Below are 107,588 nucleotides of genomic sequence, written 5' to 3' on the forward strand. Positions count from 1 at the left end.
GTGCGTTACGTCTTCCAGAAGCCCCGCCCAACCTACGACATACTGACGGTCGCTCCGCCAGTAGCCCGTTACGTAGGCATGCGCTTAGTATGGGCATGATTTCGAGCCAGGGGGGTAAGTTTTTACACACCCGCATACAAAAACAAAAAAGCCCCGGCACATGGCCGGGGCTTTTCGTATTCCAGAGAGAACTCTGAATTACTTGAGGTCAACGCCGTAGAAGATGTGACCACCGAATGGATCGATCTTGTAGTTTTCAACCTTCACAGAGATAGGCTCAGAAACAACAGAGTGAGCGATGGTTGCCCATGGAGCTTCACGCTTGAAGACCACCTGTGCCTGCTCATAGAGCTTGGTACGCTCAGCAACGTCAGCAGTTACTTTCGCTTTCTGGATCAGGTCTTCAAATTCAGCGTTACACCACTGAGCGCGGTTGGAACCACCAACACCGTCACAGCCAAGAAGAACTGCGAGGAAGTTGTCCGGGTCACCATTGTCACCAGTCCAGCCGAGCAGAACAGCACCGTCACGGTCCAGCTCTTTAGAGCGCTTCAGGTACTCACCCCACTCGTAGGAAACGATCTCAACGTCAACACCAACCTTCGCGAAGTCGCCCTGAATAACTTCAGCCATACGACGTGCGTTCGGGTTGTATGGACGCTGAACAGGCATCGCCCAGATCTTCATCTTCAGATCTTTAACGCCTTCCGCTTCCAGAGCAGCTTTTGCAGCAACCGGATCATATTTATCATCCTGAAGGTCTGCATTGTAAGACCAGATGGTTGGCGGAATTGGGTTGGAAGCGACTTTACCAGCACCCTGGAACACCGCACCCAGAATTGCCTGCTTGTTGACAGCCATGTTCAGCGCTTTACGCACCTTTGGATTGTCGTAAGGCGCCTGCTGGGTGTTGTATGCCAGATACCCAACGTTCAGACCTTCCTGCTGCATGAGGTTGATCGATGGATCTTCCTTCATTGCTGCAATGTCAGCAGGGTTTGGATAAGTCATCACATGACATTCGCCAGCTTTCAGCTTCTGATAGCGAACGGATGCATCAGGAGTGATCGCGAATACCAGATTGTCGATTGGTGCTTTGCCAGCCCAGTAATCCGGGTTTGCTTTATAGCGAATGATCGCATCTTTCTGATAGCCAACCAACTGGAATGGGCCGGTGCCTACAGGGTTCTGATCGAATGCATCCTGATTGTTCATCATCTTCTCTGCATATTCAGCAGAGTGAATGGAAGCAAAATCCATCGCAAGGTTTGCGATCATCGGAGCTTCTGGACGGGTCAGAACGAACTTCACAGTGTAGTCGTCTACCTTCACGATCTCTTTGATGAGATCAGGCATGGACATTGCGTTGAAGTATTCGTAGTTACCGCCGGAAACGCCGAAATATGGGTTTTCTTTGTTGCCCTGACGGTCGAAGGAGAAGATCACGTCGTCCGCGTTGAAATCACGCGTTGGAGTGAAGTCTTTGGTGGTGTGGAATTTTACGCCCTTACGCAGCTTGAAGGTGTATTCCTTACCATCTTCAGATACGTCCCAGCTTTCAGCCAGTGCCGGAGCAATGCTTGTTGTACCGCGCTCAAACTCAACCAGTTTGTTGAAGATCTGGCGGGAAGACGCATCAAATGTTGTGCCTGCTGTGTAGAGCGCTGGTGTGAAGCCCTCAGGAGAACCTTCTGAGCAGTATACCAGTGTTTTGGCCATGCCTGGTGCAGCAAACGCCATTGTTGCAGCCAACACACTGCCCATAAGAATTGATTTTTTCATTTCTCGTGTCCCCAATCACCTAAAGTGAATGCAAAAGCCAAGGCCTTTGATCATTTATCGAAGCTGCTTGATGCAGTTCTTCTCATAGGATTTTGCAGCGCCACACCGCAGGCTCACCTCAAGCCTACGAACCTCTTCTCAAAGAAGAAGCCATGTTCAGAATGATTTCAGGAAGAAATAGCGCGGATAGAGCACAAAATACCTCCCTCCGCTGCATTGTGCCCTCCCCAGCACACCCCATATGCAACAGCTGCAAACGGGAGTACCATATACGTAATTCTCGGTAAAATCTCCTCTTAATTGCGCATTTTTCAAAGAAATTGTTTCAACATCGCACTGAATTGGGAAAATCGTTAATGAAATGACAAAGGGCGGCTCCCCACTGGGAACCGCCCTTTCATTTTTCAAATTACACAATCAACTTAGTGAGAAGCAGCAAGCCGCGCTTTGATGTGGGCGACATCTGCCTGAGGCGTCGCGTTGAACAGTGTCTGAGTATACTCATGCTGAGGGTTTCCAAACACTTCGTCGCGTGTGCCATATTCCACCACTTCACCAAAATACATCACCATGACCTTGTTCGCGATGTAGCGCACCACAGACAAATCGTGGGAGATGAACAAGTAGGTCAGATTGAACTCGTCCTGCAAATCCGCAAGCAAGTTGAGTATCTGGGCCTGAACGGACAAGTCCAACGCTGAAACAGGCTCATCAAGAATGAGGAGTGACGGGTTGAGAACCAGTGCACGACCAATCGCGATACGCTGACGCTGACCGCCAGAAAACATGTGCGGATAGCGGTTGAAATGCTCAGGACCAAGACCGACTTTGACCAGCATTTCCATCGCCTTGTCACGGCGTTCAGCTGGAGACAAGTTAGTGTTGATCATCAAAGGTTCAGTGAGAACGTCACCAACACGCTGGCGCGGGTTCAAAGACCCATACGGGTTCTGGAACACGATCTGCACCTTGGAGCGCATGTCCTTGGACAACTTTTCCTTTGAGATGTTGATCGGCTTGCCCTCAATGAGGAGCTCGCCTGAGGTTGCCGGATCGATCAAGGTCAGAATACGCGCCAGTGTGGACTTGCCACAGCCTGATTCTCCCACCACAGCAAGCGTTTTGCCGCGTTCCAGACTAAAGCTGATGCCCTTCAGAGCACGGTTAACATGCTCTTTTCCGAAGAGACCTTCTTTGGTCCGGTATTCGCGAACCAGATTGCGCGCTTCGAGGATGATATCGTCAGCCATTATGCAGCTCCTTCATCGCCGAGGTGAAAATCAGAGACCGTTGGCAAACGATCGCCTGTTGCGTTTTCAGGAAGCGCGGAAAGCAGAGCCTTAGTGTACGGGTTCTTTGGGCTTTCAAAGAGTGAGAGAACATCTGCCTCTTCCATCTTCTTGCCTTTGTACTGAACCACCACACGGTCAGCTGTTTCTGCAACCACCGCCATGTCATGGGTGATCATGATCAGGCCCATGCCGCTTTCATGCTGCAGATCAAGGAGCAGATCGAGGATCTGCTTTTGAATGGTCACGTCGAGCGCAGTTGTTGGCTCATCAGCGATCAGCAACTTTGGCTTACACGCAATTGCCATGGCAATCATCACACGTTGGCACTGACCACCAGACATCTGGTGTGGGTACTTTTTCAGTGCCTTCGCAGATTCAGGCATCCCAACGGAGTCGAGCAGCTCAATCGCACGGGTTTTACGTTCACCGCGGCTCATTGTGGTGTGCTCTTTGAGGGTCTCATCAATCTGAGCACCGACAGTGAAGCACGGGTTCAAGCTTGCAATTGGCTCCTGGAAGATCATGGAAATGTCTTTACCAATGATCTCGCGGCGCTTTTTTGCAGACATGGTCAGAAGGTCAATTCCTTCGAACTCCAGCTTGTCCGCCCATAGATGTCCATTATTGGCCAGCAGGCCCATAACAGCCAACATGGCTACAGATTTACCAGATCCACTTTCACCCACAACAGCGAGAACTTCACCTGGATCTACGGAATAGCTCACACCATCCAAAGCCCGGAAACGTCCATCAACCGTGTCGAATTCAACCGTTAGGTTTTCAATTTCAAGAAGGGCCATCGTCAGCTCCTCTTCAGCTTAGGATCGAGAGCGTCACGCAGACCATCACCGATCAAGTTGATCGCCAGCACTGTGGTTAAAATCGCAATACCTGGGAAGGTGACAACCCACGGCGCACGCAGGATGAACTCGCGGGATTCAGCAAGCATCGTGCCCCATTCTGGTTGAGGTGGCTGAGCACCCATACCGAGGAAGCCCAGAGCCGCTGCATCAAGGATCGCGGTGGAGAATGAGAGCGCTGCCTGCACGATGAGTGGAGCCATACAGTTTGGCAGCACAGTCACGAACATCAGACGCAGAGTACCAACACCGGAAACACGCGCGGCCATCACATACTCACGGCTCATTTCGGACATCACTGATGCTCGGGTGAGACGCACATAGTATGGCTGCTGCACAATCGCAATCGCGATCATCGCATTAAGGAGCGATGGGCCGAGAATAGCAACAAGCACCAAAGCCAACAGCAAGGACGGGAATGCCAGAATGATGTCCATGATACGCATGATGATGGTATCAACCCAACCACCAAACGTACCGGCCACCAGACCGAGACACACACCAACAACAAGCGCAACAGATACAACCACCACACCAATGAAGAGCGAGAACTGGCTGCCGTAAATCAGGCGAGACAGCAGGTCACGACCCACAGCGTCTGTGCCAAGAACGTAAGACCAGCTTCCACCTTCCTGCCACGCAGGTGGCAGAAGCAGTGCATCACGGTACTGTTCGATTGGTGAGTGAGGTGCAAAAACACTTGCCCCCAGAGCAATAACAACAAGCGTCAGGAAGAAGATCAGACCCGCAACAGCCCCTTTGTTGGTGCGGAAATGTCTCCAGAAATTGACGATAAGTTCAAACCGGGTATCCGGTCCGGAATTTTGTGTCACGTCAGCCATGATTTACTCCGTATGCCGAATTTTCGGATTAACCAGACCGTACATCAGGTCTACAATCAGGTTCACGATCATGACGATTGCAGCAATCATCAAAAGACCGCCCTGCACAACCGGGTAGTCACGACGGAAAATACTATCAACCATCCATTTGCCGATTCCCGGCCAGGAGAAGATGCTCTCAGTCAGGATTGCGCCGCCAAACAGCACGCCGATCTGCAAACCAATAATGGTGATGACCGGAATGAGCGCATTACGCAGAGCATGAATGCCGACCACACGGAAGTTGGAGAGACCTTTTGCACGTGCAGTACGCACATAATCTTCATCCAGAACTTCCAACATGGCAGAGCGCGTCTGACGCGCAATAACTGCCAGTGGAATAGTGCCCAGAACAATGGTTGGGAGAATCAGATGGCTTACAGCCGAGGTGAATGCACCAGGCTCATCTGAGAGCAATGTGTCGATCAACATGAAGCCTGTAACAGGCTCAATCCAGTACAACAGAGAGATACGACCTGAAACAGGTGTCCACCCCAAAATGCCGGAGAAGAAGATGATCAGCAGCAGGCCCCACCAGAAGATTGGCATGGAATAACCGGCCAACGCTGTTGTCATAACAGTGTGGTCCAGTGCCTTACCGCGCTTTACAGCTGCGATAATACCAGCAGGCAGCCCCACGACGATTGCAAACAGAATTGCACAGAGGCCAAGCTCTACCGTTGCCGGGAAGAGCGTCATAAACTCCTGAAGAACAGGCTGTTTTGTGACAATAGATACGCCAAGATCCCCTTGAACCAAATTGCCCAAGTAAGTGAAATACTGTTGCCAGATCGGTTCATTGTAGCCGAACTGCACCATAAGTTCTTGATAGCGCTCAGGGCTTACACCGCGTTCGCCAGCCAAAAGCAGAATTGGATCGCCTGGCAGCAGGCGAATGAAGAAGAACGAGGTCAAGGTAACCCCGATAAAGGTCGGGATGAGCAAACCCAGTTTTTTTAATATGAGACGAAGCATACTTCAGTCACACCAATCAGAGGATTGTTTATCCGCAAGCCACCACTTGCGGTATGGAAGACTTTTCCAAAAAAGTATCCCGGCGAATACATCGCCGGGATACAAATTGTCCAGCGGAAAATTATTTCTACTTCAGATCTACGCCATAGAAGTAATGGCCACCAAACGGATCAATCTTGTAGTTTTCAACACGAACACTGATCGGCTCAGAGACAAGGGAATGCGCAATAGTTGCCCAAGGCGCCTCACGTTTGAATACTACCTGAGCTTCCTCATAAAGTCTTGTGCGTTCATCTACGTCAGATACCTGTTTCGCTTGTACAACAAGATCATTAAATTCATTATTACACCACTGCGCACGGTTGGAACCACCCACTGCATCGCAAGACATCAGCACTGCAAGGAAGTTATCCGGGTCACCATTATCACCAGTCCAACCGAGCAGAACTGCGCCGTCACGATTGATGTCAGAAGAACGTTTAAGATACTCACCCCACTCGTAGCTGACTATCTCAACTTTAACACCGATTTTCGCAAAGTCAGCCTGAAGGATTTCAGCCATACGACGCGCATTCGGGTTGTATGGACGCTGTACAGGCATCGCCCAGATCTTCATTGTCAGATCTTTGACGCCTTCCGCTTCCAAAGCCGCTTTTGCTGCTGCCGGATCATATGGGTCATCAACAATTTCGTTGTTGTAGGACCACATTGTTGGCGGGATCGGGTTTTTCGCGATCTGGCCGACGCCCTGGAATACTGCGTCCAGAATTGCCTGCTTGTTGATAGCCATGTTCAGCGCTTTACGCACTTTTGGATTATCAAACGGTGCCTGCTGGGTGTTGTATGCCATGTAGCCAACATTCAAACCTTCTTGCTGCAGAAGGGTGATGTTTGGATCTTTGGACATTGCATCCAGGTCAGCCGGGTTTGGATATGCCATAACCTGACATTCACCTGCAGTGAGCTTCTGATAGCGCACAGATGCATCTGGTGTGATTGCAAAGACCAGATTGTCGAGTGGCGCTTTGCCATTCCAGTAATCAGGGTTTGCTTTATAGCGGATCAGAGCGTCTTTCTGGTAGCCAACGAGCTGGAAAGGACCGGTACCAACTGGCTTCTGATCAAAGGTGTCCTTGCTGTTCACCATTGCGTCTGCGTATTCTGCTGACTGAATGGATGCGAAGTCCATTGCCAGGTTCGCAATCATCGGAGCTTCTGGACGGGTCAGCTTGAATTTGACGGTGTAGTCATCAATCTTTTCAATGCTGTCGATCAGGTCAGGCATGTCCATGGCGTTGAAGTACTCGTAGGTACCGCCAGACACGTTATGATATGGGTTTTCTTTGTTGCCCTGACGGTCGAATGAGAAGATCACGTCATCGGCATTGAAATCACGGGTTGGTGTGAACCACTTTGTGTCGTGGAATTTTACACCCTTGCGAAGGTGGAAGGTGTATTCCTTGCCATCCTCAGAAACTTCCCAGCTTTCAGCCAGTGCCGGAGCAACTTCGGTTGTGCCAGGCTTGAACTCCACCAGCTTGTTGTAGATCTGACGCGAGCTTGCATCAAATGTGGTGCCTGCGGTGTACAGAGACGGTGTAAAGCCTTCCGGAGACCCTTCAGAACAGTACACGAGAGTTTTTGCCATTACAGGGCCAGCCACAACTGCTGCTGCGAACAGGCTACCACCAAGCAAGAGGTTTTTTTTCAAGGACATTGGTATTCTCATTCCGTTTTATTGCTTGTTCCAGTTGTTCTTCAACACTGCTTATTGCTGCAGTTTATTCAGGAATTTTGGCTTTGAGAGATTATTCGGCAACGGAAGGATGGAAGGCCGTCTTCTCCACATAAAGATGTATGACGCAGTTTCGCTGCGAGATACATTCTTCAGGTTTTTCGATTTCGGCTTACACGTAATTCCGCGACGAGATTACCCACTCATAGCACAAACCAAATCAACGACATCGCACAATCATATGCGATTAATTCTTCGATGGTCGATTTTAGAACATTAAGTTTCGTTTCTGACTTCGGAAATAATTAAAAATTTCAGAAGCACTGTCTAATCGGTATGACTACCTAGAACAGCATCCTCAGGTTGTTTTATTCCTTCTTACTTACCTGAAATTACATAGGTATTCTTACCACATATTCGCGGTGCCGTAATTATACTTTAGAATCGAACTTGATTATTTAAACAGTTTTTACACAATACTATCAGGAGCTTATACGAGTTCAGGCCTGCAGATACGCGTTTTGTGTGTCACACAAGCCTGTTATCCAGCTGGTTTTGGAGTGTTTTTATTCTTCAGAAAGCTTAGCCATACATTCGTCATGTATGGACTGGATTTCGGAGATCGTGACTTCCAGCGCTTCTTTTCTTGCGCTCAGCTCTTTCAGCACTTCCCCGGTTCGAGACCCAAGGTACTCAAGCTGCTGGCGGTGCCCTTCCCCGTGCTGACCATAAAGGTCCAGGAAGTGTTTGATCTCGGAGAGAGAGGAACCAATCGCTTTACCGCGCAGGATCAACGCCAGGCGCGCTCTGTCTTTGCGATTATAGATACGCACACCATTGACGCGCTGAGGTGAGATCAGACCTTTACTCTCATAAAACCGGATGGATCGGGTAGAGATGTCAAACTCTTCAGCCAGATCGCCAATTCCAAAAAGTTCCTGATCAGCGTGACCCGTTTCTTTTTCCGCTTCCGCGAGAGGGTTCAGCGTTTCTTCTCTTCTCTCAGACATGCATCCCCCTAACATTGAAGAACTTGATTGACGTTACCTAACGTCGCCGTAAAGCATTACCATAACGGCGACACTATATCACCAAATTGTCATTGCGTTTACGACTTCTCGTTTTCTTCCTAATCTTTACCTATAGGATAACCATCAGAAATCAACACAAATTGCAATTAGCCAGACAGGTAATATTGCGAGATATCGATAGCGCCTTATAAAAAAGAACGGGATAAACCCACAAGAGATGCCATAGAACATCCGTATCCTGCGTGTTTTTGAATTTTTATTGCGCTGCCGCATTCCCCAGACTTGACAAGTTTGAGGTTTTGGAAGACCCCTGCCCCTACGACGCCTACTGAAGCAACTTGCCTTTGGCTTAGGTCATTTCAGTTATTTGTATGCGTATCCTCTTTCGCGAACCGATTGGCTCTTCAAGGAGATACGCTCTAGGATAAGTTATGAGTAAGAGTCTTGAGGAACGGGTCGACGAACTGGAAATGCATATCGCACACCAGAACGAAACGATCGAAACACTCAATGATGTGGCCTCCAATCAGGCACAGGTTCTTGACCGACTCGTCTCAGCAATGGGACAGATGAAGGACCACCTGCTTGATATTCAGGATCTGGTTGAACAAACACCTGCGAACCAGAAACCTCCACATTACTGAGCAAACAGGCTTTTCCTATACTAAGAGGAAACTATTTTCCTGCTGAACATCAGCAAAGATAGGTATACTCAGGTAAGGGGAAACCTGATATTAAGAGATGACAGGTCTGCTGTGCTTGAACGCAGGCCCTTTTTTCGTGGATCACTCAACGTTACGAGAGTGAACAATACAATTTTCTGTTCCGCCGCCTATAAGGGCTGCCACTGCTGTCCTTTTTTTGAACAGCACCTGAGAACAAAAAAGCCTGGATGAGAAAGAAACCCAATGGCTATTGAGCAGATACTGGCGACCCATAAAAAGGAGAGCCTTGCCGATAAAGCTTATCGTCTGATTGAAGAGCTGATCGTCAACCTTGACCTTGCGCCTGGCATGGCGCTGACTGAAGGTGACCTTTGCGAACGGACCGGCATCGGCCGGACTCCAGTGCGCGAGGCCATCAAACGCCTTTCAACCGAGGGGCTGATCGTTATTCGCCCGCGCAAAGGCCTGTTTGTTTCTGAGATTGAGACTTCCGAGTACGTTCTGGTTCTGGAAACCAGAAAGCCTTTGGAGCAGCTCCTCGTCGCTTCCGCCGTGAAGCGTGCGACCGCAGAAGAGCGCGAAGCTCTGCACCAGTGTGCTGAAGAAATCCTTGCGCAGGCCCGTGCAGGCGATGTGAAGGGCTACCTGCGTGCAGATAAGGTTTTTGATGAAGTGCTCTGTGCCGTCTCTCGGAACCCGTTTACAGCTCGCGCTGTGGCTCCGCTACAGACTATGAGCCGCCGGGCCTGGAGTGCTTTCCGCGGTGCTGAGAAACTCGAAGATTCTGCTATTCGCCATCATAAGCTTGCTGAAGCTTTGGCAAACAACGATGCAGAGAAGGCAGAAGCGGCAGCTGTCGAGATGATGGACCATCTGACCAACTTTGCAGTCAAGCAAGCTGAAAAGACTGGCGACAATGCCTAGGTTCAGAGATCTCAATCAATAAGCAAAAAGCGGAGCCTGTGCTCCGCTTTTTTATTGCTCAGTTTTTGGCATTTTAAAGGTATCTATCCGGGCGTTACGCCCGCTTGCCCCGAGCAGAACCAAGTATGGTTGATCTGTTTGAATTACCGGTCGCTTTGCACCGTAAATGCCTGAGAGCCGCAAACGCACCTCACCGTGAGGTGTCATTCCTGTAACCATCCCCGCAGACATCTGAGAGAGCTTAATAGGAGCGTAAAGGATCTCGTAGGAGGGAGGGGCAGCTCCAGGGCGCATGACGACCACAGCGTTGGCTCTGATATCACGCCCCTCGTCCTGTACGTCGACCACTCCAACGGCTCGGTGCAAAATTTTATACTGGCAATTCATCTAGATAATCATCGTCGTCGATACATTATGAAGCCGCTGCCTGTTTGGCAGCATTTTCAACAATCTTGTCCTTCAAACTCGCAGGCACATGGAATGTAAAGTCCTGAATGAGGACGTCCTGCACGATATCTGTCGCGAAGCGTTCGTTAACACGGTCACGGACCTCGTCGGTCAACTCCTTCAGGTCAGATTTTTTCAGCTGGGCAAACTCTTTGTCGGCCTTGCTGTAAATGATACGAAAAGCTTCATCGACGATGAACGCATGAGGTGGAACCGCCAGCTTTGCAAGCAGTTCACTATCAACCGTGAACACAAACTGCGCCACAATATAACCGTGGATCTTGCCATCTTCGAGCACCGGAACGTTGATGGTCGGTGTGCTTTGATAATCCAGTCCTTCCAAATGCGCATTCTTTTGCAGCATCGGATCAAAGTCGGTCTTGTACAGAGCTGTAAAGTAGGCTGCACCGACGGTGACGAGACAGATCCAAACTCCGGTTACGAGAACTTTCAACATACGTTTTTACCAGCTTCCAACCAGAGTTTCATAGGTGCCATCAGAGTCATGATCCTTCATCACTTGTGACAGGAGACCAGATACTTCTTTGACAGCATTGAGCTGGGTCGACAGCAGCTTCATATTAACTGCAAGCTTTTCCTGAAGCTCCTGAAGCCGGACAACGATCTCGCTTGGCAAATTTTCAGGGCCAACTGCCTTGCCCGCCATATCAAGATCAAGCATCGCACGGCCTTTGAGATAGGCGCTCTCTTCCAGATCAATATCGCCTTTGCCGATCAGAGCTTCATTTTCAGTCGACAGCAGCTTGTCTACACGTCCGATACTTTTTGAAAGAGCAATGTAGTCTTCCGGCAAGATGTAAGCGTCGGTGTCATCAAGCTGCCCAGTATCCTGAACCACTGGTTTTTCGTCATGTAAAACCAGTTCCTTGTGCTCACTGTCGATCATCTCAGACATTTATGCCTCTTGCTTTGGGAGAGTTGGACGAATGGTATCTGGCAGGAGCATTTCTGCCAGACCAAGAGAACCTGTTTTGGCGAGTTGGTTTGCGAGCTGCTCCGCCATCAAGCCTTTCCACATGGTGCCTGCTGTCCCGCCGCCATAGACGTTTACAGTCTCCTTTGGCAGCATGGATTTCACGAAGGTCTGCAAGACAGCACTTTCCAGCTTCTCACCGAGATCAGCTGTCTCAAGTTTCTTGGAGTAGCGGTTAGCCATTGATTTTAAGCTCTCAACACCCTCCTGCCCTCTTGCCTGAGCCGTGCCGGATGCATTGTCAGCTTCCGCCATAAACCTGGAAAAGCTGCTTGAGGCCCATGATGGCTCAGAGACAGGCAAATCCTTTGAAACGACGGCGGGAGCTTTAAGAGAGCGCGTGGCAGCTCTAACCTCAAAAGGGTCTGCTTGATTTATTACGTCCAGAACAAGATCGCTGACAGGCTGAATGGCCATGAGCACTCCCACTAGTCAAAAGAAGGGCATATATAATTGGAAAGACCCTAATTTCTCAGACTTATCTGGGCCTGACCTTCTTAGGCGCCGCCTGTAGCTCGGCGATTTCCTGAAGCTGCTTTTTCTCTTCGGTCCGGTGATAAGACACCAGAGCTTTGCCATGATGTTTTTCAGTCATGGAGGTCTGCCTTTTCTGATCAAGCAACTTGCCGAGCAACTCGCCCTTGTGCTTTTCCTTCAGAGACTTGCTTCGATTGTTGGTCTCCAGACGCCTGGAGATCGCCCGGTTCATCACTTCACGCAACTCCCCTTCATGACGTCCCCAGTGGCTGACCAACTCCTCGCTCTCTTCGTCGCACCTTTGAATTTCGCTATCAAGAACCGCGATGTCGTACTTGATCATCTGCTCTTTTTGTTCCTGAACCTTCAAAATGCGCCGGAGGCGTGTGATGCGTGCTTTATCCATGGCTTTACTGCAATACCAACCAATCGCCGAGCCCAGCATAGAACAGGCGCAACAGCTCAGTTATGATCTGCCAGAGGATGAAAAGCCCTCCCATCATAACAACAGGTAGTGCCACAAAGTAGACTGGCATCTGAGGCATTAGTCTGTTTGTGAGGCCCAGAGTCAGGTTAATTACAACGCCATAGATCAAAAACGGACTTGTGATGCGTAATGCCAGCAACAGACCCTGCATCAGCTTGGTTGAGAACTGATCTAACGCCGCTGCGGGAACAAATTCTCCCCCCACCGGAATTGTCCGATAGCTCTCGGCAAGTCCAACAAAGACATCAGCATGTGCCCCAGTGATAAACAACATGGCAGTTGCGGTGAGCGTAACCAGAGATGCCAATGGTGGTAGCTGCTGAAATTCTTCGACAATAGTGACAGGCTGGTTGAAGCTGGATGCGTTTGCAGCCGCGCCAATCATCATCTGAAGCATTCCGAAGAAGGCTCGTCCGAATGCTGCGATCAACAGTCCGATCAACAGTTCAACAAAAATGATGCGCAGCAACTCATCCAAAGGCGCAGCTGAGATGATCGGCTCAACCACCTCCAATATGAGAGGAGAGATCGCCAGGGTTGCAGATATTGCTATGAATAAGCGAACACGGATCATCACACGTGGCGACGAAAAACCCGGCATGGCCATGAGGCATGCTCCGACGCGGCAAAAGACCACGAAGACACTCAAGATTGCCTCTGGAGCATTTTCCAAGGTCACGAAATTGATCCCAATGCCTCGATATCAACGCCACGTGCCACTTCCATATGAGAGAGAATGGGAAGCGCCGGGAACATACGTTCGGTGATCATGCGGACATATTGGCGCGCTTCCGGAGCAACGACGACAGCAAATCGATGACCCGCAGAGATATGCTCGCGAATAACTTCCGCACTGTCTTTTGCGAATTCTTCGACCTGAGAAGGCTCCATATCGAACTCGATGACTTCACCATTTGTGTCGCGGCGAAGCGCCTGATGGAATGCAAGATCCCAACGATTACCAAGGCGAAGGACTTTAAGACTCCCATCTCCAGCGATATCACCACAAATCTGCGTCGCCATACGAATGCGTACGTGATCTGCAATCTGCTCTGGTCGGCGTGCATGTGGCGCAATCTCAGCGATTGCTTCCATGATCAAAGATAGATTTCGGATGGAGATACGCTCTGCAAGCAGCAGCTTCAGCACAGCCTGCAAGCCCGAGTAAGAGATGTGCTGTGGACAGATATCGTCGATCAAGCGCGTGTAAGCTGGATCCAGGCGGTCTAAGAGCTTGCGCATGTCCTTATAGGAGAGAAGCTGTGAGAGGTTGTTTCTGATCACTTCAGACAGATGTGTCAGCACAACTGAAAGGTTATCGACGGTCGTATAACCTTGACGTTTGACTTCATGCTCAAAAGCCATCGGAATCCACATGGCCTGCATACCAAACGCAGGTTCCCGCGTTTCAGTTCCTGGAAGAGCTGGCAGTTCTCGGTTGCCGCCGATCACCATCAGTTCACCAACTTTGATGTTCTCTGAGGCAACAATAGTACCGTGAATACGGAACTCGTAACTCTTAGGTTCGAGGTTGAGATTGTCAGTAACCTTGATCTCTGGAACCACAAACCCGTATTGCTCAGCAAACTTCTTACGCATTTTGTTGATGCGATTTCCGATTTCTGGCTTTGCGGCCAGAAGGCGGGCAGTGAGCTGCTTGCCAAGACGCATTTCAATTTCAGAAAGTACAAGACTGTCCTTTACAGACTCTTTCTTGACTTCCTTCTGCATCTCAACCTTTTGCAACTCGGCTTTAGCGAGTTCGGCTTGGGCCTCTTGCGCCCTTTTGGGAATAATGTAAGCAGAAAACCCAAATATGCCGCTTAAGAGAACAAACGGCAGGAATGGAAGACCCGGAAGCAGCGACAGTAGCAAAAGCAGCAGTGATGCGACAGCGAGAGCGCGAGGATACCCCGCTAACTGCCCCATTACAGCTTGCTCGGCTGACCCTCTGGTCCCCCCCTTCGAGACAAGAAGACCTGCTGCGAGAGAAACGATCAGCGCCGGGATTTGCGAAACAAGACCATCACCAACAGACAGTTTGGTGAAAACATCAGCCGCTTCGGCTAAGTCCATATTGTAGCGTGTAACGCCAATGACGATACCGCCCAGGATGTTTACAACGGTGATAATCAATCCGGCGACAGCATCACCGCGCACAAACTTCGAGGCACCGTCCATGGCACCAAAGAAAGAGCTTTCCTCTTCTAGTTCTGCTCGCCTGTGTTGCGCCTCTTTATCATCAATCATACCAGCAGACAGATCGGCATCAATCGCCATCTGCTTGCCAGGAATTCCATCAAGGGTAAAACGTGCACCAACTTCTGCGATACGACTTGCACCTTTGGTGATCACCAAAAAGTTCACCGTTACAAGGATCGCAAAGACGATGAGGCCGATGACAAAATCACCGCTCATGACAAACTGAGAAAAGCCGTTGATCACATACCCAGCTGCGAGCGGGCCTTCATGACCGTTCGCCAGAATGACACGCGTTGTCGCAATGTTCAGCGCAAGCCGAAGCATGGTTGCGATCAACAGAATAGTTGGGAATGAGGAGAACTCTAAAGGCCGCTGGATCCAGAGCGAAACCATCAAGATCAAAACCGATAATGCAACTGATATTGCAAGACCGAAATCGATCATGAACGTTGGCATGGGAAGAAATAGCACAGACAGAATGAAGATAATTCCGACTGCAAATCCAATATCACGTTTGCTGTTTGGAGCAGCAATTCCCGTCACTGTCTGAGACATTCGCACCCTTCAATTCGGTATAAGCATACTGCGCTACTTAGGCCGAAACATTGGAGAAGGAAGCTTGTGTGAGGGTGGCCTAGAGGGAAATCAGCATGAGCTATCCCCTCCTTGCTTATTGCGGCAAACCTGAAAAAGCAGGTTTAAAACCCGTATTCGATGCGTCCGTAGACCATCTCGGTCAACGAGAATATCTGGGAGCCGATATACGGGCCAGTCATGGCAATCAAAATAAAGATCACAACAATCTTCGGAATGAACGTAAGTGTCATTTCCTGAATTTGTGTGAGCGCTTGAAACAGAGCGATAATCAAACCAACAAACATGGCCCCACCAACGGCGGGACCAGTTGCTGTAATCACAGTCCAAATTGCGGTACGCACAATATCGAGTGCATCTGCCTCATTCATTGCTTTATGATCTCACTTCACCATTAAGATGTAGCATCAGACTCGTCAGGAGTGTCGGTATCAGCAGGGGTGTCAGTGTCAGTCGTCGCAGCAGGTGCAGGACGAGAAATTTGGATACCAGGCACCAGAGCCACTTTTGTCCCATCTTCCAGAGTGGCAATTGACCCATCTGTGAGGATCTGAACAGACTTAATTTTACCAGTCATGGTTTCCGTGCCATCTGCGTTTGGCACTTCTACCGTCGCACCGATCAGATTATTAGCCTGATTGATGGAGTTCTGCTGAAGCATGGATGTCAGATGCGAGTTCGTTTTTGTGGACTGCTCCACAGCGGAGAACTGCGCCAACTGGCCCATATACTCAGCAGTATCCAACGGATCTGTCGGATCCTGACTCTTAAGAGACTCCATGAACAGCATTAGAAACGCATTATAATCTAAGTAAGCTTGCTCACTGCCCTGCGGCTTGAAGACAGGCTCATTGTTTTGAGTAGTATTTGCGGAAGATACTGGATCAACACTCATGAAAAAATCCTTTAGTTTTCGCCAACAGCACGAGCGAAGGGCGCTATAACAGCCTCAGTTTGATCCATTTCGTTGTCTTCAGACCAGATCGATAACTCGACATCAAATAGCTTTTTCAACGTCCGGAGAGCGTCAAAGTAACGGCGTTTATTAATCTTCACTTCGACAAGCTCAAGACCATCAAGAATGTCGGTATTCTCAACAGCTTTCCGAATAGACGCCAACATCAGTAGGGCACGCTGAAGACTGTCTAACTCGGTCTTTGGATCGATCAGTGCATTTTGAATGTAAAAATACAGCTGCCGCAAAGGCGTTGTCGTCTCCTCGAGTTGCATAACATAAGCTTCAAGAAGAAAACTTGCGTCATTTAGAAGCTTTACCGATGTCTTCTGCTCAAATGACAGAACAGCCCCATTGATAAAGACTTTTTCACCTGCTTTTAGGTGCAAACGCATTCTACATCCCCTTAATTAACTAAGGCCATCACGGACTAGCTCGTTGATTTCAATCAAACTTTGGAAATCGTCTGAGTTTCCTATTCTAATTAGATCAGCTTGCTTCACGCACCAAATTCCGATTGAAATAAGGTCTGCACGCAACTCAGCGGGCAACGCATTATCTGGATTTCCCAGATCGTCGATCAAAATGCTCCACAAACGATGGACTGACTTCAAAGCCTGCGCAGCCTCGCTAGAGCTATTCCCATGCTCCTTAGCGGCGTGCAGCTGAGCCACCACCAGAGAAAATAGCTCTCGCTCTTGCCCTCTTCTGTCATAAGAAGAGTCTTCAAGAGCTTCTGCATAAGACATTTGATACATTCAACACTCCTAGAGAAATTCAACTCGTCTCTTCTAATGACCTACAAATATTTCATGATATTTAGATCTTTGATCTTGGCAGTAATTGAATAAGTTGCCTCTAACTGAGTTTGAGCTTGACTCAACTCGACAGCAGCACGGTTCTCATCGACGTTTTCAAGATCAATGATCTGGACATTCAAAACATCTCGTTTGGCTTCAATGTCAGTGTTCGTGCGTGTTACATTAGCCTTAATCGCACCATTGGTAGCCGAAACATCGATTGTCTTACCAACACCTACATTCAGATGATTAATTGCTCGGTCGAAAATGAGCTCCTGAGCTCCTTCTCCAATGTCAAATTTTCCGAAAACTGCTACCATCGCGTAGCCTTTAGCCAATTCACTAAATGCTTTTGAATTTGCCGTACCTGAACCGTCCGTGGTGACCCCAGGACTGATCGTCGTCAGCATTTTCTCTGTAGTTGCAGAAGTCCATGTCGGTGACCAACTAGCATCAAAAATACTATTGAATTCGGGGCTATCTAAAAAAGCCTCCCAAGATGCATCAGGTAGCGCCTCAATAAGCGCAGTATCAGTACCAATAGTTAACCCTGTGACAGTATCGAACGCTTGCTCAATCGCCTGTTCAGGGCCTGCGGGATCTGCAGGTGACGACGTTGGTGACACGTAATCGAAATCACGAACTGGCGGAGTCCCTGTATTAATTCCGCCAAATACATACACTCCACCTACATTCGAATTTAAGGCATTTGTCAGTTTGCCTAGTTCTGTATAAGCCAGATCCGAGGCAGTCTTTAAAGTACCAGCATCTTTCTGCAATGCTACCAAGTTCGAACGAAAGTCCGTTCCACTTTTTTCAACATTATCCAGAGCTGTATCCATTACCTCAAAACGGGTAATGACCTGCTTATTCGTGTTCAGCTGGCTTACCATCTGTGAGTATTCAGAACGGAAGGATGTTGCCATCCCGGTCTGTGCACCTAAGGTTAAGCCAAAATCAGCATGTTTCTTTGAAGCGTTTTCGATTACCGCTTTATCTAACCGCGCTCTGTGCTCGATGAGATAGTCAGTTAAACGCAAAGAACTCGACAATGTAGAAACTGAATAGACCATTTTATCTCACTGCTCCCAAGAGCTCTTTGAACATCTTATCAACCGTCGTCATCAAACGAGCAGACGCAGAATAGGCTGTTTCAATTGTAAGAAGGCGCTGCATCTCAGTATCAATGTTGACACCAGTCGTATTTGACAGCATTTGCGCATTTGAACTAAACGCAGATGCCTTCAACGTCGAATTCTCGGTCGCGACCTTGCGCTCAGCACTAAACCAACTCACCGTATTTGCAGTAAAATCCTGCAGGGTAGAATTAGCAGTTACTCCAGTGGCTCCGGTAAAAGACTGCACAGCATTAAGTTTATCTGTATAGCCGCGAAGCAGATCTGAATAACCAGCAGCATCACCCGTATTATGCTTGTAGGCTGCCGTGATGCCACCGTCGCGAAGCAGGTTAACATCTGCCGCGACCAATGGGTTTACGTGCAATCGACTAACAGCATCCGCAGTGGTAGGTCCATCAAGGATAAAGAAACCAGGCCCATCACTTGTACCCGGAGCAGGCTGCGGCTCTCTAAAGGTCTCAACCAGCGCGTCCGCGACGGCATTAAGCTGCGTTTGCATCGTAACAAGAGTTTCATCTCTCGCTTTGGCATAACCAGCAATTGCTCCACCAGTGACTGGGGCAGTCGCACCAGGACCTGCGACAGAAATACCATCTACAAGTATATTATTTCCGACATCTTCTGACCCTAAATGAAGAGAGGTGTCGAATGTAACTTCGCGCGCACTTTTCTCAAAAAGAGTGATGCCACTGTCGGTATAGATCGCAACCCCGTTATTGTTCTGCTGAAGAACTTCGATACCTATTTCTTCCGAGAGAACCTTTAGCATTTCATCGCGTTGATCCATCAGCGCGTTGACGTCCGTACCAGCAGCAGTGCCTAGAACGATTTTATCGTTAACACCCTCAAGATCAGAAAGGATATTATTGATATTGTCTACCGCACGCCCCATAGCTGCATCAGAATTCAAGCGCGCTTCTTTAAGAGTCTCAGAAGACTGCTTCAATCCATCAACCAGGCTATGACCTGCATTTAAAACCGAGAGTCCGAGCACCTTATTTGACGGATCATTGCTATAAGCAACAAGTGTCTCATTCAGCTTACCCATTGCAGCAGCAGTACTTGTACCAAAAGGCACTTGCCCAGACGGGTTAAGTTGATCAAGCATTTTGGCATAGGAACCCGCAGCAATGGCAGCACTACCTGTCTTCAGGGTTGCTTTAAATGCTGCTTGATTGACCATGCGAGACGCATGAGAAACATAAACAACTGATCCAGTATCAGTAACAATGTTCTGTACGCTCGCTTCTACGCGAGTGTAATTCGGATTATTGACATTAGCGACATTGCGGGACGCAATTGCCATCTCAGCAGAGCGAGCTGCGATGGACGATTGCGCCGTGAGCATTGCGGAAGTAAGAGACATACCGAAACTCCTAGCGCAGGTTGTTCAACTCTTGGAGTAACTCGGAGCTCGCGTTGAACACCTTTGTGTTCGCACTGTAGGTACGTTGGGCCTGAACCATCTCAGTTAGTTCAGCTGCAAGGTCAACGTTCGACCCCTCAACTGCACCAGAATAAAGCGAACCAAAACCACTATCGCCCGGAAAACCTATTGCTGCATCACCAGAAGCATCTGTTGCAGCATAAACATTGCCGCTTTTAGCCTGAAGACCATCAGGGTTTGAAAAGTTCACTATCTGGATCTGATCTAGAAGTTTTTCCGCACTACTATCGTAAACGCCGAATATACGCCCATCAGATTCAATACGCACACTCTGAATTGCTGACGGCTTATATCCATCAACATCGACTTTAATAATGCTGGACTTTTCACTTGCAGTTACTGACTTACTCAGATCAAGCGTAACAACTTCGCCGTTGGGCACTTTAAATTGAAAATCAGTGTCAGAACCGCCAACAATCTTACCATCCCCTGTAAAATGCAGTTGAAAAGCGCCAGCAGGAGCAGGAGGAACAGCAGGAGGGAATATTGATATATCGTCACCTAAATCCGTAGCTGCAGTCGCCTCTACGATCCAAGTAGACCCGGTCACATCGCTCGTTAAATCAGTCGGATCAATGTGTGCCTGACTAGCTTTCGTATAAACTATATTAATTTTTACTTCATTTCCACTCTGATCGAACGTACTAACAGAAGTCCTATAATCACCGTCAGGCAGACCACTCGTCGGAACCGAGGCAGGCGCAGGTTTATTGGAATCCAATTTGGCAGCAAGCTCACCTTTAGCACTCGCCTGCCAAACCGGAGTATTCAGATCAACAGTAACAGGCGCTCCACCTGCAGAAAGCAGATTATAGCCGCCAGAATTTACCATCTGCCCATTCTTATCAAGCACGAAATCTCCAGCACGTGTGTAATACGTGCCGCCTTGCGAATCCTGTACGGGGAAGAAGCCATTACCGTTGATCGCGAGATCAGTACCACGGGAGGTGAAGTTGAAGGCGCCTTGTTGGCGGACGGACTGAACAACGGTTGTGTTCACGATGCCGGATTCGTGACCTGAGCCGCCGCCAGAACCGACCAAAGACGAGAATGCGGTTTTGTAGCGTTTGTAGCCTACGGTGTTCGCGTTCGAGATATTGTCTGCGACAGTTGAGAGTTTGTTCGACTGCGCGTTCATACCTGACACGCTGGTATTCATAATTCCGTAGAGGCCCATGGTGTGCTCCTGGCTACATCAATTGCAAAATTAACTCATGGCAGTAAAGCTTGTTAATCTTGTCTGAGCCTGACCCGAAACCTGTTGAATTATTTACAAAATTTTAATGAGTTCGGCGTCCATCGTCCGTAACCGGACGCGACGATATTTTTGATCACGCGGCAAACATAACGCTTTTGTGCAGGGTTGTTGTTTGGCCCGGCATGGTACCTGGCGACTGCCATGGTCCAGCTCTTCTCACGCTGCTTCAACTCAGAGAGGAATCTTGCTGCATAAGCAACATTTTGCGAGGGATCGAGCATTGCCCGGAGATCAGAGAACTTATTGAGATGATAGTAGATGTTGATCTGCATACAACCAACATCAATCAGCTTTACACCCCGATTTCGCGATCTCTTAATTGCGGCCAGGGCTTCTGTTGCGCTGTCAGCGAAGTAAGCTTTGCCTGCAATATTGAGAGCGTAGGGGTGTAGAGAGTTTTTGCGGCCCGTCTCTGTCAGACCAACCGCATAAAGGATGCCGAGCGGCACGTTGTATTGTTGTGCCGCTTCCTGCATCTGACGCTCACACAGGCGGATGGCTTTTTTCTTTCCAGCCGCCTGCGCAGAGAATGCTATCAAACTACAAATAGATGCCGCTGCGAATATCTTGAGCATCCGCTTCATTCTGCCCTACCCCGGCATGATCCGCATATGGTTGGTCTTCCCAGTTTTGCTGAGTTCCGCTTTCGCCGCCCTCTCCCTCAGAGTTCTCTCCCCGACCGAACCGTTCCTGATTTTGCCCAGGTTGGCGCATTTGGTCAGATACTTCCTCTTTGAAATTGACGGTAATGTTTTGTGTTTCCGTGCGATAACCAGCATCTTGCAGAACACGTGCTAATGCCTGTCGATCACCCTTCAGCATATCCGCTGCTTCCCGAGTGTTCGTGACAAGAGAAATTTCCAACTCACCACCGCGCATTTGAATATTTGCGCGAACAGCACCAAGATTGTCCGGGCGCAGCTGGATCTCGAGCGATTTAACGGGCTTTGCCGCTTTTGCGTCAGCAGCTTGAGCTGCCAACTCCTGAGCGGTATTTGCTGCAGATGCCGCTTGAGAGAGTTGCTTGGACAAAGCACTGGCAACCTGTTGCGCAGGACGTCCCAACTCAGCAGGTGGAAGGTGCGTCTCAAGACTCACCACTTTAACTTCACCACCCACTGCAGGCTTACCGGCAGTTTGGCTTGCAGAGGCATCTGGTTGCGATTTGCCTTGCTTTAGCAGGAAATCAGCCGATAGCTGCTTAGCTCCGGTTGCGTTTCCTTCTGTCTGAGGCAAATTGATTGCACCACTGCCTTCGAGCTTTGGACCAGCATTAGCAGACTTAAGGCTGCCTACTTCTGAGGCACCCTGCCCCTGAGCAGTTCCGCTCGTTTTCGCGGTACCCGATTTTGCATCGGCTTCGCCATTCAAGGCCTTCAACTCTTTTGAGCTTAACGCGTTCAAGACCTGAGCCATCGTCCCATCTCGACTGGTGACGGTAGAACCGGTCATATTAGCGAGGCTGGTCATTGAACTCATCTGCAATCCAGCTTTTTGCTCAGCTGTCATTGCTGCATTGACGACAAGCTGCTTGGCCAACAACTCATCTGTAAGCAATTCGGCAGCGCCTGAAGCCTTTTGAGCGGTGGCTACCTCATTTTTCGCAACAGTATCGTCTGCTCCGGCGGCATCAGATGAACCTGCACCAGCCTTTTTCAAAAGGTCTTTGATCGTTTCTGATGCTTCAGAATCGCCTTTATCAGACTGGGTCTCGGTTGACGCTGATTTTGCTTCTTTTTTCTCGTTAGACGCATCTTTGCGATCCGGGATTTTTTTATCATCCCGAACTTTATCGATGACTTTATCAAACCCGTTCGCACGATCATCTTTTTCGGAACGAGCGGACTCTTTACGAGTATCTACAGTGTCTTTAACAGGAGCACTACGATCTACATTCGGAAGAGTTGCATTCATCAAAACTCGGCCTCTTTCAGTGCTTCATCTGCATCGTTTAGTGTGCTTTTAAATGGGACTAACACTTCTGTGTCGTATAGCTTCTCTTCCAGTCCAACATGTGGGACGTAAGGAACAAACTCGGAGGCTGCAGGTGTTTCTGGCTGTGGCCATTCTCGAATAGTATTTGCCATCGCGATTGCAGCAGTCTGGATCAATTGATTGCCAGCACTTAAGTCTGCTGCCTTTACCTCAACCAAACCAGAGATTGCCTGTTCCCACTCTTCACCGGAAGCTTTGGCGGCTGAAAGGTAAAGCTTGGCTTCACTCACACGCTCTGCATCATCTGAGTTCAGATCAAGAAATGCAGCGCCTCCCTTGACTGCAAAAGCCGTATTACCACTGATCAAAGCAGCTTTGGCGAGGCGAAGGAGGAGGATACTTTGAGATTCCTCGTCAAACTCCGATACCAGCTGGAACACACGGTCCCACTCATCTTCTTGCTTCAGATAATCAGAGCCGCTGATCACATCAGCGACCGTGTCCCGAAATTCAGAGGCAAATACTGAGGAGCTATATTGGAACAAATATCGACGAGACAGTCTCTCGAACTTCTCCGTATCGCCCAGCTCCGCAACCATTGGCGCTTGCCTGCGCAATGCGCTCTCTTCCACAAGCGTCCCTGGCATCATCAAGCGCGCAAGATCAAAATAGCGCTGTGCGCCTGCCGGATCTTCATTAGAGATCAAAATCGCCTGCGCCAGAGCCACCTGCCCTGCAACTGCTACCGGAAGCGTTATTGGATCGACCTTTAACAACAAGTTCAACGCCATTTGGCGATTGCCTTGCGAGTAGGCCATGGCGCCAGCAAACAGGTTCGGATCACCAGTAAACTTTACGCCTTGAACAGCAAGCTCCTGGAAGACAGATCCAGATCCGCCGCTGAGCATAAATGATACAGCAGCACGCGAGTTTTTCTCCAGCTTCCAAATCTCAGGATCCAGCCGAAGGAACCGACGGCCAATCACAATGAGAGAAGGTTGCAGCAAATTGTAAGCTTCCAGATTCCCCTTTATGATCTCATCTTGAAGAATCTGCAGCTCCAGAACCATAAGATCAGGATCCGCTGTAGACACCATCTGGGCCGATGCTGGCTGAAGGTTCATCGCAACAGGACTTGCAGCCAAAATCAGCGCTGTGGTCAACAGTCCAGATCTCAGGAGAGAAGTTCCAGCTTTTCTTGCAGCGCTAACCAGCATCAAGCCTTCCCTTTCATCAGCATAATTTCAATGCGGCGGTTTTGAGGAGCGTATGGCTCTTCAACGTCTTTTAGACGGCGGTCTGCATAGCCTTCAATGCCTACGATACGGTTTTCATCCAAGCCACCACGAGTAAGCATGAAATAAGCCATGTGGGCACGAGCTGTAGATAGACGCCAGTTGTCGTTGCGCTTGGATTTGAATGGCCGTGCATCAGTATGGCCGCGAATTACGATCTCACCGTTCTCTTCTTCAAGAACCTTCGCAATTTGCTCCATCGCCTTCACAACATCCGGATGAGGCTCAGAGGACCCAACAGCGAACATTCCAAAGTCGTCATTGTCCATGATGCGAATCAGAACACCATCTTGAGAGTGAGTGAACTCGATGCTTGCTCCGGTTTTCATACCTTCAAGCGCTTCACCAACGGAGTTCGCCAGAGAGACCAGCTGCTTATTGCCTTCATCATCCTCATTATCACCAGTTTCGGACTTCTGAGATGATTCTGTAGGCTTTGCGGCAGGAACTACTACAACAGCTTCAAGCTTCGCATCAGCCAGCTCTACTGGCTCTGTAACGAGATCAGGCTGTTTTATATCAACCTTCATGCCTGCGTTTTTCTGAATTTCTTCAGCGTCCTCGATCAATGTCGGAACTTCCTGTTCAGCATCGTCAGTGGCTGCTGTTCCTGCTTTCACTTCAGCGAAAATAAGGCGCGTCATCACAGCATCTTCGCCATCTGCTTCTGCCTGGCTCTGAGCAAGCTGTTTCAGAATTTCTCCCTCGGCAAAACTCTCACCTTCACCATCTGGAGCGTCACCGATTACAATCACGGAATTTTCTGCAGACGCCTCGCCCGAAACTGCCGGGAGGTTCTTACCTCCACGCGCCAGCTCAGAAGCTTCTTCCAAGACTTTGATTTGCTCAGCGGTCAACTCATTCGCCGGAATACCTTCTTCTTTTTCATGAAGGATCGGAATTTGAGCGAGCAAAGGAGCATTGCCTGGCAGCTCATCTTCTTGCCAACCAGAAGGATCGAACGGATCGCGGAAACTGGTTCCGTCAGCCAAACCTTGCCCATCCGGATCACGGTTCGGAAGTGCAAATAGAACCGGGGTCTTCGCCATCTTGAGCGAGCCTAAACCACCTGTGCCAGGTGAGCCGTCTGTCTCGACAGTAGATTCTGCTTCTGCAGCGAGCGCAGCAAGGATTGCATAAGGGTTGTCAAAAAGCTGAGCTTCGCTGTAGCGGGCATCACGCTCATAATCACGACTAACGGCATTGATTGGCTTAACACCGCCATCTTCCGCATTTGCACCAGCTAGCTTAGAGTTTTCACCTGTCTCGCGATCGGAAACAGGTTCTGGCCTGTCCGCACCACCGCCCGATGTAGGGCCTTTCTTTTCGATACCACCAGCGCCAACGGGTTTGCCGTCGTCTACACCCTCTTCACTCTCAAGAGGAGACGGTGTTTCTTCAGGGTCCCGAATACCTTTAGGGCTTGCGGTAGAGTCCACTAATTTGATCGGATTGAAGTAGCTTGCAATACCGCGCTGAGAAGCCTCATCAGATGCATTGACCAACCACATGAGAAGGAAGAATGCCATCATCGCCGTTGCAAAATCGGCATAAGCAATCTTCCATACACCAGATTTAGGGACGGTGATCATGTCGCTGTTACGCCTGCGAACGATAATCAGTTCTTGTGGTTCCAACGCCATGGCTACTACTCTCCCAGCGTACTGCGAAGCTCCTCGCACCATTCCGTTAGGCCGGTGGAAAGTGCCATGTCAGACACCTTCACCACGAGATCAGTGCTGGAGTTTTCAGAAAATTTTATTGTGTTTGAAAGTTCGCCAACTCTTTTGCCGAACAAATCAAATAAATGTTCGGGCCCAGCTACCTCAAGCACGACTTCAGGCGTTTCAGAGAGTTGTCGACGTACGACCTGCACCAATGAGGTTACAGCACGATCCCGTGCGCTCTCTTCGATAAACGGAACCAGAATTTCGGATACTGCCTTAGACAGTCTGTCTTCAATTTCGACGAGAGACTGCTGAAAAGCTTCCTTTAACTTCTCGCCCTCCCCCTCTTTGAATGCTTTTTCTCGCTCGATCAGCTCAACGTCTAATTCTTCACGCATCTTCTTGACGCGCTCATCTGCACCCGACTTGGCAGCTTCTTCCCCCTCTGAGAACCCATTTTCATAAGCCTCGAAGACACGGTTAACCCAGTCCCCACCTTCGCCATACCCCTTCGGAAGCATGGAGATCACTTCCTGCATGTCCTGAAGGTCTTTGGTGGTAACGCCTGTATCTGTCGTAAAGTCTGCTAGATAGTCGTTGATGCCGCGTGTCATCCAGCACGCTCCTGATCATACATCCACTGCTTCAGGATGATTGCCGCCTGCATGTCATCCATTTCAACGGCACGCTCAAGCTTACGCAGATTATCACGATTCACAACGGTCGCATCAACGCCTTCACCAGACATCCCGTCCCCGCTTGTGTAATCTGGCAACTGGCCATCTTCGCCTTCAATCTCACCATCACGAACAGCGTTGGAGTTGGCACCAACTGGCAAACCTTCTTCAACCTCTTCAGATTTCGGAATAAGGAAGGCGACAGCTGGGCGCAGACCGAACCAGATAATCATCAGCGTCACAATCAGGATTGCACCAGCGTTGACCACTGACCCCATATTGCGCATCAACACATCCTGCCAGGTCCGCTCAGGGATAGCAGCGAGCTGCTCACCAGCCAGCATAAAGTTCACGGCAGAAACAGACACCTTATCGCCGCGCGCGATATCAACACCGGCTGCTGTCGCGATAATTTCTTCGATCTCTTCGACCTTTTCAGTCAAATCCGCTTCTGCACCATCAACAACAGCATCGCCTTTTTGACCTTCGACACGACGTGCTAATTCTTCAACAAGACGATCACGATTAACCAGCACAGCTATACTCATGCGATCAATACGATAGTCATCAAAAATAGTTTCGACGGTACGCGAGGAGATCTCGTAGTTCGTCAGCTCTTCACGGCGTTCATTTTCCTCTGAAGAGCGCTCACCGGATTGTGATGATACAGCTTCTTCAGGCAGGTTTTGCTCAACAGTAGTTGGATTCTCCAAACTTGCATTTTGAGCGCTCGCATTTTCTCGCACAACGCGGAAAGATCGCTCAACACGTGTCTCAGGATCATATGAGGTTTCAGAGACACGTTGATTGTCTGTATTCACAGAGGCAGAAACGCTGACTTCAAAGTTATTTACACCGAGATAAGGTGCCAACGCCTGGCGGATCGCATTTTCCTTGCGTGAAGCCAAATCAGCTTCCAACATTGCCTTACGACCTGTGGACGCGCTCTGCGCATCTTCACCAGCAGCTAGAAGCTGCCCCTCAGTATCAAGAACTGTCACCGCTTCAGCAGTAAGTCCTGGAACGGCAGCCGCAACAAGATAACGAATAGATTGCGCAACCGAATTTGTCTGAACACCTTCGGCGCGAATAAGAACGGACGCTGTCGGCTTTTGATTCTCACGTCTGAATGTTGCTTTTTCCGGAAGAACCAAATGCACGCGAGCGGCTTTGACGCCCTGCATACTTTGGATTGAGCGAGCAACTTCCCCTTCAAGCGCACGCACCTTAGTCACGCTCTGCATAAAGGATGTCAGGCCCAGAGAACCCATCTCATCAAAGAGCTCATAACCTGCACCCGACCCACGCGGCAGACCCTTTTCCGCCAGCAGCATACGAGCGCGAGCAGTTGCGCCGACACCGACTGAAATCGATGTACCGTCTGCATTTACGTCAAACGGAACGCCGCTAGCCTGCAATGCCATACCGATTTGAGTGACATCGTCCCTCTCCAGATTAGCGTAGAGAATTTCCTGCTCCGGACGAGACAAGAGATATGCTGCTGCGCCAATCGCAACAAACGTAAATAACCCAATAAAAGCGAGCACCATCAGGCGCTTTGCACCTAACTCGGCCAGATTACCATAGATTTTTTCGGCGTTTTCACGAGCTGCCATTGCGACCTCTGCAGGTGTATCAATGGCGCTACCTTCGCTTTTCAACCTTGCGCGAACGTGATCAGGATTTACATTGGGCGAAAATCCACGTTTTCTCGCAGCCAATACAAGCTATTTTTAGAGAAAACCAAGAGTATCAGGTATATACATCCGCGTGCGTAATACGCTGGATGCTCGGCAGGCCATGCACAGACAGACCACAGCCCTGCCCCTTTAAGCGCTTACTCACACGATCTGCCGTTGCATTGATTGCCACAATCGTATTTGCACCGCACTCAATCTGACGAAGCTGACCTTCCTGTTCAAAAAGCACATCTCGCGCAAGCGCAACAACAGAACTCCAAAACCGCTCATTGCCCCGCAATGCAAACGTTAGGCTCTCAAGCTTTTGCTCAGATGCGAGCGCAGAGAGGTCAACTTGACCAACTTCCTGATCCCATTGCCTGGAGATATTTAACTGACTACTTAACATCAAGCACCGCTCAACTAAAAAAACAACCCAACACGAGATAAAGCTTAAGAAATCTTTTCTCAAATACTGGTATATTTTATCGAACTTGCCTTAACCTGACTTATGATAATTTTATCTAAATTTTTAGCATAATTACAAATAAAAGCCCCGGCGATTAACCGGGGCCTTAAAGCTTCTAAGGTTCTCAGAGCTTTCCGACTTAACGGAACAGGCTGAGAATGTTCTGGGAACCGGTGTTTGCAATAGACAGAGCCTGAATACCAAGCTGCTGCTGGGTCTGAAGAGCCTGCAGACGAGTGGATTCAGCATTCATGTCCGCATCAACCAACTGACCAATACCACGATCAACAGCATCTGTAAGTGTGTTTACGAACTCAAGCTGCATATCGATACGCATCTTAGCAGAACCAAGCGTGGTTGCCGCATCAGTCATTTCTTTGGACTTGCCATCGATAAAATCGATCAGACCTTCAAGCAATGCATTATCGTTATCGGTATCTTCGAGCTTAGAGATATCGAAGTTCAGAACTGTCAAGGTTGTCTTTGCGTCAGCACCTGTACCAAGCAAATTATCGGTGTTGATTGCACCAAAGTTTCCCTTAGCCCAAAAATCTGCTTCAGCAGCACCGATAAGACCATCACCCTCAACACCTACTGTGGCAGGAACTGCAGCCACATCATCGGCGTTACCCAAGATGCCATCAGGACCAGCAGTAGCAGGAGTACCAGCTGTAGGAGCGGTACCAGCAGCACCCAGACCATCAGATGTCAGAATACCTGAGTTAGTGGCAGCGTCCGCATCAGTATCAACCAAAACAACCGCTGAAAGATCAACGCCGATTTTCTCTAGTGTCGCATTACCAGCTGAATCACGGGTGAATGAACCAGTAATTTCAGGATTCAGGTTATCAACCTGCTTATCCATCGCCAGCCAGTTATCACCGTTAAACGTCGCTGAGTTTGCGTTTGTACGCAGCTGATCCTGAAGCGCATTCAAGTCCTGCTGAATTTTCGCACGACCATCCTGACTCTGAGAAGTTGCACTTGTCAACTTCGCAACCATCTGCTTCATGATTTCCTGGGAGGAATCAGCAGCGGTAAACGCAATATCTACGGTTGCTTTACCAAGACCAATCGCATCTTTAACAGCGCCCAAGGCGGCATTATCTGAACGCATGGTAGTGGCGATGGACCAGTACGCAGCGTTATCGGAAGCGTCATTCACGCGCATACCGGTAGAAATGCGGCTCTGTGTCGTCGCCATATCATTGTTGATGCTGCGAAGGTTAGACAGAGCCACCATTGCGGAAGTATTAGTAAGAAGAGAAGACATATTATTTGCCCCTTAATAACAAGAATTGGGACATTCCGGATCAAATCCCCGGAGTTACAGAGTTGCATCATGCACTTTGAAGTTCAAAGCCTGTAACAGAAGGCAAAGATGACTCACAAAACTTACGCGAAACTGACTCGCTGGCTTGTGCAAGAAAAAAGCCCCGAAACGGGGCTTTTCGTGGTTAAGTTTAGGTAAACGATCTTATCAGGCCGCCCGTTAACAGATACCATCCATCAATCAACACGAAGAATAACACCTTGAAGGGGAGAGAGATGACTGTTGGGGGGAGCATCATCATGCCCATGGACATTGTGATTGTAGCAACAATCATATCGATGACCACAAAGGGCAAAGCGATGAGGAAGCCGATTTCAAAGCCGCGTCGTAACTCTGAGATCATGAAGGCTGGAATGAGGACGCGGAGGTCGAGTTCCTCGATGGGTGCATCTTTTTCATAGTTGAACGCGCTCACTGCAAGATCATCGAAGAGGACCAGGTCTTTTTCGCGCACATTATCCAACATGAATCGTCGGAACGGCTTCGTCATTTCTTCGTAGGCGACTTCTTCAGTGATCTGCTCTTTGATTAGCGGCTGAAGACCATTTTTCCACGCGGTATCGAACGTTGGTGCCATGACGTAGAAGGTCATGAACAATGCGAGGGAAATGAGGATAATGTTTGCTGGTGTCGTCTGCAGACCGATACCGGACCGCAAGAATGACAAAGCAACAACGAAGCGCGTGAAGCTTGTTACCATGATCAGGATCCCCGGCGCCAATGAGAGCACCGTCAGGATCATGACGTACTGGATAATCCGACCACTCGCAGATGCCTGTCCTGCCGGAAGCAAATCACTCAGGTTGATATCCTGAGCGGAGGCTGGTGCGACCCAAAACAACGCAAATAAACTCAAAAAACCCGTAAGAAACGCAAAATAACGCATTACTGAATCACCACAGATTCAAGGACGAGTTCCTTGACAAATTTGCCACCGCGCATCTTTGCGCGCTCGTTAAGATCATCACGCAGGCGCAGCAAACCACGAGTGCCTTCGAGCTGGCGTGGCCCCAATGTACGGGCGTAAAGCAGCAGATCCTGCTCTACTTGCTTAACCAGCAAGGAGTGATCCTGTTCTTCGATTCCGCGCTGCATCAAAACGACTGATGCTTCGATGCGAATCCAGTTCTTAGATGATGACAACAGATTGGTCACGATTGGCTTCAACGAGACAATCTGACTGCTTTCTGTGTATTCCGGATTGATCAAAGCGCCGCTGTTGGCCTTTTGCTCTTCCAGATACTTGCCGTGTACCTGATCAACCAGCGTAGAGCCGATTCCCATTCCACCTGCACTTGCAACGGCAGTCACCACAATAGCAGCGACTGCAACGCCCATCCAAGAATTCTCGGAGGCTGGCAACTGTGGCTTTGGCAACTGTGGTTTAAGAGCCATAGAAGCCTCCTTTAGAGCGGGCTAATGATATCAATGATTTGCTGACCAACGCTTGGTTGCTGCATTTCCGTCACGCGGCCACGGCCACCGTAAGAAACACGCGCTTCAGCGATCTTGTCATACTCAATGGTATTTCGACCTGTGATGTCTTCGGGACGCACGATGCCGGCAACTGACAGAACGCGAACCTCATAGTTCACACGAACTTCCTGTTGCCCTGAAATGATCAGATTGCCGTTGGCAAGCACTTTGGTCACTACTGCTGCAATGGAAAGTTTGATCTCTTCACTGCGATCAATCGCGCCCTCACCTTTACTGCTTGTCTCACCAGTACCGGAAATGCTTGCGTCTGCTTCTCCTGAATCAACACCAGCCCAAGAGAACGCACCTCTCAATCCAGTAGATCGTGAGGAATCACGCGATCTCTCACTGGAGTTGTCTAACTTAGCCTTATCGTTGATTTTGATCGCAACGGTAAGAACATCGCCAATTTGCTTTGCTCGGGGATCGCGGAAGAAATCCTGCTCACCATCAGCCCAAAGCCCGTGATAAGCGCGATTTGAACGGCCGCCACTTTTCGCTGGAGTTGCCGGCAAGTTTGCAACATTTGGCTGAAGTCCCTGCCCCAACGGGGTCAGATGCGGCTCCTTGCCAACGTTTTTCATTGCATTACAGCCAGTGAGCGTAATTGCGGCGAGAATGCATACCAAAGTGCGCTTCACTGTGAAACTCCCATACTTTGCTTGGCGGCCTTTCGAGCTGTAAGTTCTGCCATCAGATCAGTAAGATACGCTGCGCGCTCTGAGGCCAACTCAGCAAGCACCGAGCTGGCTTTCCGCGCCTTCATCTGGAGAAGAATTGAAACGGCTGTTTCATCATCCAGAGACGTCAACTGCAGCGCCGCTGCATCCGGGCGCATGTTGGCATAGATATTAACAACATGCCCTTCCGCTCTCTGCAGGATTTCATCACGACGTTTCACCCACATGCGCAACTCAGCAATCTTGGCGTCGAGCTCTGTAATCTTAGCTTTCATCTGATGCTCAACATCAAACAGAGCACGCATTTGCCAAGCAATCCGAGCATCTTTTGCCTGATCGGCAATCGCTTCGCAGTAGTTCTTGGCCTGCTCAATTGCTATAGTCAGCTCTTCCGTCTCGGTTTCGTTTGTCTGTGCACTTGCGCTTACAAGCGTCATGCACAAACCGAGAGATACCCCGGCACACTTAAGGGGAAAGAACTTCTTCTTAGAGAGCTTTAGGAGAGGCATTACAACTCAGTTCCAATAGGTTTAGCGGTACATTGAAGCCACAAGCTTGCCCGTGGCTTATCCAATTGCCGTGCGGTCTTATTTGACCACCAGAGTTGCCTGGAGAGCCCCTGCCTGCTTAATCGCCTGAAGGATTGCGATGATGCCGCTCGGCTTCAAACCAATACGGTTCAGCCCCCTAACCAGAGTTTGCAAGTCAGTCCCACCAATCAACTGCAACTGACCATCTTCCTGCACCACATCAATATCTGTGCGAGGCACAACTACCGTTTCACCCTGCTGTGCAAACGGTGACGGCTGAGAGACTTCAGGCCGTTCAGAGACGCGAACCGTCAGATTGCCGTGCGTCACAGCAACTGTTGAAATCCGCACATTCTGACCGATAACGACGGTTCCAGTACGCTCATCCACGACCACTCTTGCTGGCGTATCCGGCTGAACCATCAGGCCTTCAATCTGAGAAATGAAACGAACTGAACTGATACCTGCAGGGCGTTGTACCTGAACTGATCTATAATCAAGCTCACTCGCAAGCTTCAGACCATAACGATTCAGCGAAAACGCATTGATTGCATCCGTCACACGCACAGCAGTTTTAAAGTCTGGATTTTTTAGTTCCAGCACCAGCTGCGGCAGAGAAGAAAAATAATCAGGCAGCGTTTTCTCAATTAGCGCGCCATTTGAAACACTTCCGGCAGTTGGAACGCCCTGCGTTAAACTGGCAGCATCACCTGCAGCTGCAAAACCAGAAACGGAAACAGAGCCCTGAGCAACCGCGTAAACATTACCATCAGCCCCCATCAATGGCGTCACAAGAAGCGTTCCGCCCTGTAACGATGCCGCATCGCCGAGCGATCCGACAGAAACATCAATACGGGCACCATTTCCAATAAAGGGAGGCAACTCGGCAGTCACAACAACTGCCGCTACATTCCTTGATCTTAAGTTAGACTCTCGAACGTTCACCCCCATGCGCTCAAGCATGGATTGCAAAGACTGTTCAGTGAACGGAGAATTCCTCATGGTATCGCCAGATCCATTCAGACCAATCACAATACCATAGCCGACAAGCTGATTAGAACGCATTCCGCGCAGATCAGCTATATCCTTGATACGGACGAGTGCAGACGCACTGTCAAACGATAAAAACAAAGCAAGAAAAGCAAGATAAATTGCCCCCAGAGAACGGCTTACAGAACGCACGGTGTTATTCCCCTTCAGCCAGCAAAGATCCGTTTTCTTGCACTTTGCCTAAAACACTTAAACCTGTATCAGGGTTCTTAGCCCTGATATTTGCACCAATCGCCCCAGATTCCTGCGCCTCAACAATGGCGCGGATTTCCAAGCCTTCTTCTTTAAAAACCAACAGAACAGAGGAACCGCGTCGCACTACAACAGGATCTTGAACCGCGTTTTTGGGAATTGGCTTTCCTGGAAAAAGGGTACGGCGCGCTTCCAGCCCAACCACATCTTGCATTCGACCTACAATCGAAAGCTGCGCAACCGATTTCTTGAAGAACCCGTGCTCGCGAAGCATACCTTCTTCGATCTTATCACCCGGATAAATCATCATGGCCGGCACTGGAAGTTTTACAACTTCGCGCCGGCCTGCTGCTGATGCCACTGTCAAAAACAACGGCATGCAGCACGCTAGCAATGCCAGGCTATATAGGCGCTTGGAAGCACTCATCACCGCGCCCTTAGCGAATGCCCTTGGACACAGTTCCAGCCATATCATCTGCTGCCTGAATCACTTTGGAATTCATCTCGTACCCACGCTGCGCGCTGATCAAGCTTGTGATCTCTTTAACAGGATCGACGTTAGCGCCTTCAAGATACCCTTGACGAATAACACCAAGCGCACCTTCACCGGCAATACCTGTATTAGGTGCACCAGAAGCTATTGTTTCGCGGAACAGGTTGCCACCAATCGCCTTTAGGCCAGCATCGTTCACAAAGTTAGTCAGGTTCAGCTGACCAATGCTCGTAGCCGGATTTCCGTCAGCATAAGTAGCAAACACTTCACCACTTTCATTGACAGTAACTTTAACAGCCTCAAGCGGAACAGTGATGCCAGGTTGAACCTCATAACCATCAAGAGTTACAAGAGCCCCCTCACCATTCACATTGAATGCACCGGACCGCGTAAAGAGCGCCTCACCTTCAGGGCCGATAATTTCAAACCAACCCTGACCATCGATCGCCAGATCAAATGCGTTATTGGTTTGCTGTAGCGCACCTTGAGAATGCAACTTACGAACCGCTGCAGTTTTCACTCCAAGGCCTTGCTGAATTCCTTCAGGAACAGGCGCAGCACCACCACGATTGGACACACCAGCTGCACGATCAGTTTGATAAAGCAGATCGGAGAATTCAGCACGAGACGCCTTAAAGGCAGTCGTATTCATGTTCGCGATGTTATTTGAAATAACTTCGAGATTTTTCTGCTGAGCGGACATACCCGTCGCAGCAATAGCAAGAGCCTTCATAGGAAAAACCTTTTCTCAAACAATTAAATACTCATACGAGAGAATTCTTGATAGGCCTCAACAACCTTGTCACGCACAGCTACTGCGCTCCTCAAGGAAAGCTCTGCCTTCATCACAGCCTCGACCACTTTTTGAGCCGAAACCTCGCCACGCACCGCCGCAACAGATGTCGCTTCAGCCGTTTTCAAATCGCCTGCAGTTTCACGAACCACATCAGCCATAGTGTCAGCAAAGCTGCCCTGAACCTCTTGGGCCGCCTGCGTATTCTGCGCCCCGCCTACCAAGTACTGACGAGTACGAGCAGTAGACGAAACATCGTTTACCCCACTGGTAAACGTTGAAACACGCGACACTGAACTCAACGCCGAAAGATCCGCCATCACCTACTCCTCAACAAATCGATTGTACGGGTAATCATTTCTCTGGATTTGACCATCATCTGCAGACCAGCTTCATAAGAACGCGAGGCTTCTCGCATGTCCGCCAACTCAATCAGAGTGTTTACGTTTGGATATTTTACGTTGCCATTCTCATCTGCCGCTGGATGCGACGGATCAAATTCAATACGGTAATCACCTTTATCCGTACCGATATTCTTAACCTCAACGAGATTGGCACCAAGCGCGCGATCAACCTCACTCTTGAAGGTAATCGTCTTGCGCTGATAAGGATTCGCTCCGGGGGTATCGCCAGTCGACTGAACGTTGGCCAGGTTTTCCGAAACAACGCGCATACGCTGTGACTGAACTCTCAAACCCGAGGAGGAAATTTTTAATGAAGCGACAAGTGGATCAATCATAATATTTATCTTCCTAAGCTGCTCTTCATCAAACCATAGAAGGACCCAACAAGCTGAGTATTAAGCGAGTGCTGACGAGTAACCTCACCTGACTTGATCAACTCTTGCTCTAGGGAAACGGAGTTATCTGAGACGGTAACTTGCCACGCCTCGCCACCCTTCACCCGCACACGACGGGCATTGGTTCCATCTTCACTGATATGACCCGACTGAGTAGCAGCCATCTGAATGCTGGTTTTATCCAGAATGTCCTTAAAAGGCTCGACATCCTTACTTGCAAAACCAGGAGTATCAACGTTCGCGATATTTTCGGAAATTGTCGACTGTCGCACTGACAACCAAGAATTTTGCCGCGAAACCAAACTAAAAAGATATACGGGCTCCAAAAAATCCACTCCGCTACAAAAACTGCTAAAAGTGGATAGCAGTGCAATCTTGTCCGTAGCTGGCGGAATCAATATTTCCGGAAAAAGCAAAAAAGATATACTTGGTTAGTCAAGTATATCTTTTTATCTTAAAATTTTAGGTAAATATACAATTAATATATTTCTTAAGAAATAACAGATGCGTCCGCAAGCGCTGTTTCCAGCCTTTTTGTATTTTCCTGCGGATCTTCAGAAGGCTGCTCAAATGCAATGAACTTGACATCAACGGCCGAGTTTAATGCAAGCAAAAACAAATGAAACATGACACTCACGCCGTCATTTACAAACTTCATATGCAAGCAAACTATTACATCGCCGTTCCAGTTCAAATCGATTGACGACGTCCCAGCATAGGTGAGTGTGTCAGGCTTAAAATAAAGCTCCGACGAAGATTCCAGCAAATCTGTGAGATTAGCAGCTTCATTTGAGAGAATATGGCGAGCTAAAGAAGACAGATCACATAACCGTAACTCGGCTGCGATGGGCTTCATAGCGTTTGCAATCAATGCCTCGCGCAAAACATCTTCAGATTTTGCAGGCAAGTCGGCTTTCTTCAATACGGTCTTTGTAGACAAAATACCCTCTTAAGGCAGAAACGCGCTTCGACAAAGTCTTTAGCGCTTTAAATAAACATATGAAATAATTTCGGCTACCGCTCGATAATATTCCTCTGGAATACTCTGATCTATCTCTACGGCGGCATAAAGTGAACGCGCGAGTTGTCGATCTTCTACAACTGGAACATCATGAATATAGGCCAGTTCTTTGATTTTCAGTGCAATCAGGTCCTGCCCTTTTGCAACAACACGCGGCGCTTGTTCGCCCTCACGCTCATAATACAGCGCAACAGCAAAGTGTGTGGGGTTCGCAACAACAACAGTCGCATCCTGAACAGATGACATCATGCGCTTGCGAGCCCTATCACGAGCAAGAGAGCGTAAACGCGCCTTGATAAGCGGATCGCCCTCTGCCTGCTTAAATTCGTCCTTTAGTTCCTGGTGAGACATGCGCAAATTCTTGCGCCACTGGAAACGCGCCAAGACCAAATCGAAACCAACAAGGAAGATGGTTGCAACGCAGATACCGGAAAGCAAAGTCATTGCAACAGACAAAATAAGCTGAGGCACTTGACTTGGGTCGCTGTACATCGCTGTCAACGCAACCGCTTGCTGCGATTTCAATACAAGCGCAGCGACGACGATCACAGTCACTAGCTTGAAGAGAGACTTCACAAATTCCATAGCGCCATTGACACTAAAAAGTCTACCCAGCCCCTTTTTCAAGGAAATCTTGCTGAGCTTCGGCTCAATTCGGTCCAACACCAAACGTGGCGTATTCTGCATAAAAGAGGAAGCCAAGCCAAAGAAAACCAAGATAGAAACGATCGGACCAAGGAACCAGACAAGCTGGAAAGCCACAGCAGACATTAACTGCAAAGGCTCCGCAGCACTGACAAACTGGATTTCACCCGGATTATCCAAAAACCACTTAAGGAAATACACCAGACCCTGCGCCTTATCGACAGCGATAAAGGAAAGCACAAGAAGAAGCGCAAGCATTGAGGCGAGCACAGACGCTTCCTTGGAGACTGGGATATTCCCTTTCTCCAAGGCATCACGAACCTTCTTCTCCGTGGGTTCCTGGGTTTTACTGTCGGGATCCTGGTCTTCAGACATGAAACCTGCCGCTTCTCAAGATGTTTTGACAGACTAATAAAGTCATGTCTCAGCTCTAGACGTAGACTTCTTCCCCGCCACGTCCGATCTCAAGGTCGATCTCACCCGAATTTGCCTTTTCAAGGGCAAGGTCAGTGATCGCCCGACGCGCATCCATCACTTCACGCTGTGTCATCGGCTCTCCAGAAGCCAGATCATTCTCAACGATCCTACGGGCACGCGACGCCATACTTGCAAGGATTGCCTGACGGAACTCCGGATTCGTTCCTTTAAGAGCTGCAGTGATAACTTCACTGGTAACATCATCAAAGATTGCCGTTCTGGTGCGCAGATCTAGGTTCTGGATATCATCGAAGGTGAAGAGCAAGGCATCGAGCTGTTCTGCAGATTTTGGCAGAGCTTCGCGCAGATTCCCCAGCGTATCTTCAAGATCATCACGTTCCATTTTGTTGAGAATATCTGCCATACGAACGTGGGAATCTGTACCCACTGTTCTTGCAAAGTTCACCATGAAGTCTTCGTGCAGTGTCTTCTGCACTTCCTCCATAACGTCCTCGACGATAGGCTTGAGCGTCAACATACGACGGACGATCTGATTACGTTTTCTACGCGGTATCTGGGAAATCACACGCGCAGCACCACTTGCGGAGATCTTTGACAAGATCACTGCTGCAGTTTGCGGATGTTCTTTCTGTAAATATGTAGAAAGAACATGCTCCGAGATTTGTGAAACCTTGTCCCAGATCGAACGCTTGGAATAGCCCATCACGTCCGACATAATTTCGGCGACCTGATCTTCCGGAAGAATACCTTTCAGAAGACTCTCAGCCCCTTCGGCTGTACCGAACAGGTTTACACCACCTGAGAAAAGCTCGATGAACTCTTCAATCAGCTCATCGAGTTCACTTGCAGGAACTGTGCCCAGATCTGCAGCTGCCCGGATGATCATCCGCATTTCATCATTGTCGAAATGCTTCAGAACACGGGTTGCCTTGTCACTCCCCATAGCCAACAGCAAAGCTGCTGCTTTCTGATGGCCATTTTTTCTGGAAATGACGCTTCCCATTTCAGCTGGAACAACACTGTTCATTCTCTACGCGCCTCGGATACACATATAAAATCAAGCACAGCTCTTGTGCGGCTAGTTGTAGCTGCCTTTTGCGCCTACAATTTCAGTCAGAGACACACCAAACCGCGAGTTATCATCTTCAACAACCACGATTTCGCCACGCGCTACAGTGCGGCCATTTACGACGATGTCGACAGGCTCACCAACGCGGTGATCCAGAGGTATAACCGCGCCACGACCAAGCTTAAGCAAACTGGCCACAGGCATGGTCGCAGATCCAAGAACAACCTGCATATCAACCGGAATACCTAGAACTGCATCCAGATTACGGTCGACGTTCTCGTCGCTCATACCCTTTTCAGGCGCGGAAGCAGCTGGCTGGGCTGCTGCAGAAGGCGCACCCATATCCATATCCATCTCGGCTTCAGAAGCAGCAGCTTCCCATTGCAACGCGAGGGCTTCATCACTCATTTCATTTGAGCTGCTCATTGCGGATCATTCTCCTTCTCAGGACTTTCGTCGTCCTTTACATTTACAGATCTGAATGTGGCGCTCTGGCCGAAAGAAACTTTTCTGACTCTGACATTCTGGTTATCTATTGCAGATACTGCGGTATTTTCTTGGTTGCTTGCCGGCGCAGGCTTGCCCATTCCACCGGCCAGCAACAACGCGGCAGTATTGGACGCTGCACTCGTAACGGGCTTTTGCTTTGCCTTTGTTGCAGCAGGCTTTGCAGTGCGAATGGAACGTCGTCCGCGATCTCCACCTGGCCTTGGCGGTGCATCATTCATACTGATGCCAACTTCATCACTTTTCTTGCTTAACCACTCGATATGCTCCTGAAGCGCTTTCATTTCTGTTTGCGCCTGCAGGATCACACCAGAGATATCAACGGTAGCCTCGCGAGCCTCATCAATCCGCTGACCAAGATTACTTAGGATCTCCTCACCGCGAACCCGGATTTCCTGCAAAGACAAACCAATGTTGTCCATCGCTTCCGAGGTCTGGTCAAAAATCCTTTGATACTCTTCATGATAGCCGGAGAGCCGCTTTAGCTGCCGGTACATGATCACAACGCGCCATGTCGTAACCAAAAGAGCAAAGAGTAAAAATCCGTCAATTAGATAAGATATCATCGAGAAGTTCCCCTTCCTGCTCGATCAACTCTTCAACGCGTACTGTGTAAGACCCTGCAACCTGACCCAGGCGACAGTTAAACAATGGCTGGCTGTTACATTCGAGCTGAACGGCAGTTTTTGGAGTAGCATTCAATTCAAGAACAAGACCAACCTCGAATTGCGCAATCTCTTCTAGGGTCATGCGCTGCTCTTCAAGAATTGCAGTAAGCTTTACTTCAGTACGCTGAACTTCCTGTTGGAACTGTTTAGTCCAACGCGTATCGCGACCAGCAACCTCACCAGACAACACCTGCGTCAAGTTTTCACGCAGCGGGTTCAGAACCGACTGAGGAATAATGATGAAGATCTCACCTTCACGGCCGATGATTTCAGCAGTCATTTTAGCAAGCACACACGGATTACTCTTCCGGCCCGTTTGCGCAAATTCCATACGGTTTTCGAGACGCTCTACTTTCAACGAAGTATCAGCAATCGCCTCGAACGCCGTTTCGAGTGCCGTAGCCGCTTCCTGGAACATTCTATAGGCAAGCCGCTGCTCGACATTGGTCAAAGCACGATCTTCAAGAAACGCCTCTTCTTCACCATCCCCGCCGAGCAGAACTTCAACCATAGAGAAGATGAAGGTTCGATCAAACCCGAGCAAAATGCGTGCATCCCACTCTTGCGCATGAAGGACAGCAACAACTGCACGATCCTCATATTGCTCAAGAGCATCACCGATACGCTCATTAGAAACCGATTGAACCGCCAAATAAGGTGCAGTTGCCGCCATCTGCCGAAGTGTATCGATGTACTGGCGCGCCATGCGATCAAAGACCACATGAAGCATCGGAAGACGATCAACACCCAGACCAGCCGCATCCAACAAACGAGAAGGCAAATCCACCTTCGCGTTCTGAGCGCTGATCACCTCATCATTCATTTCCAGCTCTTGAGGCTCCATCAGGCTTCACCTCCAGCTACAGACACCACCGGACCAGCATTCATAGTTTCCGCCTCAACCTCATCAATTGTAGGACGATCATCTGCACCGATGGTTTTACGGCCGTGCTCCAATGCGATCTGAGGCGCTGCACCATTCATGAACGCGAGCAATGTCTGCTTCACCTCAATATAGAGGCGATAACGCTGTTCACGGATGGACTTAATCTTGACCGCAATCGGACCGACAATACCGTAGGATAAAAAGATACCGAGGAATGTACCGACGAGCGCAGCACCAATCAGACTACCAAGAATCTCCGGCTCCTGATCAATGGCCCCCATCGCTTTCACGATACCAAGCACAGCAGCCACAATACCGAGAGCAGGCAAAGTCTCCGCTACAATACTAAGCGCCTGATACGGCTTCATCTCTTCACGACCGAGAGTATGCAATTCCTCATCCATCAAGGCTTCAATTTCGTGAGGACGAACATTACCAATGATAATGAGACGAAAATAATCGCAGATAAAGCTCGTAAGAGATATGTTCGCGAGAACCCGCGGAAAACGCTGAAACAACTCAGAATCATCAGGATTATCAATGATCTGCTCAACATCATTACGCCCCTTTGCACGAAGGGTTCTCATAAGACCGTAGAGCACACTTAGCGTATCCAGATGGTCACGCTTTTTTGGCTTTGCATTCAACAAAGCTTCATGAATACCGCGCCCGGTATCCTTAATCGTCTTAAACGTATTCGCTACCACGAAGGTACCGAAGGCAGCTCCCCCAACAATCAGCAGCTCAAAAGGTTGCCATAGCACCTTCATATAGCCACCCATTGCAACATAACCACCAATTATGGATCCAATAACGATCACGAGGCCAACTAGAATATTCAATTTGCGCTCCACACACTTACCGGACAAGCACTTTTCTTATTTTGTGGTAGCGAGACTTACTTGTCCGAAGCTGGTGTTAAAGACGCTAAAATCCTAACAAACACCCGTACAGCTTCAGACAAGCCCTAAAGAGCATTCTCTTGAAGCATTTGAGTTTAGGTAGGGTTATTATGATCGACACAGTATTGCGGTATACCATGTTGACACGGAGCATGGATCAAACATTAGAACGCACAGCCAATGATCCGATGACCAAGCGTGAAACTGAGTATTACGAAGAGAACATCCGTAACATCAAGTCAATAGAAGACTTTCTGGAGGATGACCGGATCTATAATTACGCCATGAAGGCGATGGGCCTTGAGGACATGACTTATGCTAAAGGCATGATGAGAAAAGCACTCAAGGAAGGCGTCTCCGACCCAAGCTCTTTTTCAAATCAATTAGTTGATACCAGGTTCAAAGAATTTGCAGAAACTTTTGATTTTGCGGCTTTTGGAGAAGCTGCAACCGCGTTTGATAAAGCACAGACCGAAATTACAGAGAAATATGTGCAGCAAACGTTAGAAGCAACCGAAGGCATTGAGAACAATGGCGTTCGCTTAGCTCTCTATTTTGAACGTAAAGCCCCAGAGATTAATAGTGCGTACGACTTACTGGCAGATCGCGCTTTATATGAAGTTGTAAAAACGGTTGCAGGCATTCCAGATTCAATGGTTGGAACCGATGTCGACAGGCAAGCTGCTTATATAAACAAAAAACTAAAAGTCGAAGACTTCAAAGAACCAGAAAAACTTGCAAAATTTATGGAGAAGTTCATTCACCTCTACGATGCAATTAATGGATTGAATACATCTCCTACTATCCAGTTATTTGCCCCATCAAGTTTCGGAATAAATCCAGATACGCTTGAGCAAGTTAACTCAATTAAATTTGGAGGCTAATAATAATGGTTGTCCCTTCTCTTTATGTCTCCCTCTCCGGGCAGATGGCCCTTGAGCGCCGACTTGAGACAGTTGCGCGAAATGTAGCCAACATGGAAACTGCCGGCTATCGGTCCACAGAAGTCAAATTCGATAGTCTCGTTAAGAGCCCTGGCAAAGACCCTGTCTCCTTCGCGTCTATTGGAGAGAACTATATCTCAACGCAAGCTGGTGCGATCAAGCAAACTGGAAACTCTCTTGATGTTGCGATTGATGGCAACGGATGGCTAGGTATTCAAACCGGCAATGGTGTTGCTTATACTCGAGATGGCCGCTTTCAGATTGGTGTTGACGGCATCCTCAGGAGCATCGAAGGCAATCCAATTCTTGATAGCGGAAATGCACCAATTATCTTGGACCCACTCGGCGGAGCTCCAGAGATTGCTAAGGATGGCTCTATCTATCAGGAAGGCCGTCAGGTTGGCGTACTCGGTCTTTTCTCCATCCCTCAGGATGCCAAGTTGAGCCGCGCAGGAAATTCTGCTGTCATACCTGACGCGCTAGCAGAACCAATTCAGGATTTTACAGAGAATGGATTCGCCCAGGGCTTCGTCGAAGGCTCGAACATTAATCCAATCTCTGAGATCACCAAGCTCATCACCATCACTCGTGCTTTTGAAAGTACAAACTCGATGATGCAGAGTGTGGAAAGTATTCGGCAGCAGACAATACGAAAACTTGGAGAGAGCTGATGGCTGTTAATCCGGTTCAAGCAATTTCTGGCACTTCGGAAGATACTCGTGCCGGAAACACTTCCAGCAATGCTAAGACCTCATCACCCAAGCCATTTAGTTTGGGTGAGTTGCTTGATATCATCAATCCATTGCAGCACATACCCGGTGTAAATACTCTTTATCGAGAGATTACTGGTGATGAAGCTTCTGTTCGCTCTCGCGTTGCAGGCAGCTCGCTGTATGGGATGATTGCTGGCCCTCTGGGAATGGCGGGCCTCGTCGCTGGAAACCTTGTAGAAATGAAGATTTCTGGTGTGCTAGACGCGGAGAACGCGGCCACAGACAAGGCAACGCCTCTCAGCACCATTGAGAAAAAAATAAAGACAAGTCCACGTGTACCTGCACCCGCTTCAGATATGGTATCCTCATTGCAAAGAGGAACGCCAATCCTGCCTGTCCAGTCCAAAGAAATCCCACCACTTTTTGGCAATATCGCTTCTGCCGAAGCCATTTCTATGGGAAATGAGAACAAGCTAATTCAAGCTTTGGCTGGTAGCTCGGAGAACGAGGAAAAAACTTCTTCTGATTTGGATGCATCAACACTTCCAACAGTTGATAAACTATCGCAGGATGCACGGAACTTGCTGCCGGAGGATTTGCTCAAGCAGCTACAAGAGCGGCATCGCAATACCATTGCACAAAGCTAACACTTCAAAAGGCTGTTTATGACCGCCCTTGCGCGCATTCAGGAACTTACCGCTCAAATTCCATCAAGCTCATGGAATATTGAGATAAGTGGGACCCTCTGTGAGGTCACCCCTAACCATCTTAGAGTTAAGGGACTTTCAGGTGGCGTTAACCTAGGGGACCAAGTCTCCTATATGAGTAACAACGGTGAAGAATTTGGAGAAGTCATCCGAATTGAGCCTGATAGTGTACTTGTGAAGCCCTATGCATCCAGATCTGACCTTGGTCTTGGGATCAAAGTGAAGCGTTGCGGCGAACTTAGCTTTTATCCGGACAACAACTGGCGTGGGCGCATTATCAATGCGTTTGGACAGCCGATCGATGGCCTTGGTCCGATGACTGAAGGACCATCTCTTGCTTCGTTTAATACCCTCCCGCCTCCGCCAGTTCACCGTGCGCGAGTTAAAGATGCTGCCATAACTGGGGTACGGGTGCTCGACCTCTTTACACCGATTTGCCATGGTCAGCGCCTGGGTATTTTTGCCGGTTCTGGCGTAGGTAAATCAACGCTGCTCTCCATGATCGCACGAAGTAACTCTTTCGACACTGTCGTTATCGGACTTATCGGCGAACGTGGCCGTGAAGTTCGTGAGTTCGTCGAAGAAACACTTGGTGATCAACTCTCCAAATCAGTGGTCGTGGTCGCTACAGGTGATGAAAGCCCCATGATGCGGCGGCTGGCTCCTAAAACAGCGATGACAGTTGCCGAACACTTCAGAGATCAAGGACAATCTGTATTATTGATCGTTGATAGCGTCACTCGCTACGCACATGCTCTACGTGACGTTGCATTGGCAGCTGGAGAGCCCGCTCTCTCTCGCGGCTATCCACCAAGCGTATTCTCGGAACTCCCTCTCCTGCTAGAACGTGCAGGCCCTGGCATTGAAGGAAGCGGCATGATGACCGCGATCTTTTCCGTGCTGGTTGATGGTGATGACCATAATGACCCTGTCGCAGACAACATCAGAGGCCTACTGGATGGGCATGTCGTTCTGGATAGGCATATTGCTGAGGAAGGCCGATATCCTGCCGTCAACGTCCTCGGCTCCATCTCGCGACTTGCACAGAGCTGCTGGTCCCCTCAGGAACGTGAGCTCATCCTGAAATTGAAGGCAATGATTGCGAAGTTTGAAGATACCAAAGATCTACGCATGATGGGCGGATATAAAGAGGGAGTGGATCCCTTACTCGACCAAGCCATTGAGGTTGCCCCAAAGGTCTACAATGCGCTTGTACAGGGCTTGGATGCACCCTCAAGCCAGGACGCATTTACTGAGCTGGCTCAGCTTCTGTAAAACACGAAAGATACGAGACCTAAACAACAAAAAAGGCTGCTCGAGCAGCCTTTTTTGTTGTTATAGAGAATTAATTATATAGCCAAGATAACGCTTTGAATCGATGGGATCATACCCCATCTGTGTACGTAGTTTCTTTCTTAGCTTACTGATGTGACTTTCGATTACATTTTCGTCTACTTCACTTTCAAAGATGCCATAGACAAAGTTATAAATCTGAGTTTTCGTCAAGCGACGCCCGTTGTTCTGAGCAAGATACTCAAGGATACGACGTTCTCGGCGTGGTAATGCCAGTGTGTTCCCTTTGATTTCAGGATCCCGTCCATCAAAGTATACCGTAAGGTCACCCAGCTCGACATTGATGCTTTGGTTCGTTGTCCGGCGTTTGATTGCGTTAACACGCGCAAGTATCTCTTGCGGATGCACCGGCTTGCGGACAACGTCATCTACACCAGCAGCAAACAACTTCAGTGTCTGCTCTAAAACCGGACTGCTATTCAGAACCAATACCGGTTTTTGAGAACATCTACGGCGGATAATTTGCGGGAACTTTTCATGCTCCCCTATCTCGCCAATCAAAATAGCTTCGACGGCCTCGAACTCAGTATCAGGTGCAGTATTTAACCAATCCCGAAAGTCGTCCGGACTAAAGCCACTTGTCGAAATACCTTCTCGCTCAAATCCAGATGCATACCCATCGGTTACAAGCTGTTGTTCATCAACAATTAAATACATAACCCCAACCCATTCATTCCCAAATGAATATATCGCTGGTAAATCAGTGAAACACGTTCTGTCAATTTCTCTTGAAGAATTTTTACCTTCGACACCAAGTAAAACCTCACCAGAAACTATAGTAATTATAATAGAAAATAAGAATAAATTTTACTTACAATTTTAATCTAATAAAAAGCATAGGTGCTAGTTTCTGCCATTTTTCGAAATCTTTCGAATTTCAATCTTTATTTTTCATACCCTTATTTTTTGTAGTTCAAAAATTCAAAGGCATATTTTTGCCACATCCTCTCCATATTTGAGTTCGCGTCATACGGGAAAAATCCTTGGGATAAACTATTAGCAATTTTAAGTTAGCTACTATTGGCGCAAGGAGTAGAATCAAAAAGAAGCATTACAGCCGGAGAAAAACGGGCGTACTTCTACTTATTCTTACAATTGTATATCTCATGTAATTTTATCTAAATCAGCACATTAACCATCCAATTCTTAGTAGGCAGCATTTTCCTACTTAGAAAAGAAATGTATTCTCCTAGAACTTTAGATAAATAACAGAGCTATACTCTCTAATACTCGTCACAATTCGACTACAATTTTACCACAATACGTGTCTTTCTTCAGGCAAGGATACCACGTTATCAGGGGGATATACCTAACTGTGGGATGTGTTTCATCTCAGGTTATGTACTATTGCGTTTCAACTTAAACAAACCTATTTGCACATCCAGAAATGATCGGCTCGTGCAGGAGACACAATGTTAATTACAGTAATAGGTAGCGGCTACGTCGGGTTGGTTTCAGGCACGTGTTTTGCTGATTTTGGTCATGAAGTCATCTGCGTTGATAAAGCGGAAGACAAGATTGAAAAGCTGAAGAACGGACAGATCCCAATTTACGAGCCGGGCCTGGAAGAGTTGGTTGCCAGCAATGTGAAAGCTGGCCGTTTGAGCTTTACAACTGAGCTACCTGACGCGGTTCGTAAAGCCGACGTCATCTTCATCGCAGTCGGCACCCCTTCTCGCCGCGGAGACGGGCACGCCGACCTTAGCTATGTGTATGCAGCGGCTGAAGAGATCGCAACATCCCTTAATGGCTTTACAGTCGTTGTCACAAAATCGACTGTTCCGGTTGGTACGGGAGATGAAGTCGAGCGCATTATTCGCGAAGCAAATCCAAATGCGGATTTTGAAGTTGTTTCGAACCCAGAGTTCCTGCGCGAAGGTGCCGCGATTAATGACTTCAAACGTCCTGACCGTATTGTTGTCGGCCTTTCTCATGAGCGCGCGAAGTCGGTCATGACTGAAGTCTACCGTCCTTTGTATCTCAACCATTCTCCAATCCTGTTCACGAGCCGTCGCACCTCTGAGCTGATCAAGTATGCCGGCAATGCCTTCCTTGCCATGAAGATCACGTTCATCAACGAACTTGCTGATCTAAGTGAAGCAGTTGGAGCAGACGTTCAGGATGTTGCCCGAGGCATCGGTCTTGATAACCGCATTGGTGGCAAGTTCCTGAATGCTGGTCCCGGTTATGGCGGTTCCTGCTTCCCGAAAGATACACTTGCGCTTGTTAAGACTGCGCAGGACCACTCCAGCCCTGTTCGCCTAATTGAGACCACATGTTCAATCAACGATCAGCGCAAACGTTCTATGTCCAAGAAAGTAGCAGCGGCTATTGGTGGGGATGTTCGCGGCAAGAAAATCGCAGTGCTTGGCCTGACCTTTAAGCCAAACACAGACGATATGCGCGACAGCCCTGCCCTTTCCATTATTCAGGCGCTTCAAGACAAAGGTGCTGACATTCACGCCTATGATCCTGAAGGTATGGATTCAGCTGTAGAGCTTTTAGAGGATGTTACATTCGGAAGTAATGCCTACGAGATTGCAAAGGGTGCACATGCTCTGGTTATTGTGACCGAGTGGGATGCGTTCCGCGTTCTCGACTTCAGCCGCCTTAAAAATGAGATGGCGACTCCAGTGCTCGTGGATCTCAGAAACATCTACGGCAAAGACGAAGTTGCAAAACACGGCTTCTCTTACACCTGTATTGGACGTCCTGACGAAGAAATCTAAACAATAAGGTCCCGGCGAATTATGCGTTTTGCCGGGACTTTTCTCGCCTCCCACAATCCATGCCCAATTTTTAAGTGCTGTTACCAAAGAGGTGACAATTGCGGTTTGCTTTCAACACACCAATCATGCGAATTTTAATTATCGCGTGAGCAGATTCTCTCAGGGCTAATCCCAAGAGCTTTATGAGCTGAGAACAATCTGCATTTTGGAAGATTGTTGGAGCCTATCCTAGTTGCTTTACAAGCATAAAAACAGACGAGAGCGTATAGCCTCTGGTTGGCCATGGAACGTCAAAATTCCTCGCGCTGTTGCTTTGCTTGTTTGCTTGTGCCTTTCATTCAGCACCTTTTCGCAAGCCTATGCCTTTGAACTTTTCGGATACCATCTCTGGGGTGAAAAAGCCGAGAGTGATGAAGATAGCTTAGCTGGTGTGCCAGACCCGACACCTTACACCGTTGAGTTCCGTGTTATTGGGGAACATGAAGACCAGCCGAGTGAACTTGAGGAAGAGCTGCAGTCCGTCAGTCTTCTGGTTCAGGACGTCAAGAAGCTCCCGTCTGGCGCCAGTGGCGTTCTCGCCCGCGCAACTCAGGACTTTGAACGCCTGATCGGTAAGCTTTATGAAGATGGATACTATGGTGCTCTGGTTCAAATCACCGTAGCAGGATCACCACTTAATCAAGCCATCCTTCATCCTGAGAAAATTACAGAGCGCCCTATTCCTATTCTCGTGGAGATTAACAGAGGTATTCAGTTTCACTTTGGCAACGCAGATGTAAATTATAAAGGCTCGGCAACAGAGAATGGACTTGACCTGCCCAACGCGCAGTCACTCGGCCTTGTAGAAGGAATGCCAGCACTTTCAGCTAAGGTGCTGGAAGCAGAGAAGCAGGCCGTTAAGTTCCTTAAGGATGAAGGATATCCATTTGCGAAAGTGGGGAACCGGCAGTTACTGGCCAATCACGCCAGTCAGACGCTCAAAGTTAAACTGGATGTTGTCAGTGGACCATATGCGCGGTTTGGTCCGGTTTCTGTATCCGGCACAGTCAAAATGGATCCTGAGTTTGTTCGCAGTTACGCAAACCTTCCTCGCGGTGCGCAGTGGGATGCCAAAGTTATCTCTCACGCACAAAGCAGACTGAGGGATCTGGAAGTCTTTTCCAGCATTCGCTTTGAACCTGATGACCAGCTTGATGCGAACGGTGAACTGCCTCTGACGATTGTTGTGGCAGAACGCCCACGGAAAGTTTTTGGAATTGGTGCCAATTACTCCAGTAATGAAGGCGTTGGTTTTGATGGATACTGGCGACACCGCAATCTGTTTGGAAAAGCGGAGCGACTTTCAGTAACCGGCGCAGTCGGCCAGCTTCTTGCCGTAAATAACGAGCAGATTGAGTATGCCGCCCGCGTCACCTTTGAAAAACCCGGTGCGATTGGACCGTTGACCGCTTTTTCAACCAGCGTTGCTGCCGTTCAGGAAAACCCAGATAACTATCGCAGCACGTCATTTACATACGATGCTTATCTATCCCGTGATTTTACAGAGGCTTTGAGCGGCCGAATTGGTGCAGAAGTCTATTTTGCCAATGAACGGGACGTTTTCGGCCAGAATGATTACTTTCTACTGGGAATTCCTGCAGACCTGACTTACGACACACGCAATGACGCTTTGAACCCGACCAATGGTATTGAAGCCAAATTATTCTTTGAACCAGCCTATGACGTGCTTGGTGATACCGAAAACCTGTATTCTCAAGGCTCAATTGCCAGTTACCTGCCGATTTTAGGTACGGACCGTGTTGTTTTAGCTGGCCGCGTATCAGCTGGTGCAATTATCGCCCCGTCGGTTCAGGATGTCCCCGCTGCACGGAGGTTCTTCCTTGGAGGTGGTGGATCAATCCGAGGGTATGCTTATAAAAACGTGGGGCCGCGCCTGGATGACGAAGTTACGGGTGGGCGCAGTTTCATGTTGTTTAATGGTGAAGTCAGAACAAGAATTACCGAAAACATTGGTCTCGTCGGATTTGTAGATGCAGGCGCTGCATATTTGACCCAGTTTCCAAACTTCGATGAGCCCTTCAGCGTAGGTGTCGGCGGAGGGGTGCGCTATTTCACACCTGTTGGCCCTTTGCGGCTTGATGTTGGTGTCCCACTTGAACCTCAGCGCAATGATCCGCCGTTTGCAGTCTATATTGGTTTAAGTCAGTCCTTCTAATCAGCTCCGCCTACAGAAGGCATGCGACAAAAAGAGAAAGATCAAAGAGCGAATGCAACTGGTCCGACGTATCACAATGACCCTTGGCAAAATACTAGCCCTTCTTCTCGTGCTGGTACTTGTGGTTTATGCGGGACTTGTGGTGACAACTAGTTTTCAGGCAGGTCGCCAGTTCCTCGGATCAACTTTGAGCTCTTTTTTGCCAGATGTGAGGATTGATCAACCTCGCCTGACCGCTTCCGGCAATCTGTTTGCCGATGGGGTCTATCTTTCCGATGCGAAGGGCACATGGCTTGAAGTTCACAGAGCTTCAGTTCGTTGGTCACCGCTTTCGCTTCTTTTCGGCGCACTTGATATTCACGAGGGCGCAGCACAACGGATTGCATTAGCACGATTGCCAGAAGCTACAGAAAGTCCGGGTTCTGAACCTGCCCCTGCTGAAGAAACAGGCATTACCCTGCCTTTCAACACCTTTGATCTCCAAAGCCTCAACATCAAAGAACTTGCCCTCCCCGCTTCTATTGCCGGTATGCCTGCACAGTTCGAGATCACGGGCACTGCGACTTATGCGAGTTCTCCTGACAAATTTGCCGGCAAGCTCAACATTTCACGCACTGGCGACGTTCAGGGCACAGCAAGCATTGACGTCGATTTTGATCCGGCAGATGGCGTAGTCAATTTCCGTGGCATGGTCTCTGAAGCAGCCAATGGGCTGACTGCCAATCTTCTTGACCTTCCGGATGCACCGAGTTTTGCGCTACGTATGGAAGGTGGCGGCCCGCTGACAAACTGGTCGTCTTCATTACAAGTAGATCTGAATAGGGTTCGAGCCATTGATGGTGAGATTACTCTTGCGCAAAATGGAACGCAGAAGTCACTAACTACACATTTATCAGGGGAACTTGAGCAGTTTCTTCCCTCTTCTATCTCCAGCCTATTTGCAGGGCAGACCACGTGGTTTGCAAACGCGACACTCAATGAAGATTATCTGCCACTTTCAGTAACCGGAAAGCTTTCAACCGGTGCGATCTTAGCGCATTTGGAGAACACATACGCAACTGACAAGAACTCTTTGATAGCGAAGGTCCAAATCCAGACACTTGAGAGCAACACTAAACCACTTCTCATCAAGACTGGCGAGCAGGCCGTTCAACTGGATACTTTGTCTGTGACTGCATCGGCTTCGGGACCGCTTGAGAGCCTGAATTGGGACTTCTCTGTTCAAGCAGATAAGATTAAAACACAAGAAGCGGATCTGGGGGCGCTAAGCCTTTCTGCAAAGGGTGATGGTGCAAACATTTCCGCGCAGATAATGTCCATCCCGCTTGAAGCGCGTCTCCAAGTTAGTGGTGTCCATCTTGCTCCAGCTTCACAAGACCAAAACATCAAGAATATAAGTGTTTCACTCAAAGGCATCGCGTTTCCAAATCAGGAAAAACTAAAGTTAAGCGAGTTACACTTGGAGAGTGATGCAGCGGCTGCACGGTTTAATCTGGTAGAACTCTCGCCGAGCAACGGACAGGCACAGGGCAATCTTTCTGTATCTGACCTTAGCCTTCTGTCAGGATTTGTGCAGCAAAACGTAAGCGGCTCTGTTGAGGCTCAATTGTCCTTGCTAGCGGATTTCCAAAAACAATCTGGAGAGATCAATCTCAAGGGAACCAGCAGCCGTGTGAGTCTGCAAAATGAGCGCATTGACCGAATTCTCACTTCCCCGGGTAGGTTTTCTGCCAAGCTTGCAGCAACCCTTGATAGCACCGACCTGCTCGCTTCATATGGCCGACTGGAAGTTCTTTCCTTTGAGAACATGTTTGGACAATTTGAAGCTCATGGCAGTTTGCAAGATCGTCAGCTGGATGGTGCATTTTCTGCTCAAGTGCATCAACTCGATCTGCTGGAGCCCCGTGTAAGTGGGGCCCTCACTGCCAGCGGGAAGGTTTCAGGTAATACTTCTGCACCTGAAGTGACACTTGAAATACACTCTGACCGGATTGAGATGGATGGCACTCCCTTAGAGAAGCTGAAGCTTGTAGCCGATGGGACGCTTTCTGAAACGGCTCCCAATTCGGACATCAATCTTACAGGCAGGTTTAAAGGGGAAGAGCTTGTTGGCAAGTTCAAGCTGCTGAGTGAGGCTGGCAAACTGTCTGTTCCGATACTGGATTTTGATTTCGGCGGGAACAAACTCAGTGGCAATGCACATGCTACTGATCTTGCGCTTCTACCACAAGGTTTGGTTGGGCAGTTCACCATTGAAGCCAATGATCTGAGCACTTTGTCATCACTGGCCTTGACCGAGATGGAAGGTCAGGCTCATGGACAAATCGATATTGAGCAAGACAACGGAGATGCCAAGATCTCATTTGATCTTAGCAGCCAAAACCTTCGGTTTGCGCAAAGTTCCATCATGTCCTTTGTCGCAAAAGGCTGGATAGACAAACCTTTCACACGCCCAGCTGCAAATGCGAACATTGCGCTCGATGGTGTTGAAGTGGAAGGGGTAAACCTGAGATCGTTGACATTGAATGCGACACCTGTTGAAGGCAAGACAAGTGCAGAGGTTGCAACTGGCTTTTCCATTAATGCCGAATTTGCTGAAAACAACGACCAACTTCAAAGCGCAGGGCTGGTGCAAGCTGTTCCCGAAGGGATCATTCTTACGCTGAATTCTCTTAATGGCCGCTACAAGGGCATTCAGACAAACCTCAAGCAACCAGCAGTGATTTCGCTACTTGAAGACAAACGGACTGTGTCCTCCTTTGAGCTGGCTCTTGGCAGTGGCTCTTTAAATGTTTACGGGAGCAACAGCAATCAGCTCAACATCAACGCCGAACTGAAGCAACTGCCACTTTCCATAGCGAATGCCTTTGTTCCAAGCCTTGCCTTGGATGGTGCTCTCAACGGGACCGTTCGCGCCTTTGGCGAGAACGACGCACCTCAAGTCAGCTGGCGGCTTGCGTTGAGCCAGTTTTCAGCAAAGCCGCTTCAGGATAACCGCATCCTCCCACTTCAGATTGAGAGCACCGGCTCGTTTGCTGACAACAAAATTGACCAAAAAACCATCGTCACCAACAGTTCAGGCCTGAACGTTGAGGCTTCAGGGGCAATCGGGCTTGCAGATGGTCAAGAAGTGTCTTTGACCACATCAGGCAACATCCCCCTTGATGTGGTGGGAGCTAAATTGATCGAGCAGAATTTGGGTGGCAGTGGTGGCTTCCGTCTCAGCGGGTCAGTTTCCGGCTCCCTCAAGGATCCTCAGATCGCCATTGATATCCAACCTGTGAACCTTGAGACCACACAGCTCTCAACTGGCATGACGCTGACAGACTACTCAGGTGACATTAAGGTCACACGGCAAGAGATTGCGATCAATAAATTTGCTGCCAAGTTTAGTAATGGTGGCACGTTGGTACTGGATGGCAAACTTGGACTGGGTTCAGGCCTGCCTGCTCAAATGGAACTCACGATTGATGGTGGCCGTTATGTTGACGGGACATTTGTTAGTGCATTGATTGACGCCAATCTTGCACTACAGGGCTCTCTTGCCGATGCAGGCGCCCCTCCTGCAATTTCGGGCAAAGTCACCATTAACCAGGCAGATATTGAAATTCCGAGCTCCTTTAACTCCAGTATCAATCCTGTGATCGTCCGGCATTTGAATGCGCCCAAGCCTATCCTCAACCAAGCGAAGATCCTTGCGCAAGATGAAGGGCGGGAAAACGCCAAGAAAAACGAGCAACCCAGCCCGATCTCGAAAGCCAGTTTGAATGTTGGCGTGGAAGCACCAGGCAAAATCTTCATCCGTGGGCGCGGCGTCAACGCTGAAGCCGGTGGATCACTTAACATTGGCGGCAAGCTCGATGATGTGAAGACCGTGGGCGCTTTCTCTCTGGTGCGTGGCCGTATCGATATTTTGTCAAAACGCCTGACACTCAGCCGCGGTAATGTGACGTTTAGTGGTTCTCTTGTACCAACACTCGATTTTGCGGCAACGACAACATCTGGCTCAACGGAAGTGACTGTCCTGGTGAGTGGACCTGCTGATATGCCGGTGATTGATTTCACTTCAGTCCCAAGCCTGCCAAAGGATGAGGTCCTTGCGCAACTGTTGTTTGGCGAGTCTGTCAACGATCTTTCGCCAATTCAGCTGGCAAGCCTTGCAAGCGCGATCGCAACGCTAACCGGAGGCACTGGCGTGGAAGGGCCATTGGGCACACTCCGCAATCTACTCGGTGTCAGCGATATCGATATCAAGTTTGATGCAGCGGGAAATCCAGAACTGGCCGTTGGTGGCTATATAAGTGAGCGGATTTATTTGGGCGTGACACAGGAGCCGACAACAGGTGACAATGCAGCAACTGTTGATATTGATGTCACGAAGTTCCTGAAGCTTCGTGGTGAAGCCGGCTCCGACGGAGATGCAAAAGCCGGTTTCTACTATGAGCGTGAATACGACTAAGTCGACGGCCCGGCGAGGCGGACTGCCTCTTCGTAGATAGGCTTTGGTAGGTTGACACCGTATTGCTCTGCTTTTTCGCGGGCTGCAAGACGAGATGTTCCCGGTAAACGTGCGCCCTCCTCAGCCTCAATCGCAGCAACAAGCGTTTGCATTCGTTCAGCAAACAAACCGCCAGAGACAAGATCTGCGTTGATTGCCAGAATAACCTGACCAAGATCAGGGGCGTCGCCCTCTCCTGAGAACAAACTGGACGCCTCAAAACCAAATGCAGCTCCGCATAGGCCTGCAGCCATGATCTCAATCATCATGGCTAAAGCCGCTCCTTTGGCCTCTCCGATAGGGATCATAGTTCCTGCAAGCGCCGCCTCCGGATCGGTGGTTGGCTGCCCGTCTTTGTCCAGTGACCAACCTTCCGGGATAGATTTTCCCGTTCGTTGCGCTGCCATGATCTTTCCGCGAGCGACACGTGAGAGCGCAAGATCAATGACAAGTGGCTCTCCATCTCCATTAGGAGCTGCAAATGCAATTGGATTGGTTCCGAACATAGGGTTCTTGCCGCCGTAGGCAGCAATTGCCTTAGGCCCATTGCCAAAAATGAACGCAACCATTCCATCGCGTGCCAAGCGCTCACAGTGGGCCCCCGCTTGCCCAAAGTGATGAGAATGACGGATCGCACTCAAAGCCAGCCCATTTTGCGAGGAAGCGTCTTTCAGAAATGGCAGCGCAACTTCAATTGCTGGGTAAGCAAATCCGTATTTAGCATCAATCCGCTGCACAACCGGAGTGATCAGCTCTGCTTCCGGTTTGGCAAAGCCGTCTACCTTGCCAGTTCTGGTTTGGGCGGTGTAGGACGGAATTCTGGAAAGGCCGTGGCCTGCCTGACCATCTGCCTCCGCGTTCACTAAAGCATTTGCAACGATCTTCGCAATTGCAGGATCTGTTTTGTTGGCAGACAAAGCATCCTCAGTGAGTTTGCGTGCTTCTTCTAATGAGAGTTTGACCGTGTCTGACATGGAGCGACCTTAGCTATTCGAGTTTCAAAGCAAGTCGCTCCTGACACATTTTGCGGATAAGCACAATTGCGCGTGTTTCTTGCGAAGACATAAATGCAGATTGACCTTGTTCATTTGAGTGGGAGAATGACGTTTCAACAGGTCAGGTGCTCTCGTAGTTCTTCCGGAATGACATCATACCAGATTTTTCCGTTCAACCCATCTCAACCTCTTTCTCGTAACGGCTTATGAAAGCATGAGTTTTGGATCTACTCGTGTTGCATTGAGAAAGAGACAATCATTACACACCGTGATTTGCATTGCAGAATGGATCAATCTTTGTAAATCCTATGGGGACTAGGTGTTTTTCCTAGAACTACCACTTATATGTGTAGGTCAGATAAAACCGTCGTTAGGTCTTGTTCTTCTATCTCTTCTTAATTGCCTGGCGGGATATGACTTCATCAGGAGATACTCATGAGTACAACACTCTCAGCAACCAAAGAAATTCCGCTCCTACGTGAAGCTTGTCTCATAGGAGGAAAATGGGTCAGCGGAGATGAAAGCAACTCCATCTCTGTAAACAATCCAGCCACTGGCGAAATCATCGGGCGTGTTCCACGTTTTGGCCGTCCTGAGACTGCAGATGCAATCGATGCAGCCCATGCAGCTTTTGCTCTCTGGTCTAAGATGACAGCAGTTGAGCGCTGCAATCTGATGCTGCGGTGGGCAGACGTGATCACTGAAAACCAGAAGGACCTTGCTGAGCTACTCACTGTTGAAATGGGTAAGCCACTGGCTGAATCTACTGGTGAAGTTGCTATCACAGCCAACTACATTCGTTTCTTCGCTGAAGAAGGCAAACGGGTTTATGGCGATGTGATCCCGTCCCCTTGGAAGGACCGCCGTATTATGGTGACCAAAGAGCCTATCGGTGTTGTTGGTGCCATCACACCCTGGAATTTCCCAAGCTCTATGCTGGGGCGCAAACTGGCGGCAGCTCTTGGTTCTGGTTGTACTGTTGTGGCCAAACCGGCAAGCCAAACGCCTTATTCTGCGTTGATCCTGGGTGAACTTGCGGAACAGGCAGGAATTCCAACTGGTGTGATTAACATCATCACCGGCTCAGCAGCCCAGATTGCTGACGAACTTTGTGAGAACGACAAGGTCCGCAAGATCACCTTTACCGGATCTACTCCAGTGGGTAAGCAGCTTGCCTCCAAAGCATTGGCCAACATGAAAAAGGTCTCTATGGAGCTTGGTGGCAATGCGCCGTTTATCGTGTTTGATTCAGCTGATCTCGATAAGGCTGTCGAAGGTGCCATTGCATCCAAGTTCAGAAATTCCGGTCAGACTTGTGTCTGCGCAAACCGCATTTACGCTCAGGCTGGAATTTACGACGAGTTCTCAGCAAAGCTGAAGGCTGCCATTGAAGATCAGCTGCGCGTTGGCGATGGTCTGAAGTCGGGTACCAACCAAGGCCCTCTTATTGATGAGCATGCTGTTGCGAAAGTCGAAGAACTGATCGCTGATGCTGTTTCTAAAGGCGGTACAGTGGTAACAGGCGGCAAGCCAGATGCTCAGGGAGGCACGTTCTTCGAACCGACACTTCTGCTTAATGCGACCCCAGAGATGAAGGTTGCCAAGGAAGAGACGTTTGGTCCATTTGCTCCTGTCTTCAAGTTTGAGAGCGAAGATGATGTGGTCAGAATGGCGAATGACACAGAGTATGGCCTCGCTTGTTACTTTTACACTCAAGATTTGGGCCAGACCTTCCGTGTTATGGAAGCATTGGAATATGGTCTTGTTGGCGTGAATGAAGGTGTGATCACGACCGAATATGCTCCGTTTGGCGGATATAAAGAAAGCGGAATGGGGAATGAGGGTTCCAAGTACGGCGTGGATGACTACATCAATATCAAGTACTCTTGCATTGGCGGGCTTGGCCTTTAACGCTCAATTTTAATTTTGTGGGAGCCGGAGTGTTCATCGCTTCGGCTTTTTCTTTTTGAGGACTGCTTTCGTGATTATCGAAGAAGAACGCTGTACGGCTGCTCCAACACTTAACGGCGAGCGCATTATCATGCGGGCTCACCAAACTTCAGATTTTGAGGCATGCTGCGCCTTGTGGGCGGATCCTGATGTGGTGCGCTATATTTCGGGGAAGCCTTCCAGCCCAACGGATACGTGGGGGCGTATCCTCAAGTATGCCGGGCACTGGAGCCTCTCCGGTTTTGGGTATTGGGCTGTGATTGAGAAAAACAGCGGAGAGCTTATTGGCGACGTTGGTTTTTCTGACTTTAAGCGAGACATCACTCCAAGCCTTGATGGGTTTCCAGAAGCTGGTTGGGTGATCTCGCCTAAGTTTCATGGCAAAGGTTATGCCCGGGAGGCTGTTGAGCTGAGCCTATCCTGGCTGCGCAGTTCCAGACTGTTTCCTGAGGTTCATTGCATTATTGCCCCAGAGAACACAGCCAGTGTCAGCCTTGCCGAGCGTGTTGGCTTTGAGAAGTACACGGACGGGTCTTACCTCGGACAACCGACCCTTTTCATGAAGCAAAGCTTTACTTAAACCAAAAAGCCCAACCTGTATCCGCCGGGTTGGGCTTGTTCATTTTCTACGTTCCTGTATATCCTTTAGCTAATGATCCATTCAGGCTGAGTTATGCAGAAATACGATAAGATTTACGCCAAGGACGAAAGTTACTTCGGCCATACCTCCAAGCAGTTTACAACACTGTTCTCAAACCTCGACTTTGACAGTGGCACAATTCTCGATCTGGGTGCAGGCCAAGGACGCGACGCGATCTTTCTTGCTAAGCGCGGTTACAATGTAATTGCTGTCGACAGTTCCAAAGTAGGTCTGGACCAATTGCAGGAACGAGTAGACACGGAGAATCTGCCGATTGAGGTTGTTCACGTGGATGCACTTGGTTACACGCCCCCGCAAGATCTTGATGCAATTGTTGCTGACCGTTTCTTCCATGAGTTGCCGAACAATGCGCGCGTCAAACTTCTGCAGCGTATGCTCAGTCACCTTCGTGTTGGTGGCTATATGCTTATCGCTGATGAAAAGAGCGTTCTGCCGAACCTGCGCGACACTCTGAAGAAGGAAAAGTTTGAGTTCCTACGCGATAAAAACGGCATTCTCTTCACTTACAAACCATAGGCACCTGATCGGAGGCGCATACGTGTGCCTCCCTTCCCCATTTTTATTACTAGAGTTTCTAACTGACAGATCACACACGAAAGTGTGATGTAAAACCCTTATATTTTTGCAGTTGTATCATTTGGTTTTACAATCTCCATTATATTGCCACAGTGACAACTCATTTCCGCAACAATGTTTGCAAAAATTGGCGATATTGCTGACTTCCTCGTGATTGTGCACCTGGGATGAACAATGCGTTTAATTGCAATTCCCAGAACATCTGCCAATTGTATGCCCAAGATTGAAATTCACAGTTCAACATAATTGGAGATTACAATGAAATCAGTTCGCTTTGGAATGCTCGCAGTCGCAGCTTCTTTCCTCGCTACAGCAGCAGTTGCTGAACCAGTTGCTTACGACGTTGATATGTCCCACGCAAATCTCGCTTTTGACTACAACCATCTGGGTTATTCCACCACAGACGGTCGTTTTGGCACCTGGACACCTACTCTGATTATCGACGAAGCAAACCCAGCAAATTCTAAAGTAGACGTCGAAATTGATGTCAACTCTCTCAACACATTCTGGGAAGCTCGTGACACACACCTGAAGAGTGCTGACTTGTTTGATGTTGCTAAGTTCCCATCAGCAACATTCAAGTCCACCAAGGTTGAACAGGTTGGCGAGAAGAAGCTGGAAGTGACCGGTGATCTGACCATTCGTGGCATCACCAAACCAACTGTCCTTGAAGTTGTTGTAAATCAGCTTGGTGAGCATCCAATGGCGAAGAAACAAGCTGTTGGTCTGGATGCGACTACCACGATCAAACGTTCTGACTTTGGCATGGCGATGGCTGTTCCTTACGTGTCAGATGAAGTGAACATCAACATCAGCTTCGAAGCGACTGTTAAGTAATGTTTCCGGCCTGTCGGATGCTGAGAATGCTCTGACGGGTCTGGTCGAACTTTGAGAAGGGGCAGCAATGCCCCTTCCCTCGATCAAAGGGTCTTTTCCATGATCAGGAACACTCGATCAGCCTATGGCATCGTGGCAATTGCACTACACTGGACCATAGCAACGCTTATCATTGGTATGTTGGGATTTGGCCTCTATATGGTCACGCTACCGATTTTCGAGCCTGCAACTTACTCTCTTTATCAGCTTCATAAGTCCATTGGTTTTGTCGTTTTAGCACTGGTCTCATTGCGCATCCTTTGGAAAATCACTGGTATCACACCTGATTTACCTGCCGAAATGCCGGTTTGGGAAAAGCTTGCTGCGCATTTGGGTCACATCAGCTTATATGCCCTGATGTTGCTGATGCCGCTGACAGGATGGTTGCTGGTTTCGTCCAGCCCGCTTGGACTGCCGACAGTTTTCTTTAACCTCTTTCAGATTCCGCATCTACCAACACCTGAGTTTTTGGGGCAAAAAGCAGATGTATCTGCGTTCTTCACCGCAGTGCATGGCTGGGCTGCGTATGCGTTTATCGCATTGATCCTTGCTCATGTTGGAGCTGCCCTTAAGCACTACTTCATATCCAAGGATAAAGTCTTACAGCGTATGTTGTCCTCAAAAGCTTAATTTGAGGATCTGGAGAAAACCATGAAACGATTGACCGATATGTTCTTTAAAGCCGGCGTATTTCTGACCTTCATCTTGGTAGGAGCAGCTTCATCTGCCTTTGCAAATGAATGGTCAGTGGATCGCAATAAGAGTACGCTTGGCTTTGAGGTCATCAATAACGGAAACACCGTTACGGGCACTTTTGCTACCTGGAATGCTAAGATCATCTTCGACAAAGAAGAGCTCGACAAAGCCCAGATTCAGGCAACAATCATCACTGGAAGCGTAAAAACAGAAGATGCACAGGCAGCAGGTGCAATCACAACCCCACAGTGGTTGGATATCTCCAGCTTCCCTGATGCAGTATTTCGCGTAGATAACGTTGTTCCTGCTGGCGGTGATCTCTATGAGGCTGCAGGTACGCTGGAGCTCAAAGGCGCAAAGATCGCTATTTTCTTGCCCTTCACTTTGACCATTGAAGGTAAAACCGCTCACGCGGTTGGTGAAGCAACGTTATCTCGCAGTGACTTCAAGATTGGTGATGGTGTTCCAGACAGCACTGTCAGCAATAAGGTGACTGTGAAGTTGGACCTATACGCCACTCGCTGATGGATTGTGCCAAAGAGAGCCTTGCATTTTCCACCAAGTCTCTCGTCAATTCGGCGTAATCTAGCAAATTTGACAAGTTTTGAAGGCTGAGGGGCTTTGCCCCTCAGCTTTTTCTCTATAAAACGGCGCTCAGCAAATTCAACAGTGTACAGCGGTACACCAAAATAGCCAGAGAGTGCCAAGATGTCCGAAACACTTGCTCCCGAGTACGTTCACACCTCTCTTTTTCCATTGGGTAAAGACAAAACTCCTTATCGCAAACTAACCTCCGAGTACGTGAGCGAAGTTGAGTTTGACGGTGAGAAAATCTTGAAAGTGGAGCAAGAGGGTCTTCGCTTGCTTGCCGAAGAAGCGTTTAAAGACATCAACCATTTCCTGCGCCCTTCCCATCTGGAGCAGCTCCGTAAAATTCTCGACGACCCTGAAGCAACTGCAAACGATAAATTCGTTGCTTTTGACCTGATGAAAAACGCGAATATTTCAGCTGCTGGCATATTGCCAATGTGTCAGGACACTGGCACTGCAATTGTGATGGGTAAGAAAGGCCGTAAAATCTGGACTAACGGGCATGACGAAGCAGCGCTCGGTGAAGGCGCACGTGACGCTTACTTCAAAAAAAACCTGCGCTATTCCCAGCTGGCGCCGATTTCTATGTTCGAGGAAAAGAACACCAAGAATAACATGCCGGCTCAGATCGAGCTTTATGCTGAAGGCGATGATGCTTACAAGTTCTTGTTCATGGCGAAAGGCGGAGGGTCTGCTAACAAGACCTTCCTGTTCCAAGGCACTCCGAGCCTGCTGACCAAAGATCGCATGATTGAGTTCCTGAAGGAGAAAATTCTCACTCTTGGTACTGCAGCATGCCCGCCATATCACCTCGCAATCGTCATTGGCGGTACATCTGCAGAGTTGAATCTTAAATCTGTAAAAATGGCTTCTGCTCGTTATCTGGATGAGCTGCCAACGGAAGGCTCCGAAGGGGGCCATGCATTCCGTGATCTGGAAATGGAAGCTGAAATTCATAAGCTGACACAGTCCAGCGGTGTCGGCGCACAGTTTGGTGGCAAATACTTCTGCCACGACGTGCGCGTGATCCGGCTGCCGCGCCATGGTGCATCCCTGCCAATCGGCATTGGCGTCTCTTGTTCAGCAGACCGTCAGGCGACTGGCAAGATCACCAAGGAAGGCATCTTCCTGGAGGATCTGGAGCGGAATCCTGAAGTCTACATGCCGGAAGTTACCGACACCGATCTTTCTGATGATGTTGTAAAAATCGACCTCACGCGCTCAATGAGCGAGATCCTTGGTGAACTGACTAAGCATCCAACTAAAACACGGCTTTCGTTGAGCGGTCCGTTGATCGTGGCCCGCGATCTGGCGCATTCTAAGCTCCGTGATCGTCTCGAGGCCGGTGAGCCACTCCCTGACTACATCAAGAACCATCCGGTTTACTATGCAGGTCCAGCCAAGACGCCAGAAGGTATGCCTTCTGGTTCATTTGGCCCAACCACTGCTGGCCGTATGGATGCTTATGTGGACCAGTTTCAGGCCGCTGGAGGCTCCATGGTGATGCTTGCCAAGGGCAACCGCTCAGCGGGTGTTCGCCGTGCATGCCAGGCTCACGGTGGCTTCTACCTCGGCTCTATCGGAGGCCCAGCTGCCCGCCTTGCTCAAGACTGCATCAAGAGTGTTGAAGTGGTTGAATATGAAGAGCTGGGTATGGAAGCCGTTTGGAAAATCGAAGTTGAAGACTTCCCTGCCTTTATCGTGGTGGACGACAAAGGCAATGACTTCTTTAAAGAGCTGAACCTGAGCTAACTGTTCTGGTGAGATAATACCGAGATTGGAGGGCGTTCTTAGGAGCGCCCTTTTTTCGTTGCCTGCATTCATGACAATTTCATTCAATCACAATTCAAATTAGCTAAATTCAAGCTTCTTTCATTATATTAAGTTGCGTTTTAGATAGATGCAAATCAAGCTCGATATGAATGTAAATCATCTTCGAATGACTCTCTAGTAATTTCCTTTTCCATAAGAAGTATATAGCAGCAGTTGTAGTCTGAATTACTTCAACAATTAATATATTTGACATTCTAAGCTGCGAGCGTCTCCCTACTCGCTGCATAAATTCCCTCATGCAAACGAGATAAAACAAACAACAATATCCTAGGGGGTATCAATGCGCATACTTATCGCGAGTGTTGCTCTTTGCTTCGCAGCACTATTTACCGGAACTCAGGCAGATGCCGCAGCATCTGGCAAGTTCTTTGATCATGCATCCAAAAAATGGGTTTCCTATGGTTCTGCTCACCACGGAAAATCTCCAATCAAACGTAAGCAGGTCAGGTACAACGGCTCATACGGTCCGAACACCATTGTGATCAGCACAAAAGATCGACGCCTCTACCATATTCGCGGTAATGGTACCGCGATGGTGTACGGCGTTGGCGTCGGTCGTCAGGGTTTCCAGTGGTCAGGAACTCACCGAATTACCCGCAAAGCTGAGTGGCCAAGCTGGACACCGCCAAAAGTCATGATTGATCGTGAACGCCGTAAAGGACGTAACCTGCCTAGCTTCATGAAGGGTGGCCCAAACAACCCACTTGGTGCTCGCGCTATGTATATTGGCAGCACCATCTATCGCATTCACGGCTCCAATGAGCCATGGACGATTGGTTCAGCGGTCTCATCTGGCTGTATCAGGATGGCAAATGAAGACGTCATTCACCTCTATGACAATGTCAATGTCGGCACGAAGGTGATCGTGCTTCGCTAGACCACATAGGGCTGACTTTGTGTCAGCCCTACTTGCTGAGCTCTCTGCTCAAACCACGTTCCTGCAGTTCACTCAGATATCGATTCCATAAAAAGTCTTTTTGATCGTTCATTTCCTGAAAATAGGTCCACGTGAAAATTCCGGTATCGTGCAGGTCATCAAATGTCAGTTTAACTGCATAGTTTCCAACTGGATCTACACCGATAATCGTTGTATCCCGCTTCCCCGCAATCACTTTTCGTTGATCTGGAGTATGCCCTTGCACTTCTGCTGATGGGGACATTACTCGCAGAAACTCCGAGGTAAACGAGACTTCAAGGCCATCATCAAAAGTAATTTCAAGATTTTTGCCTTGGTTTTTTAGGTGGATTTGCGTAGGCCAGCGTGTATCCGACATATTTTTTTATCCTTGCCCAAGTTCATGGAACTCAGTATTGATGATTTAGGAATTATACCTGTGGTTCTAAGATATATTTCTAGTTAAATCCACTGGAACTCCTTACTGATGGATTGACGCTAACTCATTGCGTACTACATTAGAATTGTTAAATTCGTCGCCAAAAGAGATACGTGAGTGGAGGTTTCCATGGGGCAATATGCCGAGGACAAACAGCAGGGTGCCCACCCAGCATTGATTGACCCGTTCGGCCGCGCCGTGACGTATCTTCGCGTCTCTGTGACTGATCGTTGTGATTTGCGCTGCGTCTATTGCATGTCCGAGCACATGACTTTCCTTCCCAAGAAAGACGTTCTTTCACTGGAAGAGCTGGATCGCCTCTGCGCCGTTTTCATTGAAAAAGGCGTCCGCAAAATCCGCCTCACCGGTGGGGAGCCGTTGGTTCGTAAGAATATCATGAGCTTCATCCGCGGCCTGAAGCGGCATCTGGATAGCGGCGCACTTGATGAACTCACCATTACTACGAACGGTACGCAGCTCGAACGCTACGCTCAAGAACTGTATGAAGCAGGTGTGCGGCGCATCAACGTCTCTCTCGACACCTTAAATGCAGACAAGTTCAAGGATGTTACTCGGTGGGGTGATATTCAAAAGGTATTCGATGGCATCAAGGCCGCTCAGGAAGCCGGTCTTCAGATCAAGTTGAACGCGGTTGCACTTAAGAATTTCAACGAGGATGAGCTCATCCCGATGCTGGAATGGGCGCATGAACGCGGGCACGACCTGACATTCATCGAGACAATGCCACTTGGTGAGATTGATGGAGACCGGAATGAGCAGTATCTGCCGCTGAGCGACGTGCGTAAGGCACTCTCCGCCAAGTACACACTGACAGACATTCCGTACAAGACCGGCGGCCCTGCCCGTTATATGCAGATTGAAGAGACTGGAGGCCGTCTTGGTTTCATCACCCCGATGACACACAACTTTTGTGAAAGCTGTAACCGTGTGCGTGTGACCTGCACCGGACAGTTGTTCATGTGCCTTGGCCAAGAAGATCAAAAGGACTTACGTGCAGCCTTGCGAGCATCTGAAGGAAATGAAGTGCTTTCGGAAGCGATTGAATCAGCGATTGCACGAAAGCCAAAGGGGCATGACTTTATTATCGACCGGGATAACAAGTCTGCAACTGGAACACGGCATATGAGCGTGACGGGCGGGTGATTTTAGTATCAAAGTAGTCTTTGATTAGTTTTAATCAACAAGAAAAACCCAGATGCAGATGTATCTGGGTTTTTCTTGTTTATGCTGTTTAAGTAGTTGGAACTACCAGCTTATCTGAAACCGCTTTAAATATATTAGTAAGGTTTGTGCCTAGCGTTGATACAGTTGCAATAATTGCAACTGTTATCAAAGCTGCCAGAATACCGTATTCGATTGCAGTTGCGCCAGACTCGTCCTTAAGAAACTTAGCAAACATGTTTTAAACTCCGTATTGAACCCTAGAAGCCCCACTCCTCATCGGGACTAGTTGCAACCTAAGCCTTCATTTCTTGCCAATTTATGAATCAAATTTGCAGAGCAATTTAAGTTTGTTGGGCATAAGCACTATTATCAGTAGTGCATGGTGATCTCTACAAATTCAGCACACACATAATGTCACTAACTTATTGATTTAAATAATTTTTTCATTAGGTAAAATTTGCAGTAATTCGCTAACCATTTGTTTACTTTGCCTATTAGTTGTCAGTTTTCGCAGTGCATAGTTTTATTTCTTTAGCTCAATTCGTTTCTCTCTGTTTCTCTGCGGCTTCGCGTCTTTCCAAAAACCTCTCCACAAGACATGAAATGCGTGGGATCGCGCGTAGCGGCCTTGCATTAAAAGTCTTTGCATTGGCAACTCCGTTATTTCGGTTTGATTTTGGAAGATCTCTTTCGCCAGAAAGTTCATTATCGTATTCTCCTTGCCACATTTTCGTTGGACAATAGTCTTGTGGCGAAGACCCTGACAAACGAGTAATTTCAAGTATTCGGATCAGTTTTTTTGAGGCGAAATGCGTTACTCCCTTCCTCCACTCAATTCGTTCAGGGCCTTTGAATGCGTTGCACGGCACATGAGCTTTGCGAAGGCAGCCAATGAGCTTGGGCTTACGCCGTCGGCATTGAGTTATCAGGTCAAGATGCTCGAAGATCAGCTACAGACTCAGTTGTTTACACGTTTGAATCGAGTGATTGAGCTAACTTCAGCTGGGCACCGATTGTTGCCGGGCGTTAAAGCTGGGTTAGAAAACTTCAGCGAGGCTATTGCACGCATTAAAGGAGTAGATGAGGATAAAGTCCTCGTTATATCCACGGGACCGGGAACAGCTTCCAAGGTTATTGCACCTCGGATTTATCGCTTCATGGAGGCTTATCCTGAAATTGAACTTCGCATTTCCGCCAATTTGAAGCTCGTAGATTTCTACAGGGACGATGTTGATCTCGGGCTCCGCTTTGGGCGTGGGCCATATCCGGGATTACATATTGATTTTCTAGCGGAAGATTTTCTTACACCCATGTGTGCGCCTCAACTGGCGAATGAAATGAATGAGCCAGCCGACCTAAAGAACTTTACTTTGCTTCACGAAGACAGCATGGCGACATTCTTGAACGCACCGGGATGGAAGGCATGGTTAAAGACTGTTGGAATCTCTAGGGCCTCCTGGTCGGAGAAAGGGATGCACTTTTCTCAGATTGACCATGCTCAGGATGCAGCTATTGAGGGGGCTGGTGTTATTCTTGGCCGCAAAGTTTTGTGCGCGCATGACGCACGACTTGGTCTGCTGGCGAAACCATTCGAATTCGAAATTTCTGCAACTGCTCACTATATGCTGGTTGGGTTGGAAAATTCATTTCAGAAACATAAGTGCAAGGCATTCATAGACTGGATAAAGTCGGAACTTAATGAACTATGCCTTTCATAATTGCATTTCGTACAACTGGCACTGCAAACAGAAACGGCAGATGTCAATGAGATGACTACCTGCCGTCTAAGTGAAGCCTTATCAATCAAGTCAATTTATTACCGATCAACCAATAACGATTTTAGGTGCTGACCTTGCAGCATCGCCAGTGGGTTGAAGGACGCCCTGCCACAGGCCAGCAGCAATGATGCCGTAGGCCTTTGAGACTGGACTGTCTGGGTTACTCACTGTGATTGGGGTGCCTGTATCAGATTGCTCTCTGATTTCCATCGTCAGGGGCACTTCACCCAAGAATGGGACTTTCATCTTCTCAGCTTCTGCTTTTGCACCACCATGACCAAAGATCTCATGCGTGCCACCGCAGTCTGGGCAGACAAAGTGACTCATGTTTTCTACGACACCCAATACAGGGATCGCGACCTTCTCAAACATGGCAATACCGCGGCGTGCATCCAGAAGCGCAAGGTCCTGTGGTGTTGAAACGACCAAAGCGCCTGTCAGAGGTACTTTTTGAGCCATAGTCAACTGAACATCACCCGTTCCTGGCGGCAGGTCAACGATAAGCGCATCCAGCTCACCCCAGTCAACTTCGCGCAGCATCTGATTGAGGGCAGACACCACCATTGGGCCACGCCAGATCATGGCTGTTTCTTCTTCTACCAGAAAACCAATAGACATCAGCTTGATGCCATGAGCTTCCAGAGGCTTCATAATACGGTTTTCAAGAACTTCCGGCTGCCCAGATGCTCCCATAAGCTTTGGAATGGATGGGCCGTAGATATCAGCATCCAGCAAACCAACCTTCAAGCCCATTACAGAAAGAGCAAGTGCGAGATTGGCTGATGTTGTTGATTTACCAACCCCACCTTTACCTGATGCAACAGCAATAATGTGTTTCACGCCAGGTACTTCCTGCTTTGCTGGCATTGAGGCGCCTTTCGGCGGAGCTTTACGTGCAGCAGGTGGTGGCGCAGATGGAGAGCCAGGTTGTTTTTCTGCTGTGAGTGCGACAAGGACCGTTTCAGCATCAGGAAGCACCGACACAACCTTCTCAGCGGCCAAGCGAAGCCCTTCAAGTTCAGAAGCTCGCTCTGCGGGTACTCTGATTGAAAAGACGACACGGCCATCTGATACAAACAGGTCTGCAACCAGATCCTGATCAACAATGTTGCTCTTGCCATCAGGCGATTTAACCTGTTTGAGCACGTCGAGAACGCGCTCCTGCGTCAACCCAGCCATAGTCTCTTCAGTATCCTTATGGTTCTTGCCTGATGTGAACCCGCCTTTGAGGCGCCCCCACAATCCTTTAGGTCTGTCGTTGTCCATAGTGCACACCCTGTAAAGCTCTGTATTGCAGAGAGGGATAATATGATCTTGAAAACAAATATGCCTGCAATCTGAATGTGCAAGCTTTTGCCGATGGTTCTTTTATATCTTGGTATACTTCGCACGAAGAATAGAGCAATACAGAATTCACCAAAGACGTTCTTTGTCCTTTGCACATTCGCAACCTGTTTTGCCAACCCGGCATGCAATCAGTTGAGCAGAGTTCACGCAAAGTTGAGGTCACCATCACAAATTCACAGATATTTGCGCTTCACGCAAAATCTTTCATTGCAGATAAAACCCAGTGTCTTCTGAGGATTAGCGCACCGCCTAGGGGATCTGCCTTACGCATTGGAGAACCTGTTTCATGTTCCTGATACATTAGGCCCACAAACTGAGGGGAATGCATGGTATTTAGGGGCCTAAGAACCCTCTTGCTGCTGCGACCAGAAGCTGGAGGATCGGGCAAAATTCATGCTGACAATTATGTTCTGCATTTTCCACGGGCTAGGAGGCAATCGTGTCTAATCCTATTTTAATGAATCGTCGTAGCGTGCTGGGGGGCATGGCCGCTACCGGTGCCATTGCAATGGTGCATCCATATTCTGTTCTTGCAAAAGAGAACACAGCGCACTTGCGTTTGATGGAAACAACCGACCTCCACGTCCACGTCACTCCATATGACTATTATGCTGACCGCCCAATGGACACGGCTGGCCTTGCTCGCACAGCAACTATCATCAAAAAGCTGCGCTCTGAAGCAACCAACTCCATGCTCGTTGATAATGGTGATTTCCTGCAGGGCAACCCGATGGGCGACTACATCGCCTACGAGCGCGGCATGCGTGAAGGTGATATCCACCCGGTCATCAAAGGCATGAACGTACTGGGTTACGACGCTGGCACATTAGGAAACCATGAGTTCAACTACGGTCTGGACTTCATGATGAAGGTTCTTTCTGGCGCAAACTTCCCTGTTGTTTCTTCCAATGTTTCCAAAGGTACCACCCTTGCTTCCAATGGCCGTAAGGATGATCTGTTCCTGAAGCCGTACACTATTGTTGAGAAGAAGATCAAAGACGGTGCTGGCATCGAGCACACGATTAAAGTGGGTTTTGTTGGCTTCGTTCCTCCAATGATCATGAATTGGGACTCCCGTCACCTGGTTGGTAAGGCGAACACTCGTGACATGGTTGATGCTGCGCGTGCATGGGTTCCTGAAATGAAGGAACAAGGCTGCGACCTCATCATTGCGTTGTGTCACGGTGGTATCGCTGGTGGCGAACATGAAGACGGAGCTGCAAACACTGCGCTACACATCGCTGGTGTTGAAGGCATTGATGCTCTGTTTACGGGTCACCAGCACGATGTCTTCCCGGGGCCTAGCTATGATGGCATTCCTGGCGTTGATGCTGTCAAAGGCACCCTGCAAGGCAAACCAGCTGCTATGGGCGGTTTCTGGGGTTCTCATCTCGGTGTCATCGATCTGATGATTGAGCGCGACGGTAACAACGGCTGGCGCATTGCAAACTTCACCACAGACGTACCGTCTATCTATAAGAAAGAAGGTCGTAAGCGGATTCCTCTTGTTTCCAGTGATGAAGAAGTGCTGGCAGCGGTTGAGGATGATCACCAAAAGACGCTTTCTTATGTGCGCCGCGCTGTGGGAAAATCCTCTGCTCCGCTGCATTCCTACTTTGCTCTGGTGGCTGATGATCCGTCTGTTCAGATCGTTTCTAAAGCGCAGACCTGGTACACTAAGGAAATGCTTAAGGACACTGAGTGGGCTGGACTACCAGTGCTTTCCGCTGCTGCTCCGTTCAAGGCAGGTGGTCGCGGTGGTGCGGACTACTATACTGACGTTGCTGCTGGTGATATCGCAATTAAGAACGTTGCTGACCTTTACCTTTACCCAAACACAACACGTGCAGTGCTGATCACTGGTAAAGACGTGAAGGAATGGCTTGAGCGTTCTTCTGGTATGTTCAACCAGATTGAAGCTGGTAAGAAAGACCAAGTCCTTCTGGATGCTGATTTCCGTTCTTACAACTTCGATGTGATTGACGGTGTTACCTACGAGATCGACCTGACACAGCCTTCCAAGTATGACGGTAAAGGCAATGTTGCGCATCCAGAGTCTAACCGCATCGTGAACCTTCAGTTTGAAGGTAAGCCAATCGATATGGATCAGAAGTTTGTTGTTGCAACCAACAACTATCGCGCTGGCGGTGGTGGTAACTTCCCTGGCATCAATGATGATGTGATCATCTTTGTTGGTCCGGACACAAACCGTGATGTGATTGTTCGGTACATTGTGGACCAAGGTACGATTAATCCATCCGCCGATGCGAACTGGAACTTCAAACCTGTTGCTGACACAACTGTTCTGTTTGAGACCGGACCTGCTGCTGAAAAGCACATGAAAGGCGTGAAGGGCGTTCAGATTGAAGCGGCTGGCGAAGGCAAAGACGGTTTTGCCATGTACCGCATCACTCTCTGATTTTCCTTAGAGCGTCCTCCGTTCCCAAAAACCGGGAGCACTTTGCGAGGATATGCTCTAAGTCTGAGTGACTTACATGACTTTGAGAAAGCGGGGCCATAGGCTCCGCTTTTTCTTTTTTTCGCAAAAAGCGAGAAGTATCAATGTTTTAAACACTGTATTTTACATTTTTAGAAGAATTTACTGTCAGGCTTTCATGAACCGGAGGATCTGACAATGAGTGTTACGCAATTATGTTATCGCAGCCGCATTCATTGGCCTGCGCTTCGTTATAGCCTCGACAAGGAAGTCGAGCGATCGTTGACCCGTATTCGGCGCATCAACTCAATGGCAGGCGTTACCGGCGCCCTGATCTTGACAGACAATCATATTTTTCAGCTTTTGGAAGGCCCATGGCCCTTAGTGAAGCGGACGTTTGAATGTGTGCTTGAAGATAAGCGGCATTCTGATCTGACTGTCCTTTCAAATGAAGAACAGGATTTCAGGCTCTTTCATAATTGCTGGATGCACTTCTGCGACCTTCGTGAGGAAGCCGATAGCCATTACCCCAAGTTCTTTGGCAATCTTCTGGCCCACCCTGATCGCACCTGTAGCGAAGAGGTGATGGAATTGCTGCTTCTACTCTCGATGAACATGAGTGAAAGCCAGCTGACCAGTCGCCTTGCTCTCATGTAGTCCCACGCTTGTTCCCCAAGGTGGCATGACCACCGCTCCCCGACGCTCTTAAAGGCACTTCTCCTCCCACTGCCTTTAGGAGTATTTTCTTGTGGTTTGCGACTGGATGCCACTTTGCACCCTGCCCTATTCTGCCTCACAAGTAGCGCTGATGATTTGTGTGTTAGAACACGTCACGTTCATTAACATTCACGCGGCGTGCTCTAACATCTTTGGTGGAGCGAATTCTTCTCGTTTAATTGAATCCAATCAAACGGAACGCGCTCTAGGCCTAAGTGGGAAATCAGGTATGTCTGTTGAAACAGAGAAGCGAAACAAAGTGATCGGCTGTATCCTCTGCGGTGGGAAGTCCCGACGCATGGGCGGCTCTGATAAAGCATTACTAGACCTGAATGGCACGGCTTTGCTGGAACATGTTGCTTCCCGCTTGCATGGGCAAGTCGCACAGAGTGTTTTGAGCGTGAATGAGCCAAGTGACCTTCACGAAAGCCTGGGATTGCCGATGCTCTCAGATCAGCTTGAAGGCCATCTAGGGCCATTGGCTGGTGTTCACAGTTCATTGAGCTGGGTAAGACAAAACGCTCCTGGCGCATCCGACGTTGTGACTGTGGCAATTGATACGCCGTTTTTTCCAACGAACCTGGTGGAGACGCTTGCTGCCAGCAGAAAAACGAATGCAGGCGCCCCAATCATTTGCTCCAGCGGTGGGCGCGACCACTTTGTATTTGGCTTGTGGCCTGTGGCCTTAGTAGACCCTTTGAAAGGGTACCTTTTGAAGGGTGGTCGCAGCATCAAAGGCTTTTTTAAAGATTATCCGCCCGTCATCGTGGAATTCGAACTTCAGAACGCGGTTGATCCCTTCCTTAACATCAACACGCCGGAAGATGTTGCCATCGCACTTGAGCATCTTGCTCAATTACAGGTGCAATAGTCGTCAAAACGATCAGATGCCTGTGAGATCTTTGATTTTTGCCAAATCCTAAGGCGTGACTCTGGTAAATAAAGAAACACGCCCACTCAAGTTTCCGGAATAGACATGAACACGAAAACGCCCAGTCTGAGCTTTGACGAAGCCCTTTCTCATTTGCGAGGTTTAGGTCACTGCAAAGTCACTGCAGAAGAAACATCGCTTTACGAGGCGTATGGCCGTGTTCTTGCCGAAAACATCATTGCAACCTGCGACCTTCCTCCACTTGATAATTCTGCAATGGATGGCTACGCGATTGCTACTCAGCGAGATGGCTCTGCACAAACTTCCTTTCCTGTGGTCATGGAAGTCTTTGCTGGCTCCATGCCGGAAGTCGCGCTGAAGCCGGGAGAAGCTGCGCGCATTTTTACGGGGGCACCAGTTCCCGAAGGAGTCGATTTTGTTGTTCCTCAAGAAGATTGCTCTGAGAGTGAAAGCGATGGAGCACGTTTGGTTCAGCTGTCTCGGAGCTATTCGGCTGGCTGTAATATCCGTCGCAAAGGTGAAGACCAGACCAAAGGCGCACCTATAGTGAAGGCAGGTACTGTGCTGCGCCCGCAGGAGATTGCCGCGACTGCCTCCATCGGTATTGACCAACTGCAAACATACCGCCGGCTGAAGGTTGGTGTTTTTTCAACGGGCAATGAACTGATCCGTCCGGGAACAACGCGGCAGGACGGGCAAATCTTTGATGCGAACCACTTCCTGCTGCGCGGTATGCTTGCCAATTTGCCGGTAGAGCTGGTGGATCTCGGCATTCTGGCGGATCAACGTGATATTGTGGAAACTGCGTTAGAAGCTGCCTCCAAAGAATGTGATGTGATCCTGACCTCTGGCGGTGCTGGTGGTGGTGATAAAGATTTCGTCTCTGCGACGCTCTCCAAGCTTGGCAAGACCACCTTTTGGCACCTTGCAGTTAAGCCCGGGCGTCCCTTTATGGTGGGCGAACTGCCTGATTGCGTTTTTATCGGCCTTCCGGGCAATCCTGTGGCAGCCACTGTCGCCTTCGCATTTCTTACGCGCCCGTTGATTGAAGCGCTTGCCGGGGCTGACTTCATTGAAGCGCCGCGCCAATACATTGCTGCGGATTTTGAGGTTTCTGGCCGCAAAGCCGGACGCCGTGAGTTTTTGTGCGGGCGCCGTGTGACTGAAAATGGCATTATTAAACTGACCAAGTATCACAGTGACGGATCAGCCTTGTTATCTTCTTTAACTTTCGCCGATGGCTTCATTGAGTTGACAGAAGATATGATTTCTGTTTGCAAAGGTGATCTTGTTCCGTTCATCAGCTTTGATGAAATTGGCCTTAGGTAACTCTGCTGGCTCGCATTTTCAGAATCGCGTGCGAGCCATTTTTCCACGCCTAGATCACTGGTTGCAATTTTAACAAGTTTGCCCTCAAAGCTGCGAAATATTGCAAGATATTACCGCGAAGCATCGTCATTTTGCTATTAATTAGCCTAATATGCCTAGTATATAGGTTGATCTACGGATACTTTTAGTGAAACATAAGCTCCGGTTATGCAGGGGCCTACCTAAAGAAACCCTGCCAAGATAATTAATTCGGGGACATAATATGCGTATTATGCGTTTGGCAGCAGTAGCAGCAATTGCGTTGGCAGCAGTTTCTGGCGCGGAAGCAAAAGAATGGACAAAGGTTCGCATGGGTACCGAGGGCGCCTATCCTCCATTCAACTATACCACCGCTGACGGAACACTGACTGGCTTTGATGTTGAAATCGGCAATGCTCTTTGTGACGAGCTGAAGCTTGAGTGTACATGGGTCACTCAGGACTGGGACGGCATCATCCCTGGTCTGATTGCAGGCAAATACGACACTATCCTTGCATCCATGTCCATTACTCCAGAGCGTATGGAAAAGATCTCCTTCTCTGAGAAGTACTACAACACTCCTCCAGGCATCGCAGTACGCAAAGATTCCGAGTTGAGCGAAGCCTCTCCAGAAGGCCTCAAAGGCGTTCGTCTTGGCGCACAGGGCAGCACCACGCACTCTCAGTTTGCTGAAGAGATCCTGAACGGTTCTGACATTGCTCTTTATCCAACCTCTGAAGAGTATAAGTTGGATCTGGAGAATGGCCGTGTTGATGCAGCGGTTGATGATGTGATGGTCCTGACAGAGTGGGTCAATTCCGATCAGGGCTCTTGCTGTAAGATCCTCGGCACTATGCAGTCCATTGAAGAGATCCATGGCAAAGGCGCAGGCATCGGCGTTCGTAAAGGCGACGAAGACCTTGCAGCTCTGTTCACCAAGGGTATTGCTGCTCTGCGTGCAAACGGCAAATACAAAGAAATCAATGACAAGTACTTCTCCTTCGACGTTTACGGCGAATAAGAACAACTTGGCACTCAGCTGTTTTATCAGCTGACGGTTTTGAGACCCTCGGGTATTTTGCGCCCGAGGGTTTTATTTTGCCAATTTGACCAACCAAAGTCACCAGTTTGGCAGAATGGCTCATTTAGTCTCTCAAAATGGCAAATTGTAATTGATTCCGGGAAAGCCTAAATCCGCTCTTCTGAGTGTGAAGGCACATAGTTTTCTCACTTAACCCAGAAAGCGGGAGAAATATTCTCTCCATATAACCCGTTGAATTAACGGATATCACTTCACAATAACGGCATATGGCGCATTTTTCTTCCGATATCTCCGTTATTTCAGTTGAAGTCCTGAGTATTTTTTATAGTGTCCTTGGCAACAAATGCAGAGCACAACCAAATGGCCACTCTGCCAAAAAGAACGAGGATACGCTAATGTCTTTTGCCCGTATGGCGCTTGCCACACTTATGAGCTTCACCGCTGTTTCAGCCCTTCAGGCAGATGAGATCACCAAACTGCGTGTTGCGACAGAAGGTGCCTACCCTCCATTCAACTTCACAGGATCAGATGGTGTTCTGACTGGCTTTGATGTTGAGATTGGCGATGCACTTTGCGCTGAGATGAAGGTTGAGTGTGAGTGGGGCACGCAGGAGTGGGATGGCATGATCCCAGGTCTGGTTGCTGGCAAGTACGATGCGATCATCGCCAGCATGTCCATCACGGAAGAGCGTCTTGAGCGCATTTCGTTCTCTCGCAGCTATTACAACACGCCATCAACCATTGCAGTGCCTAAGGATTCTCCCGTTTCCGATATCTCTCCTGAAGCTCTGGAAGGCCTGCTAATTGGCGCACAGGGCGGCACCACCCACTCTGTTGTGGCGGAAGAGATTTACTCCGACGCTGATGTGTCGCTGTACCCGACCTCGGAAGAATACAAGCTGGACATCGAAAACGGTCGTTTGGATGCCGTGATTGATGATCTGGGTGTTTTGCAGAGTTGGGTGGATTCTGAAGCGGGTTCTTGCTGTAAAATCATTGGCTCTCTGCCAATCCAGCCTGAGCTACACGGTCAGGGCATCGGTGTCGGTGTTCGCAAAGGTCAGGAAGAGCTAGCGGATCGCTTCTCTCAGGCTATTCTCGCAATTCGTGAAAACGGCACCTATAAGACGATCAATGACAAGTATTTCTCTCAGGATGCATTTGGCGAGTAGCAGCTAGCAAGAAAGATTCGAAGCTGGGGAAAATTTCTGTGATGCATCACCGTTTTGTGGGACAACCATGCCTAAAACTTGTCAAAATGGAAACTTACTCCTCTCAAGATGGAATTAATTGGCTATTTTCTGCTGACACCCATACTCAAATAGGTTGAAATCTTATTTCTTCCATTTAAATATGCGCTCCGGCTGTGCAGGGAGCCATCTTGATGACCCCTGCCAAGAATTTACAAAGGGGAATACAAATGGGCTTCATGCGCTTTGCCACTGTTGCAACACTCGCACTTCTTGCTTCAACTCAGGTTCAGGCAAAGGAATGGACCAAAGTCCGAATTGGTACTGAAGCCTCGTACCCTCCATTTGCCTACACCACTGCCGATGGCAAGCTGGTTGGCTTTGAGATTGAACTGGGCAACGCACTTTGTGCTGAGCTGAAGGTTGAATGTGAATGGATGCCGGTTGACTGGGACGGATTGATCCCTGGCCTCGTTGCAGGCAAGTACGACACGATCATGGCATCTATGTCCATCACACCAGAACGGATGCAGCGCATTCAGTTCTCTGAAAAGTACTACCAGACCCCTCCGGGAGTGGCAGTACCAAACGATAGCAAGATCACTGAGGCCTCCATTGAAGGAATGTCTGGTGCTCTTGTAGGCGCGCAGGTTGGCGCGACACACGCAGTGTTTGCTGAAGACATTTTGACTAAATCAGAAGTGTCTCTGTACCCTACTGCTGATGAATATAAACTCGATTTGGAAAGTGGTAGACTTGACGCTGCAGTTGATGACGTAGTTGTTCTTTCAGACTGGTTGAAGTCAGAGGACGGCAATTGCTGTAAACTGCTCGGTACCATGTCACCTATTCCAGAGATACATGGTGAAGGCGTTGGTGTAGGTGTTCGTAAGAACGACCAAGACTTGGCAGACCTATTCTCCAAAGCGGTTATTGCTTTACGTGAGAATGGAAAGTACAAAGAGATCAACGATAAATATTTCGACTTTGACGCCTACGGAGAGTGATGGCGTCAAGCTGCAATACACTCTGACGGCGGGACCAGTTTCCCGCCGTTCTAAAAAGAATAGGGGCAATCCCCGTAATGAATGAAATTTTCACACTCTTGTCCTTTGGGGACATGGGCTGGGGCGATGAGATAGCACTTGGCGTTGTTATGACCGTCTCCCTTGCGTTAGCAAGCCTTCCCTTTGGCTTGCTTTTGGGTTTTCTGCTGGCGCTTGCGAAGAAGTCCGAAGAGCCTTCGCTCCGCGCTGCAGCCAACATTTACACGACAATTTTTCGGGGACTTCCCGAGCTTCTAACCCTTTTCCTTGTCTATTACGGTGGTCAGATCCTCATTCAACAAGTGCTTGCATTGTTTGGGGAATTCTATTTTGAAGTGAACGCATTTCTGGCAGGTATGATTGCCCTGTCACTTGTGTTTTCTTCCTACGCTTCCGAAGCATTCCTTTCTGCCTTCCGCGCGATCAACAAAGGCCAGTATGAAGGCGCGAATGCGCTCGGTCTGGGATACGTGCAGACCATGCGTCTGGTTATCCTGCCGCAACTCGTCCGCCTGTCCTTGCCTGCGCTGAGCAATCTGTGGCTCATCTTGCTGAAAGAGACATCTCTGGTCTCCATTATCGGTCTGGCGGACATTATTCGCTATTCCAATATGGCAGCCCGTACCACCAAAGAACCGTTCCTGTTCTTTTCGGTTGCTTGCATGATTTATCTCGTTCTGGCTGTGATCTCTTCCGGTGGCATTTCCCGCCTGGATGCATGGGCTAAACGCGGGGAGATCTCCAGATGAGTGATGCATCTATCGGCGCTCCGGGAAGCTACGTTCAATCTCAGGCTATTCAGGCGAAAGCCCCTCCTCCGTCTCCAACATCCCGTCCGTGGACGCCAACGCGTATTGTTGGCACCACCTGGCTGACACTTTGGATTGTCAGCGGACTGGGCATTGTATGGTTCCTGCTGAATTCCAACAGCGTTGCATTGGTGTTTGGCGGCGAAGGTCTGCTGCCTGTTTCCCTCACCCACAATGCGAAGTTCCTGACCAAGTATGGTGAGAAATTTGTTTCAGGCTTCATCATCACACTGACGCTTGTTGGCGTTTCCATGCTGCTGGGCGTTCTGCTTTCCATACCGATGACATTCATGCGGATGAGCAAGAACCGTATTCTGGATGGCATTGCATATGGTTACGTCTATTTCTTCCGTGGCACACCGCTGCTGGCTCAGGTGTTTCTGATCTATTATGGCGCCGGCACCTTCCGTGTTCCGCTGCAGTCCGTTGATCTGTGGTGGTTTTTCCGGGATGCATGGAACTGCGCTGTGCTGGCATTCACGCTGAACACCGCTGCCTATCAGGTCGAAATCCTGCGAGGTTCCATTGAGAACATTGCGCGAGGACAGTGGGAGGCTGCGTCTGCGCTTGGTCTTCCGAAGTGGGTGACTTTCTGGAAAATTATTCTACCGCAGGCGCTGATCGTCTCTCTGCGCCCTTATGGCAACGAGATCATTTTGATGATCAAAGGCTCCGCGATTGTAGCGATCATCACCATCTACGATCTGATGGGTGAAACGCGTCGCGCGTTCTCACGGACCTACGACTTCCAGGCGTATGTTTGGGCTGCGATTGCCTATCTGGTGATGGTGGAGACATTGCGCCGGGCATGGGATCGCATTGAGGCTCGCTTGACGCGCCATCTGAAAAGATAAGCCAATAGGCTGAGACCAACACTTGAAAGCGCAGGCCTAAAAGCCCGCGCTTTTTTCATTGGTACACCTAGGGCGCGCTGCGTTCAGTAACGCTCACGCATCGCGCTCCCGCATCTTTGGTGGAGCGAATTCTTGTCGTTTGGTTGAATACAATAAAACGGAACGCACGCTCGTGAATTTACGTGGTATCTGCTGGTGAAGCTGGTAGTGTTGCTGCGCTCTGATTCAAGATTATAAGGATAGTCCGATGGCAAAGGTCGCGTTTATTGGTTTGGGTGTTATGGGATACCCAATGGCGGGTTTTCTGGCCTCACGTGGTGGGCATGACGTTACCGTTTACAACCGGACAACAGCCAAAGCAGAGGCATGGGCCAAAGAATACGATGGCTCCTTCGCTCTGACCCCTCAGGAGGCCGTTGAGGGCTGTGACGTTGTTTTTGCTTGTGTTGGCAACGACAACGATCTGCGCTCTGTCACGACTGGCGAGAACGGTGCATTTCACGGCATGAAGGCTGGCGCAATCTTCGTGGACCATACGACAGCTTCTGCTCAGGTGGCTCGCGAGCTGGATGAGGCAGCGCGTGCGGGGGGATTTTCCTTCCTTGACGCGCCCGTCTCAGGTGGGCAGGCAGGTGCTGAGAATGGCGTTCTGACCGTTATGATTGGCGGTGAGGAAGACGTCTTCAATCGCGCAAAACCGTTAATCGATTGCTTTGCAAAGTTTGCCGGTTTGATGGGTCCTGTTGGCGCTGGTCAGCAGACCAAGATGGTCAATCAGATTTGCATTGCTGGTCTGGTGCAGGGTCTGTCTGAGGCAATTCATTTTGCGCAGAAGTCCGGCCTTGATGTTGAAAAAGCTATTTCAGCAGTGCACGGCGGGGCTGCACAGTCCTGGCAGATGGAGAACCGCTGGGAGACCATGCGTGACGGTGAGTTCGAGCATGGCTTTGCGGTGGACTGGATGCGCAAGGACCTGAAGATCTGTCTTGAGGCAGCTGACGAGGTTGGCGCACGCCTGCCGGTGACAGCACTGGTCGATCAGTTCTACTCAGAGGTTCAAGGCATGGGCGGTAATCGCTGGGATACCTCCAGCCTGATTGCCCGGCTGAACAACGCCGACAAGAAGTAAGAAAACACAAAGCCCCGATCAGATGACCGGGGCTTTTTTAGTTCTCAGCTTTGCCGAACAAGTCCTATGACATGTTCGCTTTTGGCTTTTCAGCGATGATGTAGGAGAGCGGCAGTTCGGTGGTGTACTTGATCTGCTCCATCGCGAAAGACGTGGACACGTCTGCGATATTTACCTTTGCAATCAGCCGCTTATAGAAATCGTCGTAGGCATCAATGTCTGGCACGGCAACGCGCAGCAGGTAGTCTACCTGTCCGGCCATGCGGTAGAACTCCACCACTTCCGGGAACTCTCGGATGACATCTGCAAATTTGCGGAGCCAGTCGTCGGTGTGTTCGTTGGTGGTGATGGCGACGAAGGCGGTGACTTTGGCGTTGACCTTCTTTGGGTCAAGCACTGCAACGCGGCGGGTGATGACCCCGTCCTCTTCCATCTTCTGGATACGACGCCAGCATGGGGTGGTTGACAGGCCGACGCGGCGACCAATCTCAGCTACGGGAATGGTGCTGTCTTCTTGTAGAATGGACAGAATGCGACGGTCGATCCTATCGATCATATTATACCCCTATCTCCCACCGGAATTATTGTTTGGCGCAAAATCATTGCAGGAAGCATAAGGTCATGTGAAATGTTATTCCAGCTTCAAACAGCAAGATTTATGCAGGAATATAGGTTTTCGTTCTACACACCATTAATTTCATGAAATTTATTTTCATCAAGATGGATTTCAGCAGGAGCCAAAGAAAACCAATCCCATATTCATAGGCACATAAAAAAAGAATCTCTCAAATCAGCTCAAAAGACGTCTTACTTCTTCTTTCAGGAGCGGAAGCAGCTCATTTTCGAACCAGGGGTATTTTTTTATGTGGGCGTTGTTGCGCCAGCAAGGATGGGGGAGCGGGAGAACGCGAGGGCCGAGGCCTTGGGCATGGCGCTCGACTGTCCTGTCCCAGATTGATCGAAAATCAGCAATTGTTTCCCAGAGGCGTTTTTTGGTCAGCTCGGGCATGTGGTAGGCCTGTGCGTAGCCACCTATTGCCAGCAGCGTTTCAATCTGTGGCATATTGCTGAATATTTCTTGATGCCAGGTCTTCTTGCATTCCGGCCTCGGCGGCTTGTCGCCCCCCTTTGAGTCCAATCCCGGAAAACACAGGCCCATGGGGATAATTGCAAGTTTGGCGGGGTCGTAGAAGACCTCTTCCCCTATGCCCATCCAGTCGCGCAGGCGATCTCCTGACGGGTCGGTAAACGGCTTGCCAGAGGCGTGGACGCGCGTTCCCGGTGCCTGACCGCATATGGCGATACGTGCCGTTGAGGACAGCACAACAACGGGCCTTGGCTCGTGAGGCAATGGCTGGCGGATGGGCTGCTCTACACAAACCCTGCACGCGGCAATGCGCTCTCTTAAGCGCTGGAGGTCTCTTTCATCACCTGAAGGGCTGCCTGCACGCCCGGGCGCTCTGTCATCTTTGCATACCATCTGCGCAGATTACCAAGTTCCTCAGGGACTTGCAGCTTAATTACGCGAGCAAAGTTGATTGCTGCGAACAATGTGATGTCAGCGATTGAATACCGGTCACCGGCAACAAACTGATTGTCTGCCAGTTGCCTATCAAAAATGGCCAGTGTCTCCAGAACTTTAGGCCTGTTCGCTTCTCCCCATTCTTTGATCTGCGGCTGCTCCAGCGGAGCCATGGCCGGATTGGTGTGGCGGAATACCTGAGAAATCTGACTTAACAGCCTCAGATCAGCGCGCCGGTTCCACATCTCAATCAGTGCTCTTTCCTTGGCCGTCTGGCCCAGCAAAGGCTTGAGTGGGTTCATTTCTTCTATGTAGCGACAGATGGCACAGCTTTCAGATATCGCTGTTCCATCCTCCAGCACGAGCACGGGCAATCGCTGAAACGGATTGATCGCTTTAAACTCATCTGCCTTCAATTCGCCATGCATGAAATCTACGTAGGCAGTGTTAACCTTAACGCCCTTCTCAGCAAGGAACAGAGTGACGCGAAAAGGGTTAGGTGCTTGCCTATGGCTATAAAGTTTCAACGGTGCCTCCCAACAACCACGAGCTGTTGCCCCTACAATCTAAAAGAGAATCTGTCCCAAAATGGGGCAAAAACCTAGCATTTTTTAGACCCTGTAAACTCAACATTAACCTTATGAATCAGAGCAATCTTAAGAGATCATGTTCATTCTGGTCAAAAGAGCAAGTATCCCGTCAATCTATTGGCACACAGAGGCCGAGAATACATGAACAACGGATCGTCGCAGAATAGTAAGGACAAAACAACTATTAATCGTGCCCGAGCAAATCGCCGGCGCGAGGTTGCACGTACCGTAACGGATGCTCGCGAACGTCTTGGCACCGTTGAGGGCGTGAGACCCAGTTTTGAAGCTGATCTTATTTTGATGTTCGTGAAGAACAGATTGTCCGTGGCCTACGCCATGCCGATGATCGCCATTGTGGCTGCGACCATCTCAAGTGTATGGCTTCCTGTGGAAGTGGCCGGAGGCTGGCTAGCCGCCATGCTGATCGCCCACTCCCTTATTCTTCTTTCTACAAAACGGATGGAAAAAAGCTTAGCTCAGGAAGGTGATCTGCGCTCAATTCGCAGAGAACTTTTTGCTGGTGACATGCTCTATGGCATTGTTTGGGCTATCTTTTTTATCGGAAACCTGCAGTTCAACACGGATTACGGGTTTGGCGTTTTCCAGTTTGCGACCATGCTGATCGTCATTGCCATGGCGACCATGTTGTCGTCCCCTCTCCCCGGCGCTTTGCTGGCTGCCACCGCCCCGATTACGGGCGCACTGATCTTCAGTTTCTGGCAGTATGACAGCATGCCTCATTACGCGATGGGGATGATGGCGATAGGGGCGCAGCTGTTCTTTTATATCCTCAGCAAACAATTGCATAACTCCGCTTTGACCTTGCTGGAATACCGCGCTGAGAAGGACCACCTGATCTCCGAGATGGAACAGGTGAATGCAATTTCTCAGGAAGCGCGGCGGCGGGCTGAGGAAGCGAACCTCGCCAAGACACGTTTTCTTGCGACAATGAGTCACGAATTACGCACACCTCTGAATGCGATTCTCGGGTTCTCTGAGGTGATGAAGGACGAAGTTCTTGGCCAGATGCATAATAAAACCTATCTGGATTACTCCAAGGATATCAATCAGTCTGGTGAACATCTGCTCAATCTGATCAATGAGATTCTGGACCTGTCTCGCATTGAGGCAGGCCGTTATGAGTTGCAGGAGGAACCAGTCTGTTTGCGTGACGTGGCAGCGGCCTGCAAGCACATGATGCATATGCGGGCGGCGGCGAAGAACATCGAGATTCATGAGATCTACGAGAGTGGTCTGAGCAAAGTCTGGGCCGATGAAAAAGCCCTGCGCCAGATGGTGCTGAACCTTTTGACCAACGCCGTGAAGTTTACGCCTCCTGAGGGGGAAATCTCAATTCATGTGGGCATCGACAATTCAGGCGGTCAGTACATCAGTGTCAGCGATACAGGGACTGGTATTCCTGAGGAAGAGATCCCTGTGGTGCTGCAGGCTTTTGGTCAGGGCACGCAGGCCATTCAGGATGCGGAGCAAGGCACCGGCCTTGGCCTTTCCATTGTGCAAGCGCTGGCGCATATGCATGAGGGCGAGTTCAAGCTGGCCTCCAAACTGCGTGAAGGAACGCAGGCGACAATCTCGCTGCCAGCCAAACGCGTGCTGAGCCATATCGACCCGATCCCCACACCAGACCCGAGTACACGCAAGGATAGAGAGCCCTTGCTTCGTGCAGGTTAAGGGTATACGTTCCTAATTTGTTCTAGGTGCGTATATTGGGGGGATGTATGCTTCGTGGTTCATGCCATTGCGGTGCAGTTAAATTTGAATTTCGTGAAAATCCAGAATGGCTGACAGAGTGCAATTGCTCTGCCTGTCGTCGTTACGGCACTGTTTGGGCGCACGGATCACCCAGGAATGTGAGCATTGAAAAAGCTCCTGATGCGACATTCACCTATATTTGGGGTGATAAGATGATCGCGTTCCATACCTGTAAAACCTGCGGAAACACCACTCACTGGTCCGATCTGGACGAGGATTATGACCGTATGGCAGTCAACACACGCCTTGTGCCAATTGAGGATGTGAAAGACATCCCCATCCGTCATTTTGACGGTGCTGATACGGGGCAGTTTCTGGATTAAGCCCATTCCCTTTTCATCTTGATCCTGCACCCTGCTTTGCTTTGGGTTTGCGGATCAACGCTCCTATTCATTTACCTATTCATTTACGGGGAGAAACACATGTTACGTGGCTCATGCCATTGCGGTGCAGTTAAGTTTGAATTTCGTGAAAAACCAGAGTGGCTGACGGAGTGTAATTGCTCTGCCTGTCGTCGCTACGGCACCATCTGGGCGCATGGTTCGCCCAAGAACGTGAGTATTGAGAAAGAGCCGGACGCGACCTTTACGTATTTGTGGGGCGACAAGGGCCTTGAGTTCCATATCTGCAAAACGTGCGGGAACACCACGCACTGGGCGCCGGTTGATCCTGACGGGGATAAAATGGCGGTGAACACACGGCTGGTGCCTGCTGAGGATGTGAAAGACATCCGTGTGCGCCACTTTGATGGTGCTAATACCTGGCGCTTTGTCGATTAACGCAGCTCATCAAACCCACGTTTGCGTTGCTATGTGCGTTGGTTTGAAAGGAAAGCGTTTTTCCTGCGTTATTTGCTGAAATTGAAAAAGGCCGCCTCAACTCGTCTGAGTGAGGCGGCCTTTTTTTCAATTTATTCCCCTCCTCGGCGGAGGGGTTATTCTCAACTTAGTCCTGAGCTGCAACGCCTGCATCAGCGAAGGTCGCCATGCCTGCATGCGTTGCTGCTGCTGCTTTGATGATGCCAGCTGCGATGGCTGCACCGGAGCCTTCACCCAGGCGCATGCCCAGATCCAGAAGAGGCTTGCCGCCCATCTGCGTCAGGGCGCGGCGGTGTGCAGGCTCAGCGGAGGCATGAGAGAACACACAGTGCTCCAATGCGGTTTTATCCATCTTGTAAAGGATGGCAGCTGCGGCGGAGGTGACGAAACCATCAACAACGACAGGAACCTGCTGCATGCGCGCTGCAAGAATAACACCGGCCATTGCTGCGATTTCGCGGCCACCAATCCGGCGCAGAACTTCCAGAGGCTCCACTTTGCCCGGTCCGCCGATCCGCTGCACAGCTTGCTCAACAACAGCAATCTTGTTTTTCAGCGCATCACCCTGAACACCAGTGCCTGGGCCAACCCACTCTTCTGCAGTGCCGCCGAACAGCGCGTAGAAGATGGCAGCGGCTACAGTGGTGTTTGCGATGCCCATTTCGCCAAGGCAGAGCAGATCCGTCCCGCCGGAGATCGCTTCCATGCCGAAGGCCATGGTTGCTGCGCACTCGGATTCTTCAAAGGCGTCTTCCTCAGAGATGTCCGGAGTTGGCATTTCGAGCGCCAGTTCAAACACTTTGAGGCCAAGGTCATAGGCAATGCAAAGCTGGTTTACGGCTGCGCCGCCCGCTGCAAAGTTGGAGACCATCTGCGCGGTCACTTCTTTCGGGAAAGCAGAAACGCCTTTGTCAGCAACGCCATGGTTTGCGGCAAACACAGCAACCAGTGGGCGGGTGACTTTTGGCATTGGCATGCCCTGCCAGGCTGCCAGCCATTCCACCAGCTCTTCCAGACGGCCCAAAGAGCCTTGAGGCTTCGTCAACTGCGCATCGCGTTTCTTCACCGCCTCAATTGCTTCAAGGCTTGGACCAGGCATTGCGCCCACCAGGTTTCTGATATCATCGAATGGCAGTGCAGACGTTGCAAGAGACATACGCTTCTCCGAACTTAAAGCAGTTCTCATTCAGGTTGGATCAGTTGAACTGCTTTAGCTTTTGTTTCCGCGCATCTTTGATCCAAAAACCGGTTTCCACTTTTCGGAGATGCACATTAGTTGACCCGCAAAATGAATTTTTGCGCCTTGTTGTTTGCGCAGATCTATAAGCCACTGGAGGCAGAATACAAATGAGACTTATCAACTATTTGTGGTTTCCACGGCTTTGCAAACTACAAATTGTTGATTTAGAGCTTGCGTATTCATGCGCCATGCTCTGAAATCTTTGTGTTTGAGCGAATTCTTGTCATTTGATTGAAACAATCAAATGGAACGCGCTTTAACTGAATTCAGAAGCTCTTGATGCCTGTTTCATTTCTGTGAGAACTCATCATGTCCGACGACAAACATTCAGAAGATTCTCTTCCCACGCCTTCCTCCATCTTTGCCGAGGTGGCGGAACTGGTGCGCTTCTTCTCCCGCATTCCCCTGCCGAAACTTGGGAGCTGGGATGATTTGAACACAGCACCGGATTTTCGTATGCGCGCACGCAGCATTCCGCTGGCGGGTATTGTCATTTCACTGCCAAGCATGCTGGTGTTGCTCATACTCTCCCAGAGTGCTCTGTCGCCTGCCGTTATTGCACTGCTTGCGGTTGCTGTGGCGGCGGCTGTGCAGGGCTGCCTGCATGAAGACGGCCTTTCTGATGTGGTTGACGGGTTCTTTGGAGGTCATACGGCTGAGCGGCGGCTTGAGATCATGAAAGACAGCCGCATTGGGGCTTTTGGCACAGTGGCACTTGTGCTTTCCCTGAGCCTGCGCTGGCTGCTTCTTTCCATGTTGCTGGAGAGGTTTGGCGGCATGGGCGCGGCGCTTGGCTATCTGGCAGCGGAAACGACTGGCCGGGTTGGCATGATCTGGATTTGGAACACCATGCCACCTGCTTATCATGGTGGGCTATCCACCCGCTTTGGCATTCCCCAGAACAGTGCGGTTTCCTGGGCTGCAGGCTTTGCCTTGCCGCTGCTGATCATAAGCTTGCTCTACCTCAGCTTCTGGCAGGTGGCGTTTGGGGCAGCATTCAGCTTTGTAGTAGTCGGCGCCCTAGCAAAACTGTCTCTGGCAAAAATCAAGGGCATCACTGGTGATGTTTTGGGGGCTACGCAACAAGTTGGTTCACTGGGCTTCCTGCTGGGCGTCCTTGCTCTTTAGAGCCTGCTTTGTGTCCTTGCCTGAAAACCGAGGCAGCGCTTTTAAGAAACCATCATTGTGCAATCTTTTGCTAGCATTTTAGCTTTATTCTACGCGCATTGACTGCCTAGAACGCGAGTGACCCACTGATTGAACCGTACGGGCCCGGAGAAACCATGACGCCTTCTTTTGCTTGCGCACTGTCTGCATTAAAACGAGTTGCCACCTTTGCGCTGGCTGCTGCCGTCCTTGCTGGTTGTGCCTCGCGGCCCGGACCGGATGCCTTGCGTGTTACATTAGAGGAAGCGCCGGGGACCAGAGAAGTCAGCATGCTCATCGCCACCACCCGCGCGCGCTCTGACGTCCCTCATGAGTTTTACTCTTCCCAGCGAGCTGAAGGTGTGGACTTCGGGTCGGCGACCATCTCCATTCCGCCAACCCATAAACCAGGCCGGATTGCATGGCCGTCTTCCCCTCCAGGCGACCCGAACACTGATTTTGTGGTGCGTCAAGTCTCTTACATTGATGGGAATGCCGCGTTTCAGAAAGAGATAAACCGCGAACTTGCAATGCGCTCCGGAAATGAGCGCGAGGCTGTGCTGTTTATTCATGGGTACAACACCCGCTTTTCTGAGGGCGTTTTCAGGCTGGCGCAAATGGCAGCTGATGCAAAAGAAAGGCGCTTGCCCATTTTATTCACCTGGGCCTCTGCGGGTTATCTCACAGACTATATTTATGACACCAACAGTGTTGCCATCGCGCGAGATGGGCTGGAGAAGGCCCTCATTGATCTGACCAACTCCAAGGCGCAGCGTATCACGATTGTGGCTCATTCTCTTGGAAACCTGCTGCTTCTGGAGACCTTGAGGCAAATGGAGCTTCAGGGCAAAGGGCTTTTGAAGAATAAAAAAGTCACCGTTGTCATGGCATCTCCTGACATCGATATTGATGTTTTCGAAACAATGATTACCTCTCTTGGGTACAGAGCAAACCCTGTTTTCGTTCTGGTCTCGCGTGATGACCGGGCACTGCGCTTCTCTCGCAGGCTTGCGGGTGGTAAAGCGCGTGTTGGTGATGTGGAAGACGACGAAAGGCTGACCAAACTTGGCATTGTTGTTATTGATCTGACAGAGGTTGAGTCACAAGATTCGATCAACCATGACAAGTATGCGCAGCTTGCTCAGTTTGGCCCTCAACTTGTGAAAGCGCTTGAACAGGGCAAGCAGAACAGAAGCAAACAAGGTATTGGCGGGCGCCTTGGCAATGCCGGACGCAGCTTTACCGAGTTCCTTGGCCACACAGCCAAGATTGTGGTGAGCACACCCGGATCAGTTTCAACGCGCCCCTAAAATGCGCGTTGGAGCCCCAGCGATTTTGTAGGACTTTATTTTGTCAGTCACCTTAGAACCACCCGCCAGCCCTTGTTTAAAACTGTGTAAGCTGGATGAAGACCGGACAATGTGCGTGAGCTGTTGGCGTCTTTTGAGTGAGATCGCCGGATGGAATTCCCTCTCCGCGCAAGCTCAACATGATGTGCTGGCCAAGCTCCCTGCCCGGAAAGCCCGATTTCTCACGGCAACACAGGAGGGTGTGCAATGCGCTGGACGATAGGCCTTGTCATCCTTATTGGCGCAATGGTGATTGGCGTTGCGACTGGATACCTTGGAACACCTGAGTTTTTGGGCGACAAATTTCAGGAGGACGGGCCGCGCCTTGTTGCCCTGCTCGCCATGGGTATTGTGATTGGGATGGGCATGCTCATCCGCCGCCCGAAGTTTCGCGAAGTTTTTGGCGCAGTCGTCTTCTGGGGTGGCCTGGCTCTGCTGCTGATCATAGGCTACTCGTACCGCTATGAGTTGATGACCGTTTGTGACCGCGTGATGTCCGAGCTGTTCCCCGGCTCTATCTCCCAGACAGCAAGCGGCGAGTTGGTGATCTCACGCGGCATCAACCATCAGTTTTTCATTGATGCACAGGTGGATGGCACCTCTGTCGATATGCTGGTGGATACAGGCGCGTCCCATATCACCCTGTCTTATGGCGATGCCCGCCGGGTTGGCATCGATACGCAGAACCTGTCCTTCACAACACCGGTTTCGACTGCCAACGGCATGGGCTTTGTGGCCCGTGTGCGCTTGCAAGATATGCAGATCGGAAACTGGGACCTAAACGACGTGCCTGCCTTTGTGGCGCAGGAGGAGATGCTCTCAACCAGCTTGTTGGGCATGAGCGCCCTGAACACGTTTGCCAGCTGGCGCGTGGAAGGCAATCAACTGATCCTGAAGGCTCGATAAATCATTCATCTGATATCAGATAAAAGAAAGCCGCTGACATCACTGTCAGCGGCTTGTCTTGTTTCTACGAGGGGCTGGCTTACAGCAGGCTGAAGGTAAACCGGGCGCAAGCGATGAGCAGGAAGACACCGAACGCGACTTCCAGCTTTCGCTTTGGCAGTTTGTGCGCAAAGTGCGCGCCCAATGGTGCCACATAGATTGTGATCGGAATGATCAGCGCCACGGCCAGCAGGTTGATGTAGCCAACAGAGAACGGTGGCAGATTGGGTGCGCCCCACCCAGCCGCGACCATGCCAAAAACAGCTGGAATGGAAATCAACACTCCAACACCAGAGGATGTTGCAACCGCCTGATGGATCGGACGGCCAAACAAGGTCATGAAAGTGTTGTTCATGACGCCGCCGCCAATGCCCATGAGCGTTGAGAAGAAGCCGATCAGCACGCCAATGAGCGCACGCACCGGATTGCCTGGAATATCGTCGCCCAGCTTCCAGCTTTCACGGTTGAACAGCATGCGCATGGCGACCACAAACGCGATCACAGCAAAGATGCCCTTGAGCGTATCCCCTGAAACGAGCGCGGCGACGTAAGATGCCAGCAGCACGCCAATAGGCACCGGAATAATCCAGCTTTTCAGCAAGGACAGATCCACAGCGCCCTTCTTTTTATGTGCGAAGAACGACCGTAAAGACGTTGGGACGATCACTCCCAGAGAGGATGCCACCGAGATGTGGACCACGACGTCAGGATCAACGCCCACTTCCGTTAAAATGGTCACGAGAACCGGCACAAGGATTGCGCCGCCTCCGATACCAAACAATCCTGCCAGAAAACCTGCTAGTGCGCCGGAGGCAACCAATGCCGCTCCGAAACCCAGCATAGACGCTGAAATCATGTCCATGCTGCCCCTCCTCAATTCCAAACGAATTTTGCTACGCGTATTCTTTTCCGAAAACCGATATCCATTTTTTCGGGAGCCCGCATCCCTCATGCGTACTCTTGTCCGAAAACCGGTGTCGATTTGCCGGGAATACGCTCTAAATCAATGCGGCCTCTTTTTGCTCACGTGCTTCACGCATTGCGCTTTGATGGTGTGATACGGCGGCCAGTGCATCTTCCAGCACCTCAATGCCAGCGCCAGCCTTGTTGGCTTCTACCGTCATGATACGGCGGAAGTGACGGGCACCGGGAACGCCTTGGTATGTTCCTAAAATGTGGCGGGTGATGGACGCGAGCTTAGTGCCAGCCATCAACTCATCCTCGATATAGCTGCGGTAGATGTCCATCGCTTCAACCGGCGAAATTGTATCCGTGGCTTCGCCATAGACCACCCGGTCAACCTCTGCCAGCAACATCGGGTTTTGATAGGCTGCGCGGCCCATCATGACGCCGTCCAGCTTTTCCAAATGCGCTGAGGTCTCTTCCAATGTGGCAACACCGCCGTTGACGCCGATAAACACATCCGGCAAACGCTGCTTCAGACGGTAGACAAGGTCATAATCCAGCGGCGGCACATCGCGGTTTTCCTTCGGGCTCAGGCCTTTCAACCAAGCCTTGCGGGCATGCACCCACAGTGCGTCTGTGCCAGCTGCGATGACTTTATCTGCCAACGCATTCAGCGCTTCTTCCGGCTCCTGATCATCCACCCCAATACGGCATTTGGTGGTGACTGGAATGGACACCACATCCTTCATGGCGGCAATGCCTTCCGCCACCAGCTCTGGCTCCAGCATCAAACAGGCACCAAACTTGCCGGACTGCACGCGGTCAGATGGGCAACCCACGTTGAGGTTGACCTCATCATAGCCCCAGTCTTCAACCATCTTGGCGCATTCGGCCAGCGCTTTAGGATCAGAGCCACCCAACTGGCAGGCAACTGGTTGTTCATCTTTAGAAAAACGGAGATGACGGTCCCTGTCGCCATGGATCAAGGCGCCAGTGGTAACCATCTCAGTATAGAGCAGCGAGTTCTTTGAAAGGATACGATGAAATGCACGACAATGCCTGTCCGTCCAATCAAGCATCGGCGCGACCGCGAAGACAGACTGATTGATATCATAGAGTTTTTTTGTTTTTTCAATCATTTAGCATTCCTAGAACTCTATCGAATTCGTACCGTTTCTGTCCGTTATTGACTATCGCGTCCCTTCTGGTACGAATAATTCGTACTCGAAAAGGACGGTTCGTACCGATGGGCACTATAGTCTCAAAACCACGCAAAGATGGCAGTATCTCACATTGCGCGCAGATACTCATCAAGCGAAAAGGCAAAATTGTCCATCGAGAAAGCAAGGTCTTCTCCCGCAAGAGGGCAGCCCAAGCATGGCTCAACAAACGAGAGACCGAATTATCGCCTCCAGGTGGGCTAGAACAAGCCCAAAAACCCTCGAAGACTTTAGGGGAGGTAATAAAGCGATATATCGAAGATCACAACAAAAACATTGGCCGCACAAAGTCTCAGGTTCTGGAGACTATCCGAGAACAACATGCGATCGCAGACCTGGACTGCACTGAGATCCGGTCCGAGCACATCGTTGAGTTTGCAAAACAGCTTTCTCAAAACGTCCAGCCGCAAACAGTCGGCAATTATCTCTCCCATCTTTCAGCAGTGTTTTCCATTGCACGCGCTGCATGGGGCTATCCTCTCAACAAGCAAGTCATGGAAGACGCTCACATTGTGTGCAAGCGCCTTGGCATCACGTCAAAGTCCAAACAGCGGGAGCGCCGACCATCACTGGAGGAGCTGGACAAGCTGCTAAAGCACTTTTGCCTTAGCCAAACAAAATATCCCGGCAGCACTCCTATGCAGCAGATTATCCCGTTTGCTCTTTTTTCTACGCGCCGTCTTGATGAGATTTGCAGACTAACGTGGGCTGACTTCGACAAAGATCACAAACGCATCTGGGTGAGAGACATGAAGCACCCCGGTGAGAAGATCGGAAACGATGTTCTGGTTGATCTGCCAGACCGGGCAATCTCCTTCCTTGAAAATCAAGATGAAGTTGACGAGAAGATCTTCCCTTATAATCCGAGAACCATCTCAACGACCTTCACGAGAGCCTGCAAGGTGCTTGGTATTGAGGATCTGCACTTTCACGATCTGAGGCACGAGGGTATTTCGATCTTGTTTGAAAGCGGCCTAACGATCCCTCATGTCGCAGCTGTTTCTGGCCACAGGAGCTGGACCTCACTGAAGCGTTACGCTCACATTCAAAGCAGTGCAGATAAATATGAGGATTGGGATTGGTTGAATAAGCTGCTGGTGACCACGGACAATTCTACAGAAAGCTCCTCACAATACAGCACCGCCGAAAGCTAGGTTTGACACTTCATTATCTCATATCCATAATGAGAACAAATAATGAACATGAGCTAAGTGATGCAGTGGTTACCCGGCTTTTACTGGAAAGAGAAGGAAGGCAAGAGAAACACTTTTGTCGGCGCGTCCATGCAGTCCTATGAAGTGGCAATTTTGCTTTGGGAAGAGCTTGCAATGCCCCCTGCCCTTATGTGGCAATGGCAAATTTTGCATGAGGCTCTCGTGAGAGCATCCGGAGGGGAAGCAACCAAGGCACTTGGGACGATAGCCGCTCAGGTTGCCTACTCGCATTATGTTGGCGCTCTTATTGCACATGCGCCTGAGAGAGAAGAAATGAAGAAATTGAAGTACGTTTGGGGGCCAGCTGAAGGGGCAAGGATTGGTGACGGGAAAGGCATTGGCCGTGTACCAGACGACCCAGACATACTCATGCGTGTTGACAGATACACAGAAGAGGGAGGACGGGTTTATTGGTACTTCATTGTGACCAGAGGCCGAGAGTTAATTGAAGACGGGCAGCGCAATAGTAAAGAAGAAGCTGTTCTGGCAGCCGAAGAGGTCTGCACTACGAGCTAACTGTACACCTATATCGAGTTCTACAATTATATCTTCCATCACAGTTTCCACCAGATAGCTTGATGGGTTCAAAAACCAATTGCGACCCGGGAAGTGAAGACTTACTCCAACTGCTGCAGATAGTTGGATAGAAGGGAGTACTCCCCCTTCTATCCAATTTGCGGGTGTTACCCTGGTCTGCCGGAGGTATCCCAGAACATAGGATCCATAATTGGTTCTGCGGCAACAGAAGTGCCTGCGATACCTTCCATAGATCCTGGTTTAACTTCCAGCATTCTCCATGCTTCGGGGTGTTTCATGAGCTCATGGTGCGGTGAAAGGACTTTCGCTTGAACGAAGCCCCTTGATGCATAGTAGCTCGGGTGACCAAGAACAAAGATTGCATCTGCGCCAATGAGTTTCAGATGATACACGCCTTTCTCGATCAGCTCTTTGCCGATCCCTGTTCCCTGATGTTCAGGCAAGACACCTAAGGGAGCTAGAAGAAAGCACTTCTTCTCCGGGTGATCATCAAGTTGAAATGGCGAAAAGAGTATGTTTCCAGCTATCCGCAATCCTCGATAAACATTGATCGAGATCGTTTCAGGCAACAACAAAAACTCTTCCGTCATTTTTTCTATGACAGGCCCTTCCTCGTCGCCAAATGCTTGCAAGTGAAGGTCTTGTATTTCTACTTTATCGTTTTCAGTATTGATCATGCTAATTTTCCATGTTGGTTTCGTGGTTGCGCTTCACCAGATCCATCAAATTTAGCGATCGCGTACGAGTTGCGGGCCTTTGCAGAACAGATCGCCAGCAGTGGCTTGTCTGATCTGCACAGTATTAAGATGTTGGATAAGCTTCGGAATTTCCGGATAAATCGCGTAATTCACCGACGACGACACCTTGACCAAGCCCGCGCACGGCAACCTAACGATTATCAACCTGAGATCTTACAAGTGTAAGACCTCTTTTGGTGACACGGTAAGGTGCGCTTTGCTTGGACGCGATCAATTTTCGACGTTTGAGCTTGCGAAATACTTCGTCGCTCAGGCCGGAAAATCTCCACCCTTCACGGGTGAATAATTCGATTTTGGAAATATGGCGGCCGTCGTCTTTTTCGACGCGGATGTAACCGCCTTGCGCCAACATATGCAGAATTTTCTGCTCTGGTCTGGAGATGTCCATTGGAGTTGGTTACCCAAATACATGCGTAGTCGTCTGCCTTTCCAATTGAATTGGACCGGGTGCATGAATTTCAGCTTCCTGCCAGGCCGGGTATCACTCTGATACAAGCGATAGATCCAACCCTCTTGCAATACGACCTAAATGTCAGATTGCGAAAAGGCAGTCAGCAAGGTTACCGATTCTCTTGTTTAAACAAAAACTCTCCAGATTTGTGGCTGTGAAGCAGCGACTACGTACATTATGCCCATTGCACTTGGCAAGTGTTTTTTTAGGAGGATGATTGCAGTACTTCTCTTCTCGCATACCTCTGCTTGGCAACAGAGAGGAGGTAACGGCAGGTCGGAAATAACCTGCCTGACCTGATCCCTACCCCACATAACTCTCCACCAATGAGAGGGGCAGTATCACTGCCCTTCTTTGTTTGCCGTCTATGGTGATGGCGTTTTGGGATTGGTGGGCGCCCGCCAACTTTTGCAAGGCTAGTTTCCAGTTGCCGTGCCATTGGGTGAGGCGGAAGACCTCCCACAGGTAGTCGTGATTGTAGGCGATGGCGACGCCATCCGGGTAGGCGTGGGGGCGGAGTTTGATGCCCAGTTGCTCCATGCGGCGGGCGCCGACGTCATCTGCCAGGGCGAAGGCCAGAGCAATGCGGACGGAGAGGTTTTTGCCGCAGGTGAAGTTGATCAGGTGGGTCAGGCAGCCATCGGGATCATCGGCGGCGGTGCCGGCCACTTGGTTGACGCCCTCGCCTGCGATATCCGGCAGGCCGAGCCTGTCCCACAGGGTCATGGCGGCCTCGCGGCCATAGATGTAGCGTGCTTCTTTGAGCAGATTGGCGCGGGCGTTCATCTCGTTGACGAGCAGCACTTGCTTTGCATCTGGCCCTTGCTGTTTTTGCGGTGTGGGGCCCATGGAGTAGGTGCCGGACTGGCGCAGCGCGGGCAGCACTTCTGCCGTCACCCATTTTTTGAATTTTTTGGCCGCTGGCTTGCGGGATTCAAAAATGAGGGAGTAGAGGCCGCTCTCATTCACCGCAGTTGTTTGCCGCCTGCCCGCGTTCGTGTCGGTTGAAACGACACGAACGTCATCGCTGTCAAGTTTGGTGACGGCATCGCGGCTGTTCTTAATCTCCAGCACGGTGCAAACGTCTTTGGCGATGAACCAGAACAGGCCGTCTACCGACAATGTACGCAGGCTGTGATCTTCAAAGTCGAAGATGGTGAGCGCGCTCATGCCTGCCCTCCCCGGTTCAGCTTGCTGATGTTGCTTTCCATAGCATCCAGCTCTTTGATGAGATCGCTGTGGCGCTCGGAGAGTTCATCCTGCAAGGCAACAGCTGCGTTCCACAGCGGGCTTGGGCTGGAGACTTCGTTGGAGACATGCCCCAGAGCCTGAAACAGCCCTTCGATGCGCGCTGCAAGGCTCTGCAGTGCCGAATGGCTGGAGGAAAGGGCTTGCAGCGAGGTATTCCGGGAAAATTCTGTCATGACTAATTCCCTTGTGCATGGAGTTAGTCTGGTCATCACCTGCTAAAATGGTGGCCAGACACCACGGGTTAGCAGACCGGTGCACAAGGTAAACCGGCAGGCCGAAGCCTCCCATAGCGCCTGACCATAGACGCAACAAAAAACGCGCTCAAAAAGAACGGTTCTTTGGCGCGGTGACGCCTTGTGCATATGCGAGCTGCTAAACCCGGCTCACCACTTTGAAGCGAGCGTGGACAGGTTGACGGAGGATTGGAAGGTTGTCAAGGGAGGTGGGCTAGTAGCGAAGAAATGCTGATCGACATAAAAAGTAGTCACATGCAGATGATATATCTACTCTGGTTGACAAATAAAGGTAAAATTCATATATAGTTGCAATACTCACGGCGCAACGAACAGCGAGATTTCAATGCCACGTCATATTGAAGCTAGTCATTTCCTAAATGATCAATTGTCACTTACTCATCGATCTTTGATTCCAACAACATTGAGGCAGGCCTATGCAGCTGCCAACGAGTTGGCAAAGGATGCCCCAATCTTATCTGTTACCTCCGCTCAAGATCAAAGAGGGCGTTTGCGCTCCTGGGCTGTTGATCTAGCTTTCGAACGGTTGATTGAAACTGGGAAATGGCCCTTCGATTACTCTTGGGAGAGCTATGCAAAGCCAACTGGGCGTTACCTCCGCGTAAGGACTGAAGCGGCAACTCTAACATTGAGCCTCGTGGACAATCCTAATAAACCACCCCGCCATGTTCAGTTTCGTCAGAATAACGCATTTGCGAATTCTCCTTCACTTTTCCCAGAGTTAGAAGCTGAGACCCGGATTGAAGGTTTCCCCGGTTTCGTTTTGGTTCACGGTCACAAAACGCTTGATTTCGCCAATATCGGTATGGCACACCCCACGAAACGCATGTGGTTGTATAAATCTGAAAATCTCATGTTGTCGCCACACATCATTACAGCTGATCTGCCACCTGTGGAAGCTGAGGACGAAGAAGCGATCATCACTCTCAAGCAGCAAATTGAGAAGTGGGCTCGAGATAGCGGAAATGAATAGTAAAGTTGTCAGTCTCTTTTCCAATCCTCGTGCAGCGCAACAAGCTAAAAAGCTTGATCCGAGCCGCATTCAAGAAGCACGCCTTGCACAAGCGTTGACGCAAACTGATCTTGCGCGAAAAGTTGGTGTATCCAGACAAGCCGTGTCTGCCTATGAGCAGGGTTCTAAGTCGCCTGAACCGGATACCTTGGTGCGGATCGCAAATGTATTACAGCAGCCTGTTGCCTTTTTCTCTGTCAAAGATGCTAATTCGTTTGGCCCTCTCAGTGCGCGTACATACCGAGCTTTCGGACCCGCCACAAAAAAACGAAATATGCAATGCGACGTGATGGCGAAGTGGGTTGGTGAAATCGTTGCGTTCTTAGATGAGACTGTAAACTTCCCATCTCTTCAAGTTCCTCAAGTCGATGAGCCGGAGCAAGGGGAAGCATATACTGCAGAAGAGATAGAAAGAGCTGCCGAGAAAGTAAGAGCCGATTGGGGACTTGGTGATGGCCCTATAGGCAACCTCACTAAACTAATAGAGAGCAGAGGTGTGTTCGTCGCTTCTGTGCCTATAACTGAAGGCAAAGTGAACGCCTTTTCATATTGGTCAGGGAATAAGTCTTTCATAGCTATTGGAGGTGAAGCAACCACCGCAGCCCGTCGCCGTTTTGATATGGCCCATGAACTGGGTCATTTGGTACTTCACCAAGGCATTGGCTCTGAAGAACTTGAAGACAAGGAAGTACTAAAGCGCGTAGAAAGCGAAGCTAACCGTTTTGCCGGCGCATTTCTCTTACCCAGAAGCAGCTATCCGAACGAAATATTCTCTGCACGACTGAATGCGTTCGTAACACTAAAGGAACGCTGGAAGGTTGCCGTACAAGCACAGGTGTACAGATGTTCTGATCTTGGCCTTCTAGATGACGACCAAGTGTTAAGCCTGCGAAAGCAAATTAGCTACAAGAAATGGCGAACCAAAGAGCCTCTGGACAGCACATTGCCGATTGAACGCCCTCAGATGCTAAAACGAGCCTACGAAATGCTTAATGAAGCAGGGATTTTGTCTGCCTCCAAAACCATCAGTTCATTAAGCTTAGGCATTCCAATCATTTCCTCAACATTGGGAGTTCCAGCGTCAGCCTTTGAGGAAACATCAAACGTCGTCAGTGATTTATCTCTGAAATAATTTCAGATAAGATTTTCTAGAAACGCTCTCCAACGTATCAATGCTTTTCAAAGTAAGCTGAAAACTTAGCGCCTAGGATACAATGTGATCGCTATGTTAGCTAATTACTGCGTTAAAATTAGAGTTTTTAGAGAGCAGCTCCCGGCCGGGTTAGAAAATCGCCGATTTCTGCTGTCTCCTCTTGTGGTAATGGCCGCATATGCGGAGCCATTACATACCAAAGGACATCACTCCGAATTTCATGTGTGATGAGCTGTATAATGGCATCATGGTAGTACTCTTCTTCAGGTTCAATCAGGTCGTAACCATTGATATAGAGAAATTCTTCCATCGCCTGAAATGCAGTACGTTTATTTCCTTGAGAAAATGGATGCGCATTTGCGATACTCTCTAGCAAACAAATGCCGAGCATTAAAATATCTTGCTCTTCGTTATAATGCCACCGAGTCTGCACTCGGCCTAAAGCGCCGAGAAGCTTATCCTCTCCGATAATACCAAAAGGCTCGCCGGTCTTTTGAACGGCGAGCCTATTTAACTCTACGATAAACTCAAATTCGAGCCACTGCGGCTCCATGCCCTTACTCCCCTAGACGCTTCAAGGTGCCAGCAAATTTAGCTTCACTACGAGCAAAAGCTTCTTCAGGGGTTGAGCGTTTGCGTGGGCGTGCAACAAATGCAGGCCGAGCAACCGCAGCGCGCTTAGGAGCATCAGAAGCCGCATCAAGACGGTGACCGTCTTTGAATTCAGCCTTTGCTTCTACTACCGCATGCTGGTACTTCAACGCTAACATCGTCTTATCTCCAACCTTCCAAACATCTCTTCTTATAGTGCTTACTTATTATGTTTATGAATCACTGTTACCATACAAAACGTACACTACGCATTATAAAAACATATATCGTGTTGATATTGTACCAATGGTTAAAGCGCACTTTAATGCCGCAGATACATACACTACACATGACGAATTATACGGCTATAGTGTGAATATGGGTATTAATTATCTTATTTAAAGGCGTGAGATAACCCTGCCAACTCTCCCTACCATACACTAAGAAGACCTATCGGACTTAAATCCGATTGAAGTCCAAGCTAAAAACTGCAGCCAAACCACGTTGGCTACCGCCAAGAGCAAGACTACTTGAGCCTGAGAACATTGATGTGCTCAATTTCACTTTGAGGATCGTCATCACAGGCGAGCGAGACATGCCATTTTCCACCGGATGGCTTCATGGAAATGGTTCTTTGGCTGACGCCGGATGACTTATCCGCTCTCACTTCACTGCAATCAACAATAGTCAGATACTGGGTCTCTCCTGTGGTGTGCAGAACGGTATCTTCCGCCACCACTTATCGTCCGGCATAGACCCATCCAAACAGAGCTTTGAATGGGTCTACACTGTCGTTAGAGCAGGAAGTCACTCAGCTCATAGCCAAGTCCGTCACTTCCATAGACAACGTTGACATGCTCCTCACTGCTATAAAAATCAGAGAGGATGACACCGGTGTCGAACTGCCCGTCTGCGAAGTCTTCCTGTGATGAGATCAGGAGATCATTGCCGACCCTTAGAAAGCCCAGATCAGCGGCCTCTGATTTGCCAAAGTGAAGCTGATCATTGGTTCCGCCAGAATCCTTGATGACAGCGATGCCAGCTTCGCAATGAAAGACCTGATCATCGCCAGCGCCAAGCTCAATCTCGGCAGTTCCTGCGCGCGTTTGCACCACATCATTGCCTGCGCCAGCATCAATGAGAGCATCGTTGCCGACGGTCTCGATGATGTCAGCGCCTTCCCCAGCCTCAATGGTTGTGTGTGCACCCAATGACTTTATCCTGTCATTGCCCTCACCCCCTGTGACTGTGTTGTGGCTGGCCGTGCCATCAATAATGAGGGTGTCATCGCCTGTGCCACCATCAACAGTGTTGTGGTTGCCGTAGGATTCAATGTGGTCGTTATCGGCACCACCTGAGAGCAAGGATTGCTCCCCTGTGGAGCTGGTCAACCAGTCATCACCTGCGCCGCCATAGAGCGTGTCCGTGCCTTGCGTTCCTTTCTCATAAAGATGGTCGTTGCCATCGCGGCCAAACAATGTGTCATTGTCGTCACCACCATAAAGATGATCATTCCCACCGCCGCCATCGAGATAATCATCGCCCTGGTCGCCATAGAGATGATCCTCTCCTTGCTCGCCATGGACAGCGTCGTCATCGCTGCCGCCAGACATCTGATCATTGCCAGTTCCGCCTTCAAGATAATCCCGGCCTTCTCCGCCGAAGATTAAATCATTGCCGCCTTCACCATAGAGCATGTCATTGCCTGTCAGACCCCGAATTTCGTCGTTATCTTCATTCCCGGAAATGTCATTATTGTTTCGATCACCAACGTGATATCCCATTGTCTTAACACCCGATTTAGCAGTGAAATATTTAGCCGTAATAAGTACTTAGGATACTTATCGACACTGCATGCATAACTGATTCTTACCCTACGTAACTACTGCAATGTTTTCAGTATAGAACTTGCAAATATCGGTGGGCTCTCGGGATATTACGTATTGCGTAAACCGGCTTTTTGAGGGGTCGTTCCGCCGGCTTAATTCTCGATTTTTGGGAGCTTCGGGTTCTCCCGCCATCGCCTTGCGATTTTGATCAGGCCCTCTGACAATGCCAGCCCGCACAGGCCCAAAACGAAGCCTGTTGCGCCCTCTACGCTAACATCACGCACGTTGGACCAGCCGGAGACGATAGGTGCAACAATCGGCGTAAGATGGCCGGCAAACAATGCTCCAACAATTGCTGTTCCGACTGATCTTAAGAGCCACAGAAACCGGCTTCCCTCCCGCTCCTCTCTGGAAGAGACGATGGCGCGCACCAAACCACCAAAGAAACCGGCTGAGACGTGCACGAGTTTAATTCCCAGAACAGCTTGTAACGGGTCGCTCATGGTACCTCCAAAAACAAAGCAAAAGAAAACCCGGCGTCTTGCGAGGCCGGGTCAATGCATGTCCTTTGTGTGCTGGCTTAGTTGTCCAAACACCACGGTGCGGCTTTGGTGCCGCCGTCATACGTTACCGCGTGGCCGTGTTGGATGAGGAGGTCAGCCAGATCCCTGCCATCACTCAGGGCCAGCCTGCCCACGGCACGGCCTGCGTATTTGCCTAGCTTCACATCGGTCAGCAGCAAGGTGTCCTGCGGCTTTACATGGGCCTTCACAAACTCCGTGGCTTTGAGGCCCAGTTGCTTTTCCCGCTGCTTGATATGCGCCGGCACGTCCGCAGCTTTGCCACCATAAAGCGCGGTGCAGCCGGTGCTGCGCTTTTCCGGCGTATCAATGCCCTCCAGCCGCACATCCACGCGTTTGAAGTCCATGGGCCAGACTTCCACAAACACGCGCAGGGTATCGGCATCAATGACTTTAATTGTCCTGGCGGTGTAGGGCCCGGGCAGTGTCCGGCTCTTGGCCAGCGTCTGCTGTGTGCCCGCCCAGATCGTCAGGCACAGGATGGTTGTCAGAAGATGTTTCATGGGGACCTTTCAGGATTTGGCAGGCTGGTTGCTGCCATGTGTCGATCGCACACACAGCCCGCCGCAGGGCCTGATAGTGCGCCGTGATCTGCCGCAGCTTTGCGTGCCGCGGCAAAGATTCCAGCTCCTGTGCCACAGCGGCGGAGTACGTCAGGCTGTAGGGATGGAGCGTTGGAGTGGGAAAGCGCCAGTGATAGCTTTGGGGTGGCTGTGGTGGATCAGAGCCCGTGCTTGCGCAGGCGCTCAGGCACATCATCAGGGCTATCATCCAGCAGCTCGCGATGAGCCGTAGCCTCTGCCTCTCTGGCCCGCTGCTCAAAGTCATGATGCTCCTCCGTCTTATTAAGCCGATCGGTGCGGGTTTGGGCACGCTTCCGGTCAAGACGGCTGAACAGCGCCTCGACCATGGCTTTGAGGAAGACACGCAGCAGCTGGCTCATGCGCTGCCCTGCCCGGTTGCCCGCTCGCCCTGCTGGATTTTCTGCAAGGTTCTGGGCCCCACGCGTCCAGAGACAAACTCGGCCAGATCATCCGGTTGCAGCTTGAAATGGCGAATGGCATCGGGGGCTTTTCTGGTGGCGTAACCCGCAACCTCGGCCACAAGCTGGGACCGGGAGTGGATGCGCATGGAAGCACGGTTGCCCTCATATGCATCTGTCAGCATCTGCCGCAGTTTGGAAACGACAATCTCCTCCAGAGTTTTGCGGTGACGTTCATCCAGCGATACACCCAGTTATCGGTGCAGCAATCGCGCCGCCCATGCCAGAGCCGCTGAAACAAGCGCGCCCAGCAGAGCGATGAGCGTGGGCATCACAGCCTCTGCCAGTGGAGCAAGGTCAATGGTGTAACTGCCCTCATCAGCGGCCAGCGCAGTGCTGGCAAAGCTCAGGGCGACAAAGCAAAGGGCACACAGGCCCATTGCAAGGGAAATGATCCGTTGCATCAAAGAGGTTCCTTTTATGAGTGAGGTGTGGCCGTCAGGAGTTGTCCCAGGTGGCGTTGGTGCCACGCCCGTCCACATGGATGAAACTGCGGTAAAGGCCGAGACCACCGACGAACACGCCGCGATCGCGCTGGATGCTGAGCCAGTCAAAACAGGCTCGCGGGGTGACGCCCGGACAGCTCAGATCCAGCGCGGCAAACTTCAGGTGCTGGCTGCGCGAGGCTCCGCCAATGGCCGTGTTGTAGGCCGCAGAGCGGTAGGCAGAGAGAATGACAACCGGACGTCCGAAGTGTTCTCTCATTCTATCAGCCATGGTGATGGCGGGGATAATGTTGGGCCAGAGCTCTGCAGGCGGATCTGCGTTGAGGCCATAACCAGGATGCACGGGCGTTTCATGCGCTTTCCCCTTGCTCAGCAGCTCACGAGGTGAAAAATGGCGCAGGTTGAGGCCCTCGCAGAAGGCGGCAAAGCCCTCCACGCTCTCAAGTTCAGTGATGTTCACGGGGATTACTCCAATAAAAAACCCGCCTCGGAGGGCGGGTGGATGAGTTGCAAAATGCGCAACCAGGAGCTGAATGTCTCTGCAAAATGCAGTATAAAGAGTTTGTGGTGATGGGGATGGATTGGCCATCCCCGCCACAAAGGAGAAAAGCATATGAAGTTACAGCTTCTCGCAATTCTCCTTCAGATTATCGTGGCCCTGATGCTCTTAGCGAACATCATACACCACTGGTAACCTGAAGCCGGTAGGCCCTCTCTGTCACAGAGGGTCTACTTGGCTTACAATATAGGAGCACAATCATGTCAACGCAAGATAAACTGGCAATTGCCTCTATCGGCCTTTCCATCGTGATCCTAGTTCTGATTGGTATCAACTACGGTTGGTTTTCGTAAAAGCTAAAGCTGTTTATTCAAACCTGATAGCCTGAGAATGCAATTCTTTGCCTGTCAGGCAGTGTCGCTCCCCGCTTTGGCTTTACCTTCGATTTCTGTCAGTAATCCACCGCCTTTGGAGTAACTGTGGGTGACGCCTTCTGCGATAAACTCCAACCCGTCTACGCCAGGACGCACACCCGCATATGTAAACGGTTGTCCGGCCAGAAAATCTGGTCTGCCCTCAATTGAAACTGTTGTCGTCACTTCACCGCGCAGCAACTCTTTGGCTCGCGCCTTAGCGGCCTCTCTTGCCTCGCCTTCTGAGCTGAAGGTCTCACGGATCTTGTAGGTGCCCTTCCCGTTCTTATCGCCCTGTGCCTCAACACCGACACGGCGGGCTTTGTTCGGGTCCTGATAGTACGCCTTAATCGTCTTGTACCGGCCACGATCTCCAAACCGCACGCGGCAAGACCCTTCAATGATCTGAGATTGCGAGATGGTTTGAACAGGAAGTTCCTTTCCGCTCGCACTTTTGCCGGTTCCTTTTTCGGCAAAAACCAGCCGGCCATCTTTGATAGCAAACAACGCACCATGGCGACGTGCAAGCCGTTCAAGCAGGTGCATGTCCGTTTCACTTTGCTGACCGAGCCACTCATAAACGTGGGCAGCAACTGCATCATGAATGACAGGCTTTAGTCCGTGCTCACCGGCTATCTGCTTCACAATGTCTTTGACGGACTTATTGTCAAAATGGCGTTCTTTCTGGGTCTTCAGGTCTTCCGTTACATCCGCGCCTTGTCCTGGCACATTGAGGAGATACGGCAGGCACTGCACCTCAATTTCGCTGGCCGTATATTCGCCTTTGTACACCAGACCACTGGTGGCATACCCCATCCAAACCTTGATCTTCGCTTTCGGCTTTGGCAGGGCGACAAAGGGAGTACCATCCTCCAGTTCCAAATCAACGGTATCTGATCGCGTACCTTCGCGATCTACCACACGGATGGAAATCAAGCGCTCCAGAAACAACCCTGAAACGGGTTTGCCGTCGATAGAGACTTTTACGATTGGCCGCATTGTCTAATCCCAAAGCTTCAGCGTGGTTGTCTCATTACCGCTTAAAACCGGCATAGAGATCTTGGTTCCGCGTGGCACAATAGGTGTGAGCCCCACAAGGTGGGTGTTTGCCTTCAATACCGCTTCAACGCTGCCCCTGGTATGCCCGTAATACTGTGAGCAGATCAGGTCCAGAGGGCGTTCCATGTCCACCTCAATCAGTTCCGCCATGCATGCTCCGTGAGTTGAGTTAAAAGATCGAAGCGACAGCGCCAATCACATTGAAAAAGCTGCTTGGGTAGGCCAGCAGCTCGATGGAATATTCATTTTGCCCAGGCGTGCCGATCCTGTCGTGAAGGCTTTGAGCTTCCTCAACCCCTTGGATAGTGTGAGATCCAAACACCCGCCCGCCAATAGAAACCAACATCAACGGCACGCCCTGCTTTGCAGCAAGACGTACACCGTCAAGCGTTGTTTGCCCGCCGAATTCCTGAGGAAACAACACGCCGCTAATACGAATGGTTTCAGAACCGGGGCCCGTCCATTGCTGGGCATGCATACGTCCAGCAGTTTCCTGCGTGGCCCACCGGGTTTCCAGCGTCCGTTCCAGCTCGGTATAGCCAAAGCCGTGCGCATGAAACAAAAACGGCCCCAGCGCCATGGGGATTGGTCCAGCCATAGACATTCCTTTGCAAAAGATATGAATTTTCCGCCACAATCGGCGGCATGTGAAAGGTCAAAGAAACAGAGCTGTTAGAAATGAAAAGCTGTATTTGAGCAAAGCAATCAGGCACAAAGGCGCAGCAAGAGGAGGCGAACCCGATTCCTGTTTACATTTGTTTTTGTAGGAGTAAATTTCTTGAAGCTATCAAACTTCATCTATCACTTTTCTCGTTTCGCACTCACACTGAGCTGTATCGCGCTCGTTAGTCTTGGTAGCGCAAGAGCTGACTGGGAAAAGCTTTCCTATACTAACCCAGACACGGGCTTAGAGGTGCTGTCGATTTCGACTGAAGGAACTGCCGAATCTTGTCCAAAAACGGGGGCAGTTCAAAGACCCAGTCTCATAGCTATCTGCACATATGACGGAAGCCAATATGATGAGGGGTTCCGATTTGGTGTCGTATGGCCGCACTGTGACCTCTCACCGAGAAACGGAACATCAGGCAATCGTGTTGAAATCCTAAAACCGGATATCACGCCCTTTACTAAAGCACTTACTCTTGTGGAGGGGGGAGAGGCTACAGTTATCACAAGCTACCCTGCTCAAGCCTATATTAATCGCTTTATAAACCATAACAAAGTCACGTTTCGCATTGAAACCGCATTCGGTGACATGACAAAGGAATTCAATATTGCTGGCATGAAAGAAGCACTCGAACCGCTCTACTACCATTGCGGATTGCCGGTAGAAGGTAAATTCCCGTGGGAAATGCGAAAAAGCTGGGACGAGTGATTGTCTCTTTGCTGTCAATTTTTCGAATGCTAGGTCAGACATAAAAACGACCCAAGAGCTTATCCAGCTTTTGACGGTGAGGGGTGTACGGGGCATAGCCCCATAGGCGCTAACTTAAGAGGTTATGTTTTGGAATTCGTTGAACTTTTCTCTTTCTTGGCGGCTCGCACATAGCGCGCCAGAAGCTTCTTGCTTTTCCGGTAATCCCACTCGTATCCCATATCCCCTGTATGGCGGAGAGCAGAGCCTGGAGCAGCAACTTGTTTATTCGCCATAAAGACGGTGTGCGCTCCTGCCGGTTTTGGTCAGGAGGCACGTGTGACAGGCATTCCTCACTTTGACGCTCAATCAGCAAGGCAAGGATCAGATGAGATAATAACCAGCTTCTTGCCAGGGCGGGGTCTTTTGCTGGTAGTCTGTCTATATGAATGAGACTTTTCAGTCGTTTAAAGGCGAGTTCGATCTGCCAGCGTATCCGGTAGAGCTCGGCAATGCTGTTGGCGTCAAACTCCTCAGCTGGCAATGAAGTAAGCAACAGCATGTACTCCGCGGCAACGAGTGAGGCCGGATTGAGTTTGCTGCCCTTTTTGCTGGCCGTGCGCCGAAGGCGTTTTCTTTCCTGCTCGGTGGCTTGCGGTGGTTTGCGCAGGATGATCAGGCGAGCGGGAACATCTGTTTCTTTTGTGCTACCCTTGATGTCAACCGGATAATCCACCGGTCTGTCATAGTCAGCTTCCGGCAACATGGCAAACAGATCAAATTGGGTGTCATTCATATGACGCAGCCGAACTTTGCGCCAACCGGTGCGGACAATAAAGTCGCTGCCATCTTCTAATATGCGATGCAATCCTTTGGCCTGGGCATATCCACGGTCAGCTATGTGAATGTCTCCCGGCAAGGCAGGCCCGCGGGTCAGGCTCTCAGCACCATGAACATCAGTGATCTCCAAATGTGTAAAGCAGCCGGCAGCAGGGTCATAGCTGGCGTGTATCCGCCAGTCTGTTCCTTTGCTTGCCGGACC

At 49.7% G+C, this 107,588-nt stretch carries 116 protein-coding genes; 41 read left to right on the forward strand and 75 right to left on the reverse strand.

What is annotated here, in order from left to right:
- Positions 1-198: 198 nt before the first annotated feature.
- The 7 genes from PsWM33_RS02045 to PsWM33_RS02075 all read right to left on the reverse strand — a co-directional run bounded on the left by PsWM33_RS02045 (position 199) and on the right by PsWM33_RS02075 (position 8,535).
- Positions 199-1,782 carry an ABC transporter substrate-binding protein gene (locus PsWM33_RS02045; RefSeq protein ID WP_063296438.1) on the reverse strand — a complete coding sequence of 528 codons (1,584 nt, stop codon included), beginning with the start codon at positions 1,780-1,782 and terminating at the stop codon, positions 199-201.
- 422 nt (positions 1,783-2,204) lie between these two features.
- Positions 2,205-3,032, reverse strand: coding sequence for an ABC transporter ATP-binding protein (locus tag PsWM33_RS02050; protein ID WP_063296437.1), 828 nt, complete (start codon positions 3,030-3,032; stop codon positions 2,205-2,207).
- Complete coding sequence (locus tag PsWM33_RS02055; RefSeq protein ID WP_063296436.1) at positions 3,032-3,874, reverse strand: ABC transporter ATP-binding protein; 843 nt, start codon at positions 3,872-3,874, stop codon at positions 3,032-3,034. Before PsWM33_RS02055 ends, PsWM33_RS02050 begins: the two co-directional genes overlap by 1 nt.
- 2 nt (positions 3,875-3,876) lie before the next feature.
- Positions 3,877-4,776, reverse strand: a complete 900-nt coding sequence (locus tag PsWM33_RS02060) for an ABC transporter permease subunit (RefSeq protein ID WP_063296435.1) — start codon at positions 4,774-4,776, stop codon at positions 3,877-3,879.
- A 3-nt stretch (positions 4,777-4,779) separates the two neighbouring features.
- Entirely contained in the window at positions 4,780-5,790 is a 1,011-nt protein-coding gene (locus PsWM33_RS02065; RefSeq protein WP_057466044.1) for an ABC transporter permease subunit, read from the reverse strand.
- Between the two features lie 127 nt (positions 5,791-5,917).
- Positions 5,918-7,507: an ABC transporter substrate-binding protein gene (locus PsWM33_RS02070; protein WP_275078540.1), complete on the reverse strand. Its 1,590-nt coding sequence runs from the start codon at positions 7,505-7,507 to the stop codon at positions 5,918-5,920.
- 584 nt (positions 7,508-8,091) lie between these two features.
- Positions 8,092-8,535: a MerR family transcriptional regulator gene (locus tag PsWM33_RS02075; RefSeq protein WP_063299048.1), complete on the reverse strand. Its 444-nt coding sequence runs from the start codon at positions 8,533-8,535 to the stop codon at positions 8,092-8,094.
- A 452-nt stretch (positions 8,536-8,987) separates the two neighbouring features.
- Here PsWM33_RS02075 and PsWM33_RS02080 point away from each other — a divergent pair, with 452 nt between their 5' ends.
- Together PsWM33_RS02080 and PsWM33_RS02085 are read left to right on the forward strand one after the other, a co-directional pair.
- Positions 8,988-9,200, forward strand: a complete 213-nt coding sequence (locus tag PsWM33_RS02080) for a SlyX family protein (RefSeq protein WP_063299049.1) — start codon at positions 8,988-8,990, stop codon at positions 9,198-9,200.
- Positions 9,201-9,464: 264 nt separating this feature from the next.
- Complete coding sequence (locus PsWM33_RS02085) at positions 9,465-10,145, forward strand: GntR family transcriptional regulator (protein ID WP_063288353.1); 681 nt, start codon at positions 9,465-9,467, stop codon at positions 10,143-10,145.
- Positions 10,146-10,196: 51 nt separating this feature from the next.
- On the opposite strand, the gene PsWM33_RS02090 is transcribed toward PsWM33_RS02085, so the two are convergent.
- The 39 genes from PsWM33_RS02090 to motA all read right to left on the reverse strand — a co-directional run bounded on the left by PsWM33_RS02090 (position 10,197) and on the right by motA (position 42,089).
- Positions 10,197-10,493 carry a hypothetical protein gene (locus PsWM33_RS02090; protein ID WP_208980746.1) on the reverse strand — a complete coding sequence of 99 codons (297 nt, stop codon included), beginning with the start codon at positions 10,491-10,493 and terminating at the stop codon, positions 10,197-10,199.
- Positions 10,494-10,557: 64 nt separating this feature from the next.
- Positions 10,558-11,049 carry a flagellar basal body-associated FliL family protein gene (locus tag PsWM33_RS02095; RefSeq protein WP_063296434.1) on the reverse strand — a complete coding sequence of 164 codons (492 nt, stop codon included), beginning with the start codon at positions 11,047-11,049 and terminating at the stop codon, positions 10,558-10,560.
- Positions 11,050-11,055: 6 nt separating this feature from the next.
- Positions 11,056-11,508 (reverse strand): hypothetical protein, encoded by a 453-nt coding sequence (locus PsWM33_RS02100; protein ID WP_063299050.1) that lies wholly within the window; start codon positions 11,506-11,508, stop codon positions 11,056-11,058.
- Complete coding sequence (locus PsWM33_RS02105; protein ID WP_063296433.1) at positions 11,509-12,003, reverse strand: rod-binding protein; 495 nt, start codon at positions 12,001-12,003, stop codon at positions 11,509-11,511.
- Positions 12,004-12,064: 61 nt separating this feature from the next.
- Positions 12,065-12,469, reverse strand: coding sequence for a hypothetical protein (locus PsWM33_RS02110; protein WP_063299051.1), 405 nt, complete (start codon positions 12,467-12,469; stop codon positions 12,065-12,067).
- Positions 12,470-12,473: 4 nt separating this feature from the next.
- On the reverse strand, positions 12,474-13,229 hold the full coding sequence (locus PsWM33_RS02115) for a flagellar biosynthetic protein FliR (protein WP_208986621.1): 756 nt from the start codon (positions 13,227-13,229) through the stop codon (positions 12,474-12,476).
- Complete coding sequence (flhA, locus tag PsWM33_RS02120; RefSeq protein ID WP_063299052.1) at positions 13,226-15,307, reverse strand: flagellar biosynthesis protein FlhA; 2,082 nt, start codon at positions 15,305-15,307, stop codon at positions 13,226-13,228. Before flhA ends, PsWM33_RS02115 begins: the two co-directional genes overlap by 4 nt.
- Before the next feature lie 143 nt (positions 15,308-15,450).
- The gene (gene fliQ, locus PsWM33_RS02125; protein WP_063288348.1) at positions 15,451-15,717 is read right to left on the reverse strand and encodes a flagellar biosynthesis protein FliQ; all 267 of its coding nucleotides are present in this window, start codon (positions 15,715-15,717) and stop codon (positions 15,451-15,453) included.
- 23 nt (positions 15,718-15,740) lie between these two features.
- Entirely contained in the window at positions 15,741-16,241 is a 501-nt protein-coding gene (gene flgD, locus PsWM33_RS02130) for a flagellar hook assembly protein FlgD (RefSeq protein ID WP_208981850.1), read from the reverse strand.
- Between the two features lie 11 nt (positions 16,242-16,252).
- Positions 16,253-16,696, reverse strand: coding sequence for a flagellar biosynthesis repressor FlbT (locus tag PsWM33_RS02135; protein WP_063296429.1), 444 nt, complete (start codon positions 16,694-16,696; stop codon positions 16,253-16,255).
- Positions 16,697-16,711: 15 nt separating this feature from the next.
- On the reverse strand, positions 16,712-17,059 hold the full coding sequence (gene flaF / locus PsWM33_RS02140; RefSeq protein WP_063296428.1) for a flagellar biosynthesis regulator FlaF: 348 nt from the start codon (positions 17,057-17,059) through the stop codon (positions 16,712-16,714).
- Positions 17,060-17,100: 41 nt separating this feature from the next.
- Positions 17,101-18,174, reverse strand: coding sequence for a flagellar hook-associated family protein (locus PsWM33_RS02145; protein WP_063296427.1), 1,074 nt, complete (start codon positions 18,172-18,174; stop codon positions 17,101-17,103).
- Position 18,175: 1 nt separating this feature from the next.
- Positions 18,176-19,546 (reverse strand): flagellar hook-associated protein FlgK, encoded by a 1,371-nt coding sequence (gene flgK, locus PsWM33_RS02150; RefSeq protein WP_244272520.1) that lies wholly within the window; start codon positions 19,544-19,546, stop codon positions 18,176-18,178.
- A 70-nt stretch (positions 19,547-19,616) separates the two neighbouring features.
- On the reverse strand, positions 19,617-20,864 hold the full coding sequence (locus PsWM33_RS02155; RefSeq protein WP_063296425.1) for a flagellar hook protein FlgE: 1,248 nt from the start codon (positions 20,862-20,864) through the stop codon (positions 19,617-19,619).
- Between the two features lie 89 nt (positions 20,865-20,953).
- A complete protein-coding gene (locus PsWM33_RS02160; protein ID WP_153039733.1) occupies positions 20,954-21,529 on the reverse strand; it encodes a transglycosylase SLT domain-containing protein in 576 nt (191 codons plus the stop codon).
- Positions 21,486-22,859, reverse strand: coding sequence for a flagellar hook-length control protein FliK (locus PsWM33_RS02165; RefSeq protein WP_063299053.1), 1,374 nt, complete (start codon positions 22,857-22,859; stop codon positions 21,486-21,488). The genes PsWM33_RS02160 and PsWM33_RS02165 overlap by 44 nt, the downstream gene beginning before the upstream one ends.
- The gene (locus tag PsWM33_RS02170) at positions 22,859-24,097 is read right to left on the reverse strand and encodes a hypothetical protein (RefSeq protein WP_063299054.1); all 1,239 of its coding nucleotides are present in this window, start codon (positions 24,095-24,097) and stop codon (positions 22,859-22,861) included. Before PsWM33_RS02170 ends, PsWM33_RS02165 begins: the two co-directional genes overlap by 1 nt.
- On the reverse strand, positions 24,097-25,818 hold the full coding sequence (locus PsWM33_RS02175) for a MotB family protein (RefSeq protein ID WP_063299055.1): 1,722 nt from the start codon (positions 25,816-25,818) through the stop codon (positions 24,097-24,099). Before PsWM33_RS02175 ends, PsWM33_RS02170 begins: the two co-directional genes overlap by 1 nt.
- Before the next feature lie 5 nt (positions 25,819-25,823).
- Positions 25,824-26,456, reverse strand: coding sequence for a hypothetical protein (locus PsWM33_RS02180; RefSeq protein ID WP_063299056.1), 633 nt, complete (start codon positions 26,454-26,456; stop codon positions 25,824-25,826).
- Entirely contained in the window at positions 26,453-28,135 is a 1,683-nt protein-coding gene (fliF, locus tag PsWM33_RS02185; RefSeq protein WP_063299057.1) for a flagellar basal-body MS-ring/collar protein FliF, read from the reverse strand. Before fliF ends, PsWM33_RS02180 begins: the two co-directional genes overlap by 4 nt.
- 136 nt (positions 28,136-28,271) lie before the next feature.
- The gene (locus PsWM33_RS02190; protein WP_063299058.1) at positions 28,272-28,607 is read right to left on the reverse strand and encodes a hypothetical protein; all 336 of its coding nucleotides are present in this window, start codon (positions 28,605-28,607) and stop codon (positions 28,272-28,274) included.
- A gap of 199 nt (positions 28,608-28,806) precedes the next feature.
- Entirely contained in the window at positions 28,807-29,940 is a 1,134-nt protein-coding gene (locus PsWM33_RS02195) for a flagellin N-terminal helical domain-containing protein (protein ID WP_063299059.1), read from the reverse strand.
- Positions 29,941-30,130: 190 nt separating this feature from the next.
- Positions 30,131-30,886, reverse strand: coding sequence for a flagellar type III secretion system pore protein FliP (gene fliP / locus PsWM33_RS02200; RefSeq protein ID WP_063296416.1), 756 nt, complete (start codon positions 30,884-30,886; stop codon positions 30,131-30,133).
- The gene (locus PsWM33_RS02205; RefSeq protein WP_063296415.1) at positions 30,886-31,395 is read right to left on the reverse strand and encodes a flagellar basal body-associated FliL family protein; all 510 of its coding nucleotides are present in this window, start codon (positions 31,393-31,395) and stop codon (positions 30,886-30,888) included. The genes fliP and PsWM33_RS02205 overlap by 1 nt, the downstream gene beginning before the upstream one ends.
- 11 nt (positions 31,396-31,406) lie before the next feature.
- Positions 31,407-32,117, reverse strand: coding sequence for a flagellar basal body L-ring protein FlgH (flgH, locus tag PsWM33_RS02210; RefSeq protein WP_063299060.1), 711 nt, complete (start codon positions 32,115-32,117; stop codon positions 31,407-31,409).
- Positions 32,114-32,593: a MotE family protein gene (locus PsWM33_RS02215; RefSeq protein WP_208991849.1), complete on the reverse strand. Its 480-nt coding sequence runs from the start codon at positions 32,591-32,593 to the stop codon at positions 32,114-32,116. Before PsWM33_RS02215 ends, flgH begins: the two co-directional genes overlap by 4 nt.
- Positions 32,594-32,743: 150 nt before the next feature.
- A complete protein-coding gene (gene flgI, locus PsWM33_RS02220; protein ID WP_063296412.1) occupies positions 32,744-33,868 on the reverse strand; it encodes a flagellar basal body P-ring protein FlgI in 1,125 nt (374 codons plus the stop codon).
- A gap of 4 nt (positions 33,869-33,872) precedes the next feature.
- A complete protein-coding gene (gene flgA, locus PsWM33_RS02225) occupies positions 33,873-34,307 on the reverse strand; it encodes a flagellar basal body P-ring formation chaperone FlgA (protein WP_208994356.1) in 435 nt (144 codons plus the stop codon).
- A gap of 58 nt (positions 34,308-34,365) precedes the next feature.
- Positions 34,366-35,154 (reverse strand): flagellar basal-body rod protein FlgG, encoded by a 789-nt coding sequence (gene flgG / locus PsWM33_RS02230; RefSeq protein WP_063296411.1) that lies wholly within the window; start codon positions 35,152-35,154, stop codon positions 34,366-34,368.
- Positions 35,155-35,177: 23 nt separating this feature from the next.
- Entirely contained in the window at positions 35,178-35,534 is a 357-nt protein-coding gene (locus PsWM33_RS02235) for a flagellar hook-basal body complex protein FliE (RefSeq protein WP_063296410.1), read from the reverse strand.
- Positions 35,534-35,950 carry a flagellar basal body rod protein FlgC gene (flgC, locus tag PsWM33_RS02240; protein WP_181952095.1) on the reverse strand — a complete coding sequence of 139 codons (417 nt, stop codon included), beginning with the start codon at positions 35,948-35,950 and terminating at the stop codon, positions 35,534-35,536. The genes PsWM33_RS02235 and flgC overlap by 1 nt, the downstream gene beginning before the upstream one ends.
- A gap of 8 nt (positions 35,951-35,958) precedes the next feature.
- Positions 35,959-36,348, reverse strand: a complete 390-nt coding sequence (gene flgB / locus PsWM33_RS26625; RefSeq protein ID WP_275078541.1) for a flagellar basal body rod protein FlgB — start codon at positions 36,346-36,348, stop codon at positions 35,959-35,961.
- Between the two features lie 155 nt (positions 36,349-36,503).
- Positions 36,504-36,935 (reverse strand): hypothetical protein, encoded by a 432-nt coding sequence (locus tag PsWM33_RS02250; protein WP_063296408.1) that lies wholly within the window; start codon positions 36,933-36,935, stop codon positions 36,504-36,506.
- A 57-nt stretch (positions 36,936-36,992) separates the two neighbouring features.
- Positions 36,993-38,054, reverse strand: coding sequence for a flagellar biosynthesis protein FlhB (flhB, locus tag PsWM33_RS02255; protein ID WP_063299061.1), 1,062 nt, complete (start codon positions 38,052-38,054; stop codon positions 36,993-36,995).
- A 55-nt stretch (positions 38,055-38,109) separates the two neighbouring features.
- A complete protein-coding gene (locus PsWM33_RS02260; protein WP_057466011.1) occupies positions 38,110-39,144 on the reverse strand; it encodes a flagellar motor switch protein FliG in 1,035 nt (344 codons plus the stop codon).
- A gap of 51 nt (positions 39,145-39,195) precedes the next feature.
- Positions 39,196-39,474 (reverse strand): flagellar motor switch protein FliN, encoded by a 279-nt coding sequence (fliN, locus tag PsWM33_RS02265; protein ID WP_244272523.1) that lies wholly within the window; start codon positions 39,472-39,474, stop codon positions 39,196-39,198.
- 134 nt (positions 39,475-39,608) lie between these two features.
- The gene (locus PsWM33_RS02270; protein ID WP_063296405.1) at positions 39,609-40,259 is read right to left on the reverse strand and encodes a hypothetical protein; all 651 of its coding nucleotides are present in this window, start codon (positions 40,257-40,259) and stop codon (positions 39,609-39,611) included.
- Positions 40,240-41,205, reverse strand: coding sequence for a flagellar motor switch protein FliM (locus PsWM33_RS02275; protein ID WP_063296404.1), 966 nt, complete (start codon positions 41,203-41,205; stop codon positions 40,240-40,242). The genes PsWM33_RS02270 and PsWM33_RS02275 overlap by 20 nt, the downstream gene beginning before the upstream one ends.
- Complete coding sequence (gene motA, locus PsWM33_RS02280; protein WP_063296469.1) at positions 41,205-42,089, reverse strand: flagellar motor stator protein MotA; 885 nt, start codon at positions 42,087-42,089, stop codon at positions 41,205-41,207. The genes PsWM33_RS02275 and motA overlap by 1 nt, the downstream gene beginning before the upstream one ends.
- Positions 42,090-42,301: 212 nt before the next feature.
- Between motA and PsWM33_RS02285 the strand changes: the two genes are divergently transcribed.
- Genes PsWM33_RS02285 through fliI form a run of 4 tightly spaced genes read left to right on the forward strand, consistent with a single transcriptional unit; the run spans position 42,302 to position 45,788 of the window.
- On the forward strand, positions 42,302-43,033 hold the full coding sequence (locus PsWM33_RS02285; protein ID WP_193778351.1) for a DUF1217 domain-containing protein: 732 nt from the start codon (positions 42,302-42,304) through the stop codon (positions 43,031-43,033).
- A gap of 5 nt (positions 43,034-43,038) precedes the next feature.
- Positions 43,039-43,764 carry a flagellar basal-body rod protein FlgF gene (gene flgF / locus PsWM33_RS02290; protein WP_063299063.1) on the forward strand — a complete coding sequence of 242 codons (726 nt, stop codon included), beginning with the start codon at positions 43,039-43,041 and terminating at the stop codon, positions 43,762-43,764.
- On the forward strand, positions 43,764-44,453 hold the full coding sequence (locus PsWM33_RS02295; RefSeq protein WP_063299064.1) for a hypothetical protein: 690 nt from the start codon (positions 43,764-43,766) through the stop codon (positions 44,451-44,453). The genes flgF and PsWM33_RS02295 overlap by 1 nt, the downstream gene beginning before the upstream one ends.
- A gap of 18 nt (positions 44,454-44,471) precedes the next feature.
- Positions 44,472-45,788 carry a flagellar protein export ATPase FliI gene (gene fliI, locus PsWM33_RS02300; protein WP_063296400.1) on the forward strand — a complete coding sequence of 439 codons (1,317 nt, stop codon included), beginning with the start codon at positions 44,472-44,474 and terminating at the stop codon, positions 45,786-45,788.
- A gap of 60 nt (positions 45,789-45,848) precedes the next feature.
- Here fliI and PsWM33_RS02305 read toward each other — a convergent pair whose 3' ends face one another.
- Complete coding sequence (locus PsWM33_RS02305; protein ID WP_063296399.1) at positions 45,849-46,523, reverse strand: response regulator transcription factor; 675 nt, start codon at positions 46,521-46,523, stop codon at positions 45,849-45,851.
- Between the two features lie 755 nt (positions 46,524-47,278).
- Between PsWM33_RS02305 and PsWM33_RS02310 the strand changes: the two genes are divergently transcribed.
- The 3 genes from PsWM33_RS02310 (at position 47,279) to PsWM33_RS02320 (ending at position 55,269) form a co-directional block, all read left to right on the forward strand.
- Positions 47,279-48,595 carry a UDP-glucose dehydrogenase family protein gene (locus PsWM33_RS02310; protein ID WP_063299065.1) on the forward strand — a complete coding sequence of 439 codons (1,317 nt, stop codon included), beginning with the start codon at positions 47,279-47,281 and terminating at the stop codon, positions 48,593-48,595.
- Between the two features lie 232 nt (positions 48,596-48,827).
- On the forward strand, positions 48,828-50,810 hold the full coding sequence (locus tag PsWM33_RS02315) for an autotransporter assembly complex protein TamA (RefSeq protein ID WP_208994357.1): 1,983 nt from the start codon (positions 48,828-48,830) through the stop codon (positions 50,808-50,810).
- Between the two features lie 52 nt (positions 50,811-50,862).
- The gene (locus PsWM33_RS02320; RefSeq protein ID WP_063299066.1) at positions 50,863-55,269 is read left to right on the forward strand and encodes a translocation/assembly module TamB domain-containing protein; all 4,407 of its coding nucleotides are present in this window, start codon (positions 50,863-50,865) and stop codon (positions 55,267-55,269) included.
- On the opposite strand, the gene PsWM33_RS02325 is transcribed toward PsWM33_RS02320, so the two are convergent.
- Positions 55,266-56,282 (reverse strand): Ldh family oxidoreductase, encoded by a 1,017-nt coding sequence (locus PsWM33_RS02325; protein ID WP_063299067.1) that lies wholly within the window; start codon positions 56,280-56,282, stop codon positions 55,266-55,268. The two genes, PsWM33_RS02320 and PsWM33_RS02325, sit on opposite strands and share 4 nt — an antisense overlap.
- Positions 56,283-56,738: 456 nt before the next feature.
- On the opposite strand from PsWM33_RS02325, the gene PsWM33_RS02330 reads away from it, so the two are divergent.
- The 8 genes from PsWM33_RS02330 (at position 56,739) to PsWM33_RS02370 (ending at position 64,363) form a co-directional block, all read left to right on the forward strand.
- Complete coding sequence (locus tag PsWM33_RS02330; protein ID WP_063299068.1) at positions 56,739-58,214, forward strand: NAD-dependent succinate-semialdehyde dehydrogenase; 1,476 nt, start codon at positions 56,739-56,741, stop codon at positions 58,212-58,214.
- Positions 58,215-58,284: 70 nt separating this feature from the next.
- Positions 58,285-58,833 carry a GNAT family N-acetyltransferase gene (locus PsWM33_RS02335; protein ID WP_063299069.1) on the forward strand — a complete coding sequence of 183 codons (549 nt, stop codon included), beginning with the start codon at positions 58,285-58,287 and terminating at the stop codon, positions 58,831-58,833.
- 93 nt (positions 58,834-58,926) lie between these two features.
- The gene (locus PsWM33_RS02340) at positions 58,927-59,430 is read left to right on the forward strand and encodes a class I SAM-dependent methyltransferase (protein WP_063299070.1); all 504 of its coding nucleotides are present in this window, start codon (positions 58,927-58,929) and stop codon (positions 59,428-59,430) included.
- Between the two features lie 318 nt (positions 59,431-59,748).
- Positions 59,749-60,327: a YceI family protein gene (locus tag PsWM33_RS02345; RefSeq protein ID WP_063299071.1), complete on the forward strand. Its 579-nt coding sequence runs from the start codon at positions 59,749-59,751 to the stop codon at positions 60,325-60,327.
- Positions 60,328-60,426: 99 nt separating this feature from the next.
- Complete coding sequence (locus PsWM33_RS02350) at positions 60,427-60,996, forward strand: cytochrome b (RefSeq protein WP_063299072.1); 570 nt, start codon at positions 60,427-60,429, stop codon at positions 60,994-60,996.
- A 21-nt stretch (positions 60,997-61,017) separates the two neighbouring features.
- The gene (locus PsWM33_RS02355) at positions 61,018-61,587 is read left to right on the forward strand and encodes a YceI family protein (protein WP_057465996.1); all 570 of its coding nucleotides are present in this window, start codon (positions 61,018-61,020) and stop codon (positions 61,585-61,587) included.
- Positions 61,588-61,770: 183 nt separating this feature from the next.
- Positions 61,771-63,405 carry a fumarate hydratase gene (locus PsWM33_RS02360; RefSeq protein ID WP_063299073.1) on the forward strand — a complete coding sequence of 545 codons (1,635 nt, stop codon included), beginning with the start codon at positions 61,771-61,773 and terminating at the stop codon, positions 63,403-63,405.
- A 361-nt stretch (positions 63,406-63,766) separates the two neighbouring features.
- Positions 63,767-64,363 (forward strand): L,D-transpeptidase, encoded by a 597-nt coding sequence (locus tag PsWM33_RS02370; RefSeq protein WP_063299074.1) that lies wholly within the window; start codon positions 63,767-63,769, stop codon positions 64,361-64,363.
- Positions 64,364-64,391: 28 nt separating this feature from the next.
- On the opposite strand, the gene PsWM33_RS02375 is transcribed toward PsWM33_RS02370, so the two are convergent.
- Positions 64,392-64,760, reverse strand: coding sequence for a gamma-butyrobetaine hydroxylase-like domain-containing protein (locus PsWM33_RS02375; protein ID WP_063299075.1), 369 nt, complete (start codon positions 64,758-64,760; stop codon positions 64,392-64,394).
- Positions 64,761-64,949: 189 nt separating this feature from the next.
- Between PsWM33_RS02375 and moaA the strand changes: the two genes are divergently transcribed.
- Positions 64,950-65,984, forward strand: coding sequence for a GTP 3',8-cyclase MoaA (gene moaA / locus PsWM33_RS02380; RefSeq protein WP_063299076.1), 1,035 nt, complete (start codon positions 64,950-64,952; stop codon positions 65,982-65,984).
- A gap of 88 nt (positions 65,985-66,072) precedes the next feature.
- Here the strand turns inward: moaA and PsWM33_RS26630 are convergent, their stop codons facing one another.
- The gene (locus PsWM33_RS26630) at positions 66,073-66,240 is read right to left on the reverse strand and encodes a Flp family type IVb pilin (protein WP_082826837.1); all 168 of its coding nucleotides are present in this window, start codon (positions 66,238-66,240) and stop codon (positions 66,073-66,075) included.
- A 574-nt stretch (positions 66,241-66,814) separates the two neighbouring features.
- Here PsWM33_RS26630 and gcvA point away from each other — a divergent pair.
- The gene (gcvA, locus tag PsWM33_RS02390) at positions 66,815-67,723 is read left to right on the forward strand and encodes a transcriptional regulator GcvA (protein WP_063299078.1); all 909 of its coding nucleotides are present in this window, start codon (positions 66,815-66,817) and stop codon (positions 67,721-67,723) included.
- 105 nt (positions 67,724-67,828) lie between these two features.
- Here the strand turns inward: gcvA and PsWM33_RS02395 are convergent, their stop codons facing one another.
- Positions 67,829-68,962 carry an Mrp/NBP35 family ATP-binding protein gene (locus PsWM33_RS02395; protein WP_063299115.1) on the reverse strand — a complete coding sequence of 378 codons (1,134 nt, stop codon included), beginning with the start codon at positions 68,960-68,962 and terminating at the stop codon, positions 67,829-67,831.
- Positions 68,963-69,614: 652 nt separating this feature from the next.
- Here PsWM33_RS02395 and PsWM33_RS02400 point away from each other — a divergent pair.
- The 10 genes from PsWM33_RS02400 to PsWM33_RS02445 all read left to right on the forward strand — a co-directional run bounded on the left by PsWM33_RS02400 (position 69,615) and on the right by PsWM33_RS02445 (position 80,593).
- On the forward strand, positions 69,615-71,549 hold the full coding sequence (locus PsWM33_RS02400) for a bifunctional 2',3'-cyclic-nucleotide 2'-phosphodiesterase/3'-nucleotidase (RefSeq protein WP_082826838.1): 1,935 nt from the start codon (positions 69,615-69,617) through the stop codon (positions 71,547-71,549).
- Between the two features lie 216 nt (positions 71,550-71,765).
- The gene (locus tag PsWM33_RS02405; protein WP_082826839.1) at positions 71,766-72,224 is read left to right on the forward strand and encodes a BLUF domain-containing protein; all 459 of its coding nucleotides are present in this window, start codon (positions 71,766-71,768) and stop codon (positions 72,222-72,224) included.
- Between the two features lie 289 nt (positions 72,225-72,513).
- Positions 72,514-73,155, forward strand: coding sequence for a molybdenum cofactor guanylyltransferase MobA (gene mobA, locus PsWM33_RS02410; protein WP_063296383.1), 642 nt, complete (start codon positions 72,514-72,516; stop codon positions 73,153-73,155).
- A gap of 105 nt (positions 73,156-73,260) precedes the next feature.
- Positions 73,261-74,505 carry a molybdopterin molybdotransferase MoeA gene (locus PsWM33_RS02415; protein WP_063299080.1) on the forward strand — a complete coding sequence of 415 codons (1,245 nt, stop codon included), beginning with the start codon at positions 73,261-73,263 and terminating at the stop codon, positions 74,503-74,505.
- A gap of 262 nt (positions 74,506-74,767) precedes the next feature.
- On the forward strand, positions 74,768-75,544 hold the full coding sequence (locus tag PsWM33_RS02420; RefSeq protein ID WP_063299081.1) for a transporter substrate-binding domain-containing protein: 777 nt from the start codon (positions 74,768-74,770) through the stop codon (positions 75,542-75,544).
- A gap of 416 nt (positions 75,545-75,960) precedes the next feature.
- The gene (locus tag PsWM33_RS02425; RefSeq protein WP_063299117.1) at positions 75,961-76,737 is read left to right on the forward strand and encodes a transporter substrate-binding domain-containing protein; all 777 of its coding nucleotides are present in this window, start codon (positions 75,961-75,963) and stop codon (positions 76,735-76,737) included.
- 248 nt (positions 76,738-76,985) lie between these two features.
- Positions 76,986-77,762: a transporter substrate-binding domain-containing protein gene (locus PsWM33_RS02430; RefSeq protein ID WP_063299082.1), complete on the forward strand. Its 777-nt coding sequence runs from the start codon at positions 76,986-76,988 to the stop codon at positions 77,760-77,762.
- 77 nt (positions 77,763-77,839) lie between these two features.
- Positions 77,840-78,550, forward strand: a complete 711-nt coding sequence (locus tag PsWM33_RS02435) for an ABC transporter permease (RefSeq protein WP_063299083.1) — start codon at positions 77,840-77,842, stop codon at positions 78,548-78,550.
- Positions 78,547-79,464: an ABC transporter permease gene (locus tag PsWM33_RS02440; protein ID WP_063299084.1), complete on the forward strand. Its 918-nt coding sequence runs from the start codon at positions 78,547-78,549 to the stop codon at positions 79,462-79,464. The genes PsWM33_RS02435 and PsWM33_RS02440 overlap by 4 nt, the downstream gene beginning before the upstream one ends.
- 247 nt (positions 79,465-79,711) lie before the next feature.
- Positions 79,712-80,593 (forward strand): NAD(P)-dependent oxidoreductase, encoded by an 882-nt coding sequence (locus PsWM33_RS02445; RefSeq protein WP_063299085.1) that lies wholly within the window; start codon positions 79,712-79,714, stop codon positions 80,591-80,593.
- Between the two features lie 64 nt (positions 80,594-80,657).
- On the opposite strand, the gene PsWM33_RS02450 is transcribed toward PsWM33_RS02445, so the two are convergent.
- From PsWM33_RS02450 to PsWM33_RS02460, 3 genes are all read right to left on the reverse strand, one after another.
- Positions 80,658-81,149, reverse strand: a complete 492-nt coding sequence (locus PsWM33_RS02450) for an Lrp/AsnC family transcriptional regulator (protein ID WP_057465982.1) — start codon at positions 81,147-81,149, stop codon at positions 80,658-80,660.
- A gap of 234 nt (positions 81,150-81,383) precedes the next feature.
- The gene (locus PsWM33_RS02455) at positions 81,384-81,917 is read right to left on the reverse strand and encodes a uracil-DNA glycosylase family protein (protein WP_082826844.1); all 534 of its coding nucleotides are present in this window, start codon (positions 81,915-81,917) and stop codon (positions 81,384-81,386) included.
- Positions 81,918-81,997: 80 nt separating this feature from the next.
- Positions 81,998-82,642, reverse strand: a complete 645-nt coding sequence (locus tag PsWM33_RS02460) for a glutathione S-transferase (RefSeq protein ID WP_082826840.1) — start codon at positions 82,640-82,642, stop codon at positions 81,998-82,000.
- Positions 82,643-82,846: 204 nt separating this feature from the next.
- Here PsWM33_RS02460 and PsWM33_RS02465 point away from each other — a divergent pair, with 204 nt between their 5' ends.
- The 3 genes from PsWM33_RS02465 to PsWM33_RS27875 all read left to right on the forward strand — a co-directional run bounded on the left by PsWM33_RS02465 (position 82,847) and on the right by PsWM33_RS27875 (position 85,257).
- Positions 82,847-84,397 carry a sensor histidine kinase gene (locus tag PsWM33_RS02465; RefSeq protein WP_275078087.1) on the forward strand — a complete coding sequence of 517 codons (1,551 nt, stop codon included), beginning with the start codon at positions 82,847-82,849 and terminating at the stop codon, positions 84,395-84,397.
- A 47-nt stretch (positions 84,398-84,444) separates the two neighbouring features.
- Complete coding sequence (locus tag PsWM33_RS27870) at positions 84,445-84,801, forward strand: GFA family protein (RefSeq protein WP_208981844.1); 357 nt, start codon at positions 84,445-84,447, stop codon at positions 84,799-84,801.
- A 99-nt stretch (positions 84,802-84,900) separates the two neighbouring features.
- Entirely contained in the window at positions 84,901-85,257 is a 357-nt protein-coding gene (locus PsWM33_RS27875; protein ID WP_208994359.1) for a GFA family protein, read from the forward strand.
- Positions 85,258-85,423: 166 nt separating this feature from the next.
- On the opposite strand, the gene cobT is transcribed toward PsWM33_RS27875, so the two are convergent.
- On the reverse strand, positions 85,424-86,452 hold the full coding sequence (cobT, locus tag PsWM33_RS02480) for a nicotinate-nucleotide--dimethylbenzimidazole phosphoribosyltransferase (RefSeq protein ID WP_063288309.1): 1,029 nt from the start codon (positions 86,450-86,452) through the stop codon (positions 85,424-85,426).
- Positions 86,453-86,845: 393 nt separating this feature from the next.
- Between cobT and PsWM33_RS02485 the strand changes: the two genes are divergently transcribed.
- The 4 genes from PsWM33_RS02485 to PsWM33_RS02495 all read left to right on the forward strand — a co-directional run bounded on the left by PsWM33_RS02485 (position 86,846) and on the right by PsWM33_RS02495 (position 89,937).
- Positions 86,846-87,664 carry an adenosylcobinamide-GDP ribazoletransferase gene (locus tag PsWM33_RS02485; protein ID WP_063299087.1) on the forward strand — a complete coding sequence of 273 codons (819 nt, stop codon included), beginning with the start codon at positions 86,846-86,848 and terminating at the stop codon, positions 87,662-87,664.
- Between the two features lie 155 nt (positions 87,665-87,819).
- Positions 87,820-88,992, forward strand: coding sequence for an alpha/beta hydrolase (locus tag PsWM33_RS02490; protein WP_063299088.1), 1,173 nt, complete (start codon positions 87,820-87,822; stop codon positions 88,990-88,992).
- A gap of 40 nt (positions 88,993-89,032) precedes the next feature.
- Positions 89,033-89,254, forward strand: a complete 222-nt coding sequence (locus tag PsWM33_RS26635) for a DUF1289 domain-containing protein (RefSeq protein WP_206598969.1) — start codon at positions 89,033-89,035, stop codon at positions 89,252-89,254.
- Positions 89,239-89,937: a retropepsin-like aspartic protease family protein gene (locus PsWM33_RS02495; protein WP_063299089.1), complete on the forward strand. Its 699-nt coding sequence runs from the start codon at positions 89,239-89,241 to the stop codon at positions 89,935-89,937. The genes PsWM33_RS26635 and PsWM33_RS02495 overlap by 16 nt, the downstream gene beginning before the upstream one ends.
- A 79-nt stretch (positions 89,938-90,016) precedes the next feature.
- Here the strand turns inward: PsWM33_RS02495 and PsWM33_RS02500 are convergent, their stop codons facing one another.
- The gene (locus PsWM33_RS02500) at positions 90,017-90,838 is read right to left on the reverse strand and encodes a sulfite exporter TauE/SafE family protein (protein WP_063299090.1); all 822 of its coding nucleotides are present in this window, start codon (positions 90,836-90,838) and stop codon (positions 90,017-90,019) included.
- 136 nt (positions 90,839-90,974) lie between these two features.
- Positions 90,975-92,021, reverse strand: a complete 1,047-nt coding sequence (dusA, locus tag PsWM33_RS02505; protein ID WP_063299091.1) for a tRNA dihydrouridine(20/20a) synthase DusA — start codon at positions 92,019-92,021, stop codon at positions 90,975-90,977.
- 107 nt (positions 92,022-92,128) lie between these two features.
- Here dusA and PsWM33_RS02510 point away from each other — a divergent pair, with 107 nt between their 5' ends.
- Positions 92,129-93,256 (forward strand): integrase, encoded by a 1,128-nt coding sequence (locus PsWM33_RS02510; RefSeq protein WP_063299092.1) that lies wholly within the window; start codon positions 92,129-92,131, stop codon positions 93,254-93,256.
- A 60-nt stretch (positions 93,257-93,316) separates the two neighbouring features.
- Positions 93,317-93,832, forward strand: coding sequence for a hypothetical protein (locus PsWM33_RS02515; protein WP_063296366.1), 516 nt, complete (start codon positions 93,317-93,319; stop codon positions 93,830-93,832).
- 167 nt (positions 93,833-93,999) lie between these two features.
- On the opposite strand, the gene PsWM33_RS02520 is transcribed toward PsWM33_RS02515, so the two are convergent.
- From PsWM33_RS02520 to PsWM33_RS02535, 4 genes are all read right to left on the reverse strand, one after another.
- Positions 94,000-94,530 carry a GNAT family N-acetyltransferase gene (locus PsWM33_RS02520; protein ID WP_063295960.1) on the reverse strand — a complete coding sequence of 177 codons (531 nt, stop codon included), beginning with the start codon at positions 94,528-94,530 and terminating at the stop codon, positions 94,000-94,002.
- A 211-nt stretch (positions 94,531-94,741) separates the two neighbouring features.
- Positions 94,742-94,999: a YjhX family toxin gene (locus PsWM33_RS02525; protein ID WP_063299093.1), complete on the reverse strand. Its 258-nt coding sequence runs from the start codon at positions 94,997-94,999 to the stop codon at positions 94,742-94,744.
- Positions 95,000-95,365: 366 nt separating this feature from the next.
- Positions 95,366-96,232: a BRO-N domain-containing protein gene (locus PsWM33_RS02530; protein ID WP_063299094.1), complete on the reverse strand. Its 867-nt coding sequence runs from the start codon at positions 96,230-96,232 to the stop codon at positions 95,366-95,368.
- Positions 96,229-96,486, reverse strand: a complete 258-nt coding sequence (locus tag PsWM33_RS02535) for a hypothetical protein (protein ID WP_063299095.1) — start codon at positions 96,484-96,486, stop codon at positions 96,229-96,231. Before PsWM33_RS02535 ends, PsWM33_RS02530 begins: the two co-directional genes overlap by 4 nt.
- Before the next feature lie 406 nt (positions 96,487-96,892).
- On the opposite strand from PsWM33_RS02535, the gene PsWM33_RS02540 reads away from it, so the two are divergent.
- Entirely contained in the window at positions 96,893-97,540 is a 648-nt protein-coding gene (locus PsWM33_RS02540; RefSeq protein WP_063299096.1) for a hypothetical protein, read from the forward strand.
- Positions 97,533-98,711, forward strand: coding sequence for an ImmA/IrrE family metallo-endopeptidase (locus PsWM33_RS02545; protein ID WP_063299097.1), 1,179 nt, complete (start codon positions 97,533-97,535; stop codon positions 98,709-98,711). Before PsWM33_RS02540 ends, PsWM33_RS02545 begins: the two co-directional genes overlap by 8 nt.
- Positions 98,712-98,838: 127 nt before the next feature.
- Here PsWM33_RS02545 and PsWM33_RS02550 read toward each other — a convergent pair whose 3' ends face one another.
- From PsWM33_RS02550 to PsWM33_RS02610, 13 genes are all read right to left on the reverse strand, one after another.
- A complete protein-coding gene (locus PsWM33_RS02550; RefSeq protein WP_063299098.1) occupies positions 98,839-99,285 on the reverse strand; it encodes a type II toxin-antitoxin system death-on-curing family toxin in 447 nt (148 codons plus the stop codon).
- A gap of 4 nt (positions 99,286-99,289) precedes the next feature.
- Complete coding sequence (locus tag PsWM33_RS02555; protein WP_063299099.1) at positions 99,290-99,502, reverse strand: hypothetical protein; 213 nt, start codon at positions 99,500-99,502, stop codon at positions 99,290-99,292.
- 347 nt (positions 99,503-99,849) lie between these two features.
- Positions 99,850-100,059, reverse strand: coding sequence for a hypothetical protein (locus PsWM33_RS02560; RefSeq protein WP_153039885.1), 210 nt, complete (start codon positions 100,057-100,059; stop codon positions 99,850-99,852).
- Positions 100,060-100,117: 58 nt separating this feature from the next.
- Positions 100,118-101,107 (reverse strand): calcium-binding protein, encoded by a 990-nt coding sequence (locus PsWM33_RS02565; protein WP_063299101.1) that lies wholly within the window; start codon positions 101,105-101,107, stop codon positions 100,118-100,120.
- A gap of 197 nt (positions 101,108-101,304) precedes the next feature.
- Complete coding sequence (locus tag PsWM33_RS02570; RefSeq protein WP_063299102.1) at positions 101,305-101,655, reverse strand: hypothetical protein; 351 nt, start codon at positions 101,653-101,655, stop codon at positions 101,305-101,307.
- Between the two features lie 77 nt (positions 101,656-101,732).
- The gene (locus tag PsWM33_RS02575; RefSeq protein ID WP_063299103.1) at positions 101,733-102,236 is read right to left on the reverse strand and encodes a thermonuclease family protein; all 504 of its coding nucleotides are present in this window, start codon (positions 102,234-102,236) and stop codon (positions 101,733-101,735) included.
- A gap of 218 nt (positions 102,237-102,454) precedes the next feature.
- Positions 102,455-102,676 (reverse strand): hypothetical protein, encoded by a 222-nt coding sequence (locus PsWM33_RS02580; RefSeq protein ID WP_063299104.1) that lies wholly within the window; start codon positions 102,674-102,676, stop codon positions 102,455-102,457.
- Positions 102,673-102,900 carry a hypothetical protein gene (locus tag PsWM33_RS02585; protein ID WP_063299105.1) on the reverse strand — a complete coding sequence of 76 codons (228 nt, stop codon included), beginning with the start codon at positions 102,898-102,900 and terminating at the stop codon, positions 102,673-102,675. The genes PsWM33_RS02580 and PsWM33_RS02585 overlap by 4 nt, the downstream gene beginning before the upstream one ends.
- A 69-nt stretch (positions 102,901-102,969) precedes the next feature.
- Positions 102,970-103,179, reverse strand: a complete 210-nt coding sequence (locus tag PsWM33_RS02590) for a hypothetical protein (RefSeq protein WP_063299106.1) — start codon at positions 103,177-103,179, stop codon at positions 102,970-102,972.
- Positions 103,180-103,213: 34 nt separating this feature from the next.
- Positions 103,214-103,810, reverse strand: a complete 597-nt coding sequence (locus PsWM33_RS02595; protein WP_193778352.1) for a D-Ala-D-Ala carboxypeptidase family metallohydrolase — start codon at positions 103,808-103,810, stop codon at positions 103,214-103,216.
- A 317-nt stretch (positions 103,811-104,127) separates the two neighbouring features.
- A complete protein-coding gene (locus PsWM33_RS02600) occupies positions 104,128-105,132 on the reverse strand; it encodes a phage late control D family protein (RefSeq protein WP_063299108.1) in 1,005 nt (334 codons plus the stop codon).
- A 3-nt stretch (positions 105,133-105,135) separates the two neighbouring features.
- The gene (locus PsWM33_RS02605) at positions 105,136-105,342 is read right to left on the reverse strand and encodes a tail protein X (protein ID WP_206598970.1); all 207 of its coding nucleotides are present in this window, start codon (positions 105,340-105,342) and stop codon (positions 105,136-105,138) included.
- Between the two features lie 19 nt (positions 105,343-105,361).
- Positions 105,362-105,790 (reverse strand): phage tail protein, encoded by a 429-nt coding sequence (locus PsWM33_RS02610; protein ID WP_063299109.1) that lies wholly within the window; start codon positions 105,788-105,790, stop codon positions 105,362-105,364.
- 180 nt (positions 105,791-105,970) lie between these two features.
- Between PsWM33_RS02610 and PsWM33_RS02615 the strand changes: the two genes are divergently transcribed.
- Positions 105,971-106,567 carry a hypothetical protein gene (locus tag PsWM33_RS02615; RefSeq protein WP_063299110.1) on the forward strand — a complete coding sequence of 199 codons (597 nt, stop codon included), beginning with the start codon at positions 105,971-105,973 and terminating at the stop codon, positions 106,565-106,567.
- A 109-nt stretch (positions 106,568-106,676) separates the two neighbouring features.
- On the opposite strand, the gene PsWM33_RS02620 is transcribed toward PsWM33_RS02615, so the two are convergent.
- Positions 106,677-107,558, reverse strand: a complete 882-nt coding sequence (locus tag PsWM33_RS02620) for a transposase (protein WP_275078542.1) — start codon at positions 107,556-107,558, stop codon at positions 106,677-106,679.
- Between the last annotated feature and the right edge of the window lie 30 nt (positions 107,559-107,588).

Source organism: Pseudovibrio sp. WM33 (assembly GCF_001623165.1).
Classification (GTDB): Bacteria; Pseudomonadota; Alphaproteobacteria; order Rhizobiales; family Stappiaceae; genus Pseudovibrio.

Excerpts from the sequence above, each read along its gene's own strand:
- PsWM33_RS02045 (WP_063296438.1), bottom strand. The coding sequence starts at position 1,782 with ATGAAAAAATCAATTCTTATGGGCAGTGTGTTGGCTGCAACAATGGCG.
- PsWM33_RS02050 (WP_063296437.1), bottom strand. The coding sequence starts at position 3,032 with ATGGCTGACGATATCATCCTCGAAGCGCGCAATCTGGTTCGCGAATAC.
- PsWM33_RS02055 (WP_063296436.1), bottom strand. The coding sequence starts at position 3,874 with ATGGCCCTTCTTGAAATTGAAAACCTAACGGTTGAATTCGACACGGTT.
- PsWM33_RS02060 (WP_063296435.1), bottom strand. The coding sequence starts at position 4,776 with ATGGCTGACGTGACACAAAATTCCGGACCGGATACCCGGTTTGAACTT.
- PsWM33_RS02065 (WP_057466044.1), bottom strand. The coding sequence starts at position 5,790 with ATGCTTCGTCTCATATTAAAAAAACTGGGTTTGCTCATCCCGACCTTT.
- PsWM33_RS02070 (WP_275078540.1), bottom strand. The coding sequence starts at position 7,507 with ATGTCCTTGAAAAAAAACCTCTTGCTTGGTGGTAGCCTGTTCGCAGCA.
- PsWM33_RS02075 (WP_063299048.1), bottom strand. The coding sequence starts at position 8,535 with ATGTCTGAGAGAAGAGAAGAAACGCTGAACCCTCTCGCGGAAGCGGAA.
- PsWM33_RS02080 (WP_063299049.1), top strand. The coding sequence starts at position 8,988 with ATGAGTAAGAGTCTTGAGGAACGGGTCGACGAACTGGAAATGCATATC.
- PsWM33_RS02085 (WP_063288353.1), top strand. The coding sequence starts at position 9,465 with ATGGCTATTGAGCAGATACTGGCGACCCATAAAAAGGAGAGCCTTGCC.
- PsWM33_RS02095 (WP_063296434.1), bottom strand. The coding sequence starts at position 11,049 with ATGTTGAAAGTTCTCGTAACCGGAGTTTGGATCTGTCTCGTCACCGTC.
- PsWM33_RS02100 (WP_063299050.1), bottom strand. The coding sequence starts at position 11,508 with ATGTCTGAGATGATCGACAGTGAGCACAAGGAACTGGTTTTACATGAC.
- PsWM33_RS02105 (WP_063296433.1), bottom strand. The coding sequence starts at position 12,003 with ATGGCCATTCAGCCTGTCAGCGATCTTGTTCTGGACGTAATAAATCAA.
- PsWM33_RS02110 (WP_063299051.1), bottom strand. The coding sequence starts at position 12,469 with ATGGATAAAGCACGCATCACACGCCTCCGGCGCATTTTGAAGGTTCAG.
- flhA (WP_063299052.1), bottom strand. The coding sequence starts at position 15,307 with ATGTCTCAGACAGTGACGGGAATTGCTGCTCCAAACAGCAAACGTGAT.
- fliQ (WP_063288348.1), bottom strand. The coding sequence starts at position 15,717 with ATGAATGAGGCAGATGCACTCGATATTGTGCGTACCGCAATTTGGACT.
- flgD (WP_208981850.1), bottom strand. The coding sequence starts at position 16,241 with ATGAGTGTTGATCCAGTATCTTCCGCAAATACTACTCAAAACAATGAG.
- PsWM33_RS02135 (WP_063296429.1), bottom strand. The coding sequence starts at position 16,696 with ATGCGTTTGCACCTAAAAGCAGGTGAAAAAGTCTTTATCAATGGGGCT.
- flaF (WP_063296428.1), bottom strand. The coding sequence starts at position 17,059 with ATGTATCAAATGTCTTATGCAGAAGCTCTTGAAGACTCTTCTTATGAC.
- PsWM33_RS02145 (WP_063296427.1), bottom strand. The coding sequence starts at position 18,174 with ATGGTCTATTCAGTTTCTACATTGTCGAGTTCTTTGCGTTTAACTGAC.
- flgK (WP_244272520.1), bottom strand. The coding sequence starts at position 19,546 with ATGGCAATTGCGTCCCGCAATGTCGCTAATGTCAATAATCCGAATTAC.
- PsWM33_RS02155 (WP_063296425.1), bottom strand. The coding sequence starts at position 20,864 with ATGGGCCTCTACGGAATTATGAATACCAGCGTGTCAGGTATGAACGCG.
- PsWM33_RS02160 (WP_153039733.1), bottom strand. The coding sequence starts at position 21,529 with ATGAAGCGGATGCTCAAGATATTCGCAGCGGCATCTATTTGTAGTTTG.
- PsWM33_RS02165 (WP_063299053.1), bottom strand. The coding sequence starts at position 22,859 with ATGAATGCAACTCTTCCGAATGTAGATCGTAGTGCTCCTGTTAAAGAC.
- PsWM33_RS02170 (WP_063299054.1), bottom strand. The coding sequence starts at position 24,097 with ATGCTGGTTAGCGCTGCAAGAAAAGCTGGAACTTCTCTCCTGAGATCT.
- PsWM33_RS02175 (WP_063299055.1), bottom strand. The coding sequence starts at position 25,818 with ATGGCGTTGGAACCACAAGAACTGATTATCGTTCGCAGGCGTAACAGC.
- PsWM33_RS02180 (WP_063299056.1), bottom strand. The coding sequence starts at position 26,456 with ATGACACGCGGCATCAACGACTATCTAGCAGACTTTACGACAGATACA.
- fliF (WP_063299057.1), bottom strand. The coding sequence starts at position 28,135 with ATGGCAGCTCGTGAAAACGCCGAAAAAATCTATGGTAATCTGGCCGAG.
- PsWM33_RS02190 (WP_063299058.1), bottom strand. The coding sequence starts at position 28,607 with ATGTTAAGTAGTCAGTTAAATATCTCCAGGCAATGGGATCAGGAAGTT.
- PsWM33_RS02195 (WP_063299059.1), bottom strand. The coding sequence starts at position 29,940 with ATGTCTTCTCTTCTTACTAATACTTCCGCAATGGTGGCTCTGTCTAAC.
- fliP (WP_063296416.1), bottom strand. The coding sequence starts at position 30,886 with ATGCGTTATTTTGCGTTTCTTACGGGTTTTTTGAGTTTATTTGCGTTG.
- PsWM33_RS02205 (WP_063296415.1), bottom strand. The coding sequence starts at position 31,395 with ATGGCTCTTAAACCACAGTTGCCAAAGCCACAGTTGCCAGCCTCCGAG.
- PsWM33_RS02215 (WP_208991849.1), bottom strand. The coding sequence starts at position 32,593 with ATGACGCTTGTAAGCGCAAGTGCACAGACAAACGAAACCGAGACGGAA.
- flgA (WP_208994356.1), bottom strand. The coding sequence starts at position 34,307 with ATGCCGTTGTTTTTGACAGTGGCATCAGCAGCAGGCCGGCGCGAAGTT.
- flgG (WP_063296411.1), bottom strand. The coding sequence starts at position 35,154 with ATGAAGGCTCTTGCTATTGCTGCGACGGGTATGTCCGCTCAGCAGAAA.
- PsWM33_RS02235 (WP_063296410.1), bottom strand. The coding sequence starts at position 35,534 with ATGGCGGATCTTTCGGCGTTGAGTTCAGTGTCGCGTGTTTCAACGTTT.
- flhB (WP_063299061.1), bottom strand. The coding sequence starts at position 38,054 with ATGTCTGAAGACCAGGATCCCGACAGTAAAACCCAGGAACCCACGGAG.
- PsWM33_RS02260 (WP_057466011.1), bottom strand. The coding sequence starts at position 39,144 with ATGAACAGTGTTGTTCCAGCTGAAATGGGAAGCGTCATTTCCAGAAAA.
- fliN (WP_244272523.1), bottom strand. The coding sequence starts at position 39,474 with ATGAGCGACGAGAACGTCGACCGTAATCTGGATGCAGTTCTAGGTATT.
- PsWM33_RS02270 (WP_063296405.1), bottom strand. The coding sequence starts at position 40,259 with ATGATATCTTATCTAATTGACGGATTTTTACTCTTTGCTCTTTTGGTT.
- PsWM33_RS02275 (WP_063296404.1), bottom strand. The coding sequence starts at position 41,205 with ATGGAGCCTCAAGAGCTGGAAATGAATGATGAGGTGATCAGCGCTCAG.
- PsWM33_RS02285 (WP_193778351.1), top strand. The coding sequence starts at position 42,302 with ATGGATCAAACATTAGAACGCACAGCCAATGATCCGATGACCAAGCGT.
- flgF (WP_063299063.1), top strand. The coding sequence starts at position 43,039 with ATGGTTGTCCCTTCTCTTTATGTCTCCCTCTCCGGGCAGATGGCCCTT.
- PsWM33_RS02295 (WP_063299064.1), top strand. The coding sequence starts at position 43,764 with ATGGCTGTTAATCCGGTTCAAGCAATTTCTGGCACTTCGGAAGATACT.
- fliI (WP_063296400.1), top strand. The coding sequence starts at position 44,472 with ATGACCGCCCTTGCGCGCATTCAGGAACTTACCGCTCAAATTCCATCA.
- PsWM33_RS02305 (WP_063296399.1), bottom strand. The coding sequence starts at position 46,523 with ATGTATTTAATTGTTGATGAACAACAGCTTGTAACCGATGGGTATGCA.
- PsWM33_RS02310 (WP_063299065.1), top strand. The coding sequence starts at position 47,279 with ATGTTAATTACAGTAATAGGTAGCGGCTACGTCGGGTTGGTTTCAGGC.
- PsWM33_RS02320 (WP_063299066.1), top strand. The coding sequence starts at position 50,863 with ATGCAACTGGTCCGACGTATCACAATGACCCTTGGCAAAATACTAGCC.
- PsWM33_RS02325 (WP_063299067.1), bottom strand. The coding sequence starts at position 56,282 with ATGTCAGACACGGTCAAACTCTCATTAGAAGAAGCACGCAAACTCACT.
- PsWM33_RS02330 (WP_063299068.1), top strand. The coding sequence starts at position 56,739 with ATGAGTACAACACTCTCAGCAACCAAAGAAATTCCGCTCCTACGTGAA.
- PsWM33_RS02340 (WP_063299070.1), top strand. The coding sequence starts at position 58,927 with ATGCAGAAATACGATAAGATTTACGCCAAGGACGAAAGTTACTTCGGC.
- PsWM33_RS02345 (WP_063299071.1), top strand. The coding sequence starts at position 59,749 with ATGAAATCAGTTCGCTTTGGAATGCTCGCAGTCGCAGCTTCTTTCCTC.
- PsWM33_RS02350 (WP_063299072.1), top strand. The coding sequence starts at position 60,427 with ATGATCAGGAACACTCGATCAGCCTATGGCATCGTGGCAATTGCACTA.
- PsWM33_RS02355 (WP_057465996.1), top strand. The coding sequence starts at position 61,018 with ATGAAACGATTGACCGATATGTTCTTTAAAGCCGGCGTATTTCTGACC.
- PsWM33_RS02360 (WP_063299073.1), top strand. The coding sequence starts at position 61,771 with ATGTCCGAAACACTTGCTCCCGAGTACGTTCACACCTCTCTTTTTCCA.
- PsWM33_RS02370 (WP_063299074.1), top strand. The coding sequence starts at position 63,767 with ATGCGCATACTTATCGCGAGTGTTGCTCTTTGCTTCGCAGCACTATTT.
- PsWM33_RS02375 (WP_063299075.1), bottom strand. The coding sequence starts at position 64,760 with ATGTCGGATACACGCTGGCCTACGCAAATCCACCTAAAAAACCAAGGC.
- moaA (WP_063299076.1), top strand. The coding sequence starts at position 64,950 with ATGGGGCAATATGCCGAGGACAAACAGCAGGGTGCCCACCCAGCATTG.
- PsWM33_RS26630 (WP_082826837.1), bottom strand. The coding sequence starts at position 66,240 with ATGTTTGCTAAGTTTCTTAAGGACGAGTCTGGCGCAACTGCAATCGAA.
- gcvA (WP_063299078.1), top strand. The coding sequence starts at position 66,815 with ATGCGTTACTCCCTTCCTCCACTCAATTCGTTCAGGGCCTTTGAATGC.
- PsWM33_RS02395 (WP_063299115.1), bottom strand. The coding sequence starts at position 68,962 with ATGGCTGGGTTGACGCAGGAGCGCGTTCTCGACGTGCTCAAACAGGTT.
- PsWM33_RS02400 (WP_082826838.1), top strand. The coding sequence starts at position 69,615 with ATGGCCGCTACCGGTGCCATTGCAATGGTGCATCCATATTCTGTTCTT.
- PsWM33_RS02405 (WP_082826839.1), top strand. The coding sequence starts at position 71,766 with ATGAGTGTTACGCAATTATGTTATCGCAGCCGCATTCATTGGCCTGCG.
- mobA (WP_063296383.1), top strand. The coding sequence starts at position 72,514 with ATGTCTGTTGAAACAGAGAAGCGAAACAAAGTGATCGGCTGTATCCTC.
- PsWM33_RS02415 (WP_063299080.1), top strand. The coding sequence starts at position 73,261 with ATGAACACGAAAACGCCCAGTCTGAGCTTTGACGAAGCCCTTTCTCAT.
- PsWM33_RS02420 (WP_063299081.1), top strand. The coding sequence starts at position 74,768 with ATGCGTATTATGCGTTTGGCAGCAGTAGCAGCAATTGCGTTGGCAGCA.
- PsWM33_RS02425 (WP_063299117.1), top strand. The coding sequence starts at position 75,961 with ATGTCTTTTGCCCGTATGGCGCTTGCCACACTTATGAGCTTCACCGCT.
- PsWM33_RS02430 (WP_063299082.1), top strand. The coding sequence starts at position 76,986 with ATGGGCTTCATGCGCTTTGCCACTGTTGCAACACTCGCACTTCTTGCT.
- PsWM33_RS02435 (WP_063299083.1), top strand. The coding sequence starts at position 77,840 with ATGAATGAAATTTTCACACTCTTGTCCTTTGGGGACATGGGCTGGGGC.
- PsWM33_RS02440 (WP_063299084.1), top strand. The coding sequence starts at position 78,547 with ATGAGTGATGCATCTATCGGCGCTCCGGGAAGCTACGTTCAATCTCAG.
- PsWM33_RS02445 (WP_063299085.1), top strand. The coding sequence starts at position 79,712 with ATGGCAAAGGTCGCGTTTATTGGTTTGGGTGTTATGGGATACCCAATG.
- PsWM33_RS02450 (WP_057465982.1), bottom strand. The coding sequence starts at position 81,149 with ATGATCGATAGGATCGACCGTCGCATTCTGTCCATTCTACAAGAAGAC.
- PsWM33_RS02465 (WP_275078087.1), top strand. The coding sequence starts at position 82,847 with ATGAACAACGGATCGTCGCAGAATAGTAAGGACAAAACAACTATTAAT.
- PsWM33_RS27870 (WP_208981844.1), top strand. The coding sequence starts at position 84,445 with ATGCTTCGTGGTTCATGCCATTGCGGTGCAGTTAAATTTGAATTTCGT.
- PsWM33_RS27875 (WP_208994359.1), top strand. The coding sequence starts at position 84,901 with ATGTTACGTGGCTCATGCCATTGCGGTGCAGTTAAGTTTGAATTTCGT.
- cobT (WP_063288309.1), bottom strand. The coding sequence starts at position 86,452 with ATGTCTCTTGCAACGTCTGCACTGCCATTCGATGATATCAGAAACCTG.
- PsWM33_RS02485 (WP_063299087.1), top strand. The coding sequence starts at position 86,846 with ATGTCCGACGACAAACATTCAGAAGATTCTCTTCCCACGCCTTCCTCC.
- PsWM33_RS02490 (WP_063299088.1), top strand. The coding sequence starts at position 87,820 with ATGACGCCTTCTTTTGCTTGCGCACTGTCTGCATTAAAACGAGTTGCC.
- PsWM33_RS02495 (WP_063299089.1), top strand. The coding sequence starts at position 89,239 with ATGCGCTGGACGATAGGCCTTGTCATCCTTATTGGCGCAATGGTGATT.
- PsWM33_RS02500 (WP_063299090.1), bottom strand. The coding sequence starts at position 90,838 with ATGGACATGATTTCAGCGTCTATGCTGGGTTTCGGAGCGGCATTGGTT.
- dusA (WP_063299091.1), bottom strand. The coding sequence starts at position 92,021 with ATGATTGAAAAAACAAAAAAACTCTATGATATCAATCAGTCTGTCTTC.
- PsWM33_RS02510 (WP_063299092.1), top strand. The coding sequence starts at position 92,129 with ATGGGCACTATAGTCTCAAAACCACGCAAAGATGGCAGTATCTCACAT.
- PsWM33_RS02515 (WP_063296366.1), top strand. The coding sequence starts at position 93,317 with ATGCAGTGGTTACCCGGCTTTTACTGGAAAGAGAAGGAAGGCAAGAGA.
- PsWM33_RS02520 (WP_063295960.1), bottom strand. The coding sequence starts at position 94,530 with ATGATCAATACTGAAAACGATAAAGTAGAAATACAAGACCTTCACTTG.
- PsWM33_RS02525 (WP_063299093.1), bottom strand. The coding sequence starts at position 94,999 with ATGGACATCTCCAGACCAGAGCAGAAAATTCTGCATATGTTGGCGCAA.
- PsWM33_RS02530 (WP_063299094.1), bottom strand. The coding sequence starts at position 96,232 with ATGAGCGCGCTCACCATCTTCGACTTTGAAGATCACAGCCTGCGTACA.
- PsWM33_RS02535 (WP_063299095.1), bottom strand. The coding sequence starts at position 96,486 with ATGACAGAATTTTCCCGGAATACCTCGCTGCAAGCCCTTTCCTCCAGC.
- PsWM33_RS02540 (WP_063299096.1), top strand. The coding sequence starts at position 96,893 with ATGCCACGTCATATTGAAGCTAGTCATTTCCTAAATGATCAATTGTCA.
- PsWM33_RS02545 (WP_063299097.1), top strand. The coding sequence starts at position 97,533 with ATGAATAGTAAAGTTGTCAGTCTCTTTTCCAATCCTCGTGCAGCGCAA.
- PsWM33_RS02550 (WP_063299098.1), bottom strand. The coding sequence starts at position 99,285 with ATGGAGCCGCAGTGGCTCGAATTTGAGTTTATCGTAGAGTTAAATAGG.
- PsWM33_RS02555 (WP_063299099.1), bottom strand. The coding sequence starts at position 99,502 with ATGTTAGCGTTGAAGTACCAGCATGCGGTAGTAGAAGCAAAGGCTGAA.
- PsWM33_RS02565 (WP_063299101.1), bottom strand. The coding sequence starts at position 101,107 with ATGGGATATCACGTTGGTGATCGAAACAATAATGACATTTCCGGGAAT.
- PsWM33_RS02570 (WP_063299102.1), bottom strand. The coding sequence starts at position 101,655 with ATGAGCGACCCGTTACAAGCTGTTCTGGGAATTAAACTCGTGCACGTC.
- PsWM33_RS02575 (WP_063299103.1), bottom strand. The coding sequence starts at position 102,236 with ATGAAACATCTTCTGACAACCATCCTGTGCCTGACGATCTGGGCGGGC.
- PsWM33_RS02580 (WP_063299104.1), bottom strand. The coding sequence starts at position 102,676 with ATGAGCCAGCTGCTGCGTGTCTTCCTCAAAGCCATGGTCGAGGCGCTG.
- PsWM33_RS02585 (WP_063299105.1), bottom strand. The coding sequence starts at position 102,900 with ATGCTGACAGATGCATATGAGGGCAACCGTGCTTCCATGCGCATCCAC.
- PsWM33_RS02590 (WP_063299106.1), bottom strand. The coding sequence starts at position 103,179 with ATGCAACGGATCATTTCCCTTGCAATGGGCCTGTGTGCCCTTTGCTTT.
- PsWM33_RS02595 (WP_193778352.1), bottom strand. The coding sequence starts at position 103,810 with ATGGCCAATCCATCCCCATCACCACAAACTCTTTATACTGCATTTTGC.
- PsWM33_RS02600 (WP_063299108.1), bottom strand. The coding sequence starts at position 105,132 with ATGCGGCCAATCGTAAAAGTCTCTATCGACGGCAAACCCGTTTCAGGG.
- PsWM33_RS02605 (WP_206598970.1), bottom strand. The coding sequence starts at position 105,342 with ATGGCGGAACTGATTGAGGTGGACATGGAACGCCCTCTGGACCTGATC.
- PsWM33_RS02610 (WP_063299109.1), bottom strand. The coding sequence starts at position 105,790 with ATGGCTGGACCAATCCCCATGGCGCTGGGGCCGTTTTTGTTTCATGCG.